This is a genomic window from Bacillus sp. EB106-06-01-XG163 (assembly GCF_058791615.1).
The window spans coordinates 230687-346029 of sequence record NZ_JBYTDS010000001.1 but is presented as its reverse complement, the minus strand read 5'-3'; the positions used below and the strand labels follow the sequence as shown (position 1 = coordinate 346029).

At 45.8% G+C, this 115343-nt stretch carries 113 protein-coding genes (2 of these 113 running past the window's edge); 111 read left to right on the top strand and 2 right to left on the bottom strand.

Annotated elements, in window-relative coordinates:
* The 109 genes from ffh to mutL form a co-directional block, all read left to right on the top strand.
* Nucleotides 1-1021: the 3' portion of a signal recognition particle protein gene (gene ffh / locus AC3WTF_RS01305; protein WP_007409763.1), read on the top strand. Its footprint begins 320 nt before the window's first position; the window shows 1021 of its 1341 coding nt (coding positions 321-1341); its start codon lies beyond the left edge, outside the window; it ends in the stop codon at nt 1019-1021.
* A 105-nt stretch (nt 1022-1126) separates the two neighbouring features.
* Nucleotides 1127-1399 carry a 30S ribosomal protein S16 gene (gene rpsP, locus AC3WTF_RS01300; RefSeq protein ID WP_003154296.1) on the top strand — a complete coding sequence of 91 codons (273 nt, stop codon included), beginning with the start codon at nt 1127-1129 and terminating at the stop codon, nt 1397-1399.
* Complete coding sequence (locus tag AC3WTF_RS01295) at nt 1399-1644, top strand: KH domain-containing protein (RefSeq protein ID WP_007611392.1); 246 nt, start codon at nt 1399-1401, stop codon at nt 1642-1644. The genes rpsP and AC3WTF_RS01295 overlap by 1 nt, the downstream gene beginning before the upstream one ends.
* Before the next feature lie 90 nt (nt 1645-1734).
* Complete coding sequence (locus AC3WTF_RS01290; RefSeq protein WP_003154291.1) at nt 1735-2121, top strand: YlqD family protein; 387 nt, start codon at nt 1735-1737, stop codon at nt 2119-2121.
* A gap of 4 nt (nt 2122-2125) precedes the next feature.
* On the top strand, nt 2126-2650 hold the full coding sequence (gene rimM, locus AC3WTF_RS01285; RefSeq protein ID WP_047935709.1) for a ribosome maturation factor RimM: 525 nt from the start codon (nt 2126-2128) through the stop codon (nt 2648-2650).
* A complete protein-coding gene (gene trmD, locus AC3WTF_RS01280; RefSeq protein ID WP_007409764.1) occupies nt 2647-3378 on the top strand; it encodes a tRNA (guanosine(37)-N1)-methyltransferase TrmD in 732 nt (243 codons plus the stop codon). Before rimM ends, trmD begins: the two co-directional genes overlap by 4 nt.
* A gap of 140 nt (nt 3379-3518) precedes the next feature.
* Nucleotides 3519-3866: a 50S ribosomal protein L19 gene (gene rplS, locus AC3WTF_RS01275; protein WP_003154288.1), complete on the top strand. Its 348-nt coding sequence runs from the start codon at nt 3519-3521 to the stop codon at nt 3864-3866.
* A 142-nt stretch (nt 3867-4008) separates the two neighbouring features.
* Nucleotides 4009-4857, top strand: a complete 849-nt coding sequence (gene ylqF, locus AC3WTF_RS01270) for a ribosome biogenesis GTPase YlqF (RefSeq protein WP_007611396.1) — start codon at nt 4009-4011, stop codon at nt 4855-4857.
* 72 nt (nt 4858-4929) lie between these two features.
* Nucleotides 4930-5697, top strand: coding sequence for a ribonuclease HII (gene rnhB, locus AC3WTF_RS01265; protein WP_007611398.1), 768 nt, complete (start codon nt 4930-4932; stop codon nt 5695-5697).
* A 16-nt stretch (nt 5698-5713) separates the two neighbouring features.
* Nucleotides 5714-7417, top strand: coding sequence for a hypothetical protein (locus tag AC3WTF_RS01260; RefSeq protein WP_047935710.1), 1704 nt, complete (start codon nt 5714-5716; stop codon nt 7415-7417).
* A complete protein-coding gene (locus AC3WTF_RS01255; protein WP_007409769.1) occupies nt 7414-7695 on the top strand; it encodes a FlhB-like flagellar biosynthesis protein in 282 nt (93 codons plus the stop codon). The genes AC3WTF_RS01260 and AC3WTF_RS01255 overlap by 4 nt, the downstream gene beginning before the upstream one ends.
* A 174-nt stretch (nt 7696-7869) precedes the next feature.
* Nucleotides 7870-9027, top strand: coding sequence for an ADP-forming succinate--CoA ligase subunit beta (sucC, locus tag AC3WTF_RS01250; protein ID WP_003154283.1), 1158 nt, complete (start codon nt 7870-7872; stop codon nt 9025-9027).
* A gap of 28 nt (nt 9028-9055) precedes the next feature.
* On the top strand, nt 9056-9958 hold the full coding sequence (sucD, locus tag AC3WTF_RS01245) for a succinate--CoA ligase subunit alpha (protein WP_003154281.1): 903 nt from the start codon (nt 9056-9058) through the stop codon (nt 9956-9958).
* Nucleotides 9959-10023: 65 nt separating this feature from the next.
* On the top strand, nt 10024-10923 hold the full coding sequence (gene dprA, locus AC3WTF_RS01240; RefSeq protein WP_042635190.1) for a DNA-processing protein DprA: 900 nt from the start codon (nt 10024-10026) through the stop codon (nt 10921-10923).
* A gap of 181 nt (nt 10924-11104) precedes the next feature.
* On the top strand, nt 11105-13180 hold the full coding sequence (topA, locus tag AC3WTF_RS01235) for a type I DNA topoisomerase (RefSeq protein WP_007409771.1): 2076 nt from the start codon (nt 11105-11107) through the stop codon (nt 13178-13180).
* Between the two features lie 64 nt (nt 13181-13244).
* Nucleotides 13245-14552, top strand: coding sequence for an FADH(2)-oxidizing methylenetetrahydrofolate--tRNA-(uracil(54)-C(5))-methyltransferase TrmFO (gene trmFO / locus AC3WTF_RS01230; RefSeq protein WP_012117550.1), 1308 nt, complete (start codon nt 13245-13247; stop codon nt 14550-14552).
* 69 nt (nt 14553-14621) lie between these two features.
* Nucleotides 14622-15539, top strand: coding sequence for a tyrosine recombinase XerC (gene xerC / locus AC3WTF_RS01225; RefSeq protein ID WP_007409774.1), 918 nt, complete (start codon nt 14622-14624; stop codon nt 15537-15539).
* A gap of 15 nt (nt 15540-15554) precedes the next feature.
* On the top strand, nt 15555-16100 hold the full coding sequence (hslV, locus tag AC3WTF_RS01220) for an ATP-dependent protease subunit HslV (RefSeq protein WP_003154267.1): 546 nt from the start codon (nt 15555-15557) through the stop codon (nt 16098-16100).
* 16 nt (nt 16101-16116) lie between these two features.
* Complete coding sequence (gene hslU, locus AC3WTF_RS01215; protein ID WP_007611413.1) at nt 16117-17520, top strand: ATP-dependent protease ATPase subunit HslU; 1404 nt, start codon at nt 16117-16119, stop codon at nt 17518-17520.
* Between the two features lie 37 nt (nt 17521-17557).
* Nucleotides 17558-18337, top strand: coding sequence for a GTP-sensing pleiotropic transcriptional regulator CodY (gene codY / locus AC3WTF_RS01210; protein WP_003154263.1), 780 nt, complete (start codon nt 17558-17560; stop codon nt 18335-18337).
* Nucleotides 18338-18690: 353 nt separating this feature from the next.
* On the top strand, nt 18691-19080 hold the full coding sequence (gene flgB, locus AC3WTF_RS01205) for a flagellar basal body rod protein FlgB (RefSeq protein ID WP_003154260.1): 390 nt from the start codon (nt 18691-18693) through the stop codon (nt 19078-19080).
* Nucleotides 19080-19532, top strand: coding sequence for a flagellar basal body rod protein FlgC (gene flgC / locus AC3WTF_RS01200; RefSeq protein WP_007409776.1), 453 nt, complete (start codon nt 19080-19082; stop codon nt 19530-19532). The genes flgB and flgC overlap by 1 nt, the downstream gene beginning before the upstream one ends.
* A 10-nt stretch (nt 19533-19542) precedes the next feature.
* A complete protein-coding gene (gene fliE, locus AC3WTF_RS01195) occupies nt 19543-19863 on the top strand; it encodes a flagellar hook-basal body complex protein FliE (protein WP_007409777.1) in 321 nt (106 codons plus the stop codon).
* Nucleotides 19864-19905: 42 nt separating this feature from the next.
* Nucleotides 19906-21516 (top strand): flagellar basal-body MS-ring/collar protein FliF, encoded by a 1611-nt coding sequence (gene fliF / locus AC3WTF_RS01190; protein ID WP_047935711.1) that lies wholly within the window; start codon nt 19906-19908, stop codon nt 21514-21516.
* A gap of 12 nt (nt 21517-21528) precedes the next feature.
* On the top strand, nt 21529-22545 hold the full coding sequence (fliG, locus tag AC3WTF_RS01185; protein ID WP_003154256.1) for a flagellar motor switch protein FliG: 1017 nt from the start codon (nt 21529-21531) through the stop codon (nt 22543-22545).
* Nucleotides 22538-23293 carry a flagellar assembly protein FliH gene (gene fliH / locus AC3WTF_RS01180; protein WP_047935713.1) on the top strand — a complete coding sequence of 252 codons (756 nt, stop codon included), beginning with the start codon at nt 22538-22540 and terminating at the stop codon, nt 23291-23293. Before fliG ends, fliH begins: the two co-directional genes overlap by 8 nt.
* Entirely contained in the window at nt 23290-24606 is a 1317-nt protein-coding gene (fliI, locus tag AC3WTF_RS01175; protein ID WP_032871477.1) for a flagellar protein export ATPase FliI, read from the top strand. Before fliH ends, fliI begins: the two co-directional genes overlap by 4 nt.
* A gap of 5 nt (nt 24607-24611) precedes the next feature.
* Nucleotides 24612-25055, top strand: a complete 444-nt coding sequence (fliJ, locus tag AC3WTF_RS01170; protein ID WP_003154253.1) for a flagellar export protein FliJ — start codon at nt 24612-24614, stop codon at nt 25053-25055.
* Nucleotides 25056-25066: 11 nt separating this feature from the next.
* Nucleotides 25067-25681 (top strand): MotE family protein, encoded by a 615-nt coding sequence (locus AC3WTF_RS01165; RefSeq protein ID WP_020955820.1) that lies wholly within the window; start codon nt 25067-25069, stop codon nt 25679-25681.
* A gap of 6 nt (nt 25682-25687) precedes the next feature.
* Nucleotides 25688-27031, top strand: coding sequence for a flagellar hook-length control protein FliK (locus AC3WTF_RS01160; RefSeq protein WP_492314159.1), 1344 nt, complete (start codon nt 25688-25690; stop codon nt 27029-27031).
* A complete protein-coding gene (gene flgD, locus AC3WTF_RS01155) occupies nt 27032-27472 on the top strand; it encodes a flagellar hook assembly protein FlgD (RefSeq protein ID WP_007409782.1) in 441 nt (146 codons plus the stop codon).
* A gap of 24 nt (nt 27473-27496) precedes the next feature.
* Complete coding sequence (gene flgG, locus AC3WTF_RS01150) at nt 27497-28273, top strand: flagellar basal body rod protein FlgG (protein WP_007409783.1); 777 nt, start codon at nt 27497-27499, stop codon at nt 28271-28273.
* Nucleotides 28274-28312: 39 nt separating this feature from the next.
* Nucleotides 28313-28528: a swarming motility protein SwrD gene (gene swrD, locus AC3WTF_RS01145; RefSeq protein WP_003154243.1), complete on the top strand. Its 216-nt coding sequence runs from the start codon at nt 28313-28315 to the stop codon at nt 28526-28528.
* Nucleotides 28525-28944: a flagellar basal body-associated protein FliL gene (gene fliL / locus AC3WTF_RS01140; protein WP_007409784.1), complete on the top strand. Its 420-nt coding sequence runs from the start codon at nt 28525-28527 to the stop codon at nt 28942-28944. Before swrD ends, fliL begins: the two co-directional genes overlap by 4 nt.
* Nucleotides 28945-28977: 33 nt before the next feature.
* Nucleotides 28978-29976, top strand: coding sequence for a flagellar motor switch protein FliM (fliM, locus tag AC3WTF_RS01135; RefSeq protein WP_003154240.1), 999 nt, complete (start codon nt 28978-28980; stop codon nt 29974-29976).
* Nucleotides 29966-31102 (top strand): flagellar motor switch phosphatase FliY, encoded by a 1137-nt coding sequence (gene fliY, locus AC3WTF_RS01130; RefSeq protein WP_007409785.1) that lies wholly within the window; start codon nt 29966-29968, stop codon nt 31100-31102. The genes fliM and fliY overlap by 11 nt, the downstream gene beginning before the upstream one ends.
* 26 nt (nt 31103-31128) lie before the next feature.
* Nucleotides 31129-31491: a chemotaxis protein CheY gene (gene cheY / locus AC3WTF_RS01125; protein ID WP_003154238.1), complete on the top strand. Its 363-nt coding sequence runs from the start codon at nt 31129-31131 to the stop codon at nt 31489-31491.
* A gap of 14 nt (nt 31492-31505) precedes the next feature.
* On the top strand, nt 31506-32159 hold the full coding sequence (gene fliZ, locus AC3WTF_RS01120) for a flagella biosynthesis regulatory protein FliZ (RefSeq protein ID WP_003154237.1): 654 nt from the start codon (nt 31506-31508) through the stop codon (nt 32157-32159).
* Nucleotides 32152-32817 (top strand): flagellar type III secretion system pore protein FliP, encoded by a 666-nt coding sequence (gene fliP, locus AC3WTF_RS01115; protein ID WP_007409786.1) that lies wholly within the window; start codon nt 32152-32154, stop codon nt 32815-32817. The genes fliZ and fliP overlap by 8 nt, the downstream gene beginning before the upstream one ends.
* 14 nt (nt 32818-32831) lie before the next feature.
* The gene (fliQ, locus tag AC3WTF_RS01110) at nt 32832-33101 is read left to right on the top strand and encodes a flagellar biosynthesis protein FliQ (RefSeq protein ID WP_003154234.1); all 270 of its coding nucleotides are present in this window, start codon (nt 32832-32834) and stop codon (nt 33099-33101) included.
* Between the two features lie 6 nt (nt 33102-33107).
* Complete coding sequence (gene fliR / locus AC3WTF_RS01105; protein ID WP_003154233.1) at nt 33108-33887, top strand: flagellar biosynthetic protein FliR; 780 nt, start codon at nt 33108-33110, stop codon at nt 33885-33887.
* The gene (gene flhB / locus AC3WTF_RS01100) at nt 33887-34966 is read left to right on the top strand and encodes a flagellar biosynthesis protein FlhB (RefSeq protein ID WP_041482435.1); all 1080 of its coding nucleotides are present in this window, start codon (nt 33887-33889) and stop codon (nt 34964-34966) included. Before fliR ends, flhB begins: the two co-directional genes overlap by 1 nt.
* Nucleotides 34967-34999: 33 nt before the next feature.
* Complete coding sequence (gene flhA / locus AC3WTF_RS01095; protein ID WP_007409788.1) at nt 35000-37033, top strand: flagellar biosynthesis protein FlhA; 2034 nt, start codon at nt 35000-35002, stop codon at nt 37031-37033.
* Nucleotides 37033-38124, top strand: coding sequence for a flagellar biosynthesis GTPase FlhF (flhF, locus tag AC3WTF_RS01090; protein ID WP_020955824.1), 1092 nt, complete (start codon nt 37033-37035; stop codon nt 38122-38124). The genes flhA and flhF overlap by 1 nt, the downstream gene beginning before the upstream one ends.
* Nucleotides 38121-39014, top strand: a complete 894-nt coding sequence (locus AC3WTF_RS01085; RefSeq protein WP_020955825.1) for a MinD/ParA family protein — start codon at nt 38121-38123, stop codon at nt 39012-39014. Before flhF ends, AC3WTF_RS01085 begins: the two co-directional genes overlap by 4 nt.
* Nucleotides 39011-40078: a protein-glutamate methylesterase/protein-glutamine glutaminase gene (locus tag AC3WTF_RS01080; protein ID WP_020955826.1), complete on the top strand. Its 1068-nt coding sequence runs from the start codon at nt 39011-39013 to the stop codon at nt 40076-40078. The genes AC3WTF_RS01085 and AC3WTF_RS01080 overlap by 4 nt, the downstream gene beginning before the upstream one ends.
* A gap of 5 nt (nt 40079-40083) precedes the next feature.
* Nucleotides 40084-42102: a chemotaxis protein CheA gene (gene cheA, locus AC3WTF_RS01075; protein ID WP_007409792.1), complete on the top strand. Its 2019-nt coding sequence runs from the start codon at nt 40084-40086 to the stop codon at nt 42100-42102.
* 22 nt (nt 42103-42124) lie between these two features.
* On the top strand, nt 42125-42598 hold the full coding sequence (cheW, locus tag AC3WTF_RS01070) for a chemotaxis protein CheW (protein ID WP_003154225.1): 474 nt from the start codon (nt 42125-42127) through the stop codon (nt 42596-42598).
* Between the two features lie 15 nt (nt 42599-42613).
* Nucleotides 42614-43243 (top strand): CheY-P phosphatase CheC, encoded by a 630-nt coding sequence (gene cheC / locus AC3WTF_RS01065; protein ID WP_003154222.1) that lies wholly within the window; start codon nt 42614-42616, stop codon nt 43241-43243.
* On the top strand, nt 43240-43740 hold the full coding sequence (gene cheD / locus AC3WTF_RS01060) for a chemoreceptor glutamine deamidase CheD (RefSeq protein WP_003154219.1): 501 nt from the start codon (nt 43240-43242) through the stop codon (nt 43738-43740). The genes cheC and cheD overlap by 4 nt, the downstream gene beginning before the upstream one ends.
* A 26-nt stretch (nt 43741-43766) precedes the next feature.
* Nucleotides 43767-44531 carry an RNA polymerase sigma-28 factor SigD gene (gene sigD / locus AC3WTF_RS01055; RefSeq protein WP_003154217.1) on the top strand — a complete coding sequence of 255 codons (765 nt, stop codon included), beginning with the start codon at nt 43767-43769 and terminating at the stop codon, nt 44529-44531.
* Between the two features lie 27 nt (nt 44532-44558).
* Nucleotides 44559-45023, top strand: a complete 465-nt coding sequence (locus AC3WTF_RS01050) for a DUF6115 domain-containing protein (protein WP_032871491.1) — start codon at nt 44559-44561, stop codon at nt 45021-45023.
* Nucleotides 45024-45166: 143 nt separating this feature from the next.
* Nucleotides 45167-45907 (top strand): 30S ribosomal protein S2, encoded by a 741-nt coding sequence (gene rpsB, locus AC3WTF_RS01045; RefSeq protein ID WP_003154215.1) that lies wholly within the window; start codon nt 45167-45169, stop codon nt 45905-45907.
* A 99-nt stretch (nt 45908-46006) separates the two neighbouring features.
* Nucleotides 46007-46888 carry a translation elongation factor Ts gene (tsf, locus tag AC3WTF_RS01040; protein ID WP_007409794.1) on the top strand — a complete coding sequence of 294 codons (882 nt, stop codon included), beginning with the start codon at nt 46007-46009 and terminating at the stop codon, nt 46886-46888.
* Nucleotides 46889-47033: 145 nt separating this feature from the next.
* Nucleotides 47034-47756 carry a UMP kinase gene (gene pyrH / locus AC3WTF_RS01035; RefSeq protein ID WP_003154213.1) on the top strand — a complete coding sequence of 241 codons (723 nt, stop codon included), beginning with the start codon at nt 47034-47036 and terminating at the stop codon, nt 47754-47756.
* A 2-nt stretch (nt 47757-47758) separates the two neighbouring features.
* Nucleotides 47759-48316, top strand: coding sequence for a ribosome recycling factor (gene frr, locus AC3WTF_RS01030; RefSeq protein ID WP_003154212.1), 558 nt, complete (start codon nt 47759-47761; stop codon nt 48314-48316).
* 125 nt (nt 48317-48441) lie between these two features.
* Complete coding sequence (uppS, locus tag AC3WTF_RS01025) at nt 48442-49224, top strand: undecaprenyl pyrophosphate synthase (protein WP_007409795.1); 783 nt, start codon at nt 48442-48444, stop codon at nt 49222-49224.
* Between the two features lie 3 nt (nt 49225-49227).
* Nucleotides 49228-50025 (top strand): phosphatidate cytidylyltransferase, encoded by a 798-nt coding sequence (locus tag AC3WTF_RS01020; RefSeq protein ID WP_007409796.1) that lies wholly within the window; start codon nt 49228-49230, stop codon nt 50023-50025.
* A gap of 55 nt (nt 50026-50080) precedes the next feature.
* Nucleotides 50081-51232 carry a 1-deoxy-D-xylulose-5-phosphate reductoisomerase gene (dxr, locus tag AC3WTF_RS01015; RefSeq protein WP_007409797.1) on the top strand — a complete coding sequence of 384 codons (1152 nt, stop codon included), beginning with the start codon at nt 50081-50083 and terminating at the stop codon, nt 51230-51232.
* 6 nt (nt 51233-51238) lie between these two features.
* Nucleotides 51239-52507: an RIP metalloprotease RseP gene (gene rseP / locus AC3WTF_RS01010; RefSeq protein WP_007611459.1), complete on the top strand. Its 1269-nt coding sequence runs from the start codon at nt 51239-51241 to the stop codon at nt 52505-52507.
* A 31-nt stretch (nt 52508-52538) separates the two neighbouring features.
* Nucleotides 52539-54233 (top strand): proline--tRNA ligase, encoded by a 1695-nt coding sequence (gene proS / locus AC3WTF_RS01005; RefSeq protein WP_032866050.1) that lies wholly within the window; start codon nt 52539-52541, stop codon nt 54231-54233.
* Nucleotides 54234-54344: 111 nt separating this feature from the next.
* Nucleotides 54345-58658 (top strand): PolC-type DNA polymerase III, encoded by a 4314-nt coding sequence (locus tag AC3WTF_RS01000; protein WP_012117566.1) that lies wholly within the window; start codon nt 54345-54347, stop codon nt 58656-58658.
* A 239-nt stretch (nt 58659-58897) separates the two neighbouring features.
* A complete protein-coding gene (rimP, locus tag AC3WTF_RS00995; RefSeq protein ID WP_007409801.1) occupies nt 58898-59368 on the top strand; it encodes a ribosome maturation factor RimP in 471 nt (156 codons plus the stop codon).
* Nucleotides 59369-59407: 39 nt separating this feature from the next.
* Entirely contained in the window at nt 59408-60529 is a 1122-nt protein-coding gene (gene nusA, locus AC3WTF_RS00990; RefSeq protein ID WP_003154195.1) for a transcription termination factor NusA, read from the top strand.
* 13 nt (nt 60530-60542) lie between these two features.
* Nucleotides 60543-60818: an RNase P modulator RnpM gene (gene rnpM, locus AC3WTF_RS00985; RefSeq protein ID WP_003154193.1), complete on the top strand. Its 276-nt coding sequence runs from the start codon at nt 60543-60545 to the stop codon at nt 60816-60818.
* A 1-nt stretch (nt 60819) separates the two neighbouring features.
* Nucleotides 60820-61122, top strand: coding sequence for a YlxQ family RNA-binding protein (locus AC3WTF_RS00980; RefSeq protein WP_003154192.1), 303 nt, complete (start codon nt 60820-60822; stop codon nt 61120-61122).
* A gap of 19 nt (nt 61123-61141) precedes the next feature.
* Complete coding sequence (infB, locus tag AC3WTF_RS00975) at nt 61142-63289, top strand: translation initiation factor IF-2 (protein ID WP_014417788.1); 2148 nt, start codon at nt 61142-61144, stop codon at nt 63287-63289.
* On the top strand, nt 63286-63564 hold the full coding sequence (locus tag AC3WTF_RS00970) for a DUF503 domain-containing protein (RefSeq protein ID WP_003154188.1): 279 nt from the start codon (nt 63286-63288) through the stop codon (nt 63562-63564). Before infB ends, AC3WTF_RS00970 begins: the two co-directional genes overlap by 4 nt.
* 16 nt (nt 63565-63580) lie before the next feature.
* Nucleotides 63581-63934: a 30S ribosome-binding factor RbfA gene (rbfA, locus tag AC3WTF_RS00965; protein ID WP_003154185.1), complete on the top strand. Its 354-nt coding sequence runs from the start codon at nt 63581-63583 to the stop codon at nt 63932-63934.
* Nucleotides 63935-64018: 84 nt separating this feature from the next.
* On the top strand, nt 64019-64948 hold the full coding sequence (truB, locus tag AC3WTF_RS00960; RefSeq protein ID WP_042635200.1) for a tRNA pseudouridine(55) synthase TruB: 930 nt from the start codon (nt 64019-64021) through the stop codon (nt 64946-64948).
* A 19-nt stretch (nt 64949-64967) separates the two neighbouring features.
* Complete coding sequence (ribF, locus tag AC3WTF_RS00955; RefSeq protein WP_119001762.1) at nt 64968-65909, top strand: bifunctional riboflavin kinase/FAD synthetase; 942 nt, start codon at nt 64968-64970, stop codon at nt 65907-65909.
* 165 nt (nt 65910-66074) lie between these two features.
* On the top strand, nt 66075-66344 hold the full coding sequence (rpsO, locus tag AC3WTF_RS00950) for a 30S ribosomal protein S15 (protein ID WP_003154182.1): 270 nt from the start codon (nt 66075-66077) through the stop codon (nt 66342-66344).
* 173 nt (nt 66345-66517) lie between these two features.
* The gene (pnp, locus tag AC3WTF_RS00945; protein WP_007611468.1) at nt 66518-68641 is read left to right on the top strand and encodes a polyribonucleotide nucleotidyltransferase; all 2124 of its coding nucleotides are present in this window, start codon (nt 66518-66520) and stop codon (nt 68639-68641) included.
* A 112-nt stretch (nt 68642-68753) separates the two neighbouring features.
* Nucleotides 68754-69713, top strand: a complete 960-nt coding sequence (locus tag AC3WTF_RS00940; protein WP_047935720.1) for a polysaccharide deacetylase family protein — start codon at nt 68754-68756, stop codon at nt 69711-69713.
* A gap of 41 nt (nt 69714-69754) precedes the next feature.
* Complete coding sequence (locus tag AC3WTF_RS00935) at nt 69755-70990, top strand: M16 family metallopeptidase (RefSeq protein ID WP_012117570.1); 1236 nt, start codon at nt 69755-69757, stop codon at nt 70988-70990.
* A 78-nt stretch (nt 70991-71068) separates the two neighbouring features.
* Entirely contained in the window at nt 71069-71326 is a 258-nt protein-coding gene (locus tag AC3WTF_RS00930; RefSeq protein ID WP_003154176.1) for a YlmC/YmxH family sporulation protein, read from the top strand.
* A gap of 156 nt (nt 71327-71482) precedes the next feature.
* Nucleotides 71483-72373: a dipicolinic acid synthetase subunit A gene (dpaA, locus tag AC3WTF_RS00925; protein ID WP_007409808.1), complete on the top strand. Its 891-nt coding sequence runs from the start codon at nt 71483-71485 to the stop codon at nt 72371-72373.
* Between the two features lie 2 nt (nt 72374-72375).
* Complete coding sequence (gene dpaB, locus AC3WTF_RS00920) at nt 72376-72966, top strand: dipicolinate synthase subunit B (protein WP_007409809.1); 591 nt, start codon at nt 72376-72378, stop codon at nt 72964-72966.
* A 134-nt stretch (nt 72967-73100) separates the two neighbouring features.
* Nucleotides 73101-74141 carry an aspartate-semialdehyde dehydrogenase gene (gene asd, locus AC3WTF_RS00915; RefSeq protein WP_003154169.1) on the top strand — a complete coding sequence of 347 codons (1041 nt, stop codon included), beginning with the start codon at nt 73101-73103 and terminating at the stop codon, nt 74139-74141.
* Nucleotides 74142-74229: 88 nt separating this feature from the next.
* Entirely contained in the window at nt 74230-75444 is a 1215-nt protein-coding gene (dapG, locus tag AC3WTF_RS00910; RefSeq protein ID WP_003154168.1) for an aspartate kinase, read from the top strand.
* A 30-nt stretch (nt 75445-75474) separates the two neighbouring features.
* Nucleotides 75475-76344 carry a 4-hydroxy-tetrahydrodipicolinate synthase gene (gene dapA / locus AC3WTF_RS00905; protein WP_492314158.1) on the top strand — a complete coding sequence of 290 codons (870 nt, stop codon included), beginning with the start codon at nt 75475-75477 and terminating at the stop codon, nt 76342-76344.
* Between the two features lie 178 nt (nt 76345-76522).
* A complete protein-coding gene (gene rnjB / locus AC3WTF_RS00900) occupies nt 76523-78190 on the top strand; it encodes a ribonuclease J2 (RefSeq protein ID WP_007409811.1) in 1668 nt (555 codons plus the stop codon).
* A 115-nt stretch (nt 78191-78305) separates the two neighbouring features.
* Nucleotides 78306-79043 (top strand): ClpP family protease, encoded by a 738-nt coding sequence (locus AC3WTF_RS00895; protein WP_003154162.1) that lies wholly within the window; start codon nt 78306-78308, stop codon nt 79041-79043.
* Nucleotides 79040-79249, top strand: coding sequence for a YlzJ-like family protein (locus AC3WTF_RS00890; RefSeq protein ID WP_492314157.1), 210 nt, complete (start codon nt 79040-79042; stop codon nt 79247-79249). Before AC3WTF_RS00895 ends, AC3WTF_RS00890 begins: the two co-directional genes overlap by 4 nt.
* Before the next feature lie 134 nt (nt 79250-79383).
* Nucleotides 79384-81744 (top strand): FtsK/SpoIIIE family DNA translocase, encoded by a 2361-nt coding sequence (locus AC3WTF_RS00885; RefSeq protein WP_335536217.1) that lies wholly within the window; start codon nt 79384-79386, stop codon nt 81742-81744.
* Nucleotides 81745-81869: 125 nt separating this feature from the next.
* A complete protein-coding gene (locus tag AC3WTF_RS00880; protein WP_007409813.1) occupies nt 81870-82595 on the top strand; it encodes a GntR family transcriptional regulator in 726 nt (241 codons plus the stop codon).
* A gap of 111 nt (nt 82596-82706) precedes the next feature.
* Nucleotides 82707-83936: a bacillibactin exporter BcbE gene (gene bcbE / locus AC3WTF_RS00875; protein WP_007409814.1), complete on the top strand. Its 1230-nt coding sequence runs from the start codon at nt 82707-82709 to the stop codon at nt 83934-83936.
* 106 nt (nt 83937-84042) lie between these two features.
* Nucleotides 84043-84498 (top strand): MarR family winged helix-turn-helix transcriptional regulator, encoded by a 456-nt coding sequence (locus tag AC3WTF_RS00870; protein ID WP_003154157.1) that lies wholly within the window; start codon nt 84043-84045, stop codon nt 84496-84498.
* Nucleotides 84498-87617 (top strand): MMPL family transporter, encoded by a 3120-nt coding sequence (locus AC3WTF_RS00865; protein WP_492314156.1) that lies wholly within the window; start codon nt 84498-84500, stop codon nt 87615-87617. The genes AC3WTF_RS00870 and AC3WTF_RS00865 overlap by 1 nt, the downstream gene beginning before the upstream one ends.
* A 151-nt stretch (nt 87618-87768) precedes the next feature.
* On the top strand, nt 87769-89049 hold the full coding sequence (gene yfmF / locus AC3WTF_RS00860) for an EF-P 5-aminopentanol modification-associated protein YfmF (protein WP_012117578.1): 1281 nt from the start codon (nt 87769-87771) through the stop codon (nt 89047-89049).
* A complete protein-coding gene (gene yfmH, locus AC3WTF_RS00855) occupies nt 89046-90332 on the top strand; it encodes an EF-P 5-aminopentanol modification-associated protein YfmH (RefSeq protein ID WP_047935722.1) in 1287 nt (428 codons plus the stop codon). Before yfmF ends, yfmH begins: the two co-directional genes overlap by 4 nt.
* Before the next feature lie 58 nt (nt 90333-90390).
* Nucleotides 90391-91119: an elongation factor P 5-aminopentanone reductase gene (ymfI, locus tag AC3WTF_RS00850; protein ID WP_020955836.1), complete on the top strand. Its 729-nt coding sequence runs from the start codon at nt 90391-90393 to the stop codon at nt 91117-91119.
* Between the two features lie 75 nt (nt 91120-91194).
* A complete protein-coding gene (locus AC3WTF_RS00845; RefSeq protein ID WP_003154150.1) occupies nt 91195-91452 on the top strand; it encodes a DUF3243 domain-containing protein in 258 nt (85 codons plus the stop codon).
* 127 nt (nt 91453-91579) lie between these two features.
* Nucleotides 91580-92371 carry a DUF3388 domain-containing protein gene (locus tag AC3WTF_RS00840; RefSeq protein ID WP_007409819.1) on the top strand — a complete coding sequence of 264 codons (792 nt, stop codon included), beginning with the start codon at nt 91580-91582 and terminating at the stop codon, nt 92369-92371.
* A gap of 18 nt (nt 92372-92389) precedes the next feature.
* The gene (locus tag AC3WTF_RS00835) at nt 92390-93286 is read left to right on the top strand and encodes a helix-turn-helix domain-containing protein (protein WP_007409820.1); all 897 of its coding nucleotides are present in this window, start codon (nt 92390-92392) and stop codon (nt 93284-93286) included.
* 73 nt (nt 93287-93359) lie between these two features.
* The gene (pgsA, locus tag AC3WTF_RS00830) at nt 93360-93941 is read left to right on the top strand and encodes a CDP-diacylglycerol--glycerol-3-phosphate 3-phosphatidyltransferase (RefSeq protein WP_007409821.1); all 582 of its coding nucleotides are present in this window, start codon (nt 93360-93362) and stop codon (nt 93939-93941) included.
* A gap of 17 nt (nt 93942-93958) precedes the next feature.
* Nucleotides 93959-95209, top strand: a complete 1251-nt coding sequence (locus AC3WTF_RS00825) for a competence/damage-inducible protein A (protein WP_020955837.1) — start codon at nt 93959-93961, stop codon at nt 95207-95209.
* Between the two features lie 170 nt (nt 95210-95379).
* Nucleotides 95380-96423, top strand: a complete 1044-nt coding sequence (recA, locus tag AC3WTF_RS00820; protein WP_003154145.1) for a recombinase RecA — start codon at nt 95380-95382, stop codon at nt 96421-96423.
* Between the two features lie 167 nt (nt 96424-96590).
* Nucleotides 96591-97772 carry a serine hydrolase domain-containing protein gene (locus AC3WTF_RS00815; RefSeq protein WP_007409824.1) on the top strand — a complete coding sequence of 394 codons (1182 nt, stop codon included), beginning with the start codon at nt 96591-96593 and terminating at the stop codon, nt 97770-97772.
* Between the two features lie 292 nt (nt 97773-98064).
* Nucleotides 98065-99624 (top strand): ribonuclease Y, encoded by a 1560-nt coding sequence (gene rny, locus AC3WTF_RS00810; protein WP_003154140.1) that lies wholly within the window; start codon nt 98065-98067, stop codon nt 99622-99624.
* A 60-nt stretch (nt 99625-99684) separates the two neighbouring features.
* Complete coding sequence (locus AC3WTF_RS00805; protein ID WP_003154137.1) at nt 99685-100479, top strand: TIGR00282 family metallophosphoesterase; 795 nt, start codon at nt 99685-99687, stop codon at nt 100477-100479.
* A gap of 199 nt (nt 100480-100678) precedes the next feature.
* A complete protein-coding gene (gene spoVS, locus AC3WTF_RS00800; RefSeq protein WP_003154135.1) occupies nt 100679-100939 on the top strand; it encodes a stage V sporulation protein SpoVS in 261 nt (86 codons plus the stop codon).
* 257 nt (nt 100940-101196) lie between these two features.
* On the top strand, nt 101197-102243 hold the full coding sequence (tdh, locus tag AC3WTF_RS00795; protein WP_492314155.1) for an L-threonine 3-dehydrogenase: 1047 nt from the start codon (nt 101197-101199) through the stop codon (nt 102241-102243).
* Between the two features lie 12 nt (nt 102244-102255).
* Nucleotides 102256-103434 carry a glycine C-acetyltransferase gene (locus AC3WTF_RS00790; protein ID WP_096335140.1) on the top strand — a complete coding sequence of 393 codons (1179 nt, stop codon included), beginning with the start codon at nt 102256-102258 and terminating at the stop codon, nt 103432-103434.
* A 142-nt stretch (nt 103435-103576) separates the two neighbouring features.
* Nucleotides 103577-105106, top strand: a complete 1530-nt coding sequence (gene miaB / locus AC3WTF_RS00785) for a tRNA (N6-isopentenyl adenosine(37)-C2)-methylthiotransferase MiaB (protein WP_012117585.1) — start codon at nt 103577-103579, stop codon at nt 105104-105106.
* A gap of 2 nt (nt 105107-105108) precedes the next feature.
* Nucleotides 105109-105540, top strand: coding sequence for a regulatory iron-sulfur-containing complex subunit RicA (ricA, locus tag AC3WTF_RS00780; RefSeq protein ID WP_003154113.1), 432 nt, complete (start codon nt 105109-105111; stop codon nt 105538-105540).
* Between the two features lie 252 nt (nt 105541-105792).
* Entirely contained in the window at nt 105793-106338 is a 546-nt protein-coding gene (cotE, locus tag AC3WTF_RS00775; protein ID WP_003154111.1) for an outer spore coat protein CotE, read from the top strand.
* A 118-nt stretch (nt 106339-106456) separates the two neighbouring features.
* On the top strand, nt 106457-109042 hold the full coding sequence (gene mutS, locus AC3WTF_RS00770; protein WP_007409829.1) for a DNA mismatch repair protein MutS: 2586 nt from the start codon (nt 106457-106459) through the stop codon (nt 109040-109042).
* A gap of 15 nt (nt 109043-109057) precedes the next feature.
* Nucleotides 109058-110935 carry a DNA mismatch repair endonuclease MutL gene (mutL, locus tag AC3WTF_RS00765; RefSeq protein ID WP_032866037.1) on the top strand — a complete coding sequence of 626 codons (1878 nt, stop codon included), beginning with the start codon at nt 109058-109060 and terminating at the stop codon, nt 110933-110935.
* A gap of 51 nt (nt 110936-110986) precedes the next feature.
* On the opposite strand, the gene AC3WTF_RS00760 is transcribed toward mutL, so the two are convergent.
* On the bottom strand, nt 110987-111535 hold the full coding sequence (locus AC3WTF_RS00760) for a site-specific integrase (protein ID WP_079978556.1): 549 nt from the start codon (nt 111533-111535) through the stop codon (nt 110987-110989).
* A 505-nt stretch (nt 111536-112040) separates the two neighbouring features.
* Between AC3WTF_RS00760 and AC3WTF_RS00755 the strand changes: the two genes are divergently transcribed.
* Complete coding sequence (locus AC3WTF_RS00755; RefSeq protein ID WP_007409833.1) at nt 112041-112343, top strand: hypothetical protein; 303 nt, start codon at nt 112041-112043, stop codon at nt 112341-112343.
* Nucleotides 112344-113571: 1228 nt separating this feature from the next.
* On the opposite strand, the gene AC3WTF_RS00750 is transcribed toward AC3WTF_RS00755, so the two are convergent.
* The gene (locus AC3WTF_RS00750) at nt 113572-113781 is read right to left on the bottom strand and encodes a hypothetical protein (RefSeq protein WP_047935724.1); all 210 of its coding nucleotides are present in this window, start codon (nt 113779-113781) and stop codon (nt 113572-113574) included.
* A 963-nt stretch (nt 113782-114744) separates the two neighbouring features.
* On the opposite strand from AC3WTF_RS00750, the gene AC3WTF_RS00745 reads away from it, so the two are divergent.
* A protein-coding gene (locus AC3WTF_RS00745) for an MBL fold metallo-hydrolase (protein ID WP_032866035.1) crosses the window boundary here: on the top strand, nt 114745-115343 show its 5' portion. Its footprint extends 79 nt past the window's final position; 599 of the gene's 678 nt are visible here — the first part of the coding sequence; its start codon is at nt 114745-114747; its stop codon lies beyond the right edge, outside the window.

The window sequence follows — 115343 nt, the reverse complement described above, 5'->3', positions numbered from 1 at the left end:
CGGGCTCCAAGGTGCCGGTAAAACGACAACCACGGGGAAGCTTGCCAACCTGCTGCGCAAAAAACATAACCGCAAACCGCTGCTCGTGGCTGCGGATATTTACCGCCCCGCCGCGATTAAACAGCTGGAAACCCTGGGGAAACAGCTTGATATGCCGGTCTTTTCGCTTGGCGATCAGGTCAGCCCGGTGGAAATTGCCAGACAGGCGATTGAAAAAGCGAAGGAAGAGCATCATGATTATGTGATTTTAGATACCGCCGGACGGCTGCACATCGATCATGAACTGATGGATGAGCTCTCCGGCGTAAAGGAAGTCGCAAATCCTGAGGAAATTTTCCTTGTCGTCGACTCAATGACCGGTCAGGATGCGGTAAACGTCGCCAAAAGCTTTAATGACCAGCTCGGTTTAACGGGCGTCATTTTAACAAAGCTTGACGGGGATACCCGCGGAGGTGCGGCGCTTTCTATCCGCGCGGTCACCGAAACGCCGATTAAATTCGCCGGAATGGGAGAAAAGCTCGATGCTCTTGAAGCGTTCCATCCTGAACGGATGGCATCCCGGATTCTCGGAATGGGTGACGTGCTGACCTTGATTGAAAAAGCTCAGGCGACCGTTGATGAAGACAAAGCCAAAGAGCTTGAGCAGAAAATGAGAACGATGAGCTTCACATTGGATGATTTTCTGGAGCAGCTCGGCCAGGTCCGAAACATGGGGCCTCTTGACGAACTGCTGCAAATGATGCCCGGCGCAGGCAAAATGAAAGGCTTAAAAAACATCCAAGTCGATGAAAAACAGCTGAATCATGTGGAAGCGATCATTAAATCAATGACTGTTCTTGAAAAAGAACAGCCGGATATCATTAACGCCAGCCGGCGGAAGCGGATTGCCAAAGGAAGCGGAACATCCGTTCAGGAAGTCAACCGTCTTTTAAAGCAGTTTGAGGAAATGAAAAAAATGATGAAGCAGATGACCAACATGACAAAAGGGAAGAAAAAAGGCTTTAAATTACCTTTTATGTAATCGGTTATACATGATAAAACCGTTGTTAAGAAAAAACACTTTACAAACACTTTTATCATTGTTAATATACTATCTTGTTGAAATATTTTCGGAGGTGCTAGTAAAATGGCAGTAAAAATTCGTTTAAAACGTATGGGAGCAAAAAAATCTCCTTTCTATCGTATTGTTGTAGCAGATTCTCGTTCACCGCGTGACGGCCGTTTCATCGAAACAGTCGGCACATACAACCCGGTTGCAAAGCCGGCTGAAGTGAAAATCAACGAAGAGCTTGCTCTTAAATGGCTTCAAACAGGAGCTAAACCTTCTGATACAGTCCGCAACTTGTTCTCAAGCCAAGGAATTATGGAAAAATTCCACAACGCTAAACAAGGCAAGTAATGACTGATCAGAACTTGGAAGATTTGATTGTCAGCATTGTGGCTCCGCTTGTCGACCATCCGGAAGACATAACGGTCACAAAGGAAGAGACTGATCAAAAGATTGCGCTGCGCTTATCTGTCAATAAGTCAGATACCGGTAAGATTATCGGAAAGCAAGGCCGGACTGCAAGAGCGATTCGAACCGTCGTTTTTGCAGCTGGCGCACAGTCTTCTAAGAAAGTTCAATTTGAAATATTTGACTGAAAAAGGGAGAGGGCCGGCACCTCCCCTTTTTTTACACGTAAAAAAGGCAAGTGAACAGAAATATGTTGGAAGAGTGGGGAGTCTGGTCCTATGCAGATTATTCACAGGGTAACCGTTATGCAGGTTCTGACCGAGCAAAGCAAGGAAAAGCTTTTGGCCTCTTTTGCAGAAAAAAAGCAAACGCTTGAACGAGAATGCAGCCAGCTCTATTTTCAGCTTAGAAAACATGAAAAAGATCAGCAGAATCCCGATGTAGCGGAATCTTTTAAAAAAGCCATTGAGAAAAGACAAGACAAAATCAAAATGATCGATTTCCAAATAAGCCAGACAGAGTCGCTCCCGCTTGGAAGCGAAGTGAAGGAAAAGGAGATCGATGCGCTGCTTTCAATCAACGTCGGTGATAACTGGCATGAAAAAACAGCGGCAAATACCATCGTCATAAAAGACGGGGTAGTAATTGAAATCCGCCCGAGGTGATAATATGACAAACAGATGGTTTAATGTAGGCAAAATTGTAAATACCCACGGCATTAAAGGCGAAGTGCGGGTCATTTCTAAAACGGACTTTGCCGAAGAACGGTACAAGCCCGGCAATACGCTCTATTTGTTTGCGGAAGGGGCTGCGGAGCCAATCAAAGTAACGGTCAGCGCCCACAGGCTTCACAAGCAGTTTCACCTGCTGCAATTCAAAGAAATGCCGAGTCTCAATGAAGTCGAACACCTAAGAAACATGGTGATCAAAGTCCCTGAAGAAGACTTGGGAGAGCTTAAAGAAGATGAATTTTATTTTCATGAAATCATCGGCTGCGAGGTTGTGTCAGAAGACGGGGAACTGATCGGCACAGTGAAGGAAATCTTGACGCCAGGGGCTAATGACGTATGGGTGGTTGCAAGAAAAGGCAAAAAAGATGCGCTCATTCCGTATATTGCTTCTGTGGTAAAGGATATTAATATAAATGAGAAGAAAATTAAGATTCATGTAATGGAAGGGTTAATAGACGAATGAAAATCGACTTTTTAACACTGTTTCCCGAAATGTTTCAAGGGGTGCTCGGCTCCTCCATTCTGCAAAAAGCACAGGAAAAAGAGGCTGTCCGTTTTGACGTCATCAATTTCCGGGCTTTTTCGGATAATAAACACCAAACGGTTGATGATTACCCGTACGGCGGGGGAGCCGGGATGGTGTTAAAGCCGCAGCCTGTATTTGATGCGGTTGAAAAGCTGACAGCCGGTACGGACGCCAAGCCGCGCATTATTCTCGTCTGCCCGCAAGGTGAGCGTTATACGCAGAAGAAAGCCGAGGAGCTGGCACAAGAGGAACATCTCATGTTTATTTGCGGACATTATGAAGGGTATGATGAACGGATCCGGGAACATCTTGTCACTGATGAAATCTCCATCGGGGATTTTGTGCTGACCGGGGGAGAGCTCCCTGCCATGATGATCGCCGACAGCGTTGTCAGGCTTTTGCCGGGCGTCCTCGGAAAAGAAGCATCCCACGTGGAGGATTCCTTCAGCACGGGGCTTTTAGAGCATCCGCACTATACGAGGCCTGCAGATTATAGAGGCTTAAAAGTGCCTGAGACCCTTCTGTCGGGCAACCATGCAAAAATACAAAAATGGCGCAATAAAGAATCAATCAGAAGAACCTTTTTAAGACGTCCGGATCTTCTTGAAAACTATCCTCTCACTGATGAGCAAAGAAAATGGATTTCCGAGTGGGAAAACGAATAGATTCTATTGCGCAGGCGATGAAGATATGATAAGATACTACTTGTGGCTTAAGGAGGCTTATCCTTCAGAAGCTTGAAAACGATGTTCCGCTGTGCCTTGCAGTTGTGGCCAAGAGCATCTGTTGGAAGGAGTTGAAAACGATGCAAAAACTAATTCAAGATATCACAAAAGAACAGCTTCGCACTGATCTTCCTGCGTTCCGTCCTGGTGACACTTTACGTGTACACGTAAAAGTTGTTGAGGGTAACCGTGAGCGTATCCAGATCTTCGAAGGTGTTGTGATCAAGCGTCGTGGTGGTGGAATCAGCGAAACGTTCACAGTTCGTAAGATTTCTTACGGTGTTGGCGTTGAACGTACATTCCCTGTACACACACCAAAAATCGCGAAAATCGAAGTTGTACGTTACGGTAAAGTACGTCGCGCTAAGCTTTACTATCTGCGTGAACTTCGCGGAAAAGCGGCTCGTATTAAAGAAATCAGACGATAATGATAACGAACGAAAAGAGCTTGTTACCCGTAACAGGCTCTTTTTTTATATGAAATTTGTAAAAGCAGAACAAGCAACGTAAAATACATAAGAGATCATCGGAACATCCGGTTCCGGTAAATAAGGCAGGTGTCGAAGTCACATGACCATTCAATGGTTCCCAGGCCATATGGCTAAAGCGAGACGGGAAGTAACAGAAAAACTGAAATTAATTGATATCGTATACGAATTGGTGGATGCGAGAATCCCGATGTCATCGAGAAATCCGATGATTGAGGAGATTTTAAAAAATAAGCCGCGCATTATGCTTTTAAATAAAGCCGATAAGGCGGATGCGGCTGTGACTGCCCAGTGGAAGGACCACTTTCAGGAACAGGGCATTCCCTCTCTTTCAATAAACTCCGTTAACGGGCAGGGACTGCATCAAATCGTGCCGTCCTCGAAAGAGCTGCTGAAAGATAAGTTCGATAAAATGAAAGCAAAGGGCATTAGGCCGAGAGCAATCCGCGCATTAATCATCGGCATTCCGAATGTCGGCAAGTCTACGCTCATTAACCGGCTGGCCAAAAAAAACATTGCCAAGACGGGAGACAGGCCCGGCATTACCACTTCACAGCAGTGGGTAAAGGTAGGCAAGGAATTAGAGCTGCTCGATACACCGGGAATTTTATGGCCTAAATTTGAAGATGAGCTTGTCGGCTTGCGTCTGGCGATCACCGGGGCGATTAAAGATACGATTATCAACCTGCAGGATGTGGCCGTCTTCGGGCTGCGCTTTCTGGAAGAGCATTATCCCGACCGCTTGAAGGAGCGCTACGGACTTCAGGAAATCCCTGAGGATATCGCCGCTCTTTTCGACGCGATCGGTGAAAAACGCGGCTGTTTGATGGGCGGCGGAATGGTTGACTATGATAAAACAACGGAAGTCATCATTCGGGACATCCGGACGGAAAAATTCGGCAGGCTTTCATTTGAAACACCATCAGAATAAAGACGCGCAGCGATGCGGGTCTTTATTTTTTCCGCAGAATACCGATATACATAATGTAAGGGAGAAGAGAACGTGAATACATTAACCGTAAAAAGCGTAAAAGAACGCCTGCAAGAGGTCAGGGACGAAAGCGACCCCTTCCTTGCCCAATGTGAGAAAGACCCGAGAAAAAGCGTACAGACGCTTTTAGAGCAATGGCTGAAAAAGCACGCGAAGGAAAAAGCTCTTAAAGAGCAATGGCTGAACATGACGGCATACGAAAGACTGTCATCCAAAAAGGGCTTCCGCCTGATTGCGGGTGTTGACGAAGCCGGAAGAGGGCCGCTTGCCGGACCGGTTGTCGCCGGCGCCGTCATTTTGCCGGCAGAATGCGAGATTCTCGGTCTCACGGACTCGAAGAAATTGTCGGAAAAGAAGCTCGAGGAGTATTACAGCCGGATCACGGAAGAAGCGGCGGCTGTAGGAGTCGGCATTGTCCATGCGGACGTCATTGACCGGATCAACATTTATGAGGCCGCGAGACTGGCGATGGTAAAAGCCGTCAATGCTTTAACGGAAACACCTGATTATCTGCTTGTTGATGCCATGACCCTTCCGCTTGACATTCCGCAGTCATCAGTTATAAAAGGAGATGCCAAAAGCGTGTCAATTGCCGCCGGAGCCTGCATCGCAAAAGTAACGCGGGACCGTCTCATGGCTGAGTACGCCAAAACCTACCCCATGTACGGCTTTGAAAAAAATAAAGGCTACGGAACGAAAGAACATCTTGAAGCTCTTCAGGCATACGGACCGACAACTATTCACCGAAAAACGTTCGCTCCCGTTCAATCTTATTGTTAGAAAAGAGGCTTAAGACATGAACATAAGCGGCGAAATCCAAGCGGCTTTCAGACAGCTGACGGCGGAAATCCCTCCGGACCGGCAAGACGGCGGTAAAGACAGCGGCGCTCAAAGGCTGCTGTTAGGGAAGGTTCTCCGTTTGCTGGACGATCAAAGCGCTCTTATCCAAATCGGCGGCCGGACGATGCAGGGAAAACTTGAAACCGCCCTTCGCCCGCAGGCGTATTACTGGTTTTCTTATGACAAACAGCCGGCGGAAAAAACGGGCCGGCTTCATGTCATCGACCAATTCGAAGGAAGCCCGAAAACCGTTCAGGAAGCGGCGGGAAGACTGTTAAACGCTCTTTCTGTCAAACCAGGCCCTGTGTCTCTGCAGATTGCCGAAACGTTTATGCAGCAGAAGCTGCCGATGACGGAAAACAGCCTCAAAGCTTGCATCCGCTGGGCTGAATCGCTTCCGGCCGCCAAATTGAAAAAAGCGGCGGAAACAATCGTATTTGCGCTGAAACGGGAACTGCCCGCACATCCGGAAGTCTTGTCAGCCATTCATGCCGTTAAATATCCGGTTCCGACCCGGCGCCTCCTCTCAGGACTGCTTCAGGCAATCAATCAGGCTCCGCAATCGGCAAAAGAGCTGTCTGTGCTCAAAGAGGCGGTTTCTGACGTGTTAAACGCGGAAACGGATCTTCATGCAGAACGTCTCTTGAAGAAGCTTGCCGAGGCTGCACGCATGCCGATCTCAGAAACCGGGCTGATGGATGAAGGAGAACGGACGGAATCAAAACAATCACCATTTGTCCGAGAGACTCGTGAAAACGGAAAGGCAGTCTCAAGCCAACCTTCTCCTCCGAGTGCACGGGCAAATCCGGAACTGCCTGAAAAAACGGCAAAACAGATTATAGAGAAATTAATGACATCGGCAGAAAAAACTGAAAACCGTCCCGTAAAAGTAACGGCGGAGATCATTAAGGCTCTCATTTCTCAAGAAAAAACATTTAAAACAGCACCTGTTCTTCAAAACGCACATCTGACAGAACAGGAGGCGGCTGTTTTTGAAAAAGCCGCTCAGCTCACCGAATTGAAATATGCAGAAAAACATGATGTATTAAGCCTTTTGCAGAAAATCAAAAAAGGACTGGGCACGCGTGATGAATTATCATTCATTACAGCGCTTGAAAAAGGCGTATCTCCGCAGCCGGAGAAACAAGCACTGAAAACAGCCCTCCAAGCCGTCCGGACGCTTCAAGAGGCGCCCCAATCCGTTAAACAAGAGGCGGAACCGCTTATTCATAAATTAAACGGCCAGCTGTTTATTGAGCAGCATAATCCTTCTGTTACGCAGATGGTGCTGTCATTTCCGCTGGGAGCGTCCGCGTATGAGAATGACATCACAGTTCTCTTTAAAGGACGGAAGAAGCCGGACGGAAAACTCGATCCGTCACATTGCAGGCTCCTGTTTTTGCTGCACCTTGAAACACTGCAAGAAACCGTTGTGGACTGCATGATTCAGCAAAATGTAATGACCATTACGGTTGAGACTGATTTTGAGCTTCAGGCGGCCATCGACCCTCTCGTACCGGCTTTAAAAGAAGCCGTAAAAGAAACGGGCTTCAGCCTGTCAGGCGTCACGGCTAAAAAACGGCGCCCGAAAGACCAGAGCGCTCTTGTGGAAGAGTTTATAGAAAAAGACGGCGGAAGAAAAGTGGATGTGAAAATATGAAAGAGCAAACGCCGTTAAGAAGAGCTGTCGCCCTGCATTACGACCGGCAGAAAGACCAAGCCCCGAAGGTTGTCGCAACAGGCAGGGGGCACGTGGCGGAAAATATTATAAAAGAAGCTGAGAAGGCTGGGGTCCCCATTCAGGAAGACCGAACCCTTGTCGAATTAATGCGCCATTTGACGGTTGACGATCAGATACCGGAGGCGCTTTATGAAACCGTTGCCGAAATTTTTTCATTTGTTTACAGACTGGACGAAACCCTGAAAAACGAAAAATAAGGACCATTCATTTCCCGGACTCCGTTTAAATTTATATTTTCAATAAAATAAAAGTTAGAATGTTTGGAAGGATATAAAGATTTTGTTTTGAACCCTAGACAATTCTTCCAGTATTATATAGAATGAAAGCGCAGTCTATTTTTAGTTTTGCTACATAAGTTAGGAGGATGGGAAATGAATATCCATGAGTACCAGGGAAAAGAAGTCCTCAGAAAATACGGGGTGTCTGTTCCTGAAGGTAAAGTGGCTTTTACAGCAGAGGAAGCAGTTGAAAAAGCAGAGAGCCTGTCAAGCTCGGTTTATGTCGTAAAGGCGCAAATCCATGCTGGCGGCCGCGGCAAAGCTGGTGGGGTAAAGATTGCAAAAACAAAAGATGAAGTGAAAGAGTATGCCGAAGAACTGTTAGGCAAGACGCTCGTCACACATCAAACGGGTCCGGACGGACAAGTAATAAAACGCTTACTTATTGAAGAAGGCTGCGATATTAAAAAGGAATACTATGTCGGGCTTGTACTTGACCGCGCTACTTCAAGAATCGTTTTAATGGCGTCTGAAGAAGGCGGAACGGAGATTGAAGAAGTAGCGGAAAAAACACCTGAAAAAATTAAAAAAGCGGTAATTGATCCGGCTGTCGGCCTTCAGGGCTATCAGGCAAGGGAAATTGCATTCGCAATTAACATCCCGAAAGAGCTTGTCGGTAAAGCCGCTAAATTTATGCTCGGTTTATACAAAGCATTTGTTGAGAAGGACTGCTCCATCGCCGAGATCAACCCTCTCGTCGTTACGGGGGACGGAAACGTCATGGCGCTGGATGCTAAGCTGAACTTCGACAGCAATGCGTTATACAGACAAAAAGACATTATGGAATACAGAGATTTAGATGAAGAAGATCCGAAAGAAATCGAAGCGTCAAAATACGATTTAAGCTACATTTCCCTTGATGGAAATATCGGCTGTATGGTAAACGGCGCGGGTCTTGCAATGTCTACAATGGATATCATTAAACACTACGGCGGAGAACCTGCAAACTTCCTTGATGTCGGGGGCGGCGCAACCGCAGAAAAAGTTACGGAAGCTTTTAAAATCATTCTTTCCGATCAAAACGTAAAAGGAATTTTCGTCAATATTTTCGGAGGCATCATGAAGTGTGATGTCATCGCCGAGGGCGTTGTTGAAGCGACGAGACAAGTCGGATTGACATTGCCGCTGGTCGTGCGCCTTGAAGGGACAAACGTAGATTTAGGAAAGAAAATCCTGAATGAATCAGGCTTAAACATCACATCTGCGGAATCAATGGCAGACGGCGCACAGAAAATCGTATCCTTAGTTTAGGAAAGAATGAAAGGCAGGGGACCAGATAATGAGTGTTTTTATCAATAAAGATACAAGAGTTATTGTACAGGGGATTACAGGTTCTACCGCTTTATTTCATACAAAGCAGATGCTGGAATACGGCACGAATATCGTTGGCGGTGTAACACCTGGAAAAGGCGGAACGGAAGCGGAAGGCGTACCGGTATTCAATACGGTCGCAGAAGCGGTTCATACAACGGGCGCAGATGCGTCAGTTATTTACGTGCCGGCTCCGTTTGCGGCGGACGCAATTATGGAAGCGGTTGACGCGGAAATTGATCTTGTCATTTGTATCACTGAGCACATTCCGGTTTTGGACATGGTGAAAGTGAAGCGCTTTATGGAAGGCAAGAAAACGAGATTAATAGGGCCGAACTGCCCTGGTGTTATTACACCTGAAGAATGCAAGATCGGCATTATGCCGGGATACATTCATAAAAAGGGTCATGTAGGCGTTGTATCCCGTTCAGGAACATTGACATACGAGGCCGTCCATCAGCTTTCAGAAGCCGGCGTAGGCCAATCTACCGCTGTAGGGATCGGCGGCGATCCGGTCAACGGCACGAACTTTATTGACGTGTTAAAAGCGTTCAATGAAGATCCTGAAACACATGCCGTCATCATGATCGGAGAAATCGGCGGCACAGCTGAAGAAGAAGCGGCTGAGTGGGTGAAAGCGAACATGACGAAGCCTGTTGTCGGCTTTATCGGCGGTAAAACCGCGCCTCCGGGAAAACGCATGGGCCATGCGGGCGCCATCATCTCCGGAGGAAAAGGCACGGCAGAAGAAAAAGTCAAAACGATGAACGCCTGCGGAATTGAAGTCGCGGAAACCCCTTCTGTAATGGGTGAAACGCTGATTAAGGTGTTAAAAGAAAAAGGCTTATTTGAAACGTGCAAAACGCACTGATCGAAGCAGGGGCAGCCGTAACGGCTGTTCCTGTTTTTGCTGAAAAAAAGAGGAGGTTTCCAGATTTGGATCAAGCATCGCGCTGTTTAATGGTCTGCAGTATTAATCAAATCATTTCCCCGTCTCTTCTATTAAAATGGTGGAAAGCTGATCACTCTCTGTCTTTTTTACCGAATCCGCATCCATTAACTGTTTTATCAGAAGGGAAAACAGCCCCGGAAGCAATTTTTCGGGAAATAGAGCGCAAGGATCCGGAACTTGATGAAGTTCTGTCCGATTACCGCCGCGAAGGCATTACTGTCATTCCGATTTCATCAAGCCGCTATCCAACATGGCTTAAAGCGATTTATGATCCGCCGGCTGTCTTGTATGCAAAAGGGAACACGCTGCTTCTTGAAAAAGGCAGAAAAATCGGGATTGTAGGAACGCGGAAACCGACGGAAGACGGAATAAAAGCGGTTGGGCATCTTTCCGCCGAACTCTCAAAAAAAGGCTGGATCATTGTAAGCGGGCTTGCATCCGGTATAGACGGATTGTCTCATAAGGCGAGCATCAGGGCAAAAGGGCTTACGATCGGCGTGATAGCCGGCGGATTCCATCACATCTATCCCCGGGAAAATCTCCTGTTAGCAGAATACATGGCTGAACACCATCTCCTACTCTCAGAACATCCTCCTGAAACAAAGCCGAAAAAATGGCACTTTCCGATGAGAAACCGCATAATCAGCGGACTAAGTGAAGGAATTGTGGTCGTGCAGGGAAAAGAAAAAAGCGGTTCATTAATCACAGCTTACCAGGCTCTCGATCAAGGCAGAGAGGTATTTGCCGTTCCGGGTTCCATATTTAATCCATATTCCGGAGGACCTATAAAACTCATTCAAGAAGGGGCGAAAGCTGTATTATGCGCAGAGGATATTGACGGAGAGCTGACCGCCCGATGCGTTCAGTATACGGAACCCTTTTGAAATATCGTTTGACAAACGGTATTGTAATATTTAATAATAGTGAGGATTTAAAGTTGCACATTATTTTCATGTATAAAATGACGTTCATCATAAAGAATGAAATGTTGAAAGCCATAAAAAGGCAGCTCTAAAATGAATTGATACTTGAAAAGAGAGAGAACACCTCTTGAGGGGGATGAAAATGTCTGATTATCTAGTCATCGTGGAATCGCCGGCAAAGGCGAAAACGATTGAACGTTATTTAGGGAAGAAATATAAAGTCAAAGCTTCAATGGGACATGTCCGGGATCTTCCGAAAAGTCAAATGGGAGTTGACATCGAACAGAACTTTGAACCGAAATATATTACGATCCGCGGAAAAGGCCCTGTTTTAAAAGAATTAAAAACAGCGGCAAAGAAAGCAAAAAAAGTCTATCTCGCGGCCGACCCCGACAGAGAAGGGGAAGCGATTGCATGGCATCTCGCACACAGTCTTGATCTGGATCTCAGCTCGGACTGCCGGGTCGTCTTTAATGAAATAACGAAAGACGCCATTAAAGAATCATTTAAACATCCGCGCATGATTAATATGGATCTTGTCGATGCGCAGCAGGCGCGCCGCATACTAGACAGACTCGTCGGATACAAAATCAGCCCGATTCTTTGGAAAAAAGTAAAAAAAGGCCTCAGTGCGGGCCGTGTGCAATCCGTTGCGCTCCGGCTGATCATCGACCGGGAAAAGGAAATCAACGATTTTAAACCTGAAGAGTACTGGACGATTACCGGCTCATTTTTAAAAGGAAAAGAGACGTTTGAAGCCGGATTTTTCGGAAAAAACGGCAAAAAGCTTCCTTTAAAAAGCGAAGAAGACGTAAAAGCCATCCTTGCTCAGCTGAAAGGCAATAAGTATACAGTTGACAAGGTTACGAAAAAAGAGCGCAAACGAAATCCCGCTCTGCCGTTTACAACGTCCACTCTGCAGCAGGAGGCTGCAAGAAAGCTGAATTTCAGAGCGAAGAAAACGATGATGATCGCGCAGCAATTATATGAAGGAATTGATCTCGGCAAAGAAGGGACAGTCGGGCTCATCACGTATATGAGAACGGACTCAACGCGGATTTCCAATACAGCCGTTGAAGAAGCGTCAGCTTTTATTGATCAGGCGTACGGAAAAGAGTACTTAGCGGGAAAACGGAAACCGGCAAAGAAAAATGAAAACGCACAAGATGCCCACGAAGCGATCCGCCCGACTTCGGTGCTCAGAAAACCTGCCGACTTAAAAGCGGTGCTTGGAAGAGACCAGCTCAGATTATACAAGCTGATTTGGGAGCGCTTTGTTGCAAGCCAGATGGCCCCTGCCGTCCTTGATACGATGAGCGTCGATCTCAGCAATAACGGATTGACATTCCGGGCAAACGGAAGTAAAGTCAAATTCGCCGGCTTCATGAAAGTCTATGTAGAGGGTAAAGACGATCAGCTGGAAGAAAAAGACCGCATGCTTCCGGACCTTAAAGAGGGAGACACGGTTTTATCGAAAGATATTGAGCCTGAGCAGCACTTTACTCAGCCGCCTCCGCGTTATACAGAGGCGCGCCTGGTTAAAACGCTTGAAGAACTGGGGATCGGCCGTCCTTCGACATATGCGCCGACTCTTGACACCATCCAGCGCCGCGGTTACGTGGGATTAGACAATAAACGGTTTGTGCCGACTGAGCTTGGGCAGATCGTGCTGGATCTTATCATGGAGTTTTTCCCGGAAATCATTAACGTTGAATTCACGGCTAAAATGGAAAGAGACCTTGATCATGTTGAAGATGGCCAGACAGAATGGGTTCAAATCATTGACAGCTTCTATACTGATTTCGAAAAACGCGTGAAAAAAGCGGAAGCCGAAATGAAAGAAGTGGAAATTGAACCTGAATACGCCGATGAAGATTGTGAGTTATGCGGCTCCCGGATGGTTTATAAAATGGGCCGATACGGCAAATTTATGGCGTGCTCCAATTTCCCTGACTGCCGGAATACAAAACCGATTGTCAAACAAATCGGCGTAAAATGCCCTAAGTGCCATGAAGGAAACATTGTCGAACGAAAATCAAAAAAGAAACGCATCTTTTACGGCTGTGACCGTTATCCTGAATGCGACTTCGTATCTTGGGACAAACCGATTGAACGAAAATGCCCGAAATGTGAAAATATGCTCGTAGAGAAAAAGCTTAAAAAAGGCATACAAGTCCAATGCGTCGAATGCGATTATAAGGAAGAACCACAGAAGTAGCGGTGAGCAGAGCCTTGCTCACCTTCTTTGTGTGGAAGGGACAAACAACAGGAGATGAAAAGAAATGAACCAGCAAACAGTTAATGTAATCGGAGCAGGCCTTGCCGGAAGTGAAGCGGCATGGCAGCTTGCAAAACGAGGAATTCAAGTGAAACTATATGAAATGCGGCCCGTCAGGCAGACGGCAGCCCATCATACTGATAAATTCGCCGAACTGGTATGCAGCAACTCCCTCCGTTCAAATACACTCGCCAATGCGGTAGGCGTATTAAAAGAAGAAATGCGGGCCCTTGACTCGGCAATCATTCAATCTGCTGATAAATGCTCGGTTCCGGCCGGGGGAGCGCTTGCCGTTGACCGTCATGAATTTGCGCAAAGCGTGACGGATCTCGTGAAAAACCATCCGAACGTAACGGTTCTTACTGAGGAAGTAACAGAGATTCCGGAAGGCCCGACTGTTATCGCGACCGGACCGCTTACGTCAGAATCGCTTTCACAGCAGCTGAAAGAGCTCACGGGAGAAGAGTATCTGTATTTTTATGACGCGGCGGCGCCGATTGTCGAAAAAGACAGCCTCGATATGGAGAAAGTGTACTTAAAATCCCGTTATGACAAGGGAGAAGCGGCGTACTTAAACTGCCCGATGACAGAGGAAGAGTTCGACCGTTTCTATGAAGCATTGACGACGGCTGAGACGGTACCTTTAAAAGAATTCGAGAAAGAAATCTTCTTTGAAGGCTGCATGCCGATTGAAGTCATGGCGAAAAGAGGCAAGAAAACAATGCTGTTCGGACCGATGAAACCGGTCGGACTGGAAGATCCGAAAACAGGCAAGCGCCCTTATGCAGTCGTTCAGCTCAGACAGGATGATGCGGCGGGAACGCTTTATAATATTGTAGGTTTTCAGACACATTTAAAATGGGGAGACCAAAAAGAAGTGCTTAAACTGATCCCCGGTCTTGAAAATGTTGATATCGTCAGATACGGCGTCATGCACAGAAACACATTTATCAACTCGCCGAGCCTTTTGAACCCGACATATCAATTTAAACAGCGGAACGATCTGTTTTTCGCGGGCCAAATGACCGGCGTAGAGGGTTATGTTGAATCTGCCGCTTCAGGTCTTGTAGCGGGAATCAATGCCGCCAAACTTGTGCTCGGTCAGGATCTTGTGACATTCCCGCAGGAGACGGCGATCGGAAGCATGGCTCACTACATTACGACGACAAATCAGAAGAACTTCCAGCCGATGAATGCAAACTTCGGCCTCTTAAAAGAATTGCCTGTAAAAATTAAAAACAAAAAAGAACGAAATGAAGAATACGCTAAACGCGCAATTGAGACTATTCAAACTATTTCGAAAACGATATAGCTTTTCATTGCAACTTCGATGCATTATATGATACCATTTAAAAGCCCTTCGGAGAGGGAGGTCTTCATAATGACTGAGAATGTTAACTTTTTTTTAAAGTTATTCGTTGAATATTTACAAATTGAAAAAAATTATTCACAATATACTATTGTGAATTATGTTAATTCGATTGAAGAATTTGGGATGTTTCTGCATGCTCAAAATATAAATGGAATGAAAGAAGCTGCATATCATGATGTGAGAATATTTTTGACGGAGGCTTATGAAAAAGGCCTGTCAAGAAAAACAATCAGCAAGAAAATTTCAGCTTTGAGAAGCTTCTATAAATTTTTAATGAGGGAAAAGCTTGTTGAAGAGAATCCGTTTCAGCTTGTTCATCTGCCGAAACAAGAGAAACGGATTCCGAAGTTTCTTTATGAAAAAGAACTTGAGGAACTATTCGCTGTTTCAGACAGAAGTCAGCCGTCAGGGATGCGCGATCAGGCCCTGCTTGAGCTTCTTTATGCGACCGGAATGAGGGTCAGTGAGTGCTGTACACTCACTGTCGGAGATCTTGACCTGTTCATGGATACGGTGCTCGTTCACGGGAAAGGCAAGAAGCAGCGCTATATCCCGTTCGGCTCATATGCCCGTGATGCGCTGGAGCTGTATATCAACAGCGGAAGGCAGTGCCTGCTTGAAAAAGCAAAAGAGCCTCATGATGTGCTGTTTGTCAATCAAAGAGGCGGCCCGCTGACCGCCAGAGGAATCAGGTATATTTTAAGCGGGCTTGTAAAAAAAGCATCTGGCACTTTACATATACACCCGCATATGCTTCGGCACACGTTTGCGACTCATCTGCTGAATGAAGGGGCTGATTTAAGAAGCGTCCAGGAGCTTTTGGGCCATTCCAATCTGTCTTCTACGCAGATATACACACATGTATCGAAGGAAATGCTGAGAAACACATATATGTCCCACCACCCGAGAGCTTTTAAAGAAAATTAAAAGGAGGCCCTTCTCATGTCATCTTTTCATGCGACAACGATTTTTGCCGTCCAGCATAACGGGAAAAGCGCTATGTCAGGAGACGGCCAGGTCACATTCGGTCAGGCTGTAGTCATGAAACATACCGCGAGAAAAGTGAGAAAGCTGTTTAACGGAAAGGTTCTGGCCGGATTTGCGGGATCTGTTGCAGACGCTTTCACACTTTTTGAAATGTTTGAGGCGAAGCTTGAAGAATACAACGGCAATTTAAAACGTGCGTCGGTTGAGCTTGCGAAAGAATGGCGCAGCGATAAAGTGCTGCGCAAGCTGGAAGCCATGCTGATTGTCATGAACCAGGATACCTTGCTTCTCGTATCGGGAACAGGTGAAGTGATTGAGCCGGATGACGGCATTTTGGCAATCGGCTCCGGCGGAAACTACGCCCTGTCAGCAGGAAGAGCGCTGAAAACCTATGCCGGAGAGAATCTGTCCGCCAAAGATATTGCAAAAGCCGCTTTGAAAATCGCGGGCGAGATTTGTGTGTACACAAACGATCAGATCATTTTGGAAGAACTTGAATAGAAAGGACTTGAGGCGCATGGAAAACAAACCGTTAACACCGAGACAAATCGTAGATCGGTTGGATCAATACATTGTAGGACAGCAGGATGCGAAAAAAGCTGTCGCCGTGGCATTAAGAAACCGCTATCGCAGAAGTCTTCTTGATGAAAAACTGAGAGACGAGATCGTCCCCAAAAACATCCTGATGATGGGCCCGACCGGGGTGGGGAAAACAGAGATCGCCAGACGGATCGCCAAGCTTACCGGTGCGCCATTTATAAAAATTGAAGCGACAAAATTTACAGAAGTCGGCTATGTAGGCAGAGATGTCGAATCAATGGTCAGAGACCTCGTTGAGACATCCGTGCGGCTCATTAAAGAAGAAAAAATCAGCGAAGTGAAAGAACAGGCTGAAGAAAATGCAAACAAACGTATAGTGCGGCTTCTCGTTCCGGGAAAGAAAAAACAAGCGGGTGTGAAAAATCCGTTTGAAATGCTTTTCGGAGGAAGCCAGGCGGCAAATGATGATGAAGCCGACCAGCAGGAAGAAGCAAGCCTTGAAGAGAAAAGAAAGCGCATGGCGCATCAGCTCGCATTGGGAGAGCTCGAAGACCATTACGTCTCCGTAGAGGTGGAAGAGCAGCAGCCGTCGATGTTTGACATGCTGCAAGGCTCCGGGATGGAGCAGATGGGCATGAATATGCAGGATGCGCTGAGCAATCTGGTGCCAAAAAAGAAAAAACGCCGCAAAATGACGGTCAGAGAAGCAAGGAAGGTTCTGACCAATGAAGAGGCAGGCAAATTAATCGATATGGATGAAGTCGGCCAAGAGGCCGTGTTAAGAGCTGAAGAGGGCGGCATTATCTTTATTGACGAAATAGATAAAATCGCAAAAAACGGAGGGGCTTCTTCCTCAGCAGATGTATCGAGAGAAGGCGTTCAAAGAGATATCCTTCCGATTGTCGAAGGATCTACCGTCGTCACGAAATACGGCTCCGTCAAAACAGATCACGTGCTGTTTATCGCAGCCGGGGCATTCCATATGGCCAAACCGTCTGACCTGATTCCGGAGCTGCAGGGCCGCTTTCCGATTCGTGTAGAATTGAGCAAGCTGACGGTAGATGATTTTGTGAAAATTCTCGTCGAACCCGATAACGCGCTGTTAAAACAATATCAGGCTTTATTGCAGACAGAAGGTATATCTCTTGAATTTTCTGACGAAGCTATTCGTAAGATCGCCGAAGTGGCTTATCATGTGAATCAGGATACGGACAACATCGGAGCGAGAAGGCTTCACACGATATTGGAACGTCTCTTGGAAGACCTGTCGTTTGAAGCGCCGGACGTGACGATGGAAAAAGTCGCCATCACGCCGCAATACGTTGAAGAAAAGCTCGGAACGATTGCAAACAACAAAGATCTAAGTCAATTTATATTGTGAAAATTTAATAAGAGGAATTCTAGGAGGATTATTTATCATGGCTTTACTACAAAAAACACGAATTATTAACAGCATGCTGCAGGCTGCGGCAGGCAAACCCGTAAACTTTAAAGAAATGGCTGAAACGCTTCGTGACGTCATTGATTCTAATATTTTCGTCGTCAGCCGCAGAGGAAAGCTTTTGGGCTACTCTATTAATCAGCAGATTGAAAATGACCGCATGAAAAAAATGCTTGAAGACCGCCAGTTCCCGGAAGAGTACACGAGAAATCTGTTCAATGTTCCGGAGACGTCTTCAAACCTTGATATCAACAGCGAATACACGGCGTTTCCTGTAGAAAACAGAGACCTGTTCCAAGCGGGCTTAACAACGATCGTGCCGATCATCGGCGGAGGAGAGAGACTGGGCACGCTCATTCTGTCCCGTCTGCAGGATCAATTTGAAGATGATGATCTCATTCTTGCTGAATACGGAGCAACCGTTGTAGGAATGGAGATTTTAAGAGAAAAAGCGGAAGAAATCGAAGAAGAGGCGCGAAGCAAAGCGGTTGTTCAAATGGCGATCAGTTCTCTGTCTTACAGTGAACTTGAAGCGATTGAGCATATCTTTGAAGAGCTTGACGGAAACGAAGGCTTGCTTGTGGCAAGTAAGATTGCGGACCGTGTCGGCATTACGCGTTCAGTAATCGTTAACGCGCTGAGAAAGCTGGAAAGCGCAGGCGTCATTGAATCCAGATCACTGGGAATGAAGGGGACGTACATTAAAGTTCTGAACAACAAATTCCTTATTGAATTGGAAAACCTTAAATCTCATTAAGACAAAAGCAGGATCCCTAAAAATGGGGGTTCTGCTTTTTTTATGGACAATAGGTGAAAAGTTGCAGTTTAAAGTTGCTTATTGGAATCTGATCTGAGATAATCCATCTTGCTGTGTGAAAAAAGGAGGAAGAAACAGAAATTCTGCTATTTTCAGTCTTATATTAAACAAATCCTTGTAGTACAAATATTCTAGGACTTAATACCTACATGCAAAATAGATATAATTGAGCACTTTTTTTTAGCCTAACTTCATAGACTTTAAGCCTGTTATTTCTTACAATAAGCATATGGTTTTACAATTCTCGACAAGGATTTTTAGGAGAAAAATATCTGAAATGGAGGTAAGTGGATTTGGACTTATTTTCTGGAACTATACAAAATCTTGAGAATGCCTTGGGGAGAGCGGACATTAAGCAAAAAGTCTTAACTAATAATATCGCCAATATAGATACACCGAACTATAAGGCAAAAAAAGTCTCTTTCCGAAATTTGTTAGATCAGGAAACATCCAATCTTGAGGCTGTAAAAACCGACTATCGGCACGTTGACTTTACGGGTTCGGGGGACGATTATTCTATCGTGTCCAGCAGTGATACATCGTACCAGCAAAACGGAAACAATGTCGATATCGACAAAGAAATGACAGATTTAGCCGAAAACCAAATTAATTATCAGGCTTTGGTTGAAAGAATGAGCGGCAAATTCAATTCTCTGAAAACCGTCTTGACAGGAGGAAAATAATGAGTGGCTTTCAAAGCTTAAATATTTCGGGTTCCGCTTTAACTGCACAGCGTGTCCGGATGGACGTCGTATCGTCCAACCTGGCCAATATGGATACAACGAGAGCGAAGCAGGTAAATGGCGAATGGGTGCCTTACAGAAGAAAGCTGGTATCTCTCCAATCCGGAGGCGAATCATTTTCGTCCCTTTTACATTCCAAGATGAACGGAACAGGAAGCGCGGGAAGTGGCGTAAAGGTATCTGGTGTTACGGAAGACCCGTCCGCTTTTAATCTCGTTTATGATCCGGAGAATCCTGATGCGAATAAAGACGGATATGTACAAAAACCAAATGTAGATCCATTAAAGGAAATGGTGGATCTTGTCAGCAGCTCGAGATCATACGAAGCAAACGTAACTGCATTAAACGCCTCCAAAGGCATGCTTTTGAAGGCGTTAGAAATCGGAAAGTAAGGTGATGTAAGTGGTTAACGCTATTACTCCTTTTCAGCTTCAACAAACCCAAAATACTCAAAACGTAACGAATCAATTAAACCAAACTCAAAAAACTGATTCTTCAAACCAAACAAGCTTTTCGGAGCTTTTAAAAAACTCTATTGATTCGTTAAATGAGTCACAAGTGAAATCTGACCAAATAACGAACGAACTGGCTGCAGGAAAGGATGTAAACCTTGACGAGGTCATGATCGCTGCCCAAAAAGCAAATATTTCTCTGACGGCCGCTACCGAATTCCGCAATAAAGCCGTGGAAGCCTATCAGGAAATCATGAGAATGCAGATGTAGTGGTCAGATTGAAGAGAATGACTGGAATGACCGGGGGTTAACATGAATCGTACTCTAATGCAAATGAAAACCAAAACGGCAGCGTTTTGGAACAACAGATCAAAAACACAGAAGATACTCATGGTAAGCGGCTTGGCCGCATTCATTATTTTACTCATCGTCGTTATTATTTTTACTTCGTCTGAAAAGATGGTGCCTCTTTATAAAGATTTGTCCGCGGAAGAAGCGGGGAAGATTAAAGAAGAGCTCGATACGAAAAAGGTGTCTTCTGAACTTGCTGACGGCGGCACGGTCATTAAGGTTCCTGAGAGCCAAGTGGATTCGCTTAAAGTCCAGCTTGCCGCGGAAGGCCTGCCGAAAACGGGATCAATTGATTATTCGTTTTTCGGACAAAATGCGGGCTTCGGCCTGACGGATAATGAGTTTGACGTTTTAAAGGTTGAGGCGACTCAGACCGAATTGTCAAACCTGATAAATGAAATGGACGGTATTAAAAGCTCGAAGGTCATGATCAACATGCCGAAAGAAGCCGTGTTCATCGGTGAAGATCAGCCGGCAGCGTCCGCTTCAATCGTTTTGCAGATGAAACCGGGCTACTCGGTTGATCAAAACCAGATCAACGGGCTGTACCATCTCGTTTCTAAAAGTGTTCCGAACTTAAAAGAAGATAATATCGTCATAATGGATCAAAATTCTACATATTATGACAAAAGTGACAGCGGTGCAGGGTCCGTTTCTGACAGTTATGCTTCTCAGCAAGGTATTAAGTCGCAGGTCGAAAAGGACATTCAAAAACATGTTCAGTCACTGCTCGGCACAATGATGGGGCAGGATAAGGTCGTTGTTTCCGTGACGGCGGATGTTGACTTCACGAAGGAAAAACGCACTGAAGACACTGTCGAACCTGTCGATAAAGATAACATGGAAGGCATAGCGGTAAGCGCCGAAAAAGTTGCGGAAACGTATAAAGGCGACGGCGCGGCCAACGGCGGCACGGCCGGAACGGGAAGCAATGACACCGCGAACTATGCCGAGACAAACGGCGGTTCAAACAGCGGGGACTACGAAAAAAGCAGCAATAAAATCAACTATGAAGTCAACCGCATTCATAAAGAAATCGCTGAAAGCCCGTATAAAGTGCGTGATTTAGGCATTCAGGTCATGGTGGAGCCGCCTAATCCGAAAAATGCCGCTTCCTTATCAGCACAGAGACAGGCTGATATACAGAAGATTTTAGGAACGGTCGTCAGAACGTCTCTTGATAAAAACGAAACGCAAAATCAAAACCTGACAGACAATGATATCAACAATAAAATCGTTGTATCCGTTCAGCCGTTTGAAGGAAAAACAAGCCTGAACACAGATTCGGCACAATCTTCAGGTCTTCCGATCTGGGTATACATTACAGGCGGCGTACTACTTGCGGCCATTATTCTGCTTATTATTCTCCTCATCAGAAAGAAACGCTCACAAGAGGATGAATACGAAGAATATGAATATGAAACACCGCCCGAGCCGGTTCGATTGCCTGATATCAACGAAGAGAAAATTGAAACGGAAGAAACAGTCAGACGAAAACAGCTTGAAAAAATGGCTAAAGAAAAACCGGAAGACTTTGCTAAATTGCTTCGAAGCTGGCTGGACGAGGATTAGGGGGAGTGGAAAATGGCGAAACGTGATCAGAACAAGCTTACAGGAAAACAAAAAGCAGCCATCCTCATGATTTCCTTAGGCCTTGATGTATCAGCTTCTGTGTACAAGCATTTGTCTGAAGAAGAAATTGAAAGATTGACACTCGAGATTTCGGGGGTCAGAAGCGTCGATCATCAAAGAAAAGATGAAATCATTGAAGAATTTCATAATATCGCAATCGCTCAGGACTATATTTCACAAGGCGGTTTAAATTACGCCCGCCAAGTGCTTGAAAAAGCGCTCGGAGAAGACAAAGCGGTAAGCATTTTAAACAGGCTCACCTCTTCTTTGCAGGTAAAGCCGTTTGATTTCGCGAGAAAAGCGGAGCCCGAACAGATTTTAAATTTCATTCAGCAGGAACATCCGCAAACGATGGCGCTGATTTTATCCTACCTTGACCCGGTGCAGGCCGGACAGATTTTGTCTGAGCTGAACCCGGACGTTCAGGCTGAGGTGGCAAGAAGGATTGCGGTTATGGACAGAACGTCTCCTGAAATCATAAATGAAGTGGAGCGGGTCCTTGAACAAAAGCTGTCCTCCTCCTTTACGCAGGATTATACGCAGACCGGCGGCATAGAAGCCGTTGTTGAAGTGTTAAACGGCGTAGACAGAGGAACGGAAAAAACGATCCTTGATTCATTGGAAATCCAAGATCCTGAATTGGCGGATGAAATCAAAAAACGGATGTTTGTCTTTGAAGATATTGTCACCCTTGATAACCGTGCGATTCAGCGCGTGATCAGAGATGTTGAAAACGACGACCTCCTGCTTTCATTGAAGGTTGCGAGCGAGGAAGTCAAAGAGATCGTCTTCAGCAATATGTCACAGCGTATGGTTGAAACGTTTAAAGAGGAAATGGAAATTATGGGGCCTGTGCGTTTGCGTGATGTAGAAGAGGCGCAATCAAGAATCGTGGGCGTCGTCCGCAAGCTGGAAGAAGCCGGAGAAATTGTAATCGCGCGAGGCGGAGGAGACGATATTATTGTCTAATATCATTAAACAGCAATCACCATTTTCTCCTGAACAAAAACGGCGCAAGCTTTCCTTGCAGGAAGTCAGGAAATCACATTCCCATCCAGACCGGGAGGAACCCGAAAATCCGGAGGCTCTCATGGCCTTTGCCAAGGCCGAAGCCGACAGGGTGTCTGAAGAAGCGAAAAATCAATTAGAGCACACTCTTCTGCAGATTGAAGAAGAGAAAAACCGCTGGGCGGAAGAAAAACAAAGATTGATAGAAGAAGCAAAGGCAGAAGGATATGAAGAAGGCATGGCATTGGGAAAAGCCGAGGCTCAAGCTGAATACGCCAATCTCATCAGCCGGGCCAATGCCGTTATGGAAATGGCGAGACAGTCAGTCGAGGAAAAACTGGAAAGCGCTGAGGAAGAGATTATTGAGCTTTCCGTTGCGCTCGCTAAAAAAGTATGGCGGCAAAAAAGTGATGATAAAGAGGCTTTCCTTCTGCTGGTCAAACAGGTAGTAGCCGAAGTAAAAGATTATGATGACATCTCCATCTATGTGGACCCTGAATATTATGAGACGGTTCATCAGCATATGGACGAAATTCAGCAGCTGTTATACAAAGAATGCAGAATAAGCTTATATGCCGATGAAAAAGCCGCAAAGGGAACGTGCTCGATAGAAACTCCGTTCGGACGTGTTGATGCAGGCATAGACACCCAGCTGATGCAATTAAAGCAAAAACTTTTAACGGCGCTTGAGGCGGGAGCGGAGCAATGAAGACACAGTATTTAATAGACTCAATTGAAACAGCGGATCCGTACAAACGCTACGGCAAGGTTAAACGGGTCATCGGGCTGATGATTGAATCAAAAGGGCCCGAAAGCTCAATCGGAGATGTTTGTCTCATTTATCCGAAAGGCCATGCGAGAAAAGCGATTAAAGCTGAGGTTGTAGGCTTCCAAGATGAAAACATTCTGTTAATGCCTTATCTGGAAGCGGCCAGCATCGCGCCGGGCAGCATTGTGGAGGCCACTGGCGAGTCGCTCCGCATCAAAGTAGGCGCGGGTTTAATCGGACAAGTTGTCGACGCGTTCGGCGAGCCTCTTGACGGCCGGGCGCTTCCGAAAGGTTTGTCCCCCGTTTCGACGGAACAGCCGCCGCCAAACCCGATGAAACGCCCGCCGATACGGGAAAAGATGGGTGTCGGCGTCAGATCGATTGACAGTCTGCTGACGGTAGGAAAAGGGCAGAGAATCGGGATTTTTGCCGGAAGCGGAGTCGGAAAAAGCACCCTGATGGGAATGATCGCGAAGCAGACTGAAGCTGATTTAAACATTATTGCACTCGTCGGTGAACGGGGGCGCGAGGTGCGTGAATTCATCGAGAAGGATTTAGGCGAAGAAGGCCTGAAACGCTCGATAGTCGTAGTCGCGACCTCTGATCAGCCTGCCTTAATGCGTTTGAAAGCGGCGTATACGGCCACCGCCATTGCGGAGTACTTCCGCGATAAAGGCCGGAATGTGATGTTCATGATGGACTCCGTCACGAGGGTCGCGATGGCTCAGCGGGAAATCGGCCTGGCAGCGGGAGAACCTCCGACAACAAAAGGATATACACCTTCTGTGTTCGCTATTTTGCCCCGTTTGCTGGAAAGAACGGGCGCGAATGAACAAGGAACGGTAACCGCTTTTTATACGGTTCTCGTAGACGGAGATGACATGAACGAACCGATTGCCGATACGGTGCGCGGAATATTAGACGGGCATATCGTTCTCGATCGGGCGCTTGCCAACAAAGGGCAGTTCCCGGCCGTGAACATCCTGAAAAGCATCAGCAGGGTCATGTCTAATATTTCAGACACAGCGCATATAGAGGCGGCCAACAAATTCCGCGATCTTCTGTCAACTTATCAAAACTCTGAAGATCTCATTAATATCGGAGCTTACAAAAGAGGGTCATCTAGAGAAATTGATGAAGCGATTCAGTTTTATCCGCAGCTTATTCAATTTTTAAAACAAGGAACGGAAGAACCTGCTCAATTGGAAGACAGCATTGCGGCATTGACGAGTCTGACAGGAAAAGAGGAATAAACATCGTGGCATACCAATTCAGATTTCAAAAGCTGCTGGAATTAAAAGAAAATGAAAAAGACCAAACATTGACTGAATACAGACAATCGGTTTCTGAATTTGAGACAGTGGCTGAAAAACTATATGAAAATATGAGCAAAAAAGAATTGCTCGAAAAAGACAAAGAATCAAAGCTGAAATGCGGGATGAGCGTTCAGGAAATGAGACATTATCAGCAATTCGTTTCCAATCTTGAGAACACCATCTATCATTATCAAAAGCTTGTCATCATGAAACGAAATGAAATGAATGAGAAGCAGGAACAGCTCACCGAAAAAAACATTGAAGTAAAGAAATTTGAAAAAATGCGGGAAAAACAATTTAATATGTTCGCACTTGAAGACAAAGCTGCAGAGATGAGGGAAATGGACGACATTTCAATCAAGCAGTTTATGATTCAGGGGCATTAGGAGCGAATGAAATGGCCGATAAAGAAAAGAGATCTGGAAAGTTCGGTTCAATCCTGCTTTTTATCATGATCCCGCTGATTTTTCTGATCATCGTCGCAAGCATCATCCTTTGGGCTGCCGGCGTTGATGTGATGAAGCCGATTCAGGAAACAGCCGCTAAAACGCCTGTTTTAAAAGAATTGGTTCCCGAAACGAAAGAAATGAAAAGCGCGGCGGAAAAGCAGAAGGAAGACAGAACGGCTTCTCTTGAAAAGACCATAAAGGAACAAAAAAGTGAAATTAACATTTTGAATAAAGATTTAGACACAAGCAAGTCCGAAATCGATAATCTGAATCAGAAAATCCGTTCACTGAAACAGGAAGCTGAACAGCAGCAGAAAACGAAGACGGATGAAACGAAAAAAGACGCTGCGGATTCAGCCGGAAAAGATAAAATGATCAACATCTATAAAAGTATGGACAGCGGTAAAGCGGCAAGCATTATCGTAAAGCTGAAAGAAAAAGAAGCCCTCGATATTTTAAACGGATTAAGTAAAAAGCAGCTTGCTGAAATCTTTACGAAAATGACTCCTGAACAAGCGGCTAAATATACAGAAAAACTATCCGCTGACGGAAATAAGGAGTGATGTAAGTTGAAGCTGCTTGAATTAACGGGTAATCGTACGCAGACTGTGCAAAACAGCAATGTGAAGATGAATGTAAACAGCTTAGGTCTATTTCAGAACTGGCTCCTGTCGGAAATCACTTCTCCCCGGCAGCCCGGAGATGAAACAAAAACAAGTGACGCAGAGCTGAATGATGCCCTATCGAAAATCGGTGATTGGCTGAAAGCCGGCCCGGAAGATAAAGAATTGCAGCTAAAACAGCTGCTTGAGGCGGTAAAAGCTCTTGAAGGAAAGCAGACGGCTGAAACAGCTCTTCCTTTATTGAAACAGCTTGCCGAATCTGTTGAAGACATGTTAGCGGGCAAACAGCATGGGGCGAAGCCTGAAACGGATGAGCCGGATTCTTCCGCAAAAGACGGGGATTCCGTCAAGGATGCGCTTGAGAAGGGCCTGCTTTTCATTCAAGAAGCCGTATCCCAGCTCTTCACATCTCAGCAGGAACTGCCGGACAGCGCGCAGGCAAAGGCGGTTTACCAGGAAGGCGCCCGTTTATTAGAGGCATTGAAAAAACAAGGTGTCCCAGACCGCGTGATTCAAGACCTGCGGCAGACATTTTTTCCGAAAAACGAATCTGCATCTAAACTTTACTCCATGACAGCCGCTGAGCTGAAGAGCTTTCAAAGCGTCGCGGAGCAGCTTGCGGGCCTTTCTCAAAAGGGAACAAAGGAATGGGATATGGCTGAAACTGAGCTGAAAGCTTTTGTGTTATCTCAATCATCTGAATCATCCCAAGAGTCAGCCGGGAAAACAGAACAGCAAAACGGCGGCACGGTTACTCACGCAAAGGCGCCTGACAGCAAATTGTCTGCACCTATACTGTTTTCGGGAACGAGAAGCCTTGCCGGCATTCAGCAAACGTCCGCAGGAGCTGAACAGCAGCCGACAGAAAATAAACCGTTAACGGATCAGGTCATCAGCGGCTGGAAACAGATGAAATACACGCCTTTCGGGAAAACAACCGGAAGCTTTACGATTCGTCTTAATCCCGAGAACCTCGGATTTGTCACAATTAAGGTGACAAACGAAAACGGGATGTTTCAAAGCAAAATAATCGCATCCAGCCAGTCCGCGAAAGAGCTGCTGGAACAGCATCTTCCTCAGCTGAAACAGTCGCTTCCGAATATGGCGGTCCAAGTCGACCGTTTTACAGTCCCCCTTCAAAGCGGGGATCAGCAGCCTGTTTACGGGCAGACGGCCGATCACAATAAACAGCAGCATCAGGGACAGAGAGAGCAGAAGAACCAGCAGCAGTCAGGCGATTTCGGAGATATGCTGGAGGAGCTTTCTCTCAATGAAATGGAGGAAGAATAGTTGACATCAGTAAACTCGGATTATGCCGCGGCGGGCGCTTCAACCACTTCAAGCGCGAAGAGCACCTCCGCAGTAAACAGCAGCACGAATTTAGGGAAAGACGAATTTCTGAAGATCTTAATGACACAGGTTCAAAACCAGGACCCGCTCAATCCGGTTGATGACAAAGAATTCATCAGCCAGATGGCGACATTTTCTTCATTGGAGCAAATGATGAATATGAATACGACGATGACTAAATTTGTAGAAAATCAAGATCCGTTTACGATGTATGTGAACTGGATCGGCAAAAATGTTACATTCAGCGACAGCGACGGGAAGGATCAGACAAGCCCAGTCAATTCAGTCAAGCATTCAAACGGCAATTACGTGCTCGTGCTTGAAAATGGCAAAGAGGTCAGTCCGTGGAATGTCACGGCCGTCAGCGAAACATCTAAATAATAAGAAACTCAGGGGGAATTTAACATGTTACGTTCATTATATTCCGGTATCAGCGGCATGAAAAACTTTCAGACAAAACTAGATGTAATCGGCAATAACATCGCCAACGTCAACACAGTGGGATTTAAGAAAAGCCGCGTTACATTTAAAGATATGATCAGCCAGACAGTCGCCGGCGGTTCAAACGTGACCAATTCAAAACAAATCGGCTTGGGTGCCGCGACTTCTTCCATTGATGTTGTTCATTCAACCGGCGCCCCGCAGGCTACACAGAATAAAACCGACCTAGCCATTGACGGAGACGGCTACTTTCAGATTAATACAGGTGCGGGAATTGTTTACACACGTGCGGGGAATTTCGGAAAGGACAATCAAGGGAACCTTGTTACGACTGACGGGTACTACCTTGAAAAAATCGGCGGCGGCAAAATCAATATTCCGACTGATGCGAAAGATTACAGCATCGGTGCAGACGGAACCGTTACATACACTGATGCAGGGGATGAGGTTCATGATGCCGGACAAATCGGTCTGGTCACGTTCCCTAACAGCGCCGGTCTGGAAAAAATCGGAGGCAACCTTTACAGAGAATCATTAAGTTCAGGAGCTGCAAGCGCAGTCACCACTCCGGGCGAAAACGGAACGGGTAAGCTTTTGGCAGGCTATCTTGAAATGTCAAACGTAGATCTGACAGATGAATTTACCGAAATGATCGTTGCTCAGCGCGGTTTCCAATCAAACTCAAAAATCATTACGACTTCAGATGAAATCCTTCAGGAGCTGGTTAATCTGAAACGGTAAGGAGGGAGGAGAGGCGGTTAGGCCGCTTCTCCGGATTGCATGATTCAAGTCACCCGTTTAAACGGCCAGCCTTTTACGCTGAACGCGCTGTTTATCGAACAGATTGAGTGCTTCCCCGACACGACGATTACACTGTCCAACGGCAAAAAGTTCGTAGTGAAAGAACCGGAAGAAGCAGTTCTCAAAAAAGTCATATCGTTTTACCATAGCATACAAATATTTTCACTGGATCAGGGAATAGAGGAAGAAGAATGAAGAAAAAATTAGTCATCATTTTGCTGATTATTTTAATTGTCATCGCCGGCCTCGGAACGGCAGCATATTTTGTCGTCAGCGGACATTCCGGCAAAGACAAAAAGCCGACAATTGACGAAGTCGTTGCAGCCACTGTGTCTGTCGACGATATTACGACAAACTTAAAGTCTGACAGCATCATCCGTATCGGCATCAAGCTTGAAACCGACTCGGCTAAAGCGAAGGAAGAACTTGAAAAACGCGATTTTCAGGTGAAAGACAACATCATTTCCATTTTAGCCGGCACAAGCGCCGGAGAGATTGAGGGAGATAAAGGAAGAGAAGCGTTTAAACAATCATTAAAAGAGAAAGTAAACAGCTATCTCCAGGAAGGAAAAGTTCAGAAAGTGTACATTACCTCCTTTAATCTGCAATAAAAACAAATTTGACAGAATACGGAGGTGAAGAAAATGTCAGGAGAAGTTCTCTCCCAAAATGAAATAGACGCACTGCTTTCCGCCATTTCCACGGGTGAGGCGGATGCGGAAGAGCTGAAAAAGGAAGTTAAAGAGAAAAAAGTAAAGGTATATGATTTTAAACGGGCTCTCAGATTCTCGAAAGATCAGATACGCAGTTTAACCCGGATACATGATAACTTTGCGAGGCTTCTCACAACACACTTTTCCGCCAAGCTCAGAACGTATATTCATATATCCGTCAGCTCAGTTGACCAGGTGCCGTATGAAGAATTTATCCGTTCCATACCGAACATGACGATTTTAAATTTATTCGATGTTCATCCGATGGAAGGCAGAATCATGATGGAGGTTAATCCCACCATCGCATACGCAATGCTTGACCGCGTCATGGGAGGCATCGGCATCACTCATAACAAAGCTGACAGCCTTACGGAAATTGAAACGAATATTATTTCTAACTTATTTGAAAATGCACTGGGCAACTACAAAGAAGCGTGGCAATCGATTGCTGATATTGACCCTGAAATGACTGAATTTGAAGTGAATCCTCAGTTTGTACAGATGGTTTCCCCAAATGAAACAGTCGTTGTCATTTCTCTCAATACGCAGATAGGTGAAATCAGCGGTGTCATTAATCTTTGTATTCCCCATGTCGTACTTGAGCCGATTATCCCTAAGCTTTCCGTACATTATTGGATGCAATCAGACCGGAATGAAGCGAAGCCCGAAGAAACGAAGTTGCTTGAAAAGCGCATCATGACGGCTCAAATTCCCGTTGTGGCTCTCTTGGGCGCTTCTGAACTGACAATAGAAGAATTTTTAAGTTTGGAAGTCGGGGACTGTATAACTCTGGACAAATCAGTGACTGATCCTCTTACTGTATTGGTCGGAAACAAACCGAAGTTTTTAGGGCAGGCCGGCCGGGTGAATCGAAGACAGGCAGTGCAAATTTTAGATCACGACATAAGAGGTGAACAAGATGAACAATAGATTATCTCAAGATGAAATCGATGCTCTTCTTAACGGCACAAACAGTCAATCAGAGGATACAGAACAGCCTCAAGGGGCGAACTTGTCTGAACTTGAGCGCGATGCCATCGGAGAAATCGGGAATATTTCGTTCGGCAGCTCGGCTACGGCGCTGTCCACTCTTTTAAATCAAAAAGTGGACATTACGACGCCGAGTGTGACCGTCATTTCAAAAAGCAAAATCAGTGATGAATTTCCTCATCCGTATGTGGCCATTGAAGTGAACTACACAGAAGGCTTTGACGGCAGCAATTTGCTCGTCGTCGAACAAAGCGACGCGGCTATCATCGCGGATTTGATGATCGGCGGGGACGGCCGGGGCGCCGATCCGTCACTCGGTGAAATCCACCTGAGCGCCGTGCAGGAAGCAATGAATCAAATGATGGGCTCGGCTGCTACGTCAATGTCGACCGTGTTCAGTAAAAAGATTGACATTTCTCCGCCAAGGGTTGAACTTCTGGATGTGACGGAAGAAAAAGGGACCGACAGAATACCTGAGGATGACCTGCTCGTAAAAGTGTCATTCCGTCTGAAAGTCGGCGAATTAATCGATTCGAGCATCATGCAGCTTTATCCGATTACGTTTGCGAAAGATCTGATCGCAGACCTGATGACTGCAGATCAGCATGAGTCAGAGGCCGCAGAAACCGTATCAGAACCACAGGAAACATACGAAACGCCGCAGCCGGAACCTGCCATGCAGCCGGAGCCGCAGGCAAAACCCGAGCTTCCGAAGAGACAGGGAACCGCAAAAAAAGCTGCTCCTGTTCAAGTCGCTCCGGTAGAATTCCAGGCATTTGATCATAACGAAGCGGCGCAAGGATCAAGGAATAACCTTGATATGCTGATGGATATTCCGCTTTCCGTTACGGTTGAGCTCGGCAGAACGAAGAGAAGCGTCAAAGAAATCCTTGAACTTTCTGCGGGAAGCATTATTGAGCTTGACAAGCTGGCTGGTGAACCTGTTGACATTCTGGTCAACCAGCGGATCGTGGCAAAGGGCGAGGTCGTTGTCATAGAAGAAAACTTCGGCGTGAGAGTCACTGATATTTTAAGTCAGGCAGACCGCCTTAACAATTTAAAATAAGCGAACATAGAGGAGAGAAACAGATTATGGCACACAGAATTTTAATTGTAGACGATGCAGCATTTATGAGAATGATGATCAAGGATATTTTAGTGAAGAACGGTTTTGACGTTGTAGCTGAAGCTTCAGACGGAGCGCAGGCAGTCGAAAAATTCAAAGAGCATTCCCCCGACCTTGTGACAATGGATATTACAATGCCTGAAATGGACGGGATTACAGCTTTAAAGGAAATTAAACAAATCGATCCGCAGGCGAAAATCATCATGTGTTCGGCTATGGGCCAGCAGTCAATGGTTATTGACGCGATTCAAGCCGGCGCAAAAGACTTTATCGTGAAACCGTTCCAAGCGGACCGCGTGCTTGAAGCTATTAATAAAACATTAAGCTAAAGGGTGTACGACTGTTGAAAAAGAGTCATGGTTTACTAGCTTTGATTTGTTGTTTCGTTTTACTCAATGTACATCCGTTCCCTGCTTTTGCGGCGGAGTCTGACAATTCCACCGTCAACGAATGGTTTGACAAACAATCAACAAACAAAACAGAGAAAAAAAGCGATACATCGAAACAAACGGCTGATCAAGAGATAGGGGATGCTTCTGCATCTTCTGTCTCCGCTTTTGATTTTGTAAAGATGATTGGGGCGTTATTATTCGTCATTCTGCTGATCTATGGATTTGTCAAACTGATGAATAGAAGAAACCGTCTGCTGAAGCCATTTCAATATGTAGAAAATATCGGCGGAACGTCAGTCGGCCAAAACCGTTCCGTGCAGCTGATTAAAGTGGGAAACAGCGTTCTCGTAGTCGGTGTGGGCGAAACGATACAGCTTTTAAAAGAAATTGAAGATGAAAAAGAGCGCGAGGCGATTCTGAGCCAATACGAAGAGTCGATGTCTTCAAAAGTGGAATGGACCAAGCTCGTAAATCCGCGTAAGGATGGAGAAAAAAAGCCGCAAACGATGCTTCCGTCGTTTTCAAAAGCGCTGAAAGAACAGCTGAACGAGCTGAAACAAAGCCGTTCTGAAGGAAAGAAGAAAGGCCCTTATCATCATGAATGAATTTATTAATCTTTTTAATTCTAGCAGTCCGACCGAAGTCAGCTCCACTGTTAAATTACTGCTGCTTTTGACTGTCTTTTCAGTAGCGCCGGGGATTCTGATTTTGATGACCTGCTTTACGAGAATCGTCATCGTCCTGTCTTTTGTAAGAACCTCACTGGCGACGCAGAACATGCCTCCCAACCAGGTTTTAATCGGCCTTGCGCTGTTTTTGACGTTTTTTATTATGGCGCCGACTTTTTCAGAGATTAATAAGGAAGCCTTAACGCCGCTGATGGACAATAAAATCAGTCTCGATGAAGCATATACAAAAGCCGAGAAGCCGATTAAAGAGTATATGAGCAAGCATACAAGGCAGAAGGATCTGGCGCTGTTTATGAACTATGCCAAAATGAAAAAACCTGAATCGATTCAGGATATTCCTTTGACGACGATGGTGCCCGCTTATGCGATATCAGAACTCAAAACCGCTTTTCAAATGGGCTTTATGATTTTTATTCCGTTTTTAATTATCGATATGGTCGTGGCGAGCGTCTTAATGTCAATGGGAATGATGATGCTACCGCCGGTTATGATCTCTCTGCCCTTTAAAATATTGCTTTTCGTTTTGGTCGATGGATGGTATTTAATCGTGAAATCTTTGCTTGACAGCTTTTAGGGTAGGTGCTAATTGTGAGTTCAGAATTTGTAATTTCCATGGCGGAAAAAGCCGTATATGTAACACTAATGATCAGCGGGCCGCTGCTTGCGATCGCGCTGATTGTCGGTTTGCTCGTCAGTATCTTTCAAGCGACAACTCAAATCCAGGAACAGACGCTTGCGTTCATTCCGAAAATCGTGGCAGTGATGCTTGGACTGATCTTTTTCGGTCCTTGGATGCTGTCGACGATTCTTTCGTTCACAACTGATCTGTTTTCTCATCTGAACCGATTTGCAGGGTAGAATCAAATGAATTCCATCATTGATTTATTTCCCGCTTTTTTATTGGTCTTTATCAGAATCTCTGCTTTTTTTGTAACGGTGCCGGTGTTCGGACATCGGAATCTGCCGGCGGTTCACCGAATCGGCTTTGCTTTTTTTCTTTCGGTGATCTGCTTCAGCACGCTGAAACATGCGCCGGAAATAGAAATAGGGGAACAGTATATGCTGCTTGTCATAAAAGAGGCCGTTGTGGGCTTGAGCCTCGGGCTGATCGCTTTCATGATGATGACAGCCATTCAGATAGCAGGTTCCTTTATTGATTTTCAGATGGGCTTTTCCATCGCCAATGTCATTGATCCGCAATCAGGAACGCAAAGCCCGCTGATCGGACAATTCGTTTATACGCTGGCGCTGTTATTTATGCTCAGCGTAAACGCCCATTATCTTTTATTGGACGGGATTTATTACAGCTTTCAGTATATCCCGCTTGATCAGGCATTTCCGTCGTTTGGAAATGATCACTTTGGACTTTTTATCGCAAAAAGCTTCAATGCCATGTTTATTATCGCTTTTCAAATGTCTGCGCCGGTTGTGGCCAGTCTGTTTTTAGTTGATTTGGCGCTCGGTATCGTGGCGAGAACGGTGCCGCAGCTGAATGTTTTCGTTGTCGGGCTTCCTCTGAAAATAGCCGTGAGCTTTATTATGCTGATCGTTTGTATGGCGGTGATGTTTGTCGTTGTCCGCAACATCTTCAGCCTTACCGTTGAAACCATGCGGAATCTATTGGCATTGGTCGGTGTGACATGATGAGGCTCAGACTGAATCTGCAATTCTTTGCCGGTGAAAAAACGGAGAAAGCCACGCCGAAAAAACGGAAGGATACAAGAAAGAAAGGACAGGTCGCGAAAAGTACGGATGTGAATACAGCCGTTTCTTTACTGATTATCTTTCTTTCGCTGATCGCGCTCGGTCCTTATATGCGGGACAGGCTGCTGTCCTTTATTAAAACGTTTTATACGAAATCGATATCATTACATCTGTCTGCATCTGCCGTGCATGAACTGTTCGTGGATACGGTGAAAGATATCAGCCTCATCCTCGCGCCGATTATGCTGGTCGCGCTTGTGGCAGGTGTCGTGAGCAATTACATGCAGGTGGGTTTTCTGTTTTCTGCGGAAGTCCTCAAGCCTGACTTGAATAAGCTCAGCCCGCTGAAAGGATTTAAGCGGATTTACAGCATGAGGGCGATTGTTGAACTGGTCAAATCCATTTTGAAGATTACTGTGGTCGGTTTTGCCGCCTTTATGGTGCTCTGGCTGCATTATGGCGATATTCTCCGCCTTCCGCTTTTGACTCCTGCGGAAGTGCTCACTTTCGTTTCCAAGCTCACTCTTTGGATGGGGCTTGCGGGATCAGGAGCTTTAATGCTGCTGGGCGGGCTTGATTACTTATATCAGCGTTTTGATTATGAGAAAAATATCAGAATGTCAAAACAGGATATAAAAGATGAATACAAAAAATCGGAGGGTGATCCGATAATCAAGTCCAAAATTAAGCAGAAGCAGCGGGAAATGGCGATGAGGCGGATGATGCAGGAAGTGCCGAAAGCGGATGTCATCATCACCAACCCGACCCATTATGCGATAGCTTTAAAATATGATGAAAAGAAAATGGACGCCCCTTACATTGTTGCCAAAGGGGTGGACCATCTCGCATTAAAAATCAGGCAGATCGCCAAAGAACACGATGTCATGACGATTGAAAACAGGCCGCTCGCGCGTGCGTTATATGATCAGGTTGACATTGACCAGGCCGTGCCGGAAGAGTTTTTCAAAGTCATTGCGGAAATTTTGGCTTATGTATATAAAACGAAACAAAAAGTATAGTGAATTTCAGATTCAAAAGGAGAGAAAAACAGCATGTCAACAAGAGATTTATCGGTTTTAATAAGTGTTGTCCTCATTGTGGCAATGCTGGTGATTCCATTCCCTCCATGGTTGTTAAGTATTTTGATCATCATTAATATCTCTCTTGCGTTGATCGTGCTTCTCACCACAATGAATATGCAAGAACCGCTGCAATTCTCGATATTCCCGTCATTGCTGCTGTTATTGACGCTGTTTCGGCTTTCGCTCAATGTGTCGACGACACGTTCGATTCTTTCTCACGGAGAAGGGGGAAAGGTTGTTGAGACATTCGGGAATTTCGTTGTCGGCGGAAATGTGCTGGTAGGGCTTGTTGTCTTCATTATCTTGATTATTATTCAGTTTATCGTCATTACAAAAGGCGCCGAGCGGGTATCGGAAGTGGCGGCGAGATTTACGCTCGATGCGATGCCCGGAAAGCAAATGAGTATTGACGCGGATTTAAATGCCGGCATGATTACGGAGCAGGATGCAAAGCACAGACGTGAAAAAGTCGCCCGGGAAGCGGATTTTTACGGCGCCATGGACGGTGCGAGCAAATTCGTCAAAGGGGATGCCATCGCGGGTATCATCATCGTGATGATCAATATTATTTTCGGAATCGTAATCGGCATGCTGCAGCAGGGGATGAGCATACAAGAAGCTGCGTCTCACTTTACAATGCTGACGGTCGGTGACGGTATCGTTTCTCAAATGCCGGCCTTACTCATTTCAACGGCTACGGGGATTGTCGTGACGAGAGCGGCATCTGAAGGAAACCTCGGTCATGATATTACAGGCCAGCTGTTTGCTTATCCGAAGCTCTTGTATGTAGCCGCGGGAACTGTACTCTTGCTCGGTCTTCTTACACCGATCGGCATTCTGCTGACGGGGCCGATCGCCGGTCTGCTTGCATTCGGCGCTTACATGCTGTCCAAAGCGGATAAGCCGAGCGAAGAAGAGGAAGAAATTCTTGAAGAAGAGGCTCAGGCGGATGAACTGAAAAGCCCGGAAAGCGTTGTGCAGCTTTTACATATTGATCCGATTGAATTTGAGTTCGGATACGGACTCGTGCCGCTTGCAGACGCGGGGCAGGGCGGTGATCTTCTTGACCGCATCGTCATGATCAGACGTCAGCTTGCGCTTGAATTGGGACTTGTCATTCCGGTTGTGCGCATCAGGGATAACATCGCGCTCCAGCCGAATGAATACAGATTGAAAATTAAAGGCAATGAAGTCGCTAAAGGAGAGCTCCTGCTGGATCATTACTTAGCGATGTCACCGACGCCTGAAGATGACGTCATTGAAGGAATTGAAACGATAGAGCCGTCGTTCGGACTTCCCGCAAAATGGATCAGTGAAGCTGCAAAAGATGAAGCGGACATGCTGGGATATACAGTTGTTGATCCGGCGTCAGTCGTATCTACGCATATTACAGAAAAAATTAAGCAGCATGCCCATGAACTGGTCGGCAGACAGGAAACAAAGCAGCTGATCGATCATCTGAAGGAAAATTATCCTGTGCTTGTTGAGGAAGTCACGCCAAACCCTCTTTCTGTCGGCGATATTCAAAAGGTGCTTGCCAAATTGCTGAGAGAAAAAGTTTCAATCAGAAACTTGGTGACCATTTTTGAAACTCTTGCCGATTACGGAAGATTAACGACAGATTCAGACCTTTTGACAGAATACGCGAGACAGTCGCTTGCCAAACAAATCACGGCACAATATGCGAGAGAGCATGAAACGCTGAAGGTCATCACATGCTCAGGCCGGGTGGAAAAAGCGATTGCAGACGGGGTACAGCAGACTGAACAGGGCAATTACCTGTCACTCGACCCTGAGGTTTCAGACAGCATCATCCGTTCTGTCGCTAAAGAGGCCGAGCAGCTTTCCATCCGCCAGGAGTCGGCGATTCTTCTTTGCTCGCCTGCTGTCAGAATGTATGTAAAACAGCTGTTAGAACGGTATTTCCCTGATCTTCCGGTTCTTTCTTATAATGAGCTGGAAGCAAATGTTGAAGTACAGAGCATTGGAGTGGTGGATATTTAATGAAAATAAAAAAATTTACAGCCGCTTCAATGCAGGATGCCGCGAAGCAAATCAAAAAGGAACTCGGCAATGATGCCGTTATTTTACATTCCAAACAAGTAAAGAAACGAAAATGGCTGGGGCTGCGGTCGCAGCAGGCCGTCGAAGTGATAGCGGTTTTAGATCGTGACGTCAGGGAAGCGAGAAAAACGCCGCCGGCTGCCGCTGAAGAAATGAAAAAGACGAAAACGGCGGAGAAAGCTGAGCCTGTTCAGCCGCCGCGCCTTCCGGATCAAAGTATTTCCGGCGAACTGGCGCATTTTAAAGAAGTGCTCCCTGAACCATTAAAAAAAGCCGAGAGACTATTGAAGCAAGCCGGGCTTCCTGATCATACGCAAAACGCCGTACTCAGTGAACTGCTCCGTTCTTCAATTGTTTCCGGAGATTTAACTGAAGAAAATGTCAGCTCAAAACTGCAGGATTTGTTAGTGAAAAAACTCCCTTCGGCAGACAGGTGGCAGGAAGGGATTCAATCAAAATACGTCGTGCTTTTCGGTTCAACCGGGGCCGGCAAAACGACTACACTTGCGAAACTCGCGGCCTCATCAATGCTGACAGAGCATAAAAAAATTGCCTTTATGACGACGGATACTTACCGGATTGCCGCAGTCGAGCAGCTGAAGACATATGCGGAGCTGCTTCAGGCTCCTCTTGAAGTATGCTATTCAAAGGAAGAATGTCTGAAGGCACTGGAAAAATTCGCTGAATATGACCATGTTTTCATTGATACAGCCGGTAGAAACTTTAAAGAAGAGCAGTATATTACGGAATTACAAGAGATGATTCCGTTTGAATCAGGCTTACAATCCTTTCTCGTATTATCCGCATCTGCAAAATATGAAGATATGAAACAGGTGCTGAAACAGTTTTCAGGTGTGCCGGTCAATCAATTCATTTTCACGAAAACGGATGAAACCGCCTCACTCGGCTCCGTGTTTCAAGTGCTGTCGGAATCAAGAATCGGCGCCGCCTATTTGACAAATGGACAGGATGTGCCTGAAGACATCCTATCGGCTTCACCAAAAGAGTTTGTAAGGATGCTTTTGACATGAAACCCGATCAGGCAGAGTCATTAAGAAGGAAAATGAGAGAGCGGCAAATGATCAAGCCGGAGCTTTATGAGAAAAAAGCGAAGACATTAGCCGTCATCAGCGGTAAAGGCGGCGTCGGAAAATCTAATTTAACATTAAACATGGCAGTTGCCCTGCAGGAAAAAGGAAAAAAAGCACTCATCATTGATCTTGACATCGGAATGGGCAACATTGATGTGCTGATCGGCGCTGCTTCTTCCCGCACCATTATTGATGTGATGGAGAATCGGCACGCGTTGGCGCAATCACTGTCCTCCGGTCCGAAAGGCCTTCGCTACATATCCGGAGGAACGGGGCTTGAGGCGATCTATCAAGCAGACAGAGAGAAGTGGTCGGCTTTTATGAATGGTCTTTCCGCTGTATTAAGCGATTTTGATTACGTTCTGTTTGATATGGGAGCGGGACTTTCAAAAGAACAGCTGCCGTTTATTTTATCGGCGGAAGACATTCTCGCCGTGACAACGCCTGAGCCGACGGCCATTATGGATGCTTACAGCGCGATCAAACATCTTTTGCTCGCGGATGAACGGCTGACTGTAAACATTGCCGTCAATCGCGCCCGCGCCCAAAAACAGGCGCTGGACACGTACAACCGCCTTTCTCATGCGATTCACACGTTTTTAGGCGCGGAGGTGCGTTTCGCCGGCTCCATACCCGATGACCCGTTAGTAAGTCAAGCCGTCATTGACCAGGTGCCTTTTTTAATAAAAAGTCCTCAAGCAAAAGCCAGCAGGTCCGTCCGTCTTCTGACGGATGTCTTGTTTCAAACGGAAGAAAACAAACCAAGAGAAGAGAAACCGGCATTTATTGAGAGATTATCTTCTTTTTTATTGAGGAGGACTTTACAGTGATTCGTGTGCTTGTCGTTGATGACTCAGCTTTTATGAGAAAGATGATTACCGATTTTCTGGCTGCGGAAGTGCAGATAGAAGTCATCGGGACAGCCAGAAACGGGGAAGAGGCGCTGAAGAAAATAGAGCTTCTCAAACCGGATGTTGTCACGCTTGATATTGAAATGCCGGTCATGAACGGAACGGATACATTGCGGAAGATCATCAGCATATATAAACTTCCCGTAATCATGGTATCGAGCCAGACACAGCAAGGGAAGGACCGAACGATCAACTGCCTGGAAATGGGCGCTTTTGATTTTATCACCAAGCCTTCCGGAGCGATTTCACTTGATCTTTATAAAATTAAAGAGCAGCTGATTGAGAGGGTGATTGCAGCCGGGCTGTCCCGCGCACAAAAACCTGAGGCGGCAGTGAAAGAGTCTTCTATCCCGGAACGTCCGGCTTTGGCGGGATTTGATAGACCGAAAGCAAAATCCGCCAAGCAGGCCGTATTCATCGCGACCTCTACAGGCGGACCGCGGGCTCTGCAAAAGGTGATTCCGAAACTGCCGAAGGATTTAAAGGCGCCTGTATTTGTTGTTCAGCACATGCCTGAAGGCTTCACCGCTTCACTTGCAGACAGACTCAACCATTTGTCAGATATTCAGGTCAAAGAAGCGGAAAACGGTGAAGAAGCGAAAGACGGATGGGTGTACATCGCGCCCGGCGGAAAAAATATGACGGTTGCAGAGGAAGGCGGAAGGCTCCGCATCATTCTTGACGTTCATGATACGGAAAGCCGGCATAAACCGTCGGCCGATTATTTGTTTCGGTCGGCAAGCCGCTTATCCGATTACGAAAAGGTAGCCGTCATTATGACCGGCATGGGCAGCGACGGAACCGAGGGCGTAAAAGAAATGCTCAGAACAGGCGGCGTTAAAACGATTGCGGAATCGGACGAATCCTGTGTTGTGTTCGGAATGCCGAAGTCAGCGATAAAGGCGGGCCTCATTCATGAGATTAAACATGTGGAAGATATCGCGGCATCCATCACCGGATGTGTGAAAAAAGAGAGGGTGTGAATCAATTGGATATGAATCAATATTTAGATGTCTTTATTGATGAAAGTAAAGAGCACTTACAGACATGTAACGAAAAGCTGCTGCTGTTGGAAAAAGATCCGGCAGACCTTCAGCTTGTGCATGACATCTTCAGAGCTGCCCATACGCTGAAAGGCATGAGCGCAACGATGGGATATACAGATCTGGCGCATTTAACCCACCTGATGGAAAATGTGCTGGACGCCATCCGCAACGGAGAAATGCCCGTTACATCAGATTGGCTGGATGTGCTGTTTGAAGCGCTTGATCATCTTGAAGAGATGGTGCAGTCCATTATTGACGGAGGAGACGGCAAACGTGATATTTCTGAAGTGAGTGCGAAGCTCGACGTAAATGCGGTGCATGAGACTGCGGCTTCAGCCGAAACAGCAGAACCGCCGGCTTCAAAACAACAGGCTTCAACTGAATGGAATTATGATGAGTTCGAACGGACTGTTATTGAAGAGGCGGAAGAGCAAGGATTCAGCCGCTATGAAATAACGGTTTCCCTGAATGAAAGCTGCATGCTCAAAGCCGTGCGCGTGTACATGATATTTGAAAAGCTGAATGAAGCCGGGGAAGTCGCAAAAACAATACCCGCCGCGGAAGTGCTTGAGACGGAAGATTTCGGAACGGATTTTCAGGTGTGTTTCTTGACAAAGCAGCCTGCTGAAGAAATTAAAGAACTCATCAGCGGCATTTCAGAAGTGGAGAATGTCGAAATTTCTGCCGGTGCGCCGTTAAAAACGGCCGAAAAACCGCAAGCGGCTGAACCGGTGAAGGAAGCTCCGGTTAAAAAGGCTGAGAAACAGCCTAAGCCGCAAGCGAAAACGGAAGAACAGCCGAAGCATCACAGCGGCTCGAAAACGATTCGCGTCAACATTGAAAGACTGGATTCTTCAATGAACCTTTTTGAAGAACTTGTCATTGACCGCGGACGTCTTGAGCAGATCGCCAAAGAGCTTGACCACAATGAGCTGACTGAAACCGTTGAACGCCTGACCAGAATCTCGGGCGACCTTCAGTCTATTATTCTTAATATGCGGATGGTGCCGGTAGAAACCGTCTTTAACCGTTTCCCGAGAATGATCCGCCAGCTTCAAAAGGAATTAAACAAGAAAATCGAATTGTCCATCATCGGAGCTGAAACGGAGCTGGACCGCACGGTGATTGATGAAATCGGCGATCCGCTTGTCCATTTAATCAGAAACAGCATCGATCACGGCATTGAATCGCCTGAAGTGCGGGTGAATAAAGGAAAACCGGAATCAGGTCATGTCGTGCTTAAGGCATATCACAGCGGCAACCACGTCTTTATTGAGGTTGAAGATGACGGGGCCGGCCTGAACAGAAAAAAAATTCTTGAAAAAGCGCTCGAGCGGAGTGTAATCACCGAACGTGATGCTGAAACGCTTGAAGATAATGAGATTTACGAGCTTATTTTTGCTCCGGGCTTCTCGACTGCCGATCAAATTTCTGACATTTCAGGGCGGGGCGTCGGCCTGGATGTCGTAAAAAATAAACTCGAATCACTCGGCGGCTCTGTCAGTGTCAAATCCGCGGAAGGCCAAGGTTCTCTTTTCAGTATCCAGCTTCCGCTGACACTTTCAATTATATCCGTTCTTCTCATTAAACTGGAAGAAGAGACGTTTGCGATACCGATTTCTTCTATTATAGAGACGGCTGTTATTGATAAGAAAGATATCCTGCAGACGCATGACAGAGAAGTGATTGATTTCAGAGGCCAAATCGTTCCGATCGTCTATCTGAAAAAAGAATTCGGCATTACGGATTCAAAACAGGATGCCGATCAGTTCCATGTAATCGTCGTGAAAAAGGGCGATAAATCCACTGCTTTTGTCGTGGACTCTTTTATAGGACAGCAGGAAGTCGTACTGAAATCACTCGGCGACTATTTGACGAACGTCTTTGCGATTTCCGGCGCTACGATTCTCGGAAACGGAGAAGTGGCGCTGATTATTGATTGCAATGCGCTGATCTACTAAAACGACACGAGGAGGTGCCCGAATGACTGCTGAAATCAAAACAGGTGAAAAAATGATTGTGTTTATGATAAACGGGAAAGAATACGCTATCTCAGTTTCCCAGGTGAAATCAATTGAAAAGTGGCAAAAACCGACGAGGGTCCCGGGTGTGGAATCTTATATCCGCGGCGTTATCAATCTGCGCGGAGTGATTACCCCGGTTCTTGATTTAAGAAAACGTCTGAATCAGCCTGAACAGGACATCACAGAAGAGACTCGGATTATCATCATTTCTTACCGTGACGCTGATGTCGGATGGGTCGTGGATGAGGCCAATGACGTCATCACCGTGCATGAAAATGAAATCGAATCCGCGCCTGAAAGCCAGACAAAGGAAACGGATGTGTGGATTAAACAGATCGTCAAGCAAGATAACAGGCTCCTCAATATTATCGATGCGCATGCGGTGCTGGATAAAGGTGCTTCGGCATCTGCGTCCGGAGAGCCTAATGCTTAAAGGGGAAAAGACAACATGAGTAAGTTTGAAGCGATCAAAGAAGAGCAGATGGATATTTTGCGGGAAGTCGGAAATATCGGGGCGGGTCACTCGGCTTCTGCAATGGCTCAGCTGCTGAACAGAAAGATAGACATGGAAGTGCCGTTTGCGACTTTATTGACATTTGATGAGCTCGCTGATTTTTTCGGCGGGGCTGAAACGCCGGTCGCCAGTATCTTTTTAAGAATGGAAGGCGACATGACCGGCTCTATCTTTCTCATCATGCCTTTTCATCAGGCGGAACAGTTTATCAGAGAGCTGATCGGAAATCCGGATTTTGATATTGACCAGTTGGGCGAAGATCATTTGAGTTCTTCTGCTTTACATGAGTTCGGCAATATTTTAGCAGGTTCCTATTTAACGGCATTGGCTGATTTGACAAAGCTTGAGATTTACCCGAGCGTGCCGGAAATCTCACTTGATATGTTCGGCGCGGTTATCAGTGAAGGGCTGATGGAACTCAGCCAAGTCGGAGAGCATGCCATTGTCGTGGATACTTCTATTTTTGACCAGGGCAGCCGGCAGGAGCTCAAAGCCCACATGTTTATGCTCCCGGACTATGATTCTTTTGAAAAGCTCTTCGTCTCATTGGGTGCGGCTTTATGAGCCGTGCGGAAGCCGCAGTCGTTAAAGTGGGGATTGCGGATGTTCAAGTCGCGCGTTACCCGGATAAAATCCGGACCTCGGGACTCGGTTCATGCGTAGGGCTGGTTTTATACGATAAAGACAAACAAACGGCAGGACTCGTTCACGTCATGCTGCCGGACTCCGGTTTATCAAAAACGGCGGAGCTCAACCGTGCAAAATACGCGGACACCGCCGTTAAGATGACGATTGATATGCTTTTGAAAGCCGGCTGCCGCAAGTTTGCCCTGAAGGCAAAACTCGCCGGGGGAGCGGAGATGTTTAAGTTTAAAATGACAAACGACCTGATGAAAATCGGTCCGAGGAATGTAGCGGCCATCAAAGAGCAGCTTTCATTGTATAACATTCCGGTCATCAGTGAAGATACGGGCGGCTCAAGCGGCCGGACGATTGAATTTGAGCCAAAGTCCTGCATGCTGCACATTCGAACTGTTAAACAAGGTGAAACAACGATTTAATAAAGGTATGAGGTAGGGGGATAACAATGCAATCCTTGAATTATGAAGATCAGGTGCTTTGGTCGCGCTGGAAAGAGTGGAAAGATCCTAAAGCCGGTGATGATTTAATGCGCCGTTACATGCCGCTGGTCACATATCATGTCGGCAGAATTTCCGTCGGACTGCCGAAATCGGTGCATAAAGACGATCTAATGAGCCTTGGTATGCTTGGTTTATATGATGCCCTGGAAAAATTTGACCCCGGCCGGGATTTAAAATTTGATACCTATGCCTCGTTTAGAATTCGCGGTGCAATCATCGACGGGCTGCGTAAAGAAGATTGGCTGCCCAGAACTTCACGGGAGAAGACAAAAAAAGTCGAAGCGGCGATCGAAAAACTTGAACAGCGCTACCTTCGGAATGTGACGCCTTCAGAGATCGCAGAAGAGCTGGGGATGACGGAGCAGGACGTAGTATCAACGATGAATGAAGGGTTTTTTGCCAATCTCTTATCAATTGATGAAAAGCTTCACGACCAGGATGACGGTGAGAATATTCAAGTGATGATCAGAGATGACAAAAATGTGCCGCCGGAAGAAAAAATCATGAAGGACGAGCTGATCGCTCAGCTTGCGGGCAAAATTCACGAGCTCTCTGAAAAAGAGCAGCTTGTCGTCAGTTTATTCTATAAAGAAGAACTGACTTTGACCGAAATCGGACAAGTCCTGAACCTTTCGACGTCGCGGATTTCACAGATTCATTCAAAGGCGCTGTTTAAATTAAAACATCTGCTTGAAAAAGTAATTCAATAATGAACTCATGGTTAGCGAGTGAAAAACATGTCAACACTATTATGGCTTTTAAGCTTTGTGCTTCACGGCGTACTGCTTTATGCCGTCATTATTCTGTACACGAGGTTTTCAGCCCTCAAGGAGACGGAGCGCCAGCAGAAGAAGATTCTTGAAGAGACGGAAAACACCCTTGCAGCGTTTCTGCTTGAGCTGAAAGAAGAAAATGAAAGACTCGAAGACGCAAAAAGCCGTCAAGCGCCGGACGAAGATGCCGAACCCCGGCCGGAACCGAAAGAAGAGCCTGATATTCCGGACCACATGGAAAAGCTCATCAGTGCAACGGAACGGGCTGAAAGTGATGAAAACAACGGTGCGCATTCGTTTGAAGAACGTGTTTCAGAATTATATGAACAAGGGCTCACCCCCGCGGAAATCGCCAAACGGATGCAGAGCGGAAAGACAGAAATCGAGCTGTTTTTAAAATTTCGCGGCAAAGCTGTAAAGGATTCTTGATTGTCGCATAAAGCTGTGTTATATTATGTCTTGGTGTTAAATACACACGCTTAACGATTTATGCAGAGGGTGCTGCAAACGGCAGTTCTGCACAAAAATGACCTAAGCGGAGGAAAAAAACCATTTTATTAGGAGGAAATCACATGTCAGTTATTTCTATGAAACAATTGCTTGAAGCTGGTGTTCACTTCGGCCACCAAACACGCCGCTGGAACCCAAAAATGAAGCGTTACATTTTCACGGAGCGTAACGGAATCTACATCATTGACCTTCAAAAAACAGTGAAAAAAGTAGAGGAAGCTTACAACTTCACGAAAAACCTTGCTGCTGAAGGCGGAAAAATCCTTTTCGTCGGCACAAAAAAACAAGCCCAGGATTCTGTTAAAGAAGAAGCTGTACGCTCTGGCATGTACTATGTCAACCAACGCTGGTTGGGCGGTACACTGACAAACTTCGAAACAATCCAAAAACGCATTAAGCGTCTGAAAGACATCGAGAAAATGCAAGAAAACGGTACATTTGAAGTACTTCCGAAAAAAGAAGTTGTTCAATTGAAAAAAGAATTAGAGCGTCTTGAAAAATTCCTCGGCGGAATTAAAGACATGAAGGATCTTCCTGATGCATTATTCATCATCGATCCTCGCAAAGAGCGCATCGCTGTTGCGGAAGCTCGCAAATTGAACATTCCTATCATCGGAATCGTAGATACAAACTGTGATCCTGATGAAATTGATGTCGTAATCCCTGCAAACGATGACGCAATCCGCGCTGTCAAACTTCTTACTTCTAAAATGGCAGATGCTATCTTAGAAGCGAAGCAAGGCGAAGAAGAAGCGGAAGCTGCTGAAGAGACTGCACCTGAAACAGAAACGACAACTGCGTAACCTAATCAAAAGGTGATAAGAGGGACTGCCTTTTATCACCTTTTTTCAAGAAAAATGTATCTATACATATCTTGTTTACACATATAAGGAGGAATTCAAATGGCTATTACTGCACAGCAGGTAAAAGAACTGCGTCAAAAAACAGGCGCTGGTATGATGGACTGTAAAAAAGCATTGACTGAAACTGACGGAGATATGGACAAAGCAATCGACCTTCTGAGAGAAAAAGGAATTGCGAAAGCAGCTAAAAAAGCTGACCGTATCGCTGCTGAAGGTTCTACTCTTATTAAAACTGACGGCAACAAAGGCGTTATCTTAGAAGTAAACTCTGAAACTGATTTCGTTGCGAAAAACGAAGGCTTCAAAGAGCTTCTGAACACGCTTGCTGACCACCTTCTTGCAAACGCTCCTGCTGATCTTGAAGAAGCAATGGGTCAAAAGATGGAAAACGGTTCTACTGTTGAAGAATACATCACAAGCAACGTTGCTAAAATCGGAGAGAAAATCACTCTTCGCCGTTTTGCTGTTATTACAAAAGAAGACAGCGAAGCGTTCGGTGCTTACCTTCACATGGGAGGCCGCATCGGCGTATTATCCGTTCTTAGCGGAACAACTGACGAAGATCTTGCAAAAGACATCGCGATGCATGTTGCAGCGGTAAATCCTCGTTACATTTCCCGCGACCAAGTGTCTGAAGAAGAAGCAAACCATGAGCGTCAGATTCTGACTCAGCAAGCTCTTCAAGAAGGCAAACCGGAAAACATCGTAGCTAAAATGGTTGAAGGCCGTCTGAACAAATTCTTCGAAGAAATTTGCTTATTAGACCAAGCTTTCGTTAAAAACCCAGACGAAAAAGTGAAACAAGTTGTGGCTGCGAAAAACGCATCTGTTAAAACTTACGTCCGCTACGAAGTTGGAGAAGGTATTGAAAAACGCCAAGAAAACTTTGCTGAAGAAGTTATGAACCAAGTGAAAAAATAATGGCGGAAAGCCTTGGCGAATCTTTCGCGGCTTTTCAGGCAGTATAGGGGACACTACTTGTGTTCCCTATTTTTAAAACTATATTTACAAACCTTTTTTTCTCTTGCATAATAGGAAACGGCAATGTTTACACTTGGAGGTTATTATGGAAAAACCAAAATACAATCGTATCGTTTTAAAGCTTAGCGGAGAAGCATTGGCAGGAGAGCAGGGAAACGGCATTAATCCGACTGTCATCCAATCCATCGCTAAACAGGTAAAAGAAATCGCTGAGCTTGACGTCGAAGTGGCCGTAGTCGTAGGCGGCGGCAACTTATGGCGCGGAAAAACGGGCAGTGACTTAGGAATGGACCGTGCGACGGCCGATTATATGGGCATGCTTGCTACTGTCATGAACTCACTTGCCCTGCAGGACAGCCTGGAAACGCTCGGAATTCAGTCCAGAGTGCAGACATCAATTGAAATGCGTCAGGTCGCTGAGCCTTACATCAGAAGAAAAGCCATCCGCCACCTGGAGAAAAAACGCGTTGTTATTTTTGCCGCGGGAACAGGAAACCCTTATTTCTCTACGGACACAACTGCAGCGCTGCGTGCCGCTGAAATCGAAGCGGACGTGATCTTAATGGCGAAAAATAATGTCGACGGTGTGTATAATGCTGATCCGAGAAAAGATGAGTCAGCCGTTAAATACGAAAAATTATCTTATCTCGATGTGTTAAAAGACGGGCTGGAAGTCATGGATTCTACGGCTTCTTCACTATGTATGGATAATGATATTCCGCTGATCGTCTTTTCTATTATGGAAGAAGGAAATATTAAGCGTGCCGTAATCGGCGAATCAATCGGAACGATCGTAAGGGGGAAATAACGTTGTCAAACGAAGTATTAACACAAACAAAAGAACGCATGGAAAAAGCGGTTGCCGCTTATTCACGCGAATTGGCGTCAGTCCGCGCAGGACGTGCCAACCCATCTCTATTGGATAAAGTGACAGTAGAATACTACGGTGCTCAAACACCTTTAAACCAGCTGTCTTCCATCAATGTGCCTGAAGCGCGTATGCTTGTTGTCACACCGTATGACAAAACGGCAATCGGCGATATTGAAAAAGCGATTTTGAAAGCTGATCTTGGCGTAACGCCGACAAGTGACGGCACAATTATCCGCATCGCGATCCCGGCTCTGACGGAAGAAAGACGTAAAGAACTTGTCAAAGTCGTGAAAAAATACGCGGAAGAAGCGAAAGTAGCAGTCCGTAATGTCCGCCGTGACAGCAACGATGACCTCAAAAAACTTGAGAAAAACGGAGACATTACAGAAGACGAGCTTCGTGCTTCCAGTGAAGACGTTCAAAAGCTGACAGATGAATATGTGTCAAAAATTGACAGCGTCACGAAGGACAAAGAAAAAGAAATCATGGAAGTTTAATGAAAAACTATGTACAATAGATAATGTGAAAAGACCCTCTCATGTTTACAGGGGGTTTTTTTGTTAATACTGTTGATTACATTGATCATCAGCAACGCAACCTTTTTGGGTGACGGAGGAATCTCATGCTCAACATACTCAAAAATTGGAAGAATCAGCAGAATGCGGCTTCCAACTTAGAACGGTATACAAAAGAAGACATACTGAAGGGTGAAATTCCCGCACACATTGCCATTATTATGGACGGAAACGGACGCTGGGCGAAGAAGCGCTCACTCCCTCGGATTGCAGGACATCATGAAGGAATGAAAGTGGTAAAAAGGGTGACAAAGCTCGCAAGTCAGCTCGGCGTTAAAGTTCTGACTCTTTATGCGTTTTCAACGGAGAACTGGAAGCGCCCGAAGATGGAAGTCGACTTTTTGATGAAGCTTCCGGAAGAGTTCCTGAATACGTATCTTCCTGAATTAATAGAGGAAAATGTACAGGTGAAAATTATCGGAGATGAATCCGCGCTCCCTTCTCATACGTACAGGGCGATTGAGAAGGCCGTAAAAGATACAGAACAAAATGACGGGCTGATTCTCAATTTCGCTTTGAACTACGGCGGACGCACGGAAATCGTCAATGCGGCAAAAGCACTGGCTGAACAGGTGAAAAGCGGCACGCTGAATATCGAAGACATTGATGAAGCGCTCTTTTCCGGGCATTTAATGACAGAATCACTCCAGGACCCGGAGCTGCTCATCAGAACGAGCGGAGAAATCAGATTGAGCAACTTTATGCTTTGGCAGGTGGCTTACAGTGAATTTGTTTTTACAGATGTCCTGTGGCCCGATTTTAAAGAAGATCACTTTCTGCAGGCAGTGGGAGAATTTCAGCAGCGGGGCCGGAGGTTTGGCGGAATTTAGAGGATGGTGGAAATGAAACAAAGATTGTTAACAGGTGTTCTGGCAGCGGCATTATTTTTATTTTTGGTTATTTTCGGAGGATTGCCGTTCACCGTATTTGTTTACGTGATGGGAAGTATAGCGCTTTTTGAGCTTTTGCGGATGAAAAAGCTCAGATTTTTTTCTTTTCCGGGTCTGATCAGCCTCTTGTTGTTATGGCTGTATATGATGCCGGACAAGTATCATTTTTTCGATGCGAAAATGGAAGTAACGATTTTCGCCGTATTGATTCTGCTCAGCTATACGGTGCTCGTGAAAAACACCTTTACGTTTGACGAAGTCGGGTTTATCGTTCTCGCGACGGTATATATCGGACTGTGTTTTCATTATTTTATTGAAATCAGAAACATTGAAACAAACGGGCTTTTGTATATCTTTTATGCCTGCGTTGTCATATGGTCAACGGACTCAGGCGCATATTTCGTCGGAAAGTCGCTCGGGAAGCGGAAGCTGTGGCCCGAAATCAGTCCCAACAAAACGGTGGAAGGGTTTCTCGGCGGTATTGTCATCGCCCTTATTTTTACGGCTGTTTTTCAGCTGTTTGCGCACCTTCCGATTTCATACCCGGTTCTTTTGGTCATCACGCTTGTTCTGTCTGTGTTCGGACAGATCGGGGATTTGGTTGAATCAGCGCTTAAGCGGCACTATGATGTGAAGGATTCGGGAAAAATCCTTCCCGGGCACGGCGGCATTTTAGATCGATTTGACAGCTTTTTGTTTGTCATGCCGTTCTTATACTTTCTGCTTGCGCTTTTTTCATGAGAAAGGCTAATATGAAAATAAGACCGATCTGGACGCATAGAATGGGAGTGGCATTTTGAAGAATATTTGTCTTTTAGGAGCAACAGGATCAATAGGGGAGCAGACGTTAGACGTATTGCGCATGCATCAAGATCAGTTCCGTCTCGTCTCGATGACTTTCGGTAAAAACGCCGAGAAAGCGATCCCGTTGATCAGAACGTTTCAGCCGAAATATGTAGCAGTCGGCGACATGGATACATATCAAAAAGTGAAAGAAGCGTCTTTTTCTCATGAATGTCAAATCGGCATCGGAGAAGAAGGCCTGATTGAAGCGGCAGTCATGGACGAAGTCGATATCGTGGTCAATGCGCTGCTTGGAAGCGTCGGTTTAATCCCGACTTTGAAAGCGATTGAACAGAAAAAAACAATTGCGCTTGCAAATAAGGAAACTCTCGTCACTGCCGGGCATATAGTGAAAGGACACGCAAAACGATACGGTGTTCCTCTTCTTCCGGTCGACAGCGAACATTCCGCTATTTTCCAGGCGCTGCAAGGCGAACAGAGCAAAAATATCGAGCGCCTGGTCATTACGGCATCCGGCGGCAGTTTCAGAGATAAAACGCGGCAGGAGCTTGAGTCTGTAACGATTGCCGACGCCCTTAACCACCCGAACTGGTCGATGGGCGCAAAAATTACGATTGACTCGGCTACAATGATGAATAAAGGACTTGAAGTCATTGAGGCGCATTGGCTGTTTGACATTCCGTATGAACAGATTGACGTTGTATTACATAAGGAGAGCATCATTCATTCGATGGTTGAATTTCACGACAGAAGCGTCATCGCCCAGCTCGGAAATCCGGACATGAGGGTGCCGATTCAATATGCGCTGACATATCCGGACCGGCTGCCTCTGCCTGAAACAAAAAGGCTTGAATTATGGGAGATCGGAAGCCTCCATTTTGCGAAAGCTGACTTTGAAAGGTTCCGCTGCTTACAATTTGCCTTTGAATCAGGTAAAATAGGGGGAACGATGCCGACGGTTTTAAATGCGGCCAACGAAGAAGCCGTTGCCGCTTTTCTTGCCGGACGGATTTCATTCTTATCGATTGAGGACCTGATTGAAAAAGCATTGGACCGCCACAGCGTAATTCAGGATCCGAGTCTTGCGGATATCCAAGAAGTGGACAAAGACACCCGGGGATACGTTAATTCAATACTCACATAAGGTGGTATGTTCGTGAATACAGTTATCGCGTTTATTATTATTTTCGGAACGCTCGTTTTTTTCCATGAGCTGGGGCATTTATTGCTCGCCCAAAGAGCGGGAATCCTTTGCCGTGAATTTGCGATCGGCTTCGGCCCTAAAATCTTTTCATTTAAAAAGAATGAAACCGTGTATACGATCAGACTCCTTCCGGTCGGCGGGTTCGTCCGCATGGCCGGTGAAGACCCGGAGATGATCGAAGTCAAACCCGGTTATACCGTCGGGCTTCTTTTTAATAAAGATGACGAAGTGGAAAAAGTCATCATTAATCAAAAGGAAAAATATCCCGACGCTTTAATTATCGAGGTGGAGACGGCTGATCTTGAGCACGAAATGAAGATTACCGGGTACGAGCAGGGGAAAGAAGATGAACTGGCGGGCTTTACTGTCAGTCAGACCTCCTTTTTTATCGTAGACGGAGAAGAAGTGCAGATTGCGCCTTACAATCGACAATTCGGGTCTAAACCCGTATGGAAGCGGATTAAGGCGATTGCTGCCGGTCCGATAATGAACTTCATCTTAGCGTATGTCATTCTCGTCATGCTTGGATTCATTCAAGGCGTGCCTTCGAATCAGCCTGAGCTCGGGAAGCTGACAGACAATGGACGCGCAGCGGCTGCCGGTTTAAAAGAAGGCGACTATATCCAGAGCATTAACGGGGAAAAAATGAGGTCATGGACAGACATCGTGACAGCGGTAAAAGAAAATCCCGGAAAAAAAATCGATGTCGCCGTCAAACGGGACGGCAAATCGTTTCATATCTCGGTTACACCTGAAGCTGTAAAAGATGAAAATAAAAAAACAATCGGCCGCTTCGGCTCTTATGCGCCGACTGAAAAAGGCGCGCTTGCAGCGATTGCCTATGGCGCGACATCTACCGTTGATGTCACAAAAGCGATCCTGACCAATCTGAGCAAACTTGTGACAGGCCAGTTTAAGCTTGATATGCTTTCGGGTCCTGTCGGCATTTATGATATGACGGATCAAGTTGCAAAAACCGGTATTATCAACCTATTCCAGTTTGCGGCGTTTTTAAGCATCAACCTGGGAATTGTCAACCTGCTGCCGATCCCGGCGCTTGACGGTGGGCGGCTGCTGTTTTTATTCATTGAAGCAATCCGCGGCAAGCCGATAAACCGTGACAAGGAAGCATTTGTCGTATTTATCGGCGTAGCTTTCTTAATGCTTCTTATGCTGGTTGTCACATGGAACGATATCCAGCGTTTATTCTTATAATTGACTAGTAAAAAATCAGAGGTGCGAAGACATGAGACAAAGTTTGACGCTTATTCCGACCCTGAGAGAAGTGCCGGCTGATGCTGAAGCAAAAAGCCATAAGCTTCTGCTGAGAGCGGGATTTATCAGACAAAATACGAGCGGGGTTTACAGTTACATGCCCCTGGCTTACAGGGTCATTCAAAACATTCAGAAGATCGTGCGTGAAGAAATGGAAAAAATCAACGCGGTGGAAATGCTGATGCCGGCCCTTCAGCAGGCTGAAACATGGCAGGAATCAGGCAGGTGGTATACGTACGGGCCTGAATTAATGCGTCTGAAAGACCGCCACGGCCGTGAATTTGCTTTAGGCGCGACACATGAAGAAGTCATTACTTCTCTCGTGCGCGATGAGGTGAAATCTTATAAGCGTCTGCCGCTCACTCTTTACCAGATCCAGTCTAAATTCAGAGATGAAAAACGCCCGCGTTTCGGGTTATTGCGCGGACGCGAATTCATCATGAAAGATGCGTATTCTTTCCATGCTTCTGAAGAAAGTCTGGAGGAAACATACCAAAACATGTACGGCGCATACAGCAGCATTTTCGCACGCTGTGAATTAAACGTCCGTCCCGTTATTGCCGACTCGGGCGCGATGGGCGGAAAAGACACGCATGAATTTATGGCTCTTTCTGAAATAGGGGAAGATACCATCGCTTATTCCGATGGATCCTCTTACGCAGCCAATACGGAAATGGCGGAAGTTGTCATGAACAGCGAGCCGTCAGATGAAACACCCGAGGCATTGGAGAAAATTGATACGCCGAATGTCAAAAGCATTGAAGAGCTCGCTTCGTTCTTGCAGATCGAGCCGAGCGCCTGCATCAAATCCATGCTGTTTAAAGCTGATGACCGATTTGTTCTCGTGTTAGTAAGAGGCGATCATGAGGTCAATGACGTGAAAGTGAAAAACCTTCTGAACGCGGAAGTGGTTGAGCTTGCGTCTCATGAAGAAGTAGCAGAGAAACTTGGCACGGAGCCGGGATTTGCGGGGCCGATCGGCGCTGCCGGCGACATTGAGATTTATGCCGACCAAGCCGTGAAAGTAATGGTAAACGCCGTTAGCGGCGCGAATGAAAAAGACCGTCATTACCGAAACGTAAACATCGAGCGTGACGCGTCTGTAAAAGCGTATGCCGATCTTCGAATCATTCAGGAAGGCGATCCGTCACCTGACGGAAAAGGCACGATCCGTTTCGCTGAAGGGATTGAGGTCGGACAAGTCTTTAAACTCGGCACGCGTTACTCTGAAGCGATGAATGCGACATACCTTGATGAAAACGGGCGTGCGCAGCCGATGCTGATGGGATGTTACGGAATCGGCGTGTCCAGAACGCTTTCAGCCATCGCTGAACAGCATCACGACGAAAAAGGCTTGATCTGGCCGAAAAGCGTTGCTCCGTATGATCTTCATATTTTGGCGCTGAATATGAAAAACGAAGCGCAAAAAGAGCTTGCTGAACAGCTTTACGGCAAATTCCAGGCGGAAGGTTATGAGGTATTATACGATGACCGCGCTGAACGCGCAGGCGTGAAATTTGCTGATTCTGATCTGATCGGCCTTCCGATCCGCATCACTGTCGGAAAACGTGCCGACGAAGGCATCGTAGAAGTGAAAATCCGCAAAACCGGTGAATCTGCCGAAGTTTCAGTGGGTGAGCTTTCTGAATTTATCAAGACGAAGTAATCACCATAACGAATCATACAAAATCATGTTAAAATAGAGAAAAAAGAAGGTACCTCATCACCTGCGGAGGTACCTTCACTTATGATGTTTTAAGGGAGGGATACTGTCTGAATGGAACAGTTATCAGTAAACAGAAGACAGTTTCAGATTCTTCTGCAGCAGCTTAATATGACAGATGATACCTTCATGACATACTTTGAAGACGGAGAGATTGATAAACTGACAATCCATAAAGCAGAAAAAGCCTGGCATTTCCAATTTCGCTTTAAGGCTCTTCTGCCGTATCAAATATATGATTCATTCATGATGAGGTTAACACAATCGTTTGCTCACATCGCCCGTGTCACATCGTCTGTTCAGGTCATCGACCCTACAGTGACAGAGGAGCTTGTACAGGATTATTGGACACGCTGTATTGAAGAGCTTGAAGGAACCTCGCCGCCGATGGTGGCTCTTTTGAATCAGCAGAAGCCGAAGCTCAAGGGAAACAAACTGATCGTGAAAACAAAAACAGATACAGAAGCATCTGCGCTCAAAAATAAATACAGCGCACTGATTCAGCACAGCTACCGCCAATTCGGCTTTCCGGAACTGCAGCTGGATACCGAAATTTTCGTATCTGACCAAGAAGTCCAGAAATTCCGCGAGCAAAAGCTTGCTGAAGATCAGGAGCGGGCGATGCAGGCGCTTATCGAGATGGAGAAGAAGGAAAAAGAGGGCGATGAGGATCAGGCACCGTCCGGACCGCTTGTCATCGGCTATCAAATTAAAGAGAACGAAGAAATCCGGACGCTTGACAGCATCATGGATGAAGAAAGAAGAATTACGGTGCAGGGGTTTGTGTTTGATGCTGAAACACGCGAGCTGAAAAGCGGACGCACGCTCTGCATTTTCAAAATCACGGACTATACAAACAGCATTTTAGTAAAAATGTTCGCCAGAGAAAAAGAAGACGCCGCTTTGATGAAAACGCTGAAAAAAGGCATGTGGGTAAAGGCGCGGGGAAGCATTCAAAACGATACATTCGTCAGAGACCTCGTCATGATTGCAAATGACGTGAATGAAATAAAAGCCAAAACCCGTGAAGACACCGCTCCTGAAGGCGAAAAACGGGTTGAGCTTCATCTGCATTCTCCGATGAGCCAAATGGATGCTGTAACGGGCATCGGAAAGCTTGTCGAACAGGCGAAAAAATGGGGACATGAAGCGATTGCGTTAACTGATCATGCCGTTGTGCAGTCTTTCCCGGATGCCTATTCCGCCGCGAAAAAACACGGCATTAAAATGATTTACGGAATGGAAGCCAATATCGTAGATGACGGCGTTCCGATCGCATACAATCCAGCTCACCGTCTCCTGGAAGAAGACACATACGTTGTCTTTGACGTTGAAACGACAGGTCTGTCCGCAGTGTATGACACCATCATTGAGCTTGCCGCAGTCAAAATAAGAGGCGGAGAAATCATCGATAAATTCGAAGCGTTCGCCAATCCGCACCATCCGCTGTCAGCAACGACGATAGAGCTTACCGGGATTACTGACGACATGGTCCGCGACGCTCCCGATGTCGTTGATGTCGTCCGGGATTTTAAAGAATGGATCGGCGATGACGTGCTTGTGGCTCATAACGCCAGCTTTGATATGGGATTTTTAAATGTAGCGTACAAGCGTCTTTTGAAAACGGAAAAAGCGAAAAATCCGGTCATTGATACGCTGGAACTCGCGCGTTTCCTGTATCCTGAGTTTAAAAATCACCGCTTAAATACGTTATGTAAGAAGTTTGATATCGAATTAACCCAGCATCACCGAGCGGTTTTTGACGCTGAAGCAACGGGCTACCTGCTGTTGAAAATGCTCAAAGATGCCGCTGAAAAAGACATTTTTTATCATGATCAGCTGAATGAGAATATGGGACAATCCAATGCTTATCAGAGATCAAGGCCTTATCACGCTACATTGCTTGCCGTAAATGAGACCGGCCTTAAAAATCTGTTTAAGCTCGTGTCCATTTCTCATATTCAATATTTCTACCGAGTGCCGCGCATTCCGAGGTCGCAGCTTAATAAATACAGAGAAGGTCTGTTAATCGGCTCTGCCTGTGACAGGGGTGAGGTCTTTGAAGGCATGATGCAAAAATCTCCTGAAGAGGTTGAAGATATCGCATCCTTCTATGATTATCTTGAAGTGCAGCCGCCGGAAGTATACAGACACCTTCTGCAGCTTGAGCTCGTCCGGGATGAAAAAGCGCTGAAAGAAATCATCGCCAACATTACGAAGCTCGGAGAAAAATTGAATAAGCCGGTCGTGGCTACGGGAAATGTCCACTATTTAAACGATGAGGATAAAATTTACCGGAAGATCTTAATATCTTCCCAAGGCGGCGCCAACCCGTTAAACAGACACGAACTGCCTAAAGTGCACTTCAGAACGACAGATGAAATGCTGGAGGCTTTCTCCTTCCTCGGTGCGGAAAAAGCGAAAGAAATCGTGGTTGACAATACGCAGAAAGTCGCTTCGATGATCGATGAGATCAAACCGATCAAAGACGATCTGTACACGCCGAAAATTGACGGAGCCGATGAAGAGATCCGTGAAATGAGCTATCAGCGCGCCAGAAGCATTTACGGTGAAGAGCTTCCCGAAATTGTGGAAGCGAGAATAGAAAAAGAATTAAAAAGTATCATCGGTCATGGATTCGCCGTTATTTATCTCATCTCTCATAAGCTTGTAAAACGGTCTCTGGATGACGGTTATCTCGTCGGCTCCCGGGGGTCCGTCGGTTCATCGCTTGTGGCGACCTTAACGGAAATTACTGAAGTGAACCCGCTCGCTCCGCACTACGTGTGCCCGAGCTGCCGATATTCCGAATTCTTTAATGACGGATCAGTCGGTTCCGGTTTTGACCTTCCGGATAAAAGCTGCCCGTCTTGCGGCACCCCTTTGAAAAAGGACGGACATGATATCCCGTTTGAAACGTTCTTAGGCTTTAAAGGTGACAAAGTACCCGATATCGATTTGAACTTCTCAGGTGAGTATCAGCCGCATGCCCATAACTACACGAAAGTATTGTTCGGTGAAGATAACGTGTATCGCGCGGGAACGATCGGCACCGTCGCGGAAAAGACGGCTTACGGATATGTGAAAGGCTATGCGGGCGATCACAACCTACACATGCGCGGCGCGGAGATCGACCGTCTGGTGCAAGGCTGCACCGGCGTTAAGAGAACGACCGGCCAGCACCCGGGGGGGATTATCGTTGTCCCGGATTACATGGATATTTACGATTTTTCACCGATACAATTCCCGGCAGATGCGACGGGGTCTGAATGGAAAACGACTCATTTTGACTTCCACTCCATTCATGACAACCTGCTGAAGCTTGATATATTAGGGCACGATGATCCGACCGTCATCCGGATGCTCCAGGATTTAAGCGGAATTGATCCGAAGACAATTCCGACAGATGATCCGGAAGTTATGAAGATTTTCCAAGGCACAGAATCGCTCGGCGTTACTGAAGAGCAGATCGGCTGTAAAACGGGGACGCTCGGCATTCCTGAATTCGGGACGCGATTTGTGCGGCAGATGCTTGAGGATACGAAGCCGACGACGTTCTCCGAGCTTGTCCAGATTTCCGGGCTTTCTCACGGAACGGACGTATGGCTCGGCAATGCGCAGGAACTGATACACAACAATACGTGTGAACTGAGCGAAGTGATCGGCTGCCGTGATGACATTATGGTTTACTTGATCTATCAGGGCCTTGAGCCTTCACTGGCCTTTAAAATCATGGAATTCGTCCGTAAAGGCAAAGGCCTGACGCCGGAATGGGAAGAAGAAATGAAAAAGAACAATGTGCCGAACTGGTATATTGATTCATGCAAAAAAATCAAATACATGTTCCCGAAAGCCCACGCCGCCGCATACGTGCTGATGGCGGTGCGGATTGCATACTTTAAAGTGCATCACGCGCTTTTATATTATGCTGCGTATTTTACCGTCCGCGCAGATGACTTTGACATTGATACAATGATTAAAGGCTCGACTGCCATCAGAGCGGTGATGGATGATATCAGCTCTAAAGGGCTTGATGCTTCGCCGAAGGAGAAAAACCTCCTTACCGTGTTAGAGCTTGCGCTTGAAATGTGTGAGCGCGGCTATTCCTTCCAGAAGGTCGATCTATACCGTTCGAGCGCTTCGGAATTTATCATTGACGGCAACAGTCTCATCCCGCCGTTCAACTCAATTCCGGGACTCGGAACCAACGCCGCTCTCAATATTGTGAAAGCGCGGAAGGAAGGGGAGTTCCTTTCAAAAGAGGATCTTCAAAAACGCGGAAAAGTGTCAAAAACCATTTTAGAGTATTTAGACCGTCACGGCTGTCTTGAGTCGCTTCCGGACCAAAATCAGCTGTCTCTGTTTTAAGCTTTGTGCACAGCCTCCGAGCGGAGTTTGATTTGCATTAAATATATGGTTATGGTATAGTTTTATTGGAAATGCTAACGATTACCGAGGCAAAGAGTGGGGAAACCCGCTCTTTTGTATTGAACAGGCAATTTTGCCTCGACATGTCCATCGTTTTCTCAATGCCCCTGCTCTTTTGAAGCAGGGTTTTTATGCAGAGGAACGGCTGATATGATATCGACAGCACAAGGAGGAAAAACATGAGCAAAAAAGTGACTGATACCGTTCAAGAAATGGCTCAGCCCATACTGGATGACCTTCAGCTTGAACTCGTAGACATTGAATTTGTCAAAGAGGGTCAAAACTGGTTCCTTCGCGTGTTTATTGATTCCGAGAACGGTGTTGATATTGAGGAGTGCGCCAAAGTCAGCGAAGCGTTAAGCGAAAAGCTGGATGAGGCCGATCCGATCACCCAGAACTACTTTCTTGAAGTATCTTCTCCTGGAGCCGAGCGTCCATTAAAGAAAAAAGCCGACTTCGAAAAATCACTGGGCAAAAATGTGTACATGAAAACGTACGAACCGATTGACGGTTTAAAAGTGTTTGAAGGCAAATTGGCTGAATTCGATGGACAAACTGTTACAATAGAGATGACGGTCAAAACAAGAAAGAAACGGGTCAATATTCCGTATGAAAAAATAGCTAACGCAAGATTAGCTGTAACATTTTAATGAATGAAGTATTAGTGTTTAAGGGGGGAGACCGCTAACATGAGCAGTGAACTATTAGATGCTCTCACTATTCTTGAAAAAGAAAAAGGCATCAGTAAAGACATTATCATCGAAGCAATTGAAGCTGCCTTAATTTCCGCGTATAAGCGAAATTTTAACCAGGCGCAAAACGTACGGGTCGATCTGAACCGTGAGACGGGCACGATCCGCGTGTTCGCAAGAAAGGATGTCGTAGACGAGGTATACGATTCAAGACTTGAAATCTCGCTTGACGACGCCCAGCACATCCATCCGAACTACCTTGTCGGAGATGTCGTTGAAATAGAAGTAACGCCGAAAGACTTCGGCCGCATTGCTGCGCAGACGGCGAAACAAGTGGTGACGCAGCGTGTCCGTGAAGCTGAGCGCGGCGTGATTTACTCAGAATTTATCGATCGTGAAGAAGACATCATGACGGGAATTGTACAGCGCTTAGACAGCAAGTTTATTTACGTGTCTCTCGGCAAGATTGAAGCGCTGCTGCCCGTCAATGAACAAATGCCGAATGAGAGCTATAAACCGCACGATCGGATTAAAGTATTTATCACAAAGGTCGAAAAAACGACAAAAGGGCCTCAGATCTATGTATCAAGAACGCATCCTGGTCTGTTGAAGCGTCTTTTTGAAATCGAAGTGCCGGAAATTTATGACGGAACGGTCGAACTGAAATCCGTTGCCAGAGAAGCGGGCGACCGCTCTAAAATCTCCGTCCGCACTGATGACCCTGACGTTGATCCGGTCGGTTCATGCGTCGGTCCTAAAGGCCAGCGCGTGCAGGCGATTGTCAATGAACTGAAAGGCGAAAAAATTGATATCGTCAACTGGTCTGATGATCCGGTTGAATTTGTTGCCAATGCGCTCAGCCCGTCTAAAGTGCTGGATGTCATCGTCAGCGAAGAAGAAAAAGCCACCACTGTCATCGTTCCTGATTACCAGCTTTCTCTGGCAATCGGAAAAAGAGGGCAAAACGCCCGCTTAGCCGCGAAACTGACAGGCTGGAAAATCGATATCAAAAGTGAAACGGATGCAAGAGACCTTGGCATCTATCCGAGAGAGCATGAAGAAGATGACGATTTAGAGCCGCTCTTTATGGAGCCTGAAACAGCCGAATCGGATGAATAAGAGGTGACTTTAGGTGAATAAGCGAAAAAAAATTCCTCTGCGCAAATGCGTGGTAACGGGGGAAATGAAGCCTAAAAAGGAACTGATCCGAATTGTCCGTTCTAAAGAAGGAGAGATTTCAGTCGATCCGACCGGAAAGAAGAACGGGCGGGGTGCCTATATCACCCTTGAGAAAGAATGCATCTTAGCTGCGAAAAAGAAAAACACATTGCAAAATCAATTTCAATCACAAATCGATGACCAGATTTTCGAAGAATTGCTGGAACTGGCGGAAAAGGTGAAAAAATAACATGTCTGGAATGGAATGGTTTCCCTTGCTGGGTCTGGCCAATCGAGCTCGTAAGGTCGTGTCGGGCGAGGACTTGGTTATAAAAGAAATTAGAAATGCGCGTGCAAAACTTGTTCTGCTGACAGAAGATGCATCTGCGAATACTGCAAAAAAAGTATCCGATAAATGCAATTATTATAAAGTGCCTTATAAAAAAGTCGAAAGCCGCGCTGATCTCGGCCGCTCTATCGGCAAGGAATCACGTGTCGTTGTCGCCGTCACTGACCAAGGTTTTGCGAATAAGCTGATCAGCTTGCTCGATTAATATTTTTGGGGGTGAACGAATGGCTAAAATGAGAGTTTACGAATATGCAAAAGCCATCAATGTTTCAAGCAAGGAAATTTTGACTGCGCTGAAAAACATGGATATAGTAGTAAATAACCATATGGCAATGCTTGAAGAAAAGACCATTAAGCAGCTTGATGCGAAATTTAAAAAAGGCGGCGCCGGCGTTACATCTCAGAAGCCTGCGGAAACGAACAAAAACAAGCCGCAAGGGATTAATCAGCAGCCTGCTGGGAATCAACCAAACAAAATTCGAGACGGAAAGAAGAATGACGTGCAGAATAATCAATTTAACAAAAACAAGAAGAATAACAACAACAAAAACAAAAACAAACGCAATCATAACAACAAAAATCAGTATCAGCAAAAACCGCTGAAGCCGAAAAAAGAGCTTCCTGAGAAAATTACGTTTTCCGGCTCTTTAACAGTCGGAGCTTTAGCCGAGGAACTGGGCAAAGAGCCGTCTGAACTCATTAAAAAACTGATGCTTCTGGGCGTAATGGCTACGATTAACCAGGAGCTTGACAAAGACACAATCGAACTGATCGCATCTGAATACGGTGTAGAAACAGAAGAAGTGATTGTGCTTGAAGAAACTGAGCTTGAAAAATATGAAGAGGCTGACAAAGAAGAAGATCTTCAAATCCGTCCGCCTGTCGTGACGATCATGGGCCACGTTGACCACGGGAAAACGACCCTCCTTGACAGCATCAGAAAAACAAAAGTTGTTGAAGGTGAAGCCGGCGGAATCACCCAGCATATCGGGGCTTACCAGATCGAAGAAAACGGCAAAAAAATCACGTTCTTAGATACTCCGGGACACGCGGCGTTCACAACAATGCGTGCGCGCGGTGCGGAAGTAACTGATATTACCATTTTAGTCGTAGCGGCTGATGACGGCGTTATGCCGCAGACAGTCGAAGCCATCAACCATGCGAAAGCGGCTGAGGTTCCGATTATCGTTGCCGTGAATAAAGTGGATAAAGAAAGCGCGAACCCTGACCGTGTCATGCAGGAGCTGACTGAATACGGACTCGTTCCTGAAGCATGGGGAGGAGAAACGATTTTCGTTCCTCTGTCCGCTCTTACAGGCAAGGGAATTGACGAGCTTGTCGAAATGATTCTGCTTGTCAGTGAAGTGGAAGAGCTGAAAGCCAATCCGAACCGTCAGGCAAAAGGAACGGTTATTGAAGCTGAGCTCGATAAAGGAAGAGGGTCTGTCGCGACACTTCTCGTTCAAACGGGAACATTGAATGTCGGAGATCCGATCGTTGTCGGAAATACATTCGGCCGCGTGCGGGCCATGGTCAATGATCTCGGCCGCCGCGTGAAAACAGCCGGACCGTCCACACCTGTAGAAATTACGGGCTTAAACGACGTACCGCAGGCTGGCGATCAATTCCTCGTCTTTAAAGACGAAAAAACAGCCCGTTCTGTCGGTGAAGCACGCGCTTCCAAGCAACTGGAAGAACAGCGCAGCGACAAAGCGAAGCTGAGCCTCGATGATCTGTTTGAACAAATTAAACAAGGCGATGTCAAAGACATCAATTTAATCGTAAAAGCTGACGTTCAAGGTTCAGCCGAAGCGTTAACAGCCGCTCTCCAAAAAATTGAAGTAGAAGGCGTAAAAGTGAAAATCATTCACACAGGCGTCGGTGCGATTACGGAATCAGACATCATTCTCGCATCTGCTTCAAATGCAATCGTTATCGGGTTTAATGTGCGCCCAGACGGAAATGCTAAGAGCACGGCTGAAGCTGAAAATGTAGATATCCGTCTTCACCGTATTATTTACAAAGTCATCGAAGAAATTGAAGCGGCGATGAAAGGAATGCTTGATCCTGAATACGAAGAAAAAGTCATCGGCCAGGTTGAAGTGCGCCAAACATTCAAAGTGTCGAAAATCGGCACGATTGCCGGCGGATATGTAACAGACGGCCACATTACACGTGACAGCGGACTCCGCCTGATCCGTGACGGCGTGGTCATCTTCGAAGGGGAAGTAGACGTTCTGAAACGCTTCAAAGATGATGTGAAAGAAGTTTCACAAGGATATGAATGTGGTATTACAATTAAGAAATACAATGACATTCGCGAAGGCGACATCCTTGAAGCGTATGTCATGCAGGAAATCGAAAGAAAGTGATCGGATTTGCGGAATGTGAATGCATCATTTATGATGCGGGATCATTAAAGGAGAAACGAGCCGTTCTGAAGCGGATTATAACGAGGGTTCAGAATAAGTTCAACGTGTCGGCCGCAGAAATCGGCTATCAGGACACTTGGCAGCGGACCAGCTTCGGAATCGCCGTCGTCTCCTCCTCTCACGTTCAGGCGGAAAAGGAGATCCAGCGTGTACTCGCGTTTATTGACTCCTTTCCCGAAATAGAACGGACGATCACTAGAACAGAGTGGTTTTAACTTAGAGGTGATTGAATTGAGTATGAGAGCAAACCGTGTCGGCGAGCAGATGAAAAAAGAGCTCGGGGATATTATCAGCCGAAAGCTGAAAGACCCGAGAATCGGATTTCTCACTGTAACAGACGTACGTGTTTCAGGTGATTTACAAATAGCGAAGGTGTATATCTCCGTTCTCGGCGGAGAGAAAAAGAAAGAGGAGGCGCTGAAAGGGCTTGAGAAAGCGAAAGGATTTATCCGTTCCGAAATCGGCAGCCGAATCAGACTCCGCAAAACGCCTGAGCTTGAATTTGAATTTGATGAATCAATTGAGTACGGCAACCGTATTGAAACATTGATTCACGAACTGCATTCAGATAAACCGTCTGAATAACAAGGAAAGAGGATGGGCGAGTGTCGTCTGTCCTCTTTTCTGCGTTTTACGGGATACAATTGATAACAAAGGAGCGAAAGACATATGGTTAACGGAGTTCTCCTTTTACATAAACCGGTCGGCATGACTTCTCACGACTGTGTAATGAAAATAAGAAAACTGTTAAAAACAAAGAAAGTCGGACATACGGGAACGCTTGATCCGGAAGTGTCAGGCGTACTGCCGATCTGTGTCGGACGGGCCACAAAGATTGTTGAGTACGTCACCGACAAGTCAAAAACGTACGATGCTGAGATCACTCTCGGCTTCTCCACATCGACCGAAGACCAGACTGGAGAAACGGTCAGCGTAAAACCTGTCAAGGAGCCGCTGAAAGAAGCGGATATCAAAGCCGTTTTAGACGAACTGAAGGGACCGCAGGAGCAAGTGCCGCCGATGTATTCCGCTGTAAAGGTCAACGGGAAAAAGCTCTATGAATACGCCAGAGCCGGTATTGAAGTGGAGCGGCCGAAGCGGAATATCACGATTGAAGATATCGCGCTCACTTCCCCTGTCACTTATAAAGAAGACACAGCATCATTCCGCTTTACAGTCACGTGCTCAAAGGGCACTTACGTGAGAACATTGGCGGTGACAATCGGTGAAAAACTCGGCTATCCCGCGCATATGTCGCATCTCATCCGCACCGCTTCCGGCGATTTCAGCCTTGATGAGTGTTTCACGTTTGAGGAACTTGAACAGCAGGTTTCAGACGGAACGGTTGCAGAGCATGCCGTGCCGATCGATAGAGCGCTCAATCATTTGCCGAAATGGGTCATAAGTGATACATTAGCTAAGAAAGCTGAAAACGGGTCAGTGTTTGACATCCCGGCGGAATTTTCTGCAATGACAGCTGACGCCCGTATAGCGGTCTGTACTGAAGACGGAGAATGTGTGGCCATTTATATGCCGCATCCTTCAAAAAAAGGACTGCTGAAACCGGCTAAAGTGCTCATGCAAAAAAGCGAACAATAAGAAAAAAGGTGACCGTTCTGTGAAGACGATACATATTTCTCATCCGCATCATTTACAAAAAGAAGAGCAGCCGGCGTCTGTCATGGCGCTCGGCTACTTTGACGGCGTTCATTTGGGACACCGGAAAGTAATCGGAACAGCCAGACAAATTGCCGAAGAAAAAGGCCTGTCGCTGGCCGTTATGACGTTTCATCCCCACCCTTCCCATGTGTTGGGCAGGGACAAAGAGCCAAAGGATCTGATTACGCCGCTTGAAGATAAAATCAGCCAGATCGGGCGTTTAGGCGCTGATGTGCTGTATGCCGTAAAGTTTGATGAAGCGTTTGCGTCTCTGTCTCCAAAACAGTTTGCCGAGGAGTATATTTTAGGGTTAAACGCGCGGCACGCTGTGGGAGGCTTCGATTTTACGTACGGAAAATACGGAAAAGGCACGATGGAGACGCTGCCGGACGATTTAAACGGCAAGGCCGGATGCACGACTGTCGAGAAACAGACCGAGCAGGACAGAAAGATCAGCTCCACTTATATCCGGTCAGCGCTGCAGGATGGTGACGTTGAACTTGCGCACACTCTTCTCGGCCAGCCGTATTTTGTCCGGGGCACTGTGATTCACGGAGACAAAAGAGGTCGCACCATCGGTTTTCCGACCGCGAATGTCGGCCTGCACAACAGTTATATCGTGCCGCCGACAGGCGTGTATGCAGTGAAAGCCGAAATAAAAGGCGAGGTGTATGAAGGCGTCTGCAACATCGGCTACAAACCGACCTTTTATGAAAAGCGTCCCGATCAGCCGTCAATTGAAGTACATTTGTTTAATTTTCAACAGGATGTATACGGAGAAGACGTTAAAATCGAGTGGTACAAACGAATCCGAAGCGAACGGAAGTTTAACGGCATCGATGAACTGACGGCTCAGATCGGGAAAGACAAACAAGAAGCGATCCGTTTTTTCAGCAAATAACGGAAAAAACATCAAAAGTACACAAATTTTCTTCTAAAAGATTTGCATATGGGCGCGATTTTTAGTATCATATGTTTCGTAGTCTTAAAACCATTGCTTGGCAATCCGAAGTCACCGACGGTTGCTAGGTAACTGGGGCTAATTATGATATGGAGGTGAAACAGGATGGCAATTACTCAAGAGCGTAAAAATCAACTCATCAGTGAGTTCAAAACACACGAATCTGATACTGGATCTCCAGAAGTTCAGATCGCTATCCTAACAGACTCAATTAACAACTTGAACGAGCATTTGCGTACTCACAAGAAAGATCACCACTCACGTCGCGGTCTTCTTAAAATGGTAGGTAAACGTCGTAATCTTCTTACGTATCTGCGTAATAAAGACGTAACTCGTTACCGTGAGTTAATTAACAAACTAGGCTTACGTCGATAATCGTAAAAAGCGGGAGGATTCCCGCTTTTTTATCGTATTAAAGCGAAAAAAATAATGATAAAAAACAATGAAATCCTTTTACATACTACTTTGACATTGATATGTTCAATTCATTTCGTTCATAATAGGAGTAATTGATTATTTCACACATTAAGAGAGGAGCTCGTAATCGAATGGGACAAGAGAAACATGTCTTTACCATAGATTGGGCCGGCAGACAGCTTACAGTAGAAGCCGGCCAGCTTGCCAAACAGGCAAACGGCGCTGTCATGGTCCGCTACGGCGATACTGCAGTGCTCAGCACAGCAACCGCATCAAAAGAACCGAAACCGCTAGATTTTTTCCCGCTTACCGTTAACTATGAAGAAAGATTATATGCAGTAGGTAAAATTCCGGGCGGTTTTATTAAAAGAGAAGGCCGTCCAAGTGAAAAGGCCGTTTTAGCCAGCCGTCTGATTGACCGTCCGATCCGCCCGCTTTTCGCAGACGGATTCCGCAACGAAGTACAGGTCATCAGCATTGTCATGAGTGTTGATCAGGACTGCTCATCTGAAATGGCTGCAATGTTCGGTTCATCACTCGCTCTTTGCGTTTCCGATATCCCGTTTGAAGGCCCGATCGCGGGTGTGACGGTAGGCCGCATTGACGGGAAATTCGTCATCAATCCGACGGTTGACCAGCTTGAAAAAAGTGATATCAACCTCATCGTTGCAGGCACAAAAGACGCCATCAACATGGTGGAAGCCGGAGCGGATGAAGTTCCTGAAGAAATCATGCTTGAGGCGATTATGTTCGGTCACGAAGAAATTAAGCGCCTGATCGCATTCCAAGAAGAAATCGTCGCGGCAGTCGGCAAAGAGAAAACGGAAATCGAACTGTATGAAATTGACGAAGAGCTCAGCGAAAAAGTAAAAAGCCTTGCGGAGCCGGATCTTCTCAGCGCCATTCAGGTTCACGAAAAACATGCTCGCGAAGACGCGATCAATGAAGTGAAAAATGCAGTTGTCGCGAAATTCGAAGAAGAAGAGCATGATGAAGATACGATTAAAAAAGTGAAACAGACACTGTCTAAACTCGTGAAAAACGAAGTGCGCCGTTTGATCACAGAAGAAAAAGTCCGTCCGGACGGCCGCGGCGTTGATCAAATCCGCCCGCTTTCTTCAGAAGTCGGCCTTCTGCCGAGAACGCATGGCTCCGGGCTGTTTACGCGAGGACAGACGCAGGCGCTCAGCGTTTGTACATTAGGCGCCCTTGGGGACGTTCAGATTCTTGACGGTTTAGGCGTGGAAGAATCAAAACGCTTTATGCATCATTATAACTTCCCGCAGTTCAGCGTAGGGGAGACAGGCCCGATGCGCGGACCGGGACGCCGTGAGATCGGTCACGGTGCTCTTGGAGAGCGTGCGCTTGAGCCGGTCATTCCGAATGAAAAAGACTTCCCGTATACGGTCCGTCTCGTATCCGAAGTGCTTGAATCAAACGGTTCCACTTCACAGGCCAGCATTTGCGCGAGCACGCTTGCCATGATGGACGCAGGTGTTCCGATTAAAGCCCCTGTTGCGGGTATCGCGATGGGACTTGTGAAATCAGGCGAGTACTATACGGTATTAACGGATATTCAAGGGATGGAAGACGCCCTCGGTGACATGGATTTTAAAGTAGCCGGCACGGAAAAAGGCGTGACAGCGCTGCAAATGGACATTAAAATTGAAGGCCTTTCAAGAGAAATTCTTGAAGAAGCGCTTCAGCAGGCGAAAAAAGGAAGAATGGAAATCTTGAACAGCATGCTCAGCACGCTTGGTGAATCAAGAAAAGAACTTTCTCAATATGCGCCGAAAATTTTAACGATGAACATTAATCCGGATAAAATCCGTGACGTTATCGGACCGAGCGGTAAACAAATCAACAAAATCATTGAAGATACCGGTGTTAAAATTGACATTGAACAAGACGGCACCATCTTTATTTCTTCTACTGATGAAAGCAGCAACCAAAAAGCGAAAAAAATCATCGAAGATCTTGTCAGAGAAGTCGAAGTCGGCCAGCTTTACCTCGGTAAAGTCAAACGGATTGAGAAATTCGGCGCTTTCGTTGAAATCTTCAGCGGAAAAGACGGTCTCGTTCACATCTCTGAACTAGCGCTCGAACGGGTCGGCAAGGTTGAGGATGTTGTGAAAATCGGTGACGAAATCCTTGTGAAGGTAACTGAAATTGACAAACAGGGACGAGTGAATCTGTCGCGTAAAGCAGTGCTGCGCGAAGAGAAAGAAAAAGAACAGGAACAACAACAATCTTAAATGAAAACCTAACAAGGAGCCTGGGAGACCCGGCTTCTTTATTTTGAGAAAGACAACAGACGGGTTCTACCTTGTCCTCCTCATACATAATGTGTGAGGAGGGGGGAAGGACATGTTGAAAAAATTCGTGCCGTTTGCCGTTTTTTTATTTCTTTTTTTTGTTTCGTTTGAAATGTTAAAAAACCCGTATACAGTTGATTACATAGACGCAATGAAAAAAGACGCTGTAACTGTGTCAGCATCAAAAGATCCGCTCTATGAAGAATTACTGCAAAAAGCGTCAGAGTATGAAGTGAAGCCGCAAGACGCGCGGATTGATAAAATATGGAAGAGTATACCGGGATATAACGGTTTAAAAGTCAATGTGGAAAAATCCTATGAACAAATGAAAAAGGACGGAGAATTTCACGAAGACGGCCTTGTCTATGAGCAGGTAAAACCGAAAGTCCATCTTGATTCTCTCGCGCCCGAACCCATTTATAAAGGAAATCCCGACAAACCGATGGTCGCTTTCCTGATAAATGTCGCCTGGGGAAATGAATACGTGGAGCAAATGCTGCCTATTCTGAAGCAGCACCAGGTCAAAGCAACTTTCTTTCTTGAAGGGAAATGGCTGAAAAACAATCAGGAACTGGGGAAAAAAATAGCGGCAGACGGACATGAAATCGGAAATCATTCATACAATCACCCTGATATGAGCAAACTGACTTCAGGAAGCATTTCCGAACAGCTTGACAAAACCAATGCACAAATCAGCGAGACGCTCGGCATAAAGCCGAAATGGTTTGCGCCGCCAAGCGGCAGCTTCAGAAAAGCCGTGGTCGATCTTGCGGCGGAAAAAGGAATGGGCACCATCATGTGGACCGTGGACACCATTGACTGGCAAAAACCGTCTCCGGCTGTTTTACAAACAAGGGTGTTGAGCAAAATACATAATGGAGCCATGATTTTAATGCATCCGACTGATCCGACTGCGAAAAGCCTGGATACACTGATTGCAAAAATCAAAGAAAAAGGCTACGCGCTCGGCTCAGTGTCTGACTTAATGGATGAAAACAGGCTGATGAAGTAGCAGGCGGCAGTTTGCCTGTCTTTTGAATAGGAGGAACAGACTTGATAAAACGCTATACATGCCAAAACGGTGTAAGAGTTGTGCTTGAAAATAATCCAACGGTGCGGTCTGTGGCAATCGGTGTCTGGATCGGGACGGGGTCACGTCATGAAACGCCGGATACAAACGGTATTTCGCACTTTCTTGAGCATATGTTTTTTAAAGGAACAAATACCAGGTCCGCACGGGAAATCGCAGAATCCTTCGATCGGATAGGCGGCCAAGTGAATGCCTTCACTTCAAAAGAATATACGTGCTATTACGCCAAAGTGCTGGATGAGCATGCAAACTACGCACTTGATGTGCTGGCTGATATGTTCTTTCATTCTGCTTTTGACGAAGATGAGCTCAAAAAAGAAAAGAACGTCGTATATGAAGAAATCAAAATGTATGAAGACGCGCCGGATGACATTGTCCACGATCTGCTGAGCAAAGCGACATACGGCAATCATTCGCTCGGCTACCCGATTCTCGGGACGGAGGAAACGCTTTCGTCATTTAACGGCGATTCTCTCAGACAGCATATGGATGACTTTTACACGCCGGACCGCGTCGTCATTTCTGTCGCCGGAAATGTAACGGAACAATTCATTAAAGACGTGGAGAAATGGTTCGGTACATACGAAGCGAAGGGCAAAGCAAGCGGCATCAGCGAGCCTGAGTTTCATTATGAAAAGCTGACCAGAAAAAAAGACACCGAACAGGCGCATCTCTGTCTCGGTTTCAAAGGCCTGAAAGTCGGAGATCCGGACATTTACGATTTGATCGTCTTAAACAACGTGCTGGGCGGAAGCATGAGCAGCCGTCTTTTCCAGGATGTGCGCGAAGATAAAGGACTGGCCTATTCTGTATACAGCTATCACAGTTCCTATGAAGACAGCGGTATGCTGACGATTTACGGAGGCACCGGCGCGAATCAGCTCGGACTTCTGTCTGAAACCATTCAGGAAACGTTATCGGTTCTAAAACGTGACGGTATCACCCCGAAAGAGCTGGAAAACAGCAAAGAGCAAATGAAGGGGAGCTTAATGCTCAGCTTAGAGAGCACAAACAGCAAAATGAGCCGGAACGGGAAAAACGAACTCCTGCTCGGAAAGCATAAGACCATGGATGAAATTATCACTGAATTAAATGCGGTCAGCCTGGAAAGCGTCAACGGCCTCAGCCGCCGCTTATTTACGGATGATTACGCACTATCGCTCATCAGCCCGACCGGCAATATGCCGGCCTCGTCTTAATCGGAAAAGCAGTCTGCCTCTATACGGGGCAGGCATTTTTTTTTGCTCCGGGTCATATAGTACAAGGGGGTGGCTATCATGAGGCTCAGTGAACTTTCAGGTAAAGAAATTGTGGACATTAAACGGGCAGAGCGGCTCGGCGTGCTCGGCCAGACCGATTTGGAAATTAATGAACAGGACGGACAAATTACCGCGCTGTTGATACCGACGGTAAAATGGTTCGGATTGCGAAAACAAGGCCACGACATCCGCGTCCCCTGGAATCATATCCAAAAAATCGGATCAGACATGATCATTTTAGACGTTCCGGGGGAGATCACGCCTCCCGAAGAGTAGATCTTATTCATTTTTTGCAAGCACCGGCTCATACAGCCGGTGCTTTTTTCATGAAAAAGACGCTGTACATTCACCGCCCTTTCTCTTTGCACATACGATGAAGAGGAGGATGACACTTAAAAGATCCAGTAACTGTAAAGAAGGTGAACGTTTCAGATGTTAACCGGATTGACAATTGCGATCATTGGCGGTGACGCAAGACAGCTTGAGATTATAAGAAAGCTGACAGAACAGCATGCCGATATTTATCTTGCAGGGTTTGACCAATTGGATGACGGTTTTACAGGAACCGTCAAATGCAAAATCGATGAGATTCCCTTTCAAAAAATAGACAGTATCATCCTGCCCGTATCGGCAACGACCGGAGAAGGCGTTGTTTCCACGGTTTTTTCAAATGAAGAAGTGGTATTAAAGCAGAGCTATCTTGAGCGGACACCGGAGCATTGCGTCATTTATTCAGGCATCTCCAACGCGTATCTTGAGGGGATCGCCAGCGAAGCCGGCCGCAAACTTGTGAAATTATTTGAACGGGACGATATCGCGATATTCAACTCGATTCCCACTGTTGAAGGAACAATCATGATGGCGATTCAGCATACGGATTATACCATTCACGGATCAAATGTCGCCGTTCTCGGCATGGGGCGCACCGGTATGACGATCGCCCGGACGTTTGCGGCGTTAGGGGCGAAGGTAAAAGTGGGCGCGCGGAGTTCGGCTCATTTGGCCCGTATAACGGAAATGGGGCTTTCTCCTTTTCAACTTGAAGAGCTTACTGAACATGTAAATGATATTGATATCTGCATTAACACCGTACCGAGCTTGATTCTGAATCAAAGCGTTTTATCGCGCATGACGCCGAAGACCTTGATTTTGGATTTAGCATCCCGTCCGGGCGGAACGGATTTCAAATATGCTGAAAAACAAGGCATTAAAGCGCTGCTTGCTCCGGGTCTTCCGGGAATTGTGGCCCCGAAAACAGCCGGACAGATTATTGCGAACGTATTGAGCAAGCTTTTGGCAGACTTAAAGAAAGAGGGGAAATAACCATGTCTCTGAAAGGGAAAAGAATCGGATTCGGATTAACCGGCTCGCATTGCACATATGAGGAAGTTTTTCCGCAAATAGAGGCGCTTATCAGTCAAGGAGCTGAAGTCCGGCCGGTCGTGACATCAACCGTTCAATCGACCGATACCCGCTTTGGGGAGGGGGGAGATTGGGTCAGAAAAATTGAAGAAGCAACAGGCTTTGAGGCGATTGATTCCATCGTAAAAGCGGAGCCTCTCGGGCCGAAACTTCCGCTCGACTGCATGGTCATCGCCCCTTTAACCGGAAATTCAATGAGCAAACTCGCAAATGCGATGACTGACAGCCCCGTCCTTATGGCTGCGAAAGCCACGATCCGCAACGGCCGCCCGGTCGTGCTCGGAATTTCGACAAACGACGGACTCGGTTTAAACGGAACGAATTTAATGAGGCTGATGTCCGCAAAAAACATATATTTCATCCCGTTCGGCCAGGACGACCACGTGAAAAAACCGACATCGCTCGTCGCCAGAATGGATCTCCTTCCGATTACGGTAGAAAAAGCTCTTTTGCACCAGCAAGTTCAGCCGGTGCTCGTACACCATCATGAATAAAAAATCATGATGACAGAAAATCATTCCGGAATAAAAAAATTCGGTCAATCCGTGACTATTCTATGGTAAAATAAAACGTAAAATGCAAAGTCAATTCAACAAATGATGCTTAATTGGCGGAAGGAGTTTTACAGATGGGAAGAGGATTACACGTAGCAGTTGTCGGAGCGACGGGAGCCGTAGGACAGCAAATGCTGAAAACACTGGAAGACAGAAACTTTGAAATCGAAACACTCACACTACTATCCTCAAAGCGTTCTGCTGGTACGAAAGTAACGTTTAAAGGCGAAGAATATACAGTGCAGGAAGCTGTTCCTGAAAGCTTCGAAGGCGTTCATATCGCGTTATTCAGCGCCGGCGGAAGCGTATCACAAAGCTTGGCGCCTGAGGCTGTAAAACGGGGAGCCATCGTGATTGACAATACCAGCGCATTCCGGATGGACGAAAATACACCGCTCGTGGTGCCTGAGGTGAACGAAGGTGATCTGCACAAACATAACGGCATTATCGCCAACCCTAACTGTTCAACGATTCAGATGGTGGCTGCGCTTGAACCGATCCGCAAAGCGTACGGTTTGAAAAAAGTCATTGTATCTACTTACCAAGCTGTGTCCGGGGCCGGCAATGAAGCGGCGAAGGAATTGTACAGCCAGACAAAGGCGATTTTAAACAATGAACCTGCAGAACCGTCCATTATGCCGGTTAAAGGCGACAAAAAGCATTATCAAATCGCATTTAACGCCATTCCGCAAATTGATAAATTCCAAGATAACGGCTATACGTTTGAGGAAATGAAAATGATTAATGAAACGAAAAAAATCATGCATATGCCGAAGCTGGAAGTGGCTGCGACATGTGTCAGACTGCCGATTGAAACAGGGCACTCAGAATCTGTTTACATTGAGCTTGACCGTGATGACGCAACCGTTGAAGATATTAAACAGCTTTTAAAAGAAGCTCCGGGTGTTACGCTTCAGGATGATCCGGCGGAGCAGCTTTACCCGATGCCTGCTGATTGCGTCGGCAAACGCGATGTATTTGTAGGAAGAATCCGTAAAGATTTGGACAGAGCAAACGGTTTTCATTTGTGGGTTGTTTCTGATAACCTGTTAAAAGGCGCCGCTTGGAACTCAGTTCAAATCGCGGAAAGCCTGCAAAAACTGAACCTCGTATAAAACAAACGTATTTTCTATAGGCGAACAGAAGAGAGTAAGGCTCTGCCTGCTCTCTTCTGTTACGTCAGACTAATTTGGAGTGAAAATAGTGAAGATCATTGTTCAAAAATTCGGCGGAACATCCGTAAAAGATGACAAAGGCCGCAAGCTTGCGCTAGCACACATTAAAGATGCCATCAGTGAAGGTTATAAAGTTGTTGTTGTCGTATCGGCGATGGGAAGAAAAGGAGACCCGTACGCGACAGATTCTTTAATCGGGCTCCTTTACGGCAGCCAGTCCGACATTTCTCCGAGAGAGCAGGATATGCTTCTGTCTTGCGGAGAAACGATTTCGTCCGTTGTTTTTTCCAGCATGCTGAAGGAAAACGGCATAAAAGCCGCAGCTTTAACAGGAGCCCAGGCCGGCTTTTTAACCAATGCCCAGCATACTGACGCCAAAATTATAGAAATGAAAACAGAGCGGCTTTTCGCTGCACTCGCCAGCCATGACGCTGTCGTTGTCGCGGGATTTCAGGGAGCGACTGAAAAAGGCGACACGACGACGATCGGCAGAGGAGGAAGCGATACTTCAGCAGCGGCGCTCGGCGCGGCGGTAGATGCTGAGTTTATCGACATTTTTACGGACGTGGAAGGCGTTATGACAGCCGATCCGAGAATCGTGGAAAATGCTAAGCCGCTTCCGAACGTCACATATACGGAAATCTGCAACCTTGCCTATCAAGGCGCGAAAGTCATTCATCCGCGCGCGGTGGAAATCGCCATGCAGGCAAAGGTGCCGATCCGCGTGCGCTCCACTTATTCAAAAGACAAAGGCACTTTGGTGACGTCCCATCATTCGTCTAACATCGGCAGCGATGTATTCGAACGGCTGATCACGGGGATCGCCCATGTGAAAGATGTGACGCAATTTAAGGTTCCCGCCAAAATGGGGCAATACAACGTTCAGACTGAAGTCTTTAAAGCAATGGCAAATGCCGGAATCAGCGTAGATTTCTTTAACATTACGCCGAGTGAAATCGTATATACCGTAGCCGGCAGTAAAACGGAAGCCGCGCGCAGCATTTTGGCTGAATTAGGATATGAGCCGACAGTGACGGAAAGCTGTGCGAAAGTGTCAGCGGTCGGCGCCGGAATAATGGGTGTTCCGGGTGTCACGTCTAAAATCGTCTCCGCACTTTCTGATAAAGGCATTCCGATTCTGCAATCTGCCGACAGCCATACGACGATCTGGGTGCTCGTTCATGAAAAAGATATGGTAACGGCCGTAAATGCGCTGCATGAAGTGTTTGAACTTTCAAAGTAAATGTGATTGAATCATGATGAGGTGAAAAAAATGAATGTCGGAAATATATCTACAGCGATGATTACCCCCTTTGACAGTAAAGGGAATGTAGACTTTCAAAAACTGTCTACATTAATCGACTATTTGTTGAAAAACGGCACGGATTCTTTAGTCGTCGCAGGCACGACCGGCGAATCTCCGACACTTTCAACGGAAGAAAAAATTGCACTCTTGGAATTTACAGTCAAAGAAGTGAACGGACGCGTGCCTGTTATTGCGGGTACGGGAAGCAACAATACGAAAGACTCCATTAAACTGACAAAAAAAGCTGAAGAAGCCGGCGTCGATTGCGTTATGCTTGTCACGCCGTATTATAATAAGCCTTCCCAAGAGGGGATGTACCGTCATTTTAAAGCCATTGCGGAAGAAACGTCTCTTCCTGTGATGCTTTACAACGTGCCGGGCAGAACGGTCGCTTCGCTTGCGCCGGAAACGGCCATCAGACTTGCGGAGATACCGAATATCTCTGCGATTAAAGAAGCGAGCGGCGATCTTGATGCCATTACGAAAATCATTGCCGAAACACCGGAAGATTTTTACGTCTATTCAGGTGATGACGGGTTAACGCTTCCTATTCTCGCAGTCGGCGGAAGAGGAGTCGTGTCAGTGGCCAGCCATATCGTAGGTTCTGACATGCAGCAGATGATTAAAAACTATACGAACGGGCAGACGGCAACCGCGGCACTGATTCATCAGAAGCTTCTGCCGATCATGAAGGAGCTCTTTAAAGCGCCTAATCCGGCTCCGGTCAAAACGGCGCTACAGCTGAAAGGCCTTGATGTCGGATCTGTGCGTCTTCCTCTTATCCCGCTGAATGAAGATGAACGTCTGAGCCTGAGCAGCGTCATCAGCGAACTGTAAGAAAAAATTTATACAGTTAAAATACGCGGTCATTCTCATTTTTATCGTGAGTTTGACCGTTTTGTATACATATTGGTTTTCCCTAAACCTTCCGCTTCTTCTTGTTTTCTAAAATTGATATCAGTTATAATAGGAACAAGTGATGATGGACGGGTATGAGACTAGGAGGATACAGATTTTGAAAAAGAAAAATACAGAAAACGTCAGAATTATCGCCCTTGGCGGCGTCGGAGAAATTGGGAAGAACCTATATGTCATTGAAATTGACTCAGACATATTTGTAGTGGATGCAGGGCTGATGCACCCTGAAAATGAAATGCTCGGTATTGATGTCGTCATTCCGGATATTTCCTACTTAGTAGAACGGGCTGACCGCGTGAAGGCCATCTTTCTGACACACGGGCACGATGAAAACATCGGAGGCGTCTTTTATTTATTGAACAAGCTGTCGGTGCCGGTATACGGAACGAAGCTTACGCTTGCATTACTGAGAGAAAAACTCAAGCAGTACGGGCATAATCGAAAAGCTGATTTGCGTGAAGTTCACTCTAAATCAGTCATTACATTTGAATCAACGAAAGTATCGTTCTTTAAAACGATTCACAGTATTCCGGATTCAGTGGGAGTCAGCTTCAAAACATCACTTGGCTCTATTGTATGCACGGGAGACTTTAAATTTGACCAGACGCCTGCTTATCACCAATCATGTGATATTGGCGAAATTGCCAAAATCGGAAACAGCGGCGTGCTCGCCCTGCTTTCTGACAGCGCCAATGCGGAGCGCCCGGGGTATACTCCGTCAGAAGCATATGTAAGCGGTGAAATTTCCGATGCGATGAACAATTCAGAAAACCGTGTCATCATTGCTGTATTCGCGTCTAATATCAACCGGATCCAGCAAGTGATACAGGCTGCCGTCCAGAACGGCCGCAAACTTGCAATCGCCGGAAAAAATCTGCAAAACGTGCTTCAGCTTGGGCGCAAGCTCGGCTATATTGAAGCCGAAGATGAAATGTTTATTCCTGTGCAGGATGTGAAAAAATATCCGAAGCGGGAAGTGGCAATTGTTACAGCCGGAAGCCATGGTGAGCCGCTGGCCGCTCTTACGCGGATGGCCAAGCAGGCGCACAAGCAGCTTAACATTGAAGAAGGAGACACCGTTGTCATTGCATCAACACCGATTCCGGGGCATGAATTGATATATTCCAAAACCGTCAACCTGCTTGCCCGAGCCGGCGCTCAAGTCATTTTCGCCCAAAAACGCGTGCATGTGTCCGGTCACGGTTCGCAGGAAGAATTGAAACTCATGCTTAATTTGCTGAAACCGAAATATTTAATTCCGGTTAACGGTGAATTCAGAATGCAAAAAGCGCATTCCAAAATCGCAGAAGAGATCGGCATGAAACGCAGCGACATTTTCTTGATTGAAAAAGGTGACGTCGTTGAATTCCGCGGCCAGAATGTGAAAATCGGGGATAAAGTCACGTACGGAAACGTGTTGATTGACGGCCTCGGAGTCGGCGACATCGGCAACATCGTGCTGAGAGACCGCCGCTTATTATCACAAGACGGCATTCTCATCGTCGTGATCTCACTCGATAAGCAGAAAAAGAACCTCGTATCAGGTCCTGAGATCATTACGCGCGGTTTCGTATATGTCAGAGAATCAGAAGGTTTAATTGTACAAGCTACTGAGCTCGTCCGCTCTATCGTGACTGAAGCGACGGAAACATCTGCCGTAGAATGGTCCACGCTGAAACAAGCAATGCGTGATGCGCTGAATCAATTCCTTTATGAAAAAACAAAACGCAAGCCGATGATCATTCCGATCATTATGGAAGTATAATGTATACACAGCCGGAGTGCATGATGCTCCGGCTTTGTTTTTGTTCATGTCCCGGATGGAAATCATCATCTTTGTTCATAATACAAAGAGACATTCGGAAAGGGTGAAAGATAAAATGGATCATCGTATGGAAAACACCGAAGAACAGCAGCCCGAAAAATCAGATGCGAAAGACAGCATTATGAGCAAAATTCAGCAGCTGGGAGAGACATCTCTGCCGCAAATGTCCCAAGATACCAATATTCACTGCCTGACGATCATCGGCCAAATTGAGGGGCACGTCCAACTCCCGCCGCAAAATAAAACAACCAAATATGAACACGTCATTCCGCAAATCGTCGCCATTGAGCAAAATCCGAAAATCGAAGGACTTCTGATCATCTTAAACACCGTCGGAGGCGATGTGGAAGCGGGGCTTGCGATTGCGGAAATGCTCGCATCCTTATCAAAACCGACCGTCTCAATCGTACTCGGCGGGGGACACTCGATAGGTGTGCCGATCGCCGTGTCATGTGATCATAGTTTTATCGCGGAAACAGCGACTATGACCATTCACCCCGTTCGGCTTACAGGTCTGGTTATCGGGGTTCCGCAAACATTTGAATACTTGGACAAAATGCAGGAGCGGGTCGTCAACTTTGTGACCCATCATTCAAATATTTCCGAAGAAAAATTCAAAGAGCTGATGTTTTCAAAAGGAAACTTAACCAGGGACATCGGGACGAACGTAGTCGGGAAAGATGCGGCTGATTACGGATTAATTGATGCCGTGGGCGGCGTCGGACAGGCGATAAAAAAGCTGAATCAGCTGATTGAGGAACGAAAGGGCGAGGAAGGAAGGATGATTCAATGATCCTTTATACCGTCATGCCCCAAGAAGTCGTTTACGGTCAGGATATAGAGCAAAGCGTGCATGAACAGGTAGATTACGCCGGCGTGCCGCTGCTAGTTGAGATGAAGGGAAATAAAGCTGAAGTCGTACAGATTTTAAGTACGAACCCGATGGATTTCTTGAATCCGGACATCGCTCCGGGACAAAAAATCAAGCTGAAAATCTAACCGGCATTCAGTCCGTTTCTCGGGGGCAAAATATGCTATAATAGGGGAATCCTACAGAAAAATGCAGCCGGCAAAAGGCTGCTTTTCTTCATGATGTATGATTTTACATTTTTTAACGCAGTAAGGTGATGAGTGTGGCAAAGAAAAAACGGAAATCTAAAAAGAAACAAGAGAGTAAGCTCAATCTAAAATACGAACTAAGCGGACTGCTCTGTGTTGCAATCTCGATTATTGCTGTTTTGCAGCTCGGCGTTGTGGGACAGACATTTGTGTACTTGTTCCGTTTTTTTGCCGGAGAGTGGTTTGTTTTATGCTTAATTGCGCTCTTCCTTCTCGGAATTTCGCTGTTTTGGAAAAAGAAGAGTCCAAGCCTTTTAACGAGAAGAAAGGCAGGGATGTACTGTATTATCGCCAGTATATTGCTGCTGTCTCACGTGCAGCTCTTTAAAAATCTGTCTCATCACGGGTCGATTCGGTCGGCAAGTGTCATCGGCAACACGTGGGAGCTGTTTATGATTGACATGAAACAGCAGGCTGCTTCCCCTGATTTGGGCGGCGGCATGATCGGCGCGGTACTGTTTGCAGCTTCCCACTTTTTATTTGCATCAACGGGTTCACAGATCATGGCGATCGTGCTGATCTTAATGGGGCTGATTCTTGTAACGGGCCGTTCACTGCAGGAAACGCTCAAAAAGTGGACGAGCCCCGTCGGCCGGTTTATCCGCAGTCAATGGCAGGCATTTCTTGAGGATATGAAAACGGTCAGAACGAACATGTCTTCGCCGAAAACAAAAACAAAATCGGGCAAAAAACAAAAACGGGTTCAAAAGAAAAAAGAAGAGCCTGAACCGGAGGAAGAGGATGAGGAAATCATTTCGCCGATCATCCATTCAGAGCCGATTATTTCAAGCTTTTCAGACCGTCAGGAAGAGCCCGCCGAACCGCTGATTCCGGAAAAAACGCAGGAGGCTGCACAAGCGGCAAAAGATGAGCCTTCCGGCGGCGCTCAAGACAGTGGCGAAACGGCTGCGGCTCCGCCGATGACGTTTACAGAGCTTGAAAATAAAGATTATCAAATGCCTTCATTGGACATACTGGCTGACCCGAAACATACCGGCCAGCAGACCGATAAGAAAAACATTTACGAGAATGCAAGAAAACTCGAACGGACTTTTCAAAGCTTCGGCGTAAAGGCGAAAGTGACGCAGGTTCATCTCGGTCCGGCGGTCACAAAATATGAGGTGTATCCGGACGTCGGGGTCAAAGTCAGTAAAATCGTGAATCTGAGCGATGACCTCGCGCTCGCGCTTGCCGCGAAGGATATCCGGATCGAAGCGCCGATTCCGGGTAAATCGGCAATCGGCATCGAGGTGCCCAATGCTGAAGTTGCGATGGTTTCGTTAAAAGAAGTGCTTGAATCCAAGCTCAATGACAAGCCGGACGCGAAGCTTCTGATCGGCTTGGGACGAAATATTTCCGGGGAAGCCGTGCTTACCGAACTGAACAAAATGCCCCATCTGCTCGTAGCGGGGGCAACGGGAAGCGGAAAAAGCGTCTGTGTCAACGGTATTATTACGAGCATTCTGATGAGGGCCAAACCGCATGAAGTGAAGATGATGATGATTGACCCGAAAATGGTTGAGCTGAATGTGTATAACGGCATTCCTCATCTGCTTGCGCCGGTCGTGACAGATCCGAAAAAGGCCTCGCAGGCTTTGAAAAAGGTCGTCAATGAGATGGAGCGCCGCTATGAGCTGTTCTCCCATACGGGTACGAGAAATATAGAAGGCTATAACGATCATATTAAGCGGTCAAATGCCGAAGAAGAAGTCAAGCAGCCTGAGCTGCCGTACATCGTCGTCATCGTTGACGAGCTTGCCGATCTGATGATGGTCGCTTCTTCCGACGTGGAAGATTCAATTACGAGACTTTCACAGATGGCGCGGGCGGCGGGAATTCATTTGATTATCGCGACACAGCGGCCTTCAGTCGACGTTATTACCGGTGTTATTAAAGCCAACATCCCGTCAAGAATCGCCTTCAGTGTCTCATCTCAGACCGATTCACGGACGATTTTAGACATGGGCGGCGCTGAAAAGCTTCTGGGGCGCGGAGACATGCTGTTTCTGCCTGTAGGCGCAAATAAGCCGGTGCGTGTGCAAGGGGCATTCTTATCCGATGAAGAGGTTGAGCATGTCGTTGATCATGTCATTACGCAGCAAAAAGCGCAGTACCAAGAAGAGATGATTCCGGAAGAAGTTTCGGAAACACACAGTGAAGTAACGGATGATCTCTATGACGAAGCGGTCGATTTGATTATCGGCATGCAGACGGCATCAGTCTCCATGCTCCAAAGGCGGTTCAGAATCGGATATACGAGAGCTGCCCGTCTGATTGACGCAATGGAGGAACGGGGCGTCGTCGGGCCGTATGAAGGAAGCAAACCGAGGGAAGTACTATTATCTAAGGAACAATATGATGAGCTCTCTTCTTAAAAAGGAGAGAGTTTTCACTGAAAATGATATCACCCAAAATCATTCCTATTTATTTTTTTATTAAAACATGATATAGTTGTCCCAATTGTTCAATAATTTATGAAAGTGGTTTACGGAGGGGAAACATGTCTACAAAAGCTGACAATCGTCACTTGTATCTAAAAGTGATTGAGCGAATCAAAGAGGATATACAAAACGGAATTTACACCGAAAAGGAAAAGCTTCCTTCTGAATTTGAGCTTTCAAAATCAATGGGTGTCAGCCGGGCAACTCTGCGTGAAGCTTTGCGTATCCTTGAAGAGGAGCATGTGATTATCAGAAGGCACGGTGTGGGCACTTTCGTCCATACAAAACCGCTGTTTCTTTCAGGTATTGAACAGCTCAACAGCGTGACGAAAACGATTCAGCAGGCGAACATGGTGCCGGGTACGATTTTTTTGTCGTCTCAGGTCATCACGCCGTCTGATGAAGATATCGCTAGATTCCGGCTTGAGCCTGAGCAGGAGCTTTTTTATTTGGAACGCGTGAGAACGGCAAGCGGCACTCCGGTCGTTTACTGTTTAGATACGATTCCGATGCACATTCTGCCGAATTCTTTCTGTCATGAACAGGAGTCTATTTTTGATCTTTTGGAAAAAAACTCCGGGTCTGTAATCAGCTATGCCGTTGCTGATATCGAACCGATCGGATATCACGATACGATTTCACCGGTTTTGGAATGCGAGCCGGAGACGGCGCTTTTATTGCTGAAGCAAACCCACTATAATCAGAATGATGAACCTGTGCTGTATTCATTAAATTATTTCCGGGCTGATAAGTTCAGTTTTCATGTTGTAAGAAAACGTTTTTAAGACAGACGCGTCATGTGTCTGTTTTTTTATTTGCCGTTTCAGTACATACTTTGTTTTCTGCAAGGCACAATAAAACAGGAAACAACCAAGTATAGTGAATGGGTGAATAAGTTGAGTAAGAAGAAAAATGGAACGAAAAATATCATTGCTCTGGCTTCTGTACCGCTCGTGATGACACTCGGGAATTCCATGCTGATTCCTGTGCTTCCGATGATTGAAAAGAAGCTGTCCATATCGTCTTTTCAAGTATCGTTAATTATAACGGTCTATTCGATTGTGGCGATTATTTGTATTCCGATTGCCGGATATCTGTCCGATAAATTCGGAAGAAAAAAGGTTCTTCTGCCTTGTCTTCTCATAGCCGGTGCGGGCGGAGCGCTTGCCGCGATAGCTTCCACCGCGTTCAAGCATCCTTATCCCATTATCTTGGCGGGGCGGGTGCTGCAGGGAATCGGTTCGGCAGGGGCGGCTCCTGTAGTGATGCCGTTTATCGGTGATTTATTCAAAGGGGATGATGAGCGGATTACCGCGGGGCTCGGCGATATTGAGACGTCTAACACTGCCGGGAAAGTAATAAGCCCGATTCTCGGTTCGCTCTTGGCTGCATGGTTTTGGTTTATGCCATTTTGGTTCATTCCGTTTTTTTCGCTCATCAGTTTTTTTCTCGTATTGTTTTTGGTGGCAAAGCCGGAGGAACAAAAAGAAGCGCCTTCTATTTCCGAATTTGTGAAAAATGTCGGCCGCATATTTAAGCGTGACGGACGCTGGCTCTTTACGGTTTTTATCATCGGCTGCGTGATTATGTTTTTGCTGTTCGGGGTTCTTTTTTATTTATCAGACTCACTGGAGAAGAAATACGGCATTGACGGTGTGGCTAAAGGAGCGCTTTTGGCAATCCCGCTTTTATTTCTATCCGTCAGTTCATATATAGCAGGCAGGAAAATCGGAAAAGACCAAGGCAAAATGAAGTTTTGCATCGTTTTCGGAATGAGTGCCGTGACACTGTCGTTTATCGGCCTATGGTGGAATCACAGTTTTTATTTATTATTTATCTTTTTGTGTGTCAGCGGTATCGGTATCGGAATGGCATTGCCGGCTTTAGACGCTGTCATCACAGAAGGCGTAGACAACGAGGAATCGGGAACCATTACCTCATTTTATAACAGCATGCGGTTTATCGGAGTAGCGGCGGGACCGCCGATCTTTGCTGCCCTGATGTCAAATGCGGGCTGGCTGATTTTTATTTTATCCGCTTTTTGCGGCATTGTGTCTGTATTTTTAGCGCTGTTAAATATCTCATCACAAGCAAAAGAAAAAAAGGAATCATTAAAGACGGTGTAATCTGCACTGTCTTTTTTTATTTTATTTTGAAGATTGACATGATACCGTCAAGTCGTTATCCTTTTTAATAGTTAAACATATTAACTACCGGAAGGAGGGGGAAAAGGTGCATGAAGAAAAAGTAAAGCAGCTGATTCAGCGTTATTCCGATGTATACCTGCATGTCTTAAAAAAAATTGACAGCATTATCGCTGAAAAAGTGAACAAAGAACTGACATTGGATCAATATTACATCCTCCGCTATATTATGCTCAATCCCGATTGCAAATCAATTGAACTGGCCGCGGTGTGCCACGTCAATAAAAGCGCCATTACATCTATGACGAACCGCCTGTATGAAAAAGGCTACATCAATAGAGAACGCAGCCAAAGCGACCGCCGGAGCATACTTTTAAATGTCACGGAAAAGGGGACGGAAGTATTTCACCGTGTGGAGCGGCGGATTGAGGAACTCGTCCGTTCATATATTATGTATTTTGATGAAGACGAGGCGGAGATGTTCGTGAATACATATGAAAAATTATATCGATTGATGATGACTGAGGAGGATCAGCAGACATAATGAAAAACATTATCCGAGCCCGCTGGATCATCGCCGCGGTGTGGGTCGCCGCAACGGTGATATTTATGCTTACAGCGCCTGATATGGCTGAATTGACACGGGAGAAAGGGCAGATTTCCGTACCGGACGGATATTCCTCTTCTTACGCCCATGAATTGCTTGATGAAATGTCTGATTCCGATGCACCGTCTTCTTCTGCCGTCATCGTATTTCACGAAAAAGGCTTAATGACAGACAAAAAAAATCGTCTGGAAGAAGCCGTCAGCACTTTGTCTGAACATAAAAAAGCGCTTCAGATTAAAACAGTGACTTCATACTTCGGGGAGAAAAATGACGACATTAAAAAACAGCTGCTCTCAAAAGACAGACAAACGATGCTCGTTCAGCTGCAGCTTGATACATCCAAAAACGATATCATCGAAATAAAAAATAAAATTGATAAACAGCTGAAACCGTACGGCGTATCATACGGCATTACAGGCCAATCGCTGATCGACGAAGATGTGTTAAAAAGCTCACAGGACGGCTTGAAAAAGACTGAATATATAACGGTCGCTTTTATCCTGATCGTGCTGATCCTTGTATTTCGGTCAGTGGTCGCTCCGTTCGTGCCGCTTTTATCAGTATTGATATCTTATTTAGTCAGCCAGTCGATTGTCGCATTTTTAGTCGATCAGCTGAATTTTCCGCTCTCAACTTTTACGCAGATTTTTATGGTTGCGATTATGTTCGGGATCGGCACAGACTACTGCATTCTGCTTCTCAGCAGATTTAAAGAAGAACTGTCGCATGGCGCTGATATAAGAGAAGCGATCGTCGTCACCTACAAAACGGCCGGAAAGACGGTTTTGTACAGCGGCGGTGCGGTGCTGATCGGATTTGCCTGCATCGGATTTGCGACATTTAAGCTGTATCAGTCGGCAGCGGCCGTTGCGGTCGGTGTCGCGGTGCTGCTGCTTGCGCTCATGACGATCGTGCCGTTTTTTATGGCTGTTTTAGGAAAAAGCCTGTTTTGGCCTGTTAAGGGCGATATTTCCCATCCTCAAAGCAAAGCATGGGAAACGTCAGGGCGGTTTTCATTTAAAAGGCCGCTCATCAGTCTTGCAATCGTTGCGGTATTCACCGTCCCGCCTATCCTTCTTTACAAAGGGTCGCTGTCTTACAACAGTCTTGACGAAATCGGGGATAAATATGAATCCGTCCGCGCGTTTAATACGATTTCAGACGCATTCGGCCCGGGAGAACTTCTTCCGGCCACAGTCGTCATCAAAAATGATGAGACATTAAATACCGAAAAACACCTGATTGATATCGAAAAAATCAGCAGAGAACTTGAAAAAACAGAGGGTGTAAAAACGGTCAGAAGCGCCACGCGCCCCGCTGGAAACGGATTGAATCAATTATTTGTCACAAATCAGGCAAAGCAGCTTCAAGAAGGGCTTGATAAAGGCAATACAGGACTTGAAAAAATCACGGACGGATTAGGGCATGCCGCAAAGTCGTTAGCTGATTCACAGCCGCAGATCGAAGAGTCGGGCAAAAGCGTCAATCAGCTTATTGACGGAACATTGTCTCTGAAATCCGGGCTTTCTGATATAGGAGAAAACCTGAATAAACTGCAGGCTGGCGTGAACGAGAATAAAGCCGGCGTCGCCCAGATGAGAAAGCGGATTGAAGAGCAAAAACAAATGCTGACTTCACAGCTCAAACAAAACAGCGGTCTCGCTTCAGAAACGCAAAACGCTTTAAAATTGGTAAAAACCGTCCTGCCGATGAAAGATGAAGCCAGCAGACAGCTTGCCGATTTGAACAAGCAGCTTGCCCGGCTGCCGTTTGCAAAATTGGAAGCGTCAATACCGTCAGTCAAAACCGATCCCTCTTACCAAGAAATCAAATCGGCCTTTACGGGTGTACAGTCAGCCGTTTCCAAGGCAAACGCGGATGCAGAAGCTTTTTCTAAACAGGTCGACAGTCAAAAGGCTCATCTGCAGCAAGCGGAAAAACAATTTGCCCGACTGGCAGCCGCTCAGAAGAAGATTGACACTCAAATTAACGCAATGATCAATGGTCTGACCAGTATTGAAAACGGTCTGCAGCAAGTGTCAGACGGACAGGGGGCTCTCGCGGGACAAATGCCGCGCCTTGAATCGGCGGCAGGACAGCTCGCCGAGGGCCAGAAAAAAATGAAGAGCGGTCTCGGTGATTTTTCTTCCCGGCTCAGCGAACTTTCTTCCGGCCTTAACGACAGTGTAAAAGGGCTTAAGAAAGTATCAAGCGGCATGATGGGGGCGAATGATTACCTGGGTGAGCTTCACAAGGCGTCAGACAAAGAAATGACAGGCTGGTTTGTGCCGAAAGACGCGTTGACAAACAGTGATTTCACAAGCGTGTTTAATACGTACATGTCAGATGACAGAAAAACGACAGAATTGACCGTCGTTCTTGATCACAATCCTTACTCAAATACGGCCATTCAAGATATTCAAGCGATCAAAGCGAGCGTAAAAAGGGCCATTCCGAACACGGATCTGAAGAATGCTTCCTTCGGCGTTTCGGGAGTCTCCAGCATGAATGCCGATCTGAAGGAAGTATCGGATTCAGACTTCAAACGGACGGCCATGTTTATGCTGGCGGGAATTTTTCTGATTCTCATCGTGATGCTGCGCTCCCTCATTATGCCTGTTTATTTAGTGGCGTCGCTCGTACTGACGTATTTCGCATCCATCGGCGTGACGGAATACATCTTTACACACTTCTTCGGGTATCCGGGCGTAAACTGGGCCGTGCCGTTCTTCGGCTTTGTCATTTTGATGGCTCTTGGCGTGGATTATTCCATCTTTTTAATGGACCGCTTTAATGAGCTTAAAAAAGAAGGAACGGAACCCGCAATGATCAGCAGTATGAAAAATATGGGTTCCGTCATCATTTCTGCAGCCATTATTTTAGCGGGAACCTTTGCGGCCATGCTGCCGTCAGGCGTTCTTTCCTTATTACAGATTGCAACCGTGGTATTAACAGGCCTTCTCATGTACGCAATTGTCGTCCTTCCGTTTTTTGTACCGGTCATGGTGAAAATATTCGGAAGAGCCAACTGGTGGCCTTTCAATTTGAAAAAATAACGTTCAATGCCTCTGCCTGTTTTCGGGCAGAGGTTTTTTGTTTCCTTATAAATCCTCCAGTTGATATAATTACATCTGCGCACTCATTTTTGCGAATGCTGAAATTTGGTCATAATACATACTATGAAAGAATGAACGAAGGAGGTTTCACATGACTTACGTAAATGAAATGAAGTCAAAGCACGGCGGGATCACCGCCCACATCGTAAAGACCGAGAAATTTAAAACCGTTTCGCTGACGTTTAAAATGCTGGCTCCTTTAACGAAAGAGCTCGTAACAAAAAGAGCGCTGTTTCCGCATGTGCTTCTGCGCGGAACAGAAAGCCGCCCGAAAACCGCTGATCTGCGGTCTTATTTTGATGAGCTGTACGGCACATCCGTTTCAGCTGATCTGACAAAAAAGGGAGAACGTCATGTCATTACGTTCAGGCTTGAGATTCCTAATGAAAAGTATCTGAAGGACCGCACACCGTTATTGGAAAAAGGCCTTCAGCTTTTATCAGAGCTTGTCTTTTCGCCCGCTTTGGAAAACGGCGCCTTCCTGCCCCTTTATGTCACGCAGGAAAAACGGACGCTGAAACAGCGGATTCAAGCCGTATATGATGATAAGATGAGATATTCTAATCTGCGTCTCGTTCAGGAAATGTGCAAAAGCGAACCGTATGCCCTTCACGTCAACGGCGAGTTCGATGATGTTGAACACATTACACCGCAAGATTTGTATGAAGCCTATCAAAAAGCCATACGCGAAGATCAGCTGGACCTGTACGTCATCGGCGATGTTGATACAGATCAGGTGAAAACGGCCGTTGATACGTATTTTAAAACGGAAGAACGGGAGCTGCAGCCTTTTGAAAGAAGCGCGGCGAATGAACAGCCCGATCCGAAGGAAGTCATTGATGAAGAGGACGTCAAGCAGGGCAAGCTGAATATCGGATTCCGGACCAATACGACATATACAGATCCGGATTATCCGGCATTGCAGGTGTTTAACGGGCTGTTCGGGGGTTTCTCTCATTCAAAGCTGTTTATAAATGTCCGTGAAAAAGCGAGCCTCGCCTATTATGCAGCCTCAAGGGTGGAAAGTTTCAAAGGGCTTTTGATGGTCATGTCGGGCATTGAGGTGAAAAATTACAAGCAGGCCGTCACCATCATTGAAGAACAGTTTCAGGCTATGCAAAACGGTGACTTTTCAGAAGATGATATCGCCCAAACGAAAGCCGTTATTAAAAATCAAGTATTAGAAACCATTGATACGGCATACGGCTTAGCGGAATTTCTGTATCAGCAGGCCTCAGCCCAAGTAGAGATACCGATCGAAAGATTCCTTGACAATATCGAGAAAGTGACAAAAGAGGACATTATCAATGTCGGAAAGAACATTAAGCTGGATACGACTTATTTCTTAAAAGGGACGGGGGGAGCATCTTGACTAAACCGATAAACTTCGAACAGCTTCAGGAAACGCTGTATCATGAAAAAATGGCAAACGGCCTTGATGTCTATGTGCTGCCGAAACAGGGCTTTAATAAAACATACGCCGTGTTTACGACAAAGTACGGTTCCATTGACAATCAATTCGTTCCTTTAAATAAGGAAGAAATGGTACACGTCCCTGACGGAATCGCGCATTTTCTGGAGCATAAACTGTTTGAAAAAGCGGACGGCGACGTGTTTCAGGACTTTAGTAAGCAGGGGGCGTCGGCAAATGCCTTTACATCATTTACACGAACCGCTTATCTGTTCTCCAGTACTTCTAATGTGGAGAAAAACCTGGAAACACTCGTAGATTTTGTTCAGGACCCGTATTTCACGGAAAAATCAGTTGAAAAAGAAAAAGGCATCATCGGCCAGGAAATCAATATGTATGATGATAATCCGGATTGGCGGCTGTTTTTCGGCCTTATCGAAAATATGTATAAAGACCACCCCGTGAAAATTGACATTGCCGGAACGGTGGAGAGCATCTCTCATATTACGAAAGATCTGCTGTATGAGTGCTACGAAACGTTTTATCACCCGAGCAATATGCTGCTCTTTATCGTCGGTCCCGTAGATCCTGAAGCGGTCATCAGCCAGGTGCGGAAAAACCAGGAGAAAAAGCCGTTTACAGACCAGCCTGAAATCAAACGTGAAGAAGTTCAGGAGCAGGAAGCGGTTTTCCGCCGGGAGCAGGAATTAAAAATGAACGTGCAAGGCTCAAAATGTCTTGTCGGCTTAAAGGCGAAAGACCCTTATAAAACGGGGCAGGAGCTGTTGAAGCACGAGCTCAGCATGAACCTCATGCTTGAATGTCTCTTCGGAAAAAGCTCACCGCATTACGGTGACTTGTACGACAAAGGCTACATTGATGAAACCTTCAGCTTTGATTACACGGCTGAATACGGATTCGGTTTTGCCTCTGTCGGAGGAGATACACCGGAGCCGGATAAGCTCGCTGACGAATTAAAACAGATGCTGCTTGATGCAGAATCAGCCGTGACTGCGGAAAAACTTGATCTTGCGAGAAAAAAGAAAATCGGGTCATTTTTAAAAGCGCTCAATTCACCTGAATATATCGCCAACCAATTCACACGCTACGCCTTTTTAGATATGAGTCTGTTTGATGTCGTAACCGTACTGGAGCAGATTACGCTGGAAGACGTAAAGCGGGTCATTAAAGAAGAAATATCAGAAGACAGGCTGACAGTCTGCAAAGTCGTGCCAAAATCATAACAAAACATCCCTCACGCCCTGAGGGATGTTTTTCTGGGGAAAGAAGGAGTATTGATTGATGAAACAGACAGCGCTCGTAACCGGAGCAAGCGGCGGAATCGGACAAAGTATAAGTGAAGTCCTCGCAAAAAACGGATATGACGTCCTCTTGCATTATCATTCTAATAAGGAAGCCGCACACAGGCTTGCGGAAAGGCTGAGCGCATCATTCGGCGTAAAAGCCTCCGTTATTCAGGCGGATCTGTCCTCACCGGATGGCGCGGAGACACTCAGCCGTTCCGTTAAGCAGCCTGTGGATGCTCTGATATTAAACAGCGGCAAAAGTCATTTCGGCCTGATTACGGACGTTACGGATGACACGGCGCGGGAGATGGTGCAGCTGCATGTAACGAGTCCGTTTCTTTTGGCGCGTAATCTGATGCCCGGCATGATCCGGAAAAAAAGCGGGGGCATCATCGCGATCGGTTCCGTCTGGGGAGAAACAGGCGCATCGTGCGAGGTATTATACAGCATGGTCAAGGGAGCGCAGCATTCGTTCGTCAAAGCGCTTGCCAAAGAGCTTGCTCCGAGCGGCGTCCGCGTGAATGCAGTCTCGCCGGGTGCCGTTGATACAAATATGCTTGATCAGTTCACGTCTGATGAAAAAGAAGCGTTGGCAGAGGAAATTCCCGCGGGCCGGCTGGCAAAGCCGGAGGAAATCGCCGAAGCGGCGGCCTTTTTATTATCGGACAAGGCTTCCTATATTACGGGGCATATATTATCCGTAAATGGCGGCTGGCACTGCTGAAAAAAATGTGTGTATAGTTTGCATCTGTACGGACAAAATAATTTTGTAACAACAGATGAAATGGAGGAACCCAACATGTCAGTATTAGAAAACTGGGATAATTGGAAGAATTTCCTTGGCGACAGATTGAACTATGCGCAGGAAAAAGGGATGAGTGATGAAACGATCACTGACCTCGCTACAGAAATCGGCGGTTACCTTGCGAACGAAGTCGACTCGAAAAACCATCAGGAAAAAGTGCTTGCTGATCTTTGGAGCGTTGCTTCTGAAGATGAACAGCGCGCCATCGCAAATATGATGGTGAAGCTTGTTGAAAATAACAGCACTCATTAAGAGGGGGGATTTCTCCTCTCTTTTTTTATGTTTTCCTCTATAGAGCAACATTCTTCTTTCTAATTAGAGAAAAATGTTTTATGATAAAGGAAGGTAAAAATTTGCCACAATGGAGGGGGTATATCATTTGGCAAAGCTCGAATGGTATTTTGAATATGAAATTCAAGTGAACCGCCCCGGCCTGCTCGGGGATATTTCATCTCTTCTCGGGATGCTGTCAATTAATATTGTCACAATTAACGGTGTCGACCTTTCCAGAAGGGGAATGCTGCTCAGATGCCGGCATATAGATCAAATTAAACGATTGGAATCAATTTTAAAAACAATGGAGACCATTAAAGTAACGAAGCTGAGAGAACCGAGGCTTCGCGACCGTCTCGCAGTCCGCCACGGAAGATACATTCAGCGTGATGCCGATGACAAAAAAACCTTCCGTTTTGAAAGGGACGAGCTCGGTCTTCTGGTTGACTTTATGGCCGAGCTGTTTAAAAAAGAAGGACACAAACTGATCGGAATCCGGGGAATGCCGAGGGTCGGAAAAACGGAGTCCATCGTTGCGTCAAGCGTTTGTGCCAGCAAAAGATGGCTTTTCGTATCATCAACGCTGCTAAAACAAACGATCCGGAGCCAGCTGGTTGCCGATGAATACAGCACGGAAAACGTGTTTATCCTCGACGGCATCGTTTCGACAAGACGGGGATCTGAGCGCCATCTTCAGCTCGTCAGTGAAATTATGCGGCTTCCGGCGACAAAGGTCGTGGAGCACCCCGATATTTTTGTTCAAAATTCGGAGTATACGCTCGATGATTTCGATTATATTATCGAACTCAGAAATGATCCTGACGAAGTTATTACATATGAACATGCAGAAGAACCGCAAATATTTGATCAGACCGGTTTTTCAAGCTTTGATTTTTAATATTGGAAGGTGTTTGTTGTGACAGAATTAGCAATCCGGCTTAAAGAAGCCAGAGAGGAAAAAGGGATGTCATTGGATGAACTCCAGGCGGCGACGAAAATTCAGAAAAGATACTTAACCGCTCTGGAAGAAGGCAATTATGACGTCATTCCCGGCAATTTTTATGTGCGGGCGTTTATCAAGCAATACGCTGAAGCTGTCGGGCTTGATTCAGATCAGTTATTTGAAGAATATAAAAAAGACATCCCTAACACGTACCATGACGATGTGTCGGAAAAAATCTCCGGTCTCGCCATGCAAAGGGAGCTTCCTAAGTCCGCTTCAAAGGCGGCGGAATGGCTTCCGACCGTCCTTGTCGTCATCGGTGTCATTATCGTCATCGCGATCATTTATGCGATTATTCAGCTCGGAATGAGCAAATCCGGGCAGACAGATGGAGATAAGGCCGTCACCCAAAGTGAGAGCAAGTATGAGATTCCTAAGGATTCTGCGCTGAAAAACGACGGCAATACAAATGACGAAGCGCAATCTGACAGCAAAAAAGACAAAAAGGACACAAAAGCGTCAGAGCAGAAGAAAGAAAAAAGCAGTGAAAAGACGGAGATCAAAGCGGCCGGAACGGAAGGCTCGGCTTCTTCATACAACGTCTCCGGGGCAGATAAGTATAAGCTTGAACTGATTGCTTCTGACAGCGCATGGATCCGCGTCCGTGATGACAGCGGCGGTTCTTTAAAAGAAGGAACGCTGCAAAAAGGCGAAACCTTTAAAAAAGACGTCACGGATCAAAAGCAGATTGAAATCCGCACGGGCTATGCCCCTAACCTGAAAATTAAAATCAACGGAGAGGTTCTGTCCTATGAACTCAATCCGCATGATGTGATGGCGCAGACCATCACAATCAAGATGAAAAAATAAAAGGGGAAAAGTCATCTGAACGATTAAGATGACTTTTTCTTCACGTCCGAGTACATATTATTGGAGGGGCTTTATGTTTAACTTACCGAATAAAATCACACTGGCAAGAATCGCTTTAATTCCTGTATTTATGATTATCATGCTTGTTCCTTTTCAGTGGGGCAGCGTTCATATAGGGGATGAATCGATTCCGGTCGCGCATCTTACGGGAGCTGTTTTGTTCATTATCGCATCAACGACTGACTGGGTGGATGGCTACTACGCCAGAAAACTGAACCTCGTGACAAATTTCGGGAAATTTTTAGATCCGCTGGCTGACAAACTGCTGGTGTCCGCGGCATTAATTACGCTTGTGCAGTTTGACCTTGCGCCGGCGTGGATGGTCATCATCATCATCAGCCGCGAATTTGCCGTAACGGGATTAAGACTTGTGCTGGCGGGAACGGGGGAAGTTGTAGCCGCCAATATGCTGGGGAAAATTAAAACATGGGCTCAGATCATCGCTGTTGCCGCGCTTTTGCTGCATAATCTTCCGTTTGAGCTCGTTTCTTTCCCGTTCGGCGATATCGCTTTATGGGTGGCCGTGCTCTTCACAGTCATTTCCGGCTGGGATTATTTTGCGAAGAACTGGGATGCGTTAAAAACATCTAACTAAGAAAGAAGGACTTAAAGATGGAAATAGCAAAAAAAGCAGAAATCATTGCAGTCGGCTCGGAGCTTCTGCTCGGCCAGATCGCCAATACGAACGCGCAGTTTATCAGTAAAGAGCTGGCGGAAATCGGTGTAAACGTGTTTTATCATACCGCTGTCGGTGACAATCCGGAGCGGCTTAAGCAAGTCATCCGCATTGCCGAAGAGCGCTCAGACCTGATTATTTTTTCAGGCGGCCTCGGACCGACCAAGGACGATTTGACGAAAGAAACCATTGCAAACACACTGGGGCGCCCGCTCGTTCTGAATGACGAAGCATTCCGGTCGATCGAAGAATATTTCGCGAAAACAAAACGGACCATGTCGCCGAATAACCGCAAACAGGCGCTCGTCATTGAGGGCTCAGACGTTTTGGCGAATCATTTCGGCATGGCGCCGGGAATGCTTGCAGAGCACGGCTCAAGGCTTTATATGCTGCTTCCCGGGCCGCCGAGCGAGCTGCGTCCGATGTTTGAAAATGAAGCAAAGCCGCTGCTTCTTAAAAAGCTCGGTTCTAATGAGAAAATCGTTTCAACCGTGCTGCGGTTTTTCGGAATCGGTGAATCCCAGCTTGAAGCTGATTTAGAAGATATCATTGATGCGCAGACGAACCCGACGATTGCGCCGCTCGCTGCTGACGGAGAGGTCACGCTGCGTTTAACGGCGAAACATGCCGACGAAAAAGAAACAGAACGGCTTTTAAAAGAAACGGAAGCCGCCATTTTAGAACGTGTCGGTGAATTTTTCTACGGATATGATGATACGTCTCTGGTGAAGGAGCTTTCAAAAGCATGCAGACAAAACGGAATTACGATTTCCTCTGCCGAAAGCTTTACAGGCGGCCTGTTTTCAGAGAGGGTGACTGATTTAAGCGGTGCGTCTCAACTATTTGCAGGGGGCGTTGTCTGTTATTCCGACAGCGTGAAACAGCATGTGCTCGGCGTGAAAGCTGAGACGCTCGCAGAAAGCGGAGCGGTCAGCAAAGAGTGTGCGAAAGAGCTTGCAGCCGGTGTGAGAAAGCTGACCGGAAGCGATATCGGCATCAGCTTTACCGGGGTGGCGGGTCCCGACCCGCAGGAAGGGCATGCGCCGGGCCGCGTCTTTATCGGCATTTCAGCGGAAGGAAAAGAAGAGGTGCACGAATTTAACTTTGCCGGCTCAAGAACCGGGATCAGAAAGCGCGCCGCTAAATACGGCTGCCATCTCATTTTAAAAATGCTGGATCAAAAATAAAGTTTTAAAGAGCCGTTTTCTCTGATTTTTAAGTTTTATAAGGGAAATTATGCTCTTTTGCAGAAAAGCGAACGCGGAAAAAATCCGAATATGCGTTCGCTTTTTTCTTGGCAAATGCCAGTAAACAAGGTATAGTATATGTAGTGGCAAGATAAAGGAGGAAAAAATAAATGAGTGATCGTCAGGCAGCCTTAGATATGGCTCTTAAGCAAATAGAAAAACAATTCGGCAAAGGTTCCATCATGAAGCTCGGAGAAAAAACGGATACAAGAATTTCAACGGTGCCAAGCGGTTCCCTTGCACTTGATACCGCTCTCGGAATAGGCGGATACCCGCGCGGACGGATTATTGAAGTATACGGACCTGAAAGCTCAGGTAAAACGACTGTAGCGCTTCACGCAATCGCTGAGGTTCAGGAAAAAGGCGGACAGGCAGCATTTATTGATGCTGAGCATGCTCTTGATCCTGTTTACGCGCAAAAGCTCGGTGTCAATATCGAAGAGCTTCTGCTTTCTCAGCCGGATACGGGAGAGCAGGCGCTAGAGATTGCTGAAGCGCTGGTGCGAAGCGGAGCTGTTGATATCGTGGTCGTTGACTCTGTTGCGGCGCTTGTTCCAAAAGCTGAAATTGAAGGTGACATGGGTGATTCACACGTCGGTTTACAGGCGCGTCTTATGTCTCAGGCGCTCCGTAAGCTTTCCGGCGCTATCAATAAATCTAAAACAATCGCAATCTTTATTAACCAGATTCGTGAAAAAGTCGGCGTTATGTTCGGAAATCCGGAGACGACACCGGGCGGCCGCGCGCTGAAATTCTATTCTTCCGTGCGCCTTGAAGTGCGCCGTGCCGAGCAATTAAAGCAGGGCAACGACGTGATGGGGAATAAAACGAGAATTAAAGTCGTAAAAAACAAAGTCGCTCCTCCGTTCCGTACGGCTGAAGTGGACATTATGTACGGTGAAGGAATCTCCAAAGAAGGGGAAATCATCGACCTTGGAACTGAACTGGATATCGTGCAAAAAAGCGGTTCGTGGTATTCTTATGAAGAAGAACGCCTCGGTCAGGGCCGTGAAAACGCCAAGCAGTTCTTAAAAGAAAATAAAGACATCATGCTGATGATTCAGGAACAAATCCGTGAATATTACGGTTTAGACAATAACGGTGTAACGGACAAAGCGGAAGAAGTTCAGGAAGAGATGGAATTAGAAGAATAAAAACACGATCAAAAGAGCGGAATAAGCAATTTCCGCTCTTTTTTTGTGTGTTTCAAAAAAACACTGGCTGTTTCGGAAAATTTTATCTGGAATGTTACAACTTTTTTCACCCTTCACTCGTCTAACATCATGGCGAAAGTTGAAATTATATCTGAGGAGGAAAAAAGATGACGAGCCCCCGCCGCACAAGAATAAATAAAAAAAGAAAGAAGAAGCTGATGAAAACGGGAGGGCTGTTTCTTTTTCTGCTGCTTGTCACTGTTTTTATTATGATCTGGACCGTCACAGCGCATCACCGGGAGAAGGAATCCGTTAAAAACGCTCCCGCCGCTCAATCTGATACTTCAAAAGACCAGACTCAACAGAAAAAAGAAAAGACGCAAAAAGAGAAAACACCTAAATCAATCGATCACAATAAACAGATCAGCAATTACTTGCAACAGATCGGGTTCAGCGGCACAGCAATGATCGTAAAAGATGGAAAAGTTGTGCTGAAAAAAGGCTTTGGCTATGCGGACCGAAAACAAAAAATTAAAAACAATCCGGAGACATCATATTATATCGGTTCTTCACAAAAAGCGTTAATCGCGACGGCTGTCCTGCAGCTTGAAGAAAAAGGGCTGCTGCAGACGAGTGACCCCGTCAGTACATACTTGCCGAATTTTCCTAACGGCACGCGCATTACATTGAAAAACCTGCTCAATCATACGTCCGGCATAAACGGGCATATTGAGGGACAGGGACCGATTTCTCCAATTGATTTAATCAAGGATATAGAATACCGCGGAATTAAACGGCAGCCCGGGGTTTGGGATTACAGGGATTCCAACTATTCAGTGCTTGCTTATATCGTATCTCAAGTCAGCGGGGAGTCTTATGAACAATATATAAAAGAACACGTGTTCAAACCGGCCGGAATGAAGCATGCCGGATTTTACAAAACATTTGCCAAAGCCAAATATCCTGCCGTCGGCTACAAAGTCGATGAGAGCGGCAGTCTTGTAACGCCGCACCTTTTGGACTTATCGCAGCTGTACGGGGCGGGCGACATGTATATGAGCGCTGAAGATCTCTATAAATTTGATAAAGCGATCGTAAACGGCACGCTCCTTTCAAAAGAAAGCTTCACAAAAATGTTTACAGCAGGAAGCAGTGCCGCTTACGGCATGGGGTTTTACATTGATCCGGGAAGCTATTCCAATCACGGTGTTATGCCCGGTTACAACATTTTGAACAGCTTCAGCCATTCGGCAAGCAAATATGTCATATTACTGTCAAACATTCAGAATAACGCCAAATTAGGACAGGTAAACAATAGAATTTACCAATTGCTTAACCAGCCGGACTAACAGAGCCGTCATTCACGAAAAGCGGATCTAGGTATGGTATGATATATACATGGGCGAAGATCCGAGCTGAAGGCGAATCGTTAAGCTGGCAAGCTTGACAAGTATTTCCGACACAATTACAATGAAGTTGTAACATTTGTTTTTTTAACATGATTGTTAAACCATTTAAACTTGACAAGGGCGTGAGAGACTCATTCCCTGTGAAGGTTCTGTATGTTGAGAAAATCAGACAATGTACATGCCGGCACTTATTTAAGCAAAAACCAAGTTCATAGCAAGAGGAGGTGAAAGTATGACCCCAATGACGGTTCTCATCTCCATTTTGCTGACTCTGCTCGGTTTAGTTGTTGGCTACTATGTTCGTAAAACCATTGCCGAAGCAAAGATTGCGGGCGCACGCGGTGCTGCCGAGCAAATCCTTGAAGATGCAAAGCGTGATGCTGAAGCACTGAAAAAAGAAGCTCTGCTTGAAGCAAAGGACGAAATCCATACACTTCGAATAGATGCTGAACAGGAAGTTCGTGAAAGACGAAATGAGCTTCAAAAACAAGAAAACCGTTTACTTCAAAAAGAAGAAAATCTTGACCGTAAACATGAAGGAATTGATAAACGGGAAGCGATGTTGGAGAAGAAAGATCATTCTCTGAATGAACGACAACAACATATTGAAGAGATGGAAAGCAAAGTGGATGAGATGATTCGTATGCAGCAGTCAGAACTCGAACGCATTTCGAGCCTGACACGGGATGAAGCGAAACAAATCATTCTTGACCGGGTTGAAAATGAGCTTTCACATGACATCGCCATCATGACAAAAGAAACCGAAAACCGTGCGAAAGAAGAGGCAGATAAAAAGGCGAAAAACATTCTGTCGCTTGCTTTGCAGCGCTGTGCAGCAGATCATGTTGCCGAAACGACGGTATCGGTCGTCAATCTTCCGAATGATGAGATGAAAGGACGTATCATCGGCCGTGAAGGGCGTAACATTCGTACGCTTGAAACGCTTACAGGTATTGACCTGATTATTGATGACACACCTGAAGCAGTCATTCTTTCCGGATTTGATCCGATCAGACGGGAGACGGCAAGAATCGCTCTTGATAAACTCGTTCAGGATGGCCGTATTCACCCGGCGCGCATTGAAGAAATGGTTGAAAAATCCCGCCGTGAGGTAGATGACTATATCCGGGAAATGGGTGAGCAGACGACGTTTGAAGTCGGCGTTCACGGACTCCACCCGGATCTGATCAAGATCCTCGGCCGGTTGAAATTCCGTACAAGCTACGGGCAGAACGTACTGAAACATTCTATGGAAGTTGCGTTTTTAGCAGGTTTAATGGCTTCCGAGCTTGGAGAAGATGCAAAGCTTGCCAAGCGGGCCGGTCTTCTGCATGACATCGGAAAAGCAATTGACCATGAAGTGGAAGGAAGCCACGTGGAAATCGGAGTGGAGCTTGCGACCAAATATAAAGAGCATCCAGTCGTCATTAACAGTATTGCGTCACACCACGGAGACGAAGAGCCGACTTCCATTATCGCCGTTCTGGTTGCTGCCGCTGATGCACTGTCAGCCGCAAGACCGGGTGCGAGAAGTGAAACGCTCGAAAACTATATCCGCAGACTTGAAAAGCTTGAAGAAATCTCCGAGTCTTACGAAGGTGTTGAAAAATCATTTGCGATTCAGGCCGGCCGTGAAGTTCGCATCATGGTGAAGCCGGACTCCATTAATGATTTAGAAGCCCATCGTTTGGCACGTGATATCCGTAAACGAATTGAGGACGAGCTTGATTATCCGGGCCACATTAAAGTGACCGTAATCAGAGAAACTCGAGCCGTAGAGTATGCAAAATAAAGTGATGCTTAGCGCATCACTTTATTTTTTTGAGTCCCTGAAAAGGAAGGAATGGAATGTATGAGAATTTTATTTATCGGAGATGTTGTCGGTTCCCCGGGCCGCGACATGGTAAAAGAATATGTCCCGAAACTGAAAGCGAAACATAAACCGCATTTTACAATTATTAACGGAGAAAATGCAGCACACGGAAAAGGACTGACAGAAAAGATCTACCACAGCCTTATGGAAGCGGGAGCAGATGCCATTACAATGGGAAACCATACGTGGGATAAAAGAGAGATCTTCGACTTTATTGATGATGTGCCGCATCTTGTCCGGCCGGCGAATTTCCCGGAAGGTACGCCGGGCAAAGGCATTACCTATATTAAATCGAACGGAAAAGAGCTTGCCGTCATTAACTTACAGGGGCGGACGTTTCTTCCGCCGCTTGATGATCCGTTTGCTAAAGCGGATGAATTAATAGAAGAAGCGAAAAAGCGCACGCCGTACATTTTTATTGATTTTCACGCCGAAGCGACAAGCGAAAAAATTGCGATCGGCTGGTACACAGACGGAAGAGCCTCTGCCGTGGTAGGCACCCATACACACGTGCAAACGGCAGATAACCGCATTTTGCCGAAAGGAACGGCATATATTACTGATGTAGGCATGACGGGTCCGTACGACGGAATTCTCGGTATGGACAGAGAAACGGTCATCAAGCGGTTTAAAACCAATCTTCCTGTCCGGTTTACGGTGGCGGAAGGTAAAACTACGCTGAGCGGAGTGCTCATTGACATCGACGATCAAACGAAAAAGGCCGTAAATATCGAACGGATATTAATCAATGATGACCATATGTTCTTTGAATAGGTGATCATGTGTTTATTTTATAAAAATATTAAAAGGAAAAGCAGGAATATAGCAACTTCTTAGTGAATATAGTAAAAATGGAAGGTAGCCCGCTATTTTTGAAAAGCATTGTGGGGATGGCTTTTTGGATAGCAACATCTAATAATGATTGTTCTAATGAACACTCACTTATCCATTGTAAAACTAAGGGGGAGCAGAAATGGAAATCTTAAAAGTTTCAGCAAAATCAAGTCCAAATTCAGTAGCAGGCGCGCTTGCCGGTGTATTGAGGGAACGCGGAGCCGCCGAAATTCAAGCAATTGGGGCGGGTGCCTTAAATCAGGCTGTTAAAGCGGTTGCGATTGCCAGAGGCTTTGTCGCGCCAAGCGGCGTAGATTTGATTTGTATTCCGGCTTTTACAGATATACAGATTGACGGAGAAGAAAGAACGGCGATTAAGTTAATCGTCGAACCCCGTTAAAAACAAAAACATGATATTCTCAACCTGCTTGCGTAAGGCGAGCGGGTTGTTTTTATTGTTGTCATATTTTCTCACAATATTATATTGATAGTACGAAGAGATGATAAATGGCTTTATTCATATAATATTCAAAAAAAATCCCGCCCATTTTTCCGGACGGAAGCAGTTGTTTTCTTGGAGTGGACACTGGTATTTACCTCCTTTTTATATCATGTTACAATCCAGTTATTACAGTGTTTTTTCGAGGAGGAGTGTACGTGTTGGGAGGAAAGATGAAAGCTATCGTCAAAAATGAAAACGCTTTCGGAGCAACTCTGAAAGAAATTCCCATACCTTCCATTAATGAGAATGAAGTTCTCATTAAAGTACAGGCCGCATCTATATGTGGTACAGATGTGCATATTTATAATTGGGATCAATGGGCGCAGAAACGAATCAAAACACCTCAAGTATTCGGACATGAATTCAGCGGTATCGTAGCGGAAACGGGCAAGCACGTCACAAATGTCAAAATAGGTGACTACGTTTCGGCTGAAACCCACTTCGTCTGCGGTACTTGTGTCCCTTGTTTAACAGGAAAACATCATGTGTGCACCCATACAAAGATCCTCGGCGTAGATACAGCCGGTTCCTTCGCTGAATATGTCAAAGTGCCGGCTCGAAATGTTTGGAAAAATCCCGCTGATATGGACCCCGCCGTCGCTTCTGTTCAAGAGCCGCTTGGCAACGCGGTGCATACGGTGCTGGAAAGCAGCCAGCTTGCGGGCGGTTCCGCTGCAATTATCGGCTGCGGACCGATCGGGCTGATGGCGGTGGCAGTGGCTAAAGCGGCCGGTGCATCCTGTATTGCGGCCATTGATAAAAATGATTACAGGCTGGTTCTTGCGAAGAAATTGGGAGCCACGATCACCATTTCAGCTGATAAGGAAGATCCGCTTGAGGTGATCGACACCTTAACAGGCGGAGAAGGGATCGACCTTGTCTGCGAAATGTCAGGCCACCCGGCAGCTATAGCACAAGGATTAAAGATGGCGGCCAACGGGGGAAGGTTCCACATGCTGAGTCTGCCGGAACGTCCGGTGACGGTTGACCTGACAAATGACGTGGTGTTTAAAGGACTTACCGTCCAAGGCATCACAGGCAGAAAAATGTTTGAAACATGGCGGCAGGTATCGCACCTGCTTGAATCCGGCCTTGTTGATCTGACGCCAGTGATCACGCATCAGTTTCCGCTTGAAGACTTTGAAAAAGGGTTTGACCTGATGAGAAAGGGCCAGTGCGGCAAAGTCATTTTGATTCCATAAGGGGAGGGTTCTATAATGAAAGAATTTGAATTTCTAAAAGCAGAGCTTGATAAAATGAAAGAAAATAAAACGTGGCAGCAAATGAAACAAATTGAAACGAAGCAGGGTCCGTCGGTGGAAGTCAAAGGGGAAAACGTGATACAGCTTTCATCGAACAATTATCTCGGTTTGACGTCGCATCCAAGGCTTGTCGAAGCGGCCAAACGCGCCGCGGAAGAATTCGGAGCGGGTACGGGGTCCGTCCGGACAATCGCCGGAACATTCACAATGCACAATGAGCTGGAGAAAAAATTGGCAAACTTTAAAAAAACAGAAGCGGCACTTGTTTTTCAATCGGGGTTCACAACGAATCAGGGCGTCTTATCAAGCATTCTTACAAAAGAAGATATCGTGATCTCTGACGAACTGAACCATGCTTCCATTATTGACGGGATCAGGCTGACGAAAGCAGATAAAAAGGTGTACCGCCATGTTGATATGGACGATTTGGAAAGGGTGCTGAAAAAATCAATGAATTACCGCATGCGCCTGATCGTCACCGACGGCGTATTCTCAATGGACGGCAACATCGCTCCTTTGCCTGACATCGTCAAACTTGCAGAGGCGTACGATGCCTTTGTGATGGTCGACGACGCGCATGCTTCCGGCGTACTCGGAAAAAACGGAAGGGGAACGGTTAATCACTTCGGGCTTGACGGAAGAGTCCACATACAGGTGGGCACATTAAGCAAAGCCATCGGAGTGCTTGGCGGTTATGCCGCAGGGTCGCAGGTTCTGATCGATTACCTGCGCCATAAAGGGCGTCCTTTCTTATTCAGCACTTCTCATCCGCCTGCGGTAACGGCCGCATGCATAGAAGCCATTGACGTCCTGCTGGAAGAGCCGGAGCATATGGAAAAGCTATGGGAGAACACGGCGTATTTCAAAGACAAACTGGTTCAAATGGGGCTGACCCTCACAAAAAGCGAAACACCGATCGTGCCGATATTAATAGGGGAGGAAGAAAAAGCCCAGGCATTTTCAGACCTTTTATTGACCCGCGGGGTCTTTGCACAAAGCATCGTGTATCCGACGGTCGCCCAAGGAAAAGCGAGAATCCGCACCATTATTACGGCGGAGCATACAAAAGAGGAGCTTGACCGGGCCCTGGAAGTAATCCGTTCAGCCGCAAAAGAGCTGCAGCTTGTGTAAGGGGGAAATGATTCCCTCTTTTTTATTTCTTATTGATTCTTATTCTCAATAAGGTGTACAATAATAGGCTGGCGGTTGTGTCAAACGCTTTTAACCAGTATACTTGAGGGTGGAAGTTTCGGTTGAAAGGAGACATTCGAACATGAATGAAAAGCAAAAGCAGGAAAGCGGACAAGTGAATCCGGCGGACAAAACATCCGAAAAGGATTACAGCAAGTATTTTGAAGCCGTATATATTCCGCCTTCTTTAAAAGATGCGAAAAAACGGGGCAAAGAATCCGTTCAATATCATAACGATTTTAAAATCTCAGAAGAATTTAAAGGCCTCGGTGAAGGCAGGAAATTTTATATCCGCACGTACGGATGCCAAATGAACGAGCATGATACGGAAGTCATGGCGGGTATTTTTATGGCGCTCGGTTATGAAGCGACAAATTCGGTTGATGACGCGAACGTTATTTTATTAAACACTTGCGCTATCCGGGAAAATGCTGAAAACAAAGTGTTCGGAGAGCTCGGCCATTTAAAGGCGCTCAAAAAAAATAACCCGGACCTGATTCTCGGCGTCTGCGGCTGCATGTCACAGGAAGAATCAGTCGTAAACCGCATCCTTAAGAAGCACCCGTTTGTCGATATGATTTTCGGCACGCACAACATTCACCGTCTGCCGGAACTGTTATCAGAGGCATATTTATCAAAAGAGATGGTCATTGAAGTGTGGTCGAAGGAAGGGGATGTCATTGAAAACCTTCCGAAAGTCCGCAACGGAAAAATTAAAGGCTGGGTCAACATTATGTACGGCTGTGACAAGTTCTGCACATACTGCATCGTACCGTATACCCGCGGAAAAGAACGAAGCCGCCGTCCTGAGGAAATTATCCAGGAAGTCAGAAGACTTGCAAGCGAAGGTTATAAAGAAATCACACTGCTCGGTCAAAACGTGAATGCGTACGGAAAAGATTTTGAGGATATGACGTACGGACTCGGTGATTTAATGGACGAACTGCGTAAAATTGATATTCCGAGAATCCGATTCACGACGAGTCATCCGCGTGACTTTGATGATCATCTGATCGAAGTGCTCGCCAAAGGCGGCAACCTTCTTGACCATATCCATCTTCCGGTTCAATCAGGAAGCTCAGCGATGTTAAAAATGATGGCGCGCAAATATGACAGAGAACGCTATCTGGAGCTTGTCGGAAAAATTAAAGCAGCGATGCCGAACGCTTCACTGACGACCGATATTATTGTCGGTTTTCCGAATGAAACCGATGAACAATTTGAAGAAACGCTTTCGTTATATCGCGAAGTGGAATTTGACAGCGCATATACGTTTATTTACTCTCCTCGTGAAGGCACGCCGGCAGCGAAGATGAAAGACAATGTTCCGATGAGGGTCAAGAAAGAACGTCTTCAGCGCCTCAATGATTTGGTGAAAGAAATTTCAGCCAAAAAAATGAAGGAATATGAAGGCAGGACTGTCGAAGTATTAGTTGAGGGAGAAAGCAAAAATAACCCTGACATTCTTGCCGGCTATACGGAAAAAAGCAAGCTCGTCAACTTCAAAGGGCCGAAAGACGCCATCGGCAAGATTGTACGCGTCAAAATCGAACAGGCGAAAACATGGTCGCTTGACGGTGTGATGGCAGGAGAAGCAATCGAGGTGAAATAATAATGACGCTTTACTCAAAGAAAGACATTGTACAGCAGGCTAGGAACCTTGCGAAAATGATTTCTGAAACAGAAGAAGTTGATTTTTTCAAACGCGCCGAGGCGCAGATTAACGAAAATGAAAAAGTCTCTGCGATTATTAATCAGATTAAAACCCTGCAAAAGCAAGCCGTTAACCTGAAGCACTACGAAAAGCTTGAAGCGCTGAAACAAGTGGAAAGTAAAATTGACGCCCTGCAGGAAGAACTTGAAGGGATTCCGATCATTCAAGAATTCAGAGATTCCCAGATTGAGGTCAATGACCTTCTTCAGCTTGTCGCACATACGATCTCAAATCAGGTGACAAACGAAATCATTACATCTACCGGAGGCAACCTGCTGACGGGAGAAACCGGTTCAAAAGTAAAACATTCGAATAACAGCTGTTCTATTTAAACACGGGGCCTTCATCGGCCCGTGTTTTTTTGCTGTTTGAGAACTAATTGTAATATGCACTAAGTTTTCATTGAATCACCGTTTTGTCCCATTTTACTGGAAAGTTTTATCATACTTAAAAGTAAAGTTTCTGGGCAGGGCTGCATACAATGAAACAGAAACTTTGTATTTTTATATTTTTATTATAAAAATGCACATGAGACAAATGCCCAGCATAAGATAACACGAAGAAGAACAAGGAGGCCTGCCGGAATGTCTGAATACAGGGAAATTATTACGAAAGCGGTAGTTGCGAAAGGAAGAAAATTCACCCAATGCACCAACACGATCTCACCTGGAGAAAAACCGTCAAGTATATTGGGCGGCTGGATTATCAACCACAAGTACGATGCCGAAAAGATCGGGAAGACTGTAGAAATTGAAGGGTATTATGATATAAACGTCTGGTACTCTTACGCCGATAATACAAAAACGGAAGTTGTAACCGAGAGAGTAAAGTATGTCGATGTGATTAAACTCAGATACAGAGACACAAATTACTTAGATGACGAACACGAAGTCATTGCCAAAGTGCTGCAGCAGCCGAATTGTCTTGAAGTCACCATTTCTCCTAACGGAAATAAAATCGTGGTTCAGGCAGAGAGAGAATTTTTAGCAGAAGTGGTCGGTGAAACGAAAGTCGTCGTCGAAGTCAATCCTGACTGGGAAGAAGACGATGATGATGATTGGGAAGACGATCTTGATGAAGAATTAGAGGACATTAACCCTGAATTTTTAGTCGGAGATCCTGAAGAATAAGTTGAGGCTAGGGGAGTTTAACACCCCAAGTCTCTTTTTTATATATAAAGATATCACTCTTTTGTTTATGTTATAATGGGATTCGGATAAGAGAAGATACATAGTGAGGGATTAAATGATGGCTAGTTACACGCCTATGATACAGCAATACTTGAAGATAAAGGCAGAGCACCAAGATGCCTTTTTATTTTTTCGGCTTGGTGACTTTTATGAAATGTTTTTTGAAGATGCAAAAAAAGCGTCACAAGAGCTTGAAATTACACTGACAAGCAGAGACGGAGGTTCGGCTGATAAAATTCCGATGTGCGGCGTGCCGTATCATTCCGCGGCGGCTTATATTGAACAGCTGATTAAAAAGGGCTATAAAGTGGCGATCTGTGAGCAGACGGAAGATCCGAAGGCGGCTAAAGGCGTTGTAAAAAGAGAAGTCGTCCAGCTGATCACACCGGGAACCGTGATGGATGGAAAAGGCATCCACGAGTCGGAAAACAACTTTATCGCTTCCGTTTCCGAATTCCGTGACGGATACGGTCTCGCTTTATCGGACTTAACGACTGGAGAAAACCTGGCCGTATTTATTGAGCGGATTGAAGATGTCATGTCAGAAATTTACTCAGTCGGCGCAAAGGAAATTGTCGTATCGAGCAAGTTTAACGAACATACAGCTGCTCAGCTGAAAGAACGGTGCGGCGCCACGATTTCCATCGAAGACGGGGAAATAACAGAACGCATTGAAATCGCAAAGCACTTGCCGGGCGAAGAGCTGACAGAGACGTTTATGCGTTTATATACGTATTTGCAGAAAACGCAAAAACGGAGCCTGGATCACCTGCAGCCGGTTCAAGTATATGAATTGGAAGAAGCGATGAAAATTGACCTGTATTCAAAACGGAATCTTGAGCTGACGGAAACGATCCGTTCTAAAAGCAAAAAAGGGTCATTGCTTTGGCTTTTAGACGAGACGAAAACAGCGATGGGCGGCCGGCTTCTCAAACAATGGATTGACCGCCCGCTGATCAGGGCATCCCAAATCGAAGAACGCCAGGAAATGGTCGAGACGCTGATCAATCATCTGTTTGAGCGTGAAGATCTTCGAGAGCGCCTGAAGGAAGTATACGATTTAGAACGTCTGGCGGGCCGGGTCGCATTCGGAAACGTCAACGCAAGGGATTTAATCCAGCTGAAAGAATCTTTAAAACAAGTGCCGAGCATCAAAGAGCTTGTAGGGTCTCTTAACCATAAAAAAGCAAAAGAACGCGCCGGCTTGATTGATCCGTGCGGAGATTTGCTTGACCTGTTAGAAGAAGCCCTTCATGAAAACCCGCCGTTATCGTTAAAAGAAGGCAATTTAATTAAAGACGGCTATCATCAGAAGCTCGATGAGTACCGTGACGCCAGCAAAAACGGTAAAGACTGGATTGCCAGACTGGAGCAGCAGGAACGCGCTTATACGGGCATCCGTTCATTAAAGGTCGGTTTCAATAAAGTGTTCGGCTATTATATTGAAGTCACAAAAGCAAACCTTCATCTGCTTGAAGACGGACGGTATGAGCGGAAACAGACCCTCACAAACGCCGAACGGTACATTACGCCGGAATTGAAGGAAAAAGAAGCGCTTATTTTAGAAGCGGAAAACAACATCTGCGAGCTGGAATATGAGCTTTTTGCCGGACTGCGTGAAAAGGTGAAACAATTTATTCCGCGCTTGCAGCGTCTTGCCAAACAAATGAGTGAGCTGGACGCACTGCAATGCTTTGCTACGATCAGTGAAAACAGGCATTACACAAAGCCCGTCTTTTCTGATAATGAAGTAAAAGTCATTGAAGGGAGACACCCCGTCGTTGAAAAGGTGATGGACAGTCAAGAATACGTCCCGAACAACTGCCTGATGGGCGATTCGCGGGAAATGCTCCTGATTACGGGTCCGAATATGTCAGGTAAAAGCACGTACATGAGACAGATCGCACTTCTATCGATCATGGCCCAGATCGGCTGTTTTGTGCCCGCGAAAGAAGCGGTTCTGCCGATTTTTGATCAAATCTTCACGAGAATCGGGGCAGCGGATGATTTGATTTCCGGACAAAGCACCTTTATGGTGGAAATGCTGGAAGCGAAAAACGCGATTGTGAACGCCACAAAAGATAGCCTGATCCTGTTTGATGAAATCGGCCGCGGGACATCAACGTACGACGGAATGGCGCTGGCACAGGCGATTATTGAATATGTCCATGATCATATCGGCGCTAAAACACTGTTCAGCACGCATTATCATGAGCTGACGGTGCTTGAAGATAAGCTTCCTCAGCTGAAAAACGTTCATGTGCGCGCAGAGGAATATAACGGAACGGTCGTGTTTCTCCATCAAATCAAAGAAGGAGCCGCAGATAAAAGTTACGGCATTCATGTCGCCCAGCTTGCCGAGCTCCCGGACGATCTGATCAGCCGCGCGCAGGAGATTTTGAAACAGCTTGAGCAGACGGGAGATAAACCGGAGCTTCCGGCGGTATCTGAGAAAAAGTCCGCCGTCAGAGAAGAACCGGCACAGCTGTCCTTTTTTGCTGACGGTGAAAAAGAACAGAAGGCACCGGCTGTTTCTAATAAAGAAAAACAAGTGCTTGAAGCTTTTAAGTCAATCAATATTCTCGATATGACGCCGCTTGAGGCGATGAATGAAATGTACAAGCTGCAAAAAAAATTAAAATAGAAAGAGGTGACGGACTTGGCAAAAGTCATCCAGCTGTCAGATGAACTCTCGAATAAAATAGCGGCCGGCGAGGTGGTCGAACGGCCTGCCTCAGTCGTTAAAGAATTGGTGGAAAACGCCATCGACGCAAACAGCACAGTCATTGAAATCGACATAGAGGAAGCGGGGCTTTCGTCGATTCGGGTGCTCGATAACGGCGAAGGGATGGAAACCGATGATTGCAAGCGGGCTTTCCGCCGCCACGCGACCAGTAAAATCAAAGATGAAAACGACCTGTTCCGGGTGAGAACACTCGGTTTCCGCGGAGAAGCTTTGCCAAGTATCGCGTCTGTTTCTCATCTGGAAATCAAAACGAGCATCGGCGAGGGAGCGGGAACCCATCTCATTCTTCAGGGCGGGAATATCATTTCTGAGCAGAAATCCTCCAGCAGAAAAGGAACGGAGATTATCGTTACCAACCTGTTTTTCAATACACCCGCCAGATTGAAATATATGAAAACCGTGCATACGGAGCTCGGCAATATTACGGATGTTGTCAACCGGATCGCTCTTGCGCATCCGGAAGTATCGATCCGTCTCCGCCATCAGGGGAAAAATCTGCTGCAGACAAACGGTAACGGGGACGTGCGCCATGTGCTGGCCGCAATTTACGGGACGGCGGTTGCGAAAAAAATGATACCGCTCCATGTCAGCTCGCTTGATTTTGAAGTCAAGGGCTACATTGCGCTTCCGGAAATCACGCGTGCATCCAGAAACTACATGTCATCTGTCATTAACGGAAGATACATTAAGAATTTCCCGCTTGTAAAAGCGGTGCATGAGGGCTATCACACACTACTGCCGATCGGCCGCCATCCGATTACGTTTATCGAAATTACGATGGACCCGATTTTGGTCGATGTCAATGTCCATCCCTCGAAGCTTGAAGTCCGCCTCAGCAAAGAGACGGAGCTGCATGAGCTGATCCGTGACGGGATAAAGGAAGTGTTTCAAAAGCAACGGCTTATTCCGAGCGCCCAGCTCCCGAAAAAATCCGCGCCGGCACCGGCCAAAAACGAACAGCAATTTATGACATTCGAGGAAAGCGCGCCTGAGCGGAAACTTCTTGAAAAAACGCCGGAGCCGTCTTACTCACCGATGAAGCTGAGTTCGGTCGTAAAAGAGCCTGAGCCGGTAATAGAAGAAGAGTCCCTGCCGGATGAAGCGGGTCACGGAGTGCCGCCGAAGATCGGCATGCCGGTAACGGAAGCGCATGTTTCCGATATTCCGGAGCCTGAAGAGGAGGCTGACTCTGAAGAAATACGGGAAGAAAGAGTTCCGGTGATGTATCCGATCGGCCAAATGCACGGGACATATATTTTAGCCCAAAACGAAAACGGCTTGTATATCATTGACCAGCATGCTGCACAAGAACGGATTAAATACGAATATTTCCGGGAGAAAGTCGGGCAGGTCGAGCCTGAAGTGCAGGATATGATCGTGCCGCTCACCTTTCATTATGCGGCAAATGAGGCGCTGATCATTGACCAGCATCAGCATGAGCTTGAAAGCGTCGGAGTATTTTTAGAAGCATTCGGCACGAACAGCTACATCGTCCGCTGCCATCCGGCCTGGTTTCCAAAAGGGGAAGAAGCTGAACTGATTGAAGAAATCATTCAGCAGGTGCTTGACGCCAAACAGATCGATATTAAAAAACTGCGGGAGGAAGCGGCCATTATGATGAGCTGCAAAGGCTCAATCAAAGCGAACCGCCATTTGCGAAACGACGAAATCAAAGCGCTCTTGGATGACCTGCGCCGAACGACAGACCCGTTCACATGCCCGCACGGCCGGCCGATCATAATTCATCACAGCACGTATGAGATGGAGAAGATGTTTAAGCGTGTGATGTAGAAGGATTCTGTGAGGGATTTATCTCTCGTGCCCACATTTTGCCCACTGATTTTAGCTGTTTAGGTATTCATCAAACCGATTAATGCTTTTTTGATTGTGATTCTGCAAGATATGGATATAGACATCAGCTGTCATTTTCACATCCGTATGACCGAGTCTCTCACTTGCAAATTTGATATCTGCACCACTTTCTAGCAGCATAATGGTGTGTGTGTGTCTCAAACCATGTGGAGTAATGTGGTGCAGATCAGTTTTCTTTAGCAAGGAATCTATGACTTTATCAATTCCAAACGGTCCAAGGTCATCTCCCTTATGGTTGGTAATAAAAAAGGGAGACTGGTTATAATTATCACCGTGTTTTATTTTATTTTCTTCTTGCCATTCCTTAAACTTTTTCATCTCTTTAATTAAAGTGTCATCGATGCTTATAGTTCTAACACTTTTACGGGTTTTAGGTGCTATGATTCCAAACTCGTTCTTAGATTTAGCAATCCTTAAAGTTTTGTTATTAAAGTCAATATCGGACCAATATAAAGCAATGAGTTCACCTTTTCTTAAGCCGGTCCTTAAAAGGTTAAAGCGATCATGTAATGATGATATTTAGAAGATTTTGCTGCCTCCATAAAGACAGATACTTGTTCCTTGTCCAGGTAATTGTCTTTAAGCATTCTATAATCCGAATCTTTTTTTATAGAAATGTTTTGATATTATCAGGAATTGTCTTAACCATCTTACTAAAGCCGCAAGCTGATGAGCGGACTGAATAACTTCAAATACAGATTCACAGCAGACCGCAATCATATTGCGGTTTTTCCATTTGTGCAAATTACGGGGATAGTAGTAAAATCAAATAAAAGAAAAACAGGGGAGGACTAAAAAACTTAATCGTGTAGCTTTAAAATAAAGATTGATTATGTAAAACAAAGTCCGATAATTTATAAAAAAGTTTGATAGAATCACATTAACAATACAGATTTTTAGAATTCAACAAACGGTCCATTTAATGGCACAATTAATTTGTGATGCAAGTTAAAATTTGTTATCATTAATAACAATAGAATTAAACTAAAGATTATTTAAACAGCATAGAAAGGGGGGAAATGCTTTGAATATAAATTTAATATTATTTGTCTCATCAATTAATCAAGAACCTACAGAGGAAAATACTCAAACATTAGTGAAAACATTTGAATCTGACTTTCGCCCTCAAGTAGGAGATATAATTGACGATCCTGGATTTGATTCAGGTTTCCATAATGGATACGAGGTGGTAAAAGTTACAATAAATTATACTTCAAATGAGTGCCTTGTTTCACTGACGCCGTTAGCAATTGAAGTTGAAAAAATTAGTGTTGAAGATTATATAAAAAAGCTTAAAACACATGGGTGGAGTATTCAGTCTAGGTAGCACTCAGCAGTTTTTATTATAAGGTACTATTCCTCAGACTGCGCGTTTGTTGAAGATTCTAGACATAAAATGATCAAACTTTTTTATAAAACGATGATTGAAATGAATATAGAAAAAACGTGTTTTGATCAATCTTTTTTTCAAAACACGTTTTTTCTATTTGTACTTTTATCAAGGTTTATTAAGTTCATTTAATCAAACTTTATTTTAAGGCTACAAATCGCTTTCTCCCCGCTTAAATTAAAAGCCCAACTTTTTAGAGTTTGGGCTTTTTTAGATGATGCAATTTTGTATTTTGTCTTACGGAACCTCTCCTTGTCGCATGAGACTTTTTACAACTGCACGTAAATCTATTTCGCTTTTTCCTGTTTTTCTCTTTAACTGGCCTTTTACATCGGTAGCTCATGTTAAGTATAATACGGTATATTTCCTTTCTGAGTCAGCATATCTTTCATTCCCTTAAATTAAAAAGTTAAGACTATTTCTTAGATATATAAACATCCGCTATATTTATAATAGGGGTTCGCTTAAATTTAATTTTGTAACCATTCTCGGTCCACTCATCATCATATTTATTATCATCAAAAAAGGAGGCTGCTCTCTTTATGTCTAACCATGCTAATTTAATAAAAATATTTACCCAGAAAACTATTAGAAGCTCTGAAATATCAATGTTTTGAGTAATCATGGTTTATTGTCAAAAAACTAAAAATAACAGTACGTATGAGATGGAGAAGATGTTTAAGCGTGTGATGCAAGAACAATGATTTATGTATGTGAGACTAAACCGTTATTTGCCCACAAGTAGCCTTACTAGTTTGAATGACCCAGCCTGTCAGAGATAACTTTTGAGTTTTTTAATTTCTGGTATAATTGTTGCATCTGTATGCCGTAAATCATGAAAATAATTTGTTTAACATCCAGCTGCTTTTCTTTCATATAAAAATTGTTTATGGATAGTATTTGGGGTGACAGCGCAGCATCTTGTGTTTGGTGTAACCGTCTATATGTCACTGCATTAATAGTGAAATAATGGAGAAAGCGATTCCTTAAAATCTTAAAGTTATCTGTGAAGAACCAGGTGACTACCCTGAGTTATATAGATGGGTACCTGCTTTTCCAAATTCACAGGGAGGAGATGGAGGGGGAATTTAAATAAAATTCGAATTTGGCAGGTTATACTATCCGCAAGTTAGTCAAGGGGGACTAGTAATTAGCCCCCTTACATTTAGTTCTTCCTGCGGTTTTTTCTATTTTTGATCAAACTGAAAACCACTAAGAGAACTACACCGACAGCAACGATATAAAATGAAATTTCTGCTGCTGCGGTATTAATATTCTTAAGAACAAGGATAAGCCCTATTAAAACTATAGGAATAATGTAAGTTAGAATTTTTATAACTTTTGGGCTCGGGTCAGCGTTACTTTTATCTTCCATAGTTACCTCCTGTCTTAACACTTTAGAAATAATCACTTTAAAGCTTAACACAGGATAAATTTGTTAAACACCAACAATAGCCCCGTTTAAATGAAAAGCTTAAGAGTTTTAGTAATCCACCAAGCGGCTGTTGGGTTGCCAGTTCTTTTAGAGCACCCGCATAGCACGCATCTTCAACTGCACCAGTAAAATTGTCGATCGTATTAAGAATTATTTCAAAACGCCGATTCCGCCCATAGCAGCTTTAACTTTAGCAGGTATTGCATCCCAATCTGCTCTTAGTGCTTTTGCATCCCAGGGCAATTTACCTTGAGCAGTAAACTCCGACCCATATAACATAGTCTATTTGTCTAATGATTAATATTTACTTTTTACACTTAATGATTTTATGTTAGTTTTGTTTTTGCACAGTAAAAAGCTGCGCGACGCTTTCGTGAATTGTTGCAGCTAGGGCTGATTTGAAAAGAGTGTAAATTCCGCCGTACTTTTCTAAGTTCAATTATGTTAATGTCAACATAACGTTGAATTCGGTGTAAGAACTAAGGTATTCTGATATATTTCGAGAGCCCGTATGATTTAGTTTATCTTGAAGAAAAGGATTGAAATAATAATCTTGATTGCGGATCATTTCTAAAAACTGATTATCCCCTTCGACCGCTTCGGCAATTGCTTTTCAAAACAAAAGCTCAATTTGTTTTCTTTTTATCCGAAACCCATATTCATCCTTCATTTTCTGAATAAAATTCCCTAAAGAATTCATCTAAATTAATATTCTGATTTCCTTATATATCAGCATAGCAAATTGTAAAAAAGGTCCAGACTGGTGCTTTTGGCGGGAGCAGAAAGTTTTTTTAACTTTACCGGAAAATCCATGGAAAAACGTGGTGTCATCTGGTAAAGTGGTTACAGTCGGCTGGGCGGCGGCAGCAGTCTGCCCGGATCTTTTAAATGGGAATGGTGACAATGGATCATACATATGAAGTGCATCAAATCAAAACTTATCACCAGATGTGGTCCAACTATTGTTATATTATCGCAGACCGCTCAAAAAAATCTGCGATAGCGGTGGACCCGTCCTGGGAAATAGATAAAATAACCGATAAACTGCATGAATTGGATGTTGATTTATCAGCTATTTTATTAACACATTCGCATTATGACCATGTAAACTTGGCGGAGCCGCTTCAGCAAATCTATCATTCTGATATATACATGTCGTCGGCGGAAATCGATTTCTATCAATTCCGGTGCAGAAACTTAATAGCGCTTGAAGACAGCCAAACCTTTGCGGCCGGAGGGTTTATCATCAGAAGTATACTGACCCCGGGACATACGGCCGGGGGAATGTGCTATTTGCTATCTGATCATCTTTTTACCGGTGACACCGTGTTTACAGAAGGGTGCGGTATATGTGAGGACAGGGGCAGCTCAGCTGAAGATATGTTTCACAGTATACAGAGGATCAAAGCCTCCATTCCGCCGCATGTGCGTGTGTATCCGGGGCACTCCTTCGGGGAGAAGCCGGGTCAAAAAATGGAGAGTCTTTTGAAAAACAATATTTA

Bases quoted from the DNA above. Each gene is read 5' to 3' on its own strand.
- rpsP (WP_003154296.1), top strand. From the start codon at position 1,127: ATGGCAGTAAAAATTCGTTTAAAACGTATGGGAGCAAAAAAATCTCCT.
- AC3WTF_RS01295 (WP_007611392.1), top strand. From the start codon at position 1,399: ATGACTGATCAGAACTTGGAAGATTTGATTGTCAGCATTGTGGCTCCG.
- AC3WTF_RS01290 (WP_003154291.1), top strand. From the start codon at position 1,735: ATGCAGATTATTCACAGGGTAACCGTTATGCAGGTTCTGACCGAGCAA.
- rimM (WP_047935709.1), top strand. From the start codon at position 2,126: ATGACAAACAGATGGTTTAATGTAGGCAAAATTGTAAATACCCACGGC.
- trmD (WP_007409764.1), top strand. From the start codon at position 2,647: ATGAAAATCGACTTTTTAACACTGTTTCCCGAAATGTTTCAAGGGGTG.
- rplS (WP_003154288.1), top strand. From the start codon at position 3,519: ATGCAAAAACTAATTCAAGATATCACAAAAGAACAGCTTCGCACTGAT.
- ylqF (WP_007611396.1), top strand. From the start codon at position 4,009: ATGACCATTCAATGGTTCCCAGGCCATATGGCTAAAGCGAGACGGGAA.
- AC3WTF_RS01260 (WP_047935710.1), top strand. From the start codon at position 5,714: ATGAACATAAGCGGCGAAATCCAAGCGGCTTTCAGACAGCTGACGGCG.
- AC3WTF_RS01255 (WP_007409769.1), top strand. From the start codon at position 7,414: ATGAAAGAGCAAACGCCGTTAAGAAGAGCTGTCGCCCTGCATTACGAC.
- sucC (WP_003154283.1), top strand. From the start codon at position 7,870: ATGAATATCCATGAGTACCAGGGAAAAGAAGTCCTCAGAAAATACGGG.
- sucD (WP_003154281.1), top strand. From the start codon at position 9,056: ATGAGTGTTTTTATCAATAAAGATACAAGAGTTATTGTACAGGGGATT.
- topA (WP_007409771.1), top strand. From the start codon at position 11,105: ATGTCTGATTATCTAGTCATCGTGGAATCGCCGGCAAAGGCGAAAACG.
- trmFO (WP_012117550.1), top strand. From the start codon at position 13,245: ATGAACCAGCAAACAGTTAATGTAATCGGAGCAGGCCTTGCCGGAAGT.
- xerC (WP_007409774.1), top strand. From the start codon at position 14,622: ATGACTGAGAATGTTAACTTTTTTTTAAAGTTATTCGTTGAATATTTA.
- hslV (WP_003154267.1), top strand. From the start codon at position 15,555: ATGTCATCTTTTCATGCGACAACGATTTTTGCCGTCCAGCATAACGGG.
- hslU (WP_007611413.1), top strand. From the start codon at position 16,117: ATGGAAAACAAACCGTTAACACCGAGACAAATCGTAGATCGGTTGGAT.
- codY (WP_003154263.1), top strand. From the start codon at position 17,558: ATGGCTTTACTACAAAAAACACGAATTATTAACAGCATGCTGCAGGCT.
- flgC (WP_007409776.1), top strand. From the start codon at position 19,080: ATGAGTGGCTTTCAAAGCTTAAATATTTCGGGTTCCGCTTTAACTGCA.
- fliF (WP_047935711.1), top strand. From the start codon at position 19,906: ATGAATCGTACTCTAATGCAAATGAAAACCAAAACGGCAGCGTTTTGG.
- fliG (WP_003154256.1), top strand. From the start codon at position 21,529: ATGGCGAAACGTGATCAGAACAAGCTTACAGGAAAACAAAAAGCAGCC.
- fliI (WP_032871477.1), top strand. From the start codon at position 23,290: ATGAAGACACAGTATTTAATAGACTCAATTGAAACAGCGGATCCGTAC.
- AC3WTF_RS01165 (WP_020955820.1), top strand. From the start codon at position 25,067: ATGGCCGATAAAGAAAAGAGATCTGGAAAGTTCGGTTCAATCCTGCTT.
- flgG (WP_007409783.1), top strand. From the start codon at position 27,497: ATGTTACGTTCATTATATTCCGGTATCAGCGGCATGAAAAACTTTCAG.
- swrD (WP_003154243.1), top strand. From the start codon at position 28,313: ATGATTCAAGTCACCCGTTTAAACGGCCAGCCTTTTACGCTGAACGCG.
- fliL (WP_007409784.1), top strand. From the start codon at position 28,525: ATGAAGAAAAAATTAGTCATCATTTTGCTGATTATTTTAATTGTCATC.
- fliM (WP_003154240.1), top strand. From the start codon at position 28,978: ATGTCAGGAGAAGTTCTCTCCCAAAATGAAATAGACGCACTGCTTTCC.
- fliY (WP_007409785.1), top strand. From the start codon at position 29,966: ATGAACAATAGATTATCTCAAGATGAAATCGATGCTCTTCTTAACGGC.
- cheY (WP_003154238.1), top strand. From the start codon at position 31,129: ATGGCACACAGAATTTTAATTGTAGACGATGCAGCATTTATGAGAATG.
- fliP (WP_007409786.1), top strand. From the start codon at position 32,152: ATGAATGAATTTATTAATCTTTTTAATTCTAGCAGTCCGACCGAAGTC.
- fliR (WP_003154233.1), top strand. From the start codon at position 33,108: ATGAATTCCATCATTGATTTATTTCCCGCTTTTTTATTGGTCTTTATC.
- flhB (WP_041482435.1), top strand. From the start codon at position 33,887: ATGAGGCTCAGACTGAATCTGCAATTCTTTGCCGGTGAAAAAACGGAG.
- flhA (WP_007409788.1), top strand. From the start codon at position 35,000: ATGTCAACAAGAGATTTATCGGTTTTAATAAGTGTTGTCCTCATTGTG.
- flhF (WP_020955824.1), top strand. From the start codon at position 37,033: ATGAAAATAAAAAAATTTACAGCCGCTTCAATGCAGGATGCCGCGAAG.
- AC3WTF_RS01085 (WP_020955825.1), top strand. From the start codon at position 38,121: ATGAAACCCGATCAGGCAGAGTCATTAAGAAGGAAAATGAGAGAGCGG.
- cheW (WP_003154225.1), top strand. From the start codon at position 42,125: ATGACTGCTGAAATCAAAACAGGTGAAAAAATGATTGTGTTTATGATA.
- cheC (WP_003154222.1), top strand. From the start codon at position 42,614: ATGAGTAAGTTTGAAGCGATCAAAGAAGAGCAGATGGATATTTTGCGG.
- cheD (WP_003154219.1), top strand. From the start codon at position 43,240: ATGAGCCGTGCGGAAGCCGCAGTCGTTAAAGTGGGGATTGCGGATGTT.
- sigD (WP_003154217.1), top strand. From the start codon at position 43,767: ATGCAATCCTTGAATTATGAAGATCAGGTGCTTTGGTCGCGCTGGAAA.
- AC3WTF_RS01050 (WP_032871491.1), top strand. From the start codon at position 44,559: ATGTCAACACTATTATGGCTTTTAAGCTTTGTGCTTCACGGCGTACTG.
- rpsB (WP_003154215.1), top strand. From the start codon at position 45,167: ATGTCAGTTATTTCTATGAAACAATTGCTTGAAGCTGGTGTTCACTTC.
- tsf (WP_007409794.1), top strand. From the start codon at position 46,007: ATGGCTATTACTGCACAGCAGGTAAAAGAACTGCGTCAAAAAACAGGC.
- pyrH (WP_003154213.1), top strand. From the start codon at position 47,034: ATGGAAAAACCAAAATACAATCGTATCGTTTTAAAGCTTAGCGGAGAA.
- uppS (WP_007409795.1), top strand. From the start codon at position 48,442: ATGCTCAACATACTCAAAAATTGGAAGAATCAGCAGAATGCGGCTTCC.
- AC3WTF_RS01020 (WP_007409796.1), top strand. From the start codon at position 49,228: ATGGTGGAAATGAAACAAAGATTGTTAACAGGTGTTCTGGCAGCGGCA.
- rseP (WP_007611459.1), top strand. From the start codon at position 51,239: ATGTTCGTGAATACAGTTATCGCGTTTATTATTATTTTCGGAACGCTC.
- proS (WP_032866050.1), top strand. From the start codon at position 52,539: ATGAGACAAAGTTTGACGCTTATTCCGACCCTGAGAGAAGTGCCGGCT.
- AC3WTF_RS01000 (WP_012117566.1), top strand. From the start codon at position 54,345: ATGGAACAGTTATCAGTAAACAGAAGACAGTTTCAGATTCTTCTGCAG.
- rimP (WP_007409801.1), top strand. From the start codon at position 58,898: ATGAGCAAAAAAGTGACTGATACCGTTCAAGAAATGGCTCAGCCCATA.
- nusA (WP_003154195.1), top strand. From the start codon at position 59,408: ATGAGCAGTGAACTATTAGATGCTCTCACTATTCTTGAAAAAGAAAAA.
- AC3WTF_RS00980 (WP_003154192.1), top strand. From the start codon at position 60,820: ATGTCTGGAATGGAATGGTTTCCCTTGCTGGGTCTGGCCAATCGAGCT.
- infB (WP_014417788.1), top strand. From the start codon at position 61,142: ATGGCTAAAATGAGAGTTTACGAATATGCAAAAGCCATCAATGTTTCA.
- truB (WP_042635200.1), top strand. From the start codon at position 64,019: ATGGTTAACGGAGTTCTCCTTTTACATAAACCGGTCGGCATGACTTCT.
- rpsO (WP_003154182.1), top strand. From the start codon at position 66,075: ATGGCAATTACTCAAGAGCGTAAAAATCAACTCATCAGTGAGTTCAAA.
- pnp (WP_007611468.1), top strand. From the start codon at position 66,518: ATGGGACAAGAGAAACATGTCTTTACCATAGATTGGGCCGGCAGACAG.
- AC3WTF_RS00940 (WP_047935720.1), top strand. From the start codon at position 68,754: ATGTTGAAAAAATTCGTGCCGTTTGCCGTTTTTTTATTTCTTTTTTTT.
- AC3WTF_RS00930 (WP_003154176.1), top strand. From the start codon at position 71,069: ATGAGGCTCAGTGAACTTTCAGGTAAAGAAATTGTGGACATTAAACGG.
- dpaA (WP_007409808.1), top strand. From the start codon at position 71,483: ATGTTAACCGGATTGACAATTGCGATCATTGGCGGTGACGCAAGACAG.
- dpaB (WP_007409809.1), top strand. From the start codon at position 72,376: ATGTCTCTGAAAGGGAAAAGAATCGGATTCGGATTAACCGGCTCGCAT.
- asd (WP_003154169.1), top strand. From the start codon at position 73,101: ATGGGAAGAGGATTACACGTAGCAGTTGTCGGAGCGACGGGAGCCGTA.
- dapA (WP_492314158.1), top strand. From the start codon at position 75,475: ATGAATGTCGGAAATATATCTACAGCGATGATTACCCCCTTTGACAGT.
- AC3WTF_RS00895 (WP_003154162.1), top strand. From the start codon at position 78,306: ATGGATCATCGTATGGAAAACACCGAAGAACAGCAGCCCGAAAAATCA.
- AC3WTF_RS00890 (WP_492314157.1), top strand. From the start codon at position 79,040: ATGATCCTTTATACCGTCATGCCCCAAGAAGTCGTTTACGGTCAGGAT.
- AC3WTF_RS00880 (WP_007409813.1), top strand. From the start codon at position 81,870: ATGTCTACAAAAGCTGACAATCGTCACTTGTATCTAAAAGTGATTGAG.
- AC3WTF_RS00865 (WP_492314156.1), top strand. From the start codon at position 84,498: ATGAAAAACATTATCCGAGCCCGCTGGATCATCGCCGCGGTGTGGGTC.
- yfmF (WP_012117578.1), top strand. From the start codon at position 87,769: ATGACTTACGTAAATGAAATGAAGTCAAAGCACGGCGGGATCACCGCC.
- ymfI (WP_020955836.1), top strand. From the start codon at position 90,391: ATGAAACAGACAGCGCTCGTAACCGGAGCAAGCGGCGGAATCGGACAA.
- AC3WTF_RS00845 (WP_003154150.1), top strand. From the start codon at position 91,195: ATGTCAGTATTAGAAAACTGGGATAATTGGAAGAATTTCCTTGGCGAC.
- pgsA (WP_007409821.1), top strand. From the start codon at position 93,360: ATGTTTAACTTACCGAATAAAATCACACTGGCAAGAATCGCTTTAATT.
- AC3WTF_RS00825 (WP_020955837.1), top strand. From the start codon at position 93,959: ATGGAAATAGCAAAAAAAGCAGAAATCATTGCAGTCGGCTCGGAGCTT.
- recA (WP_003154145.1), top strand. From the start codon at position 95,380: ATGAGTGATCGTCAGGCAGCCTTAGATATGGCTCTTAAGCAAATAGAA.
- AC3WTF_RS00815 (WP_007409824.1), top strand. From the start codon at position 96,591: ATGACGAGCCCCCGCCGCACAAGAATAAATAAAAAAAGAAAGAAGAAG.
- rny (WP_003154140.1), top strand. From the start codon at position 98,065: ATGACCCCAATGACGGTTCTCATCTCCATTTTGCTGACTCTGCTCGGT.
- AC3WTF_RS00805 (WP_003154137.1), top strand. From the start codon at position 99,685: ATGAGAATTTTATTTATCGGAGATGTTGTCGGTTCCCCGGGCCGCGAC.
- spoVS (WP_003154135.1), top strand. From the start codon at position 100,679: ATGGAAATCTTAAAAGTTTCAGCAAAATCAAGTCCAAATTCAGTAGCA.
- miaB (WP_012117585.1), top strand. From the start codon at position 103,577: ATGAATGAAAAGCAAAAGCAGGAAAGCGGACAAGTGAATCCGGCGGAC.
- ricA (WP_003154113.1), top strand. From the start codon at position 105,109: ATGACGCTTTACTCAAAGAAAGACATTGTACAGCAGGCTAGGAACCTT.
- cotE (WP_003154111.1), top strand. From the start codon at position 105,793: ATGTCTGAATACAGGGAAATTATTACGAAAGCGGTAGTTGCGAAAGGA.
- mutS (WP_007409829.1), top strand. From the start codon at position 106,457: ATGGCTAGTTACACGCCTATGATACAGCAATACTTGAAGATAAAGGCA.
- AC3WTF_RS00750 (WP_047935724.1), bottom strand. From the start codon at position 113,781: ATGGAAGATAAAAGTAACGCTGACCCGAGCCCAAAAGTTATAAAAATT.